At 72.6% G+C, this 83,382-nt stretch carries 73 protein-coding genes, 1 rRNA gene, 1 pseudogene and 2 riboswitches; of the genes and pseudogenes, 39 read left to right on the top strand and 36 right to left on the bottom strand.

Features of this window, described 5'->3' with window-relative positions; all coding sequences use genetic code 11:
• The first annotated feature begins 134 nt into the window (after positions 1-134).
• Complete coding sequence (locus AC060L_RS25435; RefSeq protein ID WP_483801227.1) at positions 135-2,084, top strand: SpoIIE family protein phosphatase; 1,950 nt, start codon at positions 135-137, stop codon at positions 2,082-2,084.
• An 87-nt stretch (positions 2,085-2,171) separates the two neighbouring features.
• The gene (locus tag AC060L_RS25430; protein ID WP_483801226.1) at positions 2,172-2,960 is read left to right on the top strand and encodes a class I SAM-dependent methyltransferase; all 789 of its coding nucleotides are present in this window, start codon (positions 2,172-2,174) and stop codon (positions 2,958-2,960) included.
• Between the two features lie 59 nt (positions 2,961-3,019).
• Here AC060L_RS25430 and AC060L_RS25425 read toward each other — a convergent pair whose 3' ends face one another.
• Positions 3,020-3,586, bottom strand: coding sequence for a histidine kinase (locus AC060L_RS25425; protein WP_483801225.1), 567 nt, complete (start codon positions 3,584-3,586; stop codon positions 3,020-3,022).
• 146 nt (positions 3,587-3,732) lie between these two features.
• Between AC060L_RS25425 and lnt the strand changes: the two genes are divergently transcribed.
• A complete protein-coding gene (lnt, locus tag AC060L_RS25420; RefSeq protein ID WP_483801224.1) occupies positions 3,733-5,277 on the top strand; it encodes an apolipoprotein N-acyltransferase in 1,545 nt (514 codons plus the stop codon).
• Between the two features lie 79 nt (positions 5,278-5,356).
• On the opposite strand, the gene ligD is transcribed toward lnt, so the two are convergent.
• The gene (gene ligD / locus AC060L_RS25415) at positions 5,357-6,370 is read right to left on the bottom strand and encodes a non-homologous end-joining DNA ligase (protein ID WP_483801223.1); all 1,014 of its coding nucleotides are present in this window, start codon (positions 6,368-6,370) and stop codon (positions 5,357-5,359) included.
• 74 nt (positions 6,371-6,444) lie between these two features.
• Here ligD and AC060L_RS25410 point away from each other — a divergent pair, with 74 nt between their 5' ends.
• From AC060L_RS25410 to AC060L_RS25390, 5 genes are all read left to right on the top strand, one after another.
• Positions 6,445-7,524, top strand: a complete 1,080-nt coding sequence (locus AC060L_RS25410; protein ID WP_483801222.1) for an ATP-dependent DNA ligase — start codon at positions 6,445-6,447, stop codon at positions 7,522-7,524.
• A gap of 173 nt (positions 7,525-7,697) precedes the next feature.
• On the top strand, positions 7,698-7,943 hold the full coding sequence (locus AC060L_RS25405; RefSeq protein ID WP_483801221.1) for a DUF3040 domain-containing protein: 246 nt from the start codon (positions 7,698-7,700) through the stop codon (positions 7,941-7,943).
• A 105-nt stretch (positions 7,944-8,048) separates the two neighbouring features.
• Entirely contained in the window at positions 8,049-8,711 is a 663-nt protein-coding gene (locus AC060L_RS25400) for a hemerythrin domain-containing protein (protein WP_483801220.1), read from the top strand.
• Between the two features lie 37 nt (positions 8,712-8,748).
• The gene (locus tag AC060L_RS25395; protein ID WP_483801219.1) at positions 8,749-9,030 is read left to right on the top strand and encodes a DUF6158 family protein; all 282 of its coding nucleotides are present in this window, start codon (positions 8,749-8,751) and stop codon (positions 9,028-9,030) included.
• A gap of 392 nt (positions 9,031-9,422) precedes the next feature.
• Positions 9,423-10,457, top strand: a complete 1,035-nt coding sequence (locus tag AC060L_RS25390) for an LAETG motif-containing sortase-dependent surface protein (RefSeq protein WP_483801218.1) — start codon at positions 9,423-9,425, stop codon at positions 10,455-10,457.
• A gap of 122 nt (positions 10,458-10,579) precedes the next feature.
• On the opposite strand, the gene AC060L_RS25385 is transcribed toward AC060L_RS25390, so the two are convergent.
• The 3 genes from AC060L_RS25385 to argJ form a co-directional block, all read right to left on the bottom strand.
• Positions 10,580-11,215 carry a TIGR03086 family metal-binding protein gene (locus AC060L_RS25385; protein WP_483801217.1) on the bottom strand — a complete coding sequence of 212 codons (636 nt, stop codon included), beginning with the start codon at positions 11,213-11,215 and terminating at the stop codon, positions 10,580-10,582.
• A 39-nt stretch (positions 11,216-11,254) separates the two neighbouring features.
• A complete protein-coding gene (locus AC060L_RS25380; RefSeq protein ID WP_483801216.1) occupies positions 11,255-11,515 on the bottom strand; it encodes a DUF2277 family protein in 261 nt (86 codons plus the stop codon).
• Between the two features lie 102 nt (positions 11,516-11,617).
• The gene (gene argJ / locus AC060L_RS25375) at positions 11,618-12,772 is read right to left on the bottom strand and encodes a bifunctional glutamate N-acetyltransferase/amino-acid acetyltransferase ArgJ (RefSeq protein ID WP_483801279.1); all 1,155 of its coding nucleotides are present in this window, start codon (positions 12,770-12,772) and stop codon (positions 11,618-11,620) included.
• 111 nt (positions 12,773-12,883) lie between these two features.
• Between argJ and AC060L_RS25370 the strand changes: the two genes are divergently transcribed.
• The 4 genes from AC060L_RS25370 to AC060L_RS25355 all read left to right on the top strand — a co-directional run bounded on the left by AC060L_RS25370 (position 12,884) and on the right by AC060L_RS25355 (position 16,936).
• Entirely contained in the window at positions 12,884-14,425 is a 1,542-nt protein-coding gene (locus tag AC060L_RS25370) for an ATP-dependent DNA ligase (RefSeq protein WP_483801215.1), read from the top strand.
• Positions 14,426-15,058: 633 nt separating this feature from the next.
• Complete coding sequence (locus tag AC060L_RS25365) at positions 15,059-15,364, top strand: DUF4193 domain-containing protein (RefSeq protein ID WP_483801214.1); 306 nt, start codon at positions 15,059-15,061, stop codon at positions 15,362-15,364.
• 274 nt (positions 15,365-15,638) lie between these two features.
• Entirely contained in the window at positions 15,639-16,289 is a 651-nt protein-coding gene (locus tag AC060L_RS25360) for an NAD(P)-dependent oxidoreductase (RefSeq protein WP_483801213.1), read from the top strand.
• Positions 16,290-16,399: 110 nt separating this feature from the next.
• Complete coding sequence (locus tag AC060L_RS25355; protein ID WP_483801212.1) at positions 16,400-16,936, top strand: MarR family winged helix-turn-helix transcriptional regulator; 537 nt, start codon at positions 16,400-16,402, stop codon at positions 16,934-16,936.
• Between the two features lie 80 nt (positions 16,937-17,016).
• Here AC060L_RS25355 and AC060L_RS25350 read toward each other — a convergent pair whose 3' ends face one another.
• Together AC060L_RS25350 and AC060L_RS25345 are read right to left on the bottom strand one after the other, a co-directional pair.
• Complete coding sequence (locus AC060L_RS25350) at positions 17,017-17,781, bottom strand: VOC family protein (protein ID WP_483801211.1); 765 nt, start codon at positions 17,779-17,781, stop codon at positions 17,017-17,019.
• Positions 17,782-17,943: 162 nt separating this feature from the next.
• Positions 17,944-18,900 (bottom strand): helix-turn-helix transcriptional regulator, encoded by a 957-nt coding sequence (locus AC060L_RS25345; protein WP_483801210.1) that lies wholly within the window; start codon positions 18,898-18,900, stop codon positions 17,944-17,946.
• 62 nt (positions 18,901-18,962) lie between these two features.
• Here AC060L_RS25345 and AC060L_RS25340 point away from each other — a divergent pair, with 62 nt between their 5' ends.
• Both AC060L_RS25340 and AC060L_RS25335 read left to right on the top strand, forming a co-directional pair.
• The gene (locus AC060L_RS25340; RefSeq protein WP_483801209.1) at positions 18,963-20,519 is read left to right on the top strand and encodes an MFS transporter; all 1,557 of its coding nucleotides are present in this window, start codon (positions 18,963-18,965) and stop codon (positions 20,517-20,519) included.
• 67 nt (positions 20,520-20,586) lie between these two features.
• The gene (locus AC060L_RS25335; protein ID WP_483801208.1) at positions 20,587-22,083 is read left to right on the top strand and encodes an MFS transporter; all 1,497 of its coding nucleotides are present in this window, start codon (positions 20,587-20,589) and stop codon (positions 22,081-22,083) included.
• Positions 22,084-22,270: 187 nt separating this feature from the next.
• On the opposite strand, the gene purB is transcribed toward AC060L_RS25335, so the two are convergent.
• Positions 22,271-23,701: an adenylosuccinate lyase gene (gene purB, locus AC060L_RS25330; RefSeq protein ID WP_483801207.1), complete on the bottom strand. Its 1,431-nt coding sequence runs from the start codon at positions 23,699-23,701 to the stop codon at positions 22,271-22,273.
• Positions 23,702-23,818: 117 nt separating this feature from the next.
• Here purB and AC060L_RS25325 point away from each other — a divergent pair, with 117 nt between their 5' ends.
• Positions 23,819-26,197 (top strand): HelD family protein, encoded by a 2,379-nt coding sequence (locus AC060L_RS25325; RefSeq protein ID WP_483801206.1) that lies wholly within the window; start codon positions 23,819-23,821, stop codon positions 26,195-26,197.
• A 14-nt stretch (positions 26,198-26,211) separates the two neighbouring features.
• On the opposite strand, the gene AC060L_RS25320 is transcribed toward AC060L_RS25325, so the two are convergent.
• Complete coding sequence (locus AC060L_RS25320; RefSeq protein ID WP_483801205.1) at positions 26,212-26,754, bottom strand: Rieske (2Fe-2S) protein; 543 nt, start codon at positions 26,752-26,754, stop codon at positions 26,212-26,214.
• Positions 26,755-26,814: 60 nt separating this feature from the next.
• Positions 26,815-27,090 carry a hypothetical protein gene (locus AC060L_RS25315; RefSeq protein ID WP_483801204.1) on the bottom strand — a complete coding sequence of 92 codons (276 nt, stop codon included), beginning with the start codon at positions 27,088-27,090 and terminating at the stop codon, positions 26,815-26,817.
• A 267-nt stretch (positions 27,091-27,357) separates the two neighbouring features.
• Between AC060L_RS25315 and AC060L_RS25310 the strand changes: the two genes are divergently transcribed.
• From AC060L_RS25310 to AC060L_RS25295, 4 genes are all read left to right on the top strand, one after another.
• Complete coding sequence (locus AC060L_RS25310; protein ID WP_483801203.1) at positions 27,358-28,128, top strand: response regulator transcription factor; 771 nt, start codon at positions 27,358-27,360, stop codon at positions 28,126-28,128.
• Positions 28,125-29,492: a sensor histidine kinase gene (locus AC060L_RS25305; RefSeq protein ID WP_483801202.1), complete on the top strand. Its 1,368-nt coding sequence runs from the start codon at positions 28,125-28,127 to the stop codon at positions 29,490-29,492. The genes AC060L_RS25310 and AC060L_RS25305 overlap by 4 nt, the downstream gene beginning before the upstream one ends.
• A 242-nt stretch (positions 29,493-29,734) precedes the next feature.
• The gene (locus AC060L_RS25300) at positions 29,735-30,445 is read left to right on the top strand and encodes an RICIN domain-containing protein (RefSeq protein ID WP_483801201.1); all 711 of its coding nucleotides are present in this window, start codon (positions 29,735-29,737) and stop codon (positions 30,443-30,445) included.
• 239 nt (positions 30,446-30,684) lie between these two features.
• Entirely contained in the window at positions 30,685-32,433 is a 1,749-nt protein-coding gene (locus AC060L_RS25295; RefSeq protein WP_483801200.1) for a TIGR03767 family metallophosphoesterase, read from the top strand.
• Positions 32,434-32,496: 63 nt separating this feature from the next.
• Here the strand turns inward: AC060L_RS25295 and AC060L_RS25290 are convergent, their stop codons facing one another.
• From AC060L_RS25290 to AC060L_RS25270, 5 genes are all read right to left on the bottom strand, one after another.
• The gene (locus AC060L_RS25290; RefSeq protein ID WP_483801199.1) at positions 32,497-33,345 is read right to left on the bottom strand and encodes an MBL fold metallo-hydrolase; all 849 of its coding nucleotides are present in this window, start codon (positions 33,343-33,345) and stop codon (positions 32,497-32,499) included.
• A 25-nt stretch (positions 33,346-33,370) separates the two neighbouring features.
• Entirely contained in the window at positions 33,371-34,120 is a 750-nt protein-coding gene (locus AC060L_RS25285) for a sulfite exporter TauE/SafE family protein (RefSeq protein ID WP_483801198.1), read from the bottom strand.
• A 65-nt stretch (positions 34,121-34,185) separates the two neighbouring features.
• Entirely contained in the window at positions 34,186-34,626 is a 441-nt protein-coding gene (locus tag AC060L_RS25280; RefSeq protein ID WP_483801197.1) for a MarR family winged helix-turn-helix transcriptional regulator, read from the bottom strand.
• 73 nt (positions 34,627-34,699) lie between these two features.
• Positions 34,700-35,104 carry a DUF3037 domain-containing protein gene (locus AC060L_RS25275; RefSeq protein WP_483801196.1) on the bottom strand — a complete coding sequence of 135 codons (405 nt, stop codon included), beginning with the start codon at positions 35,102-35,104 and terminating at the stop codon, positions 34,700-34,702.
• A 14-nt stretch (positions 35,105-35,118) separates the two neighbouring features.
• Positions 35,119-35,892: a HipA family kinase gene (locus tag AC060L_RS25270; RefSeq protein WP_483801195.1), complete on the bottom strand. Its 774-nt coding sequence runs from the start codon at positions 35,890-35,892 to the stop codon at positions 35,119-35,121.
• Positions 35,893-36,015: 123 nt separating this feature from the next.
• Here AC060L_RS25270 and AC060L_RS25265 point away from each other — a divergent pair, with 123 nt between their 5' ends.
• Positions 36,016-37,374 carry an NAD(P)/FAD-dependent oxidoreductase gene (locus tag AC060L_RS25265; RefSeq protein ID WP_483801278.1) on the top strand — a complete coding sequence of 453 codons (1,359 nt, stop codon included), beginning with the start codon at positions 36,016-36,018 and terminating at the stop codon, positions 37,372-37,374.
• 113 nt (positions 37,375-37,487) lie between these two features.
• Here the strand turns inward: AC060L_RS25265 and AC060L_RS25260 are convergent, their stop codons facing one another.
• Both AC060L_RS25260 and AC060L_RS25255 read right to left on the bottom strand, forming a co-directional pair.
• Positions 37,488-38,660 carry a GDSL-type esterase/lipase family protein gene (locus AC060L_RS25260; RefSeq protein WP_483801194.1) on the bottom strand — a complete coding sequence of 391 codons (1,173 nt, stop codon included), beginning with the start codon at positions 38,658-38,660 and terminating at the stop codon, positions 37,488-37,490.
• 286 nt (positions 38,661-38,946) lie between these two features.
• Entirely contained in the window at positions 38,947-40,299 is a 1,353-nt protein-coding gene (locus tag AC060L_RS25255; protein WP_483801193.1) for an aminotransferase class I/II-fold pyridoxal phosphate-dependent enzyme, read from the bottom strand.
• A 35-nt stretch (positions 40,300-40,334) separates the two neighbouring features.
• Between AC060L_RS25255 and AC060L_RS25250 the strand changes: the two genes are divergently transcribed.
• The 3 genes from AC060L_RS25250 to AC060L_RS25240 all read left to right on the top strand — a co-directional run bounded on the left by AC060L_RS25250 (position 40,335) and on the right by AC060L_RS25240 (position 43,491).
• The gene (locus tag AC060L_RS25250) at positions 40,335-41,084 is read left to right on the top strand and encodes a pyridoxamine 5'-phosphate oxidase family protein (protein ID WP_483801192.1); all 750 of its coding nucleotides are present in this window, start codon (positions 40,335-40,337) and stop codon (positions 41,082-41,084) included.
• Positions 41,085-41,194: 110 nt separating this feature from the next.
• Positions 41,195-42,649, top strand: a complete 1,455-nt coding sequence (locus AC060L_RS25245) for a sugar porter family MFS transporter (RefSeq protein ID WP_483801191.1) — start codon at positions 41,195-41,197, stop codon at positions 42,647-42,649.
• Between the two features lie 116 nt (positions 42,650-42,765).
• On the top strand, positions 42,766-43,491 hold the full coding sequence (locus tag AC060L_RS25240) for a dienelactone hydrolase family protein (protein WP_483801190.1): 726 nt from the start codon (positions 42,766-42,768) through the stop codon (positions 43,489-43,491).
• Positions 43,492-43,527: 36 nt separating this feature from the next.
• Here AC060L_RS25240 and AC060L_RS25235 read toward each other — a convergent pair whose 3' ends face one another.
• Positions 43,528-44,601, bottom strand: a complete 1,074-nt coding sequence (locus AC060L_RS25235) for a hypothetical protein (protein ID WP_483801189.1) — start codon at positions 44,599-44,601, stop codon at positions 43,528-43,530.
• A 152-nt stretch (positions 44,602-44,753) separates the two neighbouring features.
• Here AC060L_RS25235 and AC060L_RS25230 point away from each other — a divergent pair, with 152 nt between their 5' ends.
• On the top strand, positions 44,754-46,070 hold the full coding sequence (locus AC060L_RS25230) for an MFS transporter (protein ID WP_483801188.1): 1,317 nt from the start codon (positions 44,754-44,756) through the stop codon (positions 46,068-46,070).
• A gap of 23 nt (positions 46,071-46,093) precedes the next feature.
• Here the strand turns inward: AC060L_RS25230 and AC060L_RS25225 are convergent.
• A pseudogene (locus tag AC060L_RS25225) lies at positions 46,094-47,338 on the bottom strand (MFS transporter); the annotation flags it as partial.
• A 67-nt stretch (positions 47,339-47,405) separates the two neighbouring features.
• On the opposite strand from AC060L_RS25225, the gene AC060L_RS25220 reads away from it, so the two are divergent.
• The gene (locus AC060L_RS25220; RefSeq protein WP_483801187.1) at positions 47,406-48,128 is read left to right on the top strand and encodes a TetR/AcrR family transcriptional regulator; all 723 of its coding nucleotides are present in this window, start codon (positions 47,406-47,408) and stop codon (positions 48,126-48,128) included.
• A gap of 80 nt (positions 48,129-48,208) precedes the next feature.
• Positions 48,209-48,454, top strand: a complete 246-nt coding sequence (locus tag AC060L_RS25215; protein WP_483801186.1) for a hypothetical protein — start codon at positions 48,209-48,211, stop codon at positions 48,452-48,454.
• Between the two features lie 147 nt (positions 48,455-48,601).
• Here the strand turns inward: AC060L_RS25215 and AC060L_RS25210 are convergent, their stop codons facing one another.
• Complete coding sequence (locus AC060L_RS25210) at positions 48,602-48,976, bottom strand: hypothetical protein (protein ID WP_483801185.1); 375 nt, start codon at positions 48,974-48,976, stop codon at positions 48,602-48,604.
• Between the two features lie 400 nt (positions 48,977-49,376).
• Between AC060L_RS25210 and AC060L_RS25205 the strand changes: the two genes are divergently transcribed.
• Both AC060L_RS25205 and AC060L_RS25200 read left to right on the top strand, forming a co-directional pair.
• Positions 49,377-50,255: an SMP-30/gluconolactonase/LRE family protein gene (locus tag AC060L_RS25205; RefSeq protein ID WP_483801184.1), complete on the top strand. Its 879-nt coding sequence runs from the start codon at positions 49,377-49,379 to the stop codon at positions 50,253-50,255.
• Positions 50,256-50,300: 45 nt separating this feature from the next.
• A complete protein-coding gene (locus AC060L_RS25200) occupies positions 50,301-50,924 on the top strand; it encodes a GNAT family N-acetyltransferase (protein ID WP_483801183.1) in 624 nt (207 codons plus the stop codon).
• Between the two features lie 57 nt (positions 50,925-50,981).
• Here AC060L_RS25200 and AC060L_RS25195 read toward each other — a convergent pair whose 3' ends face one another.
• Positions 50,982-52,001, bottom strand: a complete 1,020-nt coding sequence (locus tag AC060L_RS25195) for a LacI family DNA-binding transcriptional regulator (protein ID WP_483801182.1) — start codon at positions 51,999-52,001, stop codon at positions 50,982-50,984.
• A gap of 222 nt (positions 52,002-52,223) precedes the next feature.
• On the opposite strand from AC060L_RS25195, the gene AC060L_RS25190 reads away from it, so the two are divergent.
• The 7 genes from AC060L_RS25190 (at position 52,224) to AC060L_RS25160 (ending at position 60,812) form a co-directional block, all read left to right on the top strand.
• Positions 52,224-54,308: a glycoside hydrolase family 127 protein gene (locus AC060L_RS25190; RefSeq protein ID WP_483801181.1), complete on the top strand. Its 2,085-nt coding sequence runs from the start codon at positions 52,224-52,226 to the stop codon at positions 54,306-54,308.
• A gap of 80 nt (positions 54,309-54,388) precedes the next feature.
• Positions 54,389-55,639, top strand: a complete 1,251-nt coding sequence (locus AC060L_RS25185; protein WP_483801180.1) for a sugar ABC transporter substrate-binding protein — start codon at positions 54,389-54,391, stop codon at positions 55,637-55,639.
• A gap of 197 nt (positions 55,640-55,836) precedes the next feature.
• Positions 55,837-56,811, top strand: coding sequence for a carbohydrate ABC transporter permease (locus AC060L_RS25180; protein ID WP_483801179.1), 975 nt, complete (start codon positions 55,837-55,839; stop codon positions 56,809-56,811).
• Positions 56,808-57,635, top strand: a complete 828-nt coding sequence (locus AC060L_RS25175) for a carbohydrate ABC transporter permease (protein WP_483801178.1) — start codon at positions 56,808-56,810, stop codon at positions 57,633-57,635. The genes AC060L_RS25180 and AC060L_RS25175 overlap by 4 nt, the downstream gene beginning before the upstream one ends.
• An 83-nt stretch (positions 57,636-57,718) precedes the next feature.
• Positions 57,719-59,482 (top strand): RICIN domain-containing protein, encoded by a 1,764-nt coding sequence (locus AC060L_RS25170; protein ID WP_483801177.1) that lies wholly within the window; start codon positions 57,719-57,721, stop codon positions 59,480-59,482.
• A 150-nt stretch (positions 59,483-59,632) separates the two neighbouring features.
• Positions 59,633-59,824, top strand: a complete 192-nt coding sequence (locus tag AC060L_RS25165) for a YegP family protein (protein ID WP_483801176.1) — start codon at positions 59,633-59,635, stop codon at positions 59,822-59,824.
• A gap of 115 nt (positions 59,825-59,939) precedes the next feature.
• Complete coding sequence (locus AC060L_RS25160; protein WP_483801175.1) at positions 59,940-60,812, top strand: PhzF family phenazine biosynthesis protein; 873 nt, start codon at positions 59,940-59,942, stop codon at positions 60,810-60,812.
• Here the strand turns inward: AC060L_RS25160 and AC060L_RS25155 are convergent.
• Both AC060L_RS25155 and AC060L_RS25150 read right to left on the bottom strand, forming a co-directional pair.
• Positions 60,790-61,587: a CPBP family intramembrane glutamic endopeptidase gene (locus AC060L_RS25155; RefSeq protein ID WP_483801277.1), complete on the bottom strand. Its 798-nt coding sequence runs from the start codon at positions 61,585-61,587 to the stop codon at positions 60,790-60,792. The genes AC060L_RS25160 and AC060L_RS25155 overlap by 23 nt on opposite strands.
• A 99-nt stretch (positions 61,588-61,686) precedes the next feature.
• Complete coding sequence (locus AC060L_RS25150; protein ID WP_483801174.1) at positions 61,687-63,189, bottom strand: glutamate-cysteine ligase family protein; 1,503 nt, start codon at positions 63,187-63,189, stop codon at positions 61,687-61,689.
• A gap of 369 nt (positions 63,190-63,558) precedes the next feature.
• Here AC060L_RS25150 and AC060L_RS25145 point away from each other — a divergent pair, with 369 nt between their 5' ends.
• Both AC060L_RS25145 and AC060L_RS25140 read left to right on the top strand, forming a co-directional pair.
• A complete protein-coding gene (locus AC060L_RS25145; RefSeq protein ID WP_483801173.1) occupies positions 63,559-64,185 on the top strand; it encodes a hypothetical protein in 627 nt (208 codons plus the stop codon).
• A gap of 417 nt (positions 64,186-64,602) precedes the next feature.
• Positions 64,603-64,791 carry a DUF5999 family protein gene (locus tag AC060L_RS25140; RefSeq protein WP_483801172.1) on the top strand — a complete coding sequence of 63 codons (189 nt, stop codon included), beginning with the start codon at positions 64,603-64,605 and terminating at the stop codon, positions 64,789-64,791.
• A gap of 86 nt (positions 64,792-64,877) precedes the next feature.
• Here AC060L_RS25140 and gcvP read toward each other — a convergent pair whose 3' ends face one another.
• Positions 64,878-67,778 carry an aminomethyl-transferring glycine dehydrogenase gene (gcvP, locus tag AC060L_RS25135; RefSeq protein WP_483801171.1) on the bottom strand — a complete coding sequence of 967 codons (2,901 nt, stop codon included), beginning with the start codon at positions 67,776-67,778 and terminating at the stop codon, positions 64,878-64,880.
• Between the two features lie 109 nt (positions 67,779-67,887).
• A riboswitch (glycine riboswitch) is annotated at positions 67,888-68,015 on the bottom strand.
• A 1-nt stretch (position 68,016) separates the two neighbouring features.
• Positions 68,017-68,120: riboswitch (glycine riboswitch) on the bottom strand.
• A gap of 171 nt (positions 68,121-68,291) precedes the next feature.
• On the opposite strand from gcvP, the gene AC060L_RS25130 reads away from it, so the two are divergent.
• Both AC060L_RS25130 and AC060L_RS25125 read left to right on the top strand, forming a co-directional pair.
• On the top strand, positions 68,292-69,419 hold the full coding sequence (locus tag AC060L_RS25130) for a PRC and DUF2382 domain-containing protein (protein WP_483801170.1): 1,128 nt from the start codon (positions 68,292-68,294) through the stop codon (positions 69,417-69,419).
• 205 nt (positions 69,420-69,624) lie between these two features.
• Complete coding sequence (locus AC060L_RS25125; protein ID WP_483801169.1) at positions 69,625-71,127, top strand: MFS transporter; 1,503 nt, start codon at positions 69,625-69,627, stop codon at positions 71,125-71,127.
• 171 nt (positions 71,128-71,298) lie between these two features.
• Here AC060L_RS25125 and AC060L_RS25120 read toward each other — a convergent pair whose 3' ends face one another.
• From AC060L_RS25120 to rrf, 12 genes are all read right to left on the bottom strand, one after another.
• Positions 71,299-72,759 (bottom strand): DNA polymerase IV, encoded by a 1,461-nt coding sequence (locus tag AC060L_RS25120; RefSeq protein WP_483801168.1) that lies wholly within the window; start codon positions 72,757-72,759, stop codon positions 71,299-71,301.
• Between the two features lie 66 nt (positions 72,760-72,825).
• Positions 72,826-73,557, bottom strand: coding sequence for a SanA/YdcF family protein (locus tag AC060L_RS25115; protein WP_483801167.1), 732 nt, complete (start codon positions 73,555-73,557; stop codon positions 72,826-72,828).
• A 130-nt stretch (positions 73,558-73,687) separates the two neighbouring features.
• Positions 73,688-74,374, bottom strand: a complete 687-nt coding sequence (locus AC060L_RS25110) for a MerR family transcriptional regulator (RefSeq protein ID WP_483801166.1) — start codon at positions 74,372-74,374, stop codon at positions 73,688-73,690.
• Between the two features lie 269 nt (positions 74,375-74,643).
• The gene (locus AC060L_RS25105; protein WP_483801165.1) at positions 74,644-75,117 is read right to left on the bottom strand and encodes a bifunctional nuclease family protein; all 474 of its coding nucleotides are present in this window, start codon (positions 75,115-75,117) and stop codon (positions 74,644-74,646) included.
• Between the two features lie 407 nt (positions 75,118-75,524).
• Positions 75,525-76,226 (bottom strand): transcriptional regulator FtsR, encoded by a 702-nt coding sequence (gene ftsR / locus AC060L_RS25100; RefSeq protein WP_483801276.1) that lies wholly within the window; start codon positions 76,224-76,226, stop codon positions 75,525-75,527.
• Between the two features lie 184 nt (positions 76,227-76,410).
• Positions 76,411-76,947: an FHA domain-containing protein gene (locus AC060L_RS25095; RefSeq protein WP_483801164.1), complete on the bottom strand. Its 537-nt coding sequence runs from the start codon at positions 76,945-76,947 to the stop codon at positions 76,411-76,413.
• Between the two features lie 523 nt (positions 76,948-77,470).
• Positions 77,471-78,532, bottom strand: a complete 1,062-nt coding sequence (locus AC060L_RS25090; protein WP_483801163.1) for a DUF881 domain-containing protein — start codon at positions 78,530-78,532, stop codon at positions 77,471-77,473.
• 16 nt (positions 78,533-78,548) lie between these two features.
• Entirely contained in the window at positions 78,549-78,881 is a 333-nt protein-coding gene (locus AC060L_RS25085; RefSeq protein WP_483801162.1) for a small basic family protein, read from the bottom strand.
• Entirely contained in the window at positions 78,878-79,819 is a 942-nt protein-coding gene (locus AC060L_RS25080; protein ID WP_483801161.1) for a DUF881 domain-containing protein, read from the bottom strand. Before AC060L_RS25080 ends, AC060L_RS25085 begins: the two co-directional genes overlap by 4 nt.
• 81 nt (positions 79,820-79,900) lie before the next feature.
• A complete protein-coding gene (locus AC060L_RS25075; RefSeq protein ID WP_483801160.1) occupies positions 79,901-82,396 on the bottom strand; it encodes a sugar phosphate nucleotidyltransferase in 2,496 nt (831 codons plus the stop codon).
• A 159-nt stretch (positions 82,397-82,555) separates the two neighbouring features.
• Positions 82,556-83,167, bottom strand: coding sequence for a cardiolipin synthase ClsA (clsA, locus tag AC060L_RS25070; protein WP_483801159.1), 612 nt, complete (start codon positions 83,165-83,167; stop codon positions 82,556-82,558).
• Positions 83,168-83,304: 137 nt separating this feature from the next.
• A 5S ribosomal RNA gene (rrf, locus tag AC060L_RS25065) occupies positions 83,305-83,382 on the bottom strand; the annotation flags it as partial.

The raw sequence follows: 83,382 nt of genomic DNA, 5'->3' as shown, positions 1-83,382 counted from the left end.
CCTCTCTCTCCTTCTTCCCTCTTCTAGTCCTGTGCTGCTTTTCCCCCCCCCCCCCCCCCCCCCCCCCCCGCCGCGACAGGGGTGCGATGATCGTGCGAGGGGGCCCGAACAGCCCAGCCGCGCCGAGGAGGAGCATGGCCCCCGAGCAGCCGACCGGCGACCAGCCCGCGCGCGACCCGACCGCCGGCGCGCAGCCCACCGACGCGCAGCCCACCGACACCCAGACCGCGCGCGGCCAGACCACCGACACGCAGACCACCGACGCCCAGAGCACCGGTCGGCCGACCGGCACCGACCGGCTGGACCAGACCGCCGTCCGCGCGCTCACCGCCGTGCTCGGCGACGGCGAGGCGCACGACCTGCTCGCGCTGCTGGACGCTGCCGAGGCCGCCGTCCCGAGCGGGCTCCTCCCGCTGCTCTCCGACTACCGCCTGGTCCGCCAGATCCTGGACCGCGCCACCCTGGGCGTCGCCGTCCTCGACCCACAGCTGCGCTACCGCTACGTCAACCGCACCCTCGCCGAGATCAACGGCGTCCCGGCCGCCGAGCACACCGGCAAGCGGATCGGCGAGGTCGTCCCCGGCATCGACGTGGCCGCCGCCGAGAAGACGCTGCGCGCCGTGCTGGCCGACGGCGAGGCCCGCAGCCACACCGTCGAGGGCACCACCGCCTCCGGCCCGTCCGACGAGCTGCGCTGGTGGCACAACGCCTACCACCGGCTGGAGGATCCGGCGGGCGTCCCGGTCGGGGTGGTCGCGATGGTCCTGGAGATCACCGAGGACCGCCGGATCCGCGCGGCGCTGGACCGGGCCCGCACCCGGCTGGCGCTGCTGGACGAGGCGGCCACCCGGATCGGCACCACGCTCGACGTCCGCCAGGCCGCCCAGGAGCTCACCCGGCTGCTGGTCCCCCGGCTGGCCGACGCGGCCGCCGTGGACGTGCTGGAGCCCGACCACCACGGCGCGTTCCAGCACGGCCCGGACGCCGTCACGATGCGACGGCTCGCGCTCAGCACGGTGCCGGAACTGCTCGACGTCGGCCCGTACCTCGGCGCGGCGGGCGCGCTGCTCCGGCCGCTGACCAACTCCGCCGCCGCCCGCTGCATCGCCACCCAGGCGCCGGTCGTGATGAACTTCCCGACCGATGCCGAGGTCCGGGCGACCGTCGCCGATCCGCTGCGCCGGGCCCGCTACCGGCGGCTGGGCCTGCACTCGGCGGCGTTCGTGCCGCTCACGGCGGCCGAGCTGGTGATCGGCGTGGTGATCCTGGTGCGCGGCAGCGGCTCGCCGCCGTTCGACCAGGAGCAGGTCGCGCTGATGACCGAGCTGGCGGTCCGGGCCGGCTCCGGCATCAGCAACGCCCAGCGGTACTCGCACGAGCACGAGTCCGCGCTGGCCCTGCAACGCGCGCTGCTGGCCGAGCCGATGACCCCGCACGCGGACGTCGAGTGCGCCGGCCGCTACCTGCCCGCCGGTGCCAGCGCCGAGGTCGGCGGGGACTGGTACGACACCGTGGCACTGCCCGGCGGCGCGACCCTGCTGGTGGTCGGCGACGTGATGGGCCACGGGCTGGACGCGGCGGCGACGATGAGCGAGTACCGCTCGCTGGTGCGCGCGCTGGCGCTGCAGCGGCGCTCGCCGGCCGAGATCCTCCAGGAGGCCGAGCGGATCGTCGAGGCCCTGGAGCAGGAGCGGGTCGCGACCTGCCTGCTGGCGCTGGTCGAACCGGCGGCGGGCAGCTGCACGCTGGCCAGCGCCGGGCACCTGCCGGCGCTCCAGCTCGATCTGGACCGCCCGGGCGGCCGCCTGCTGGAGCTGCCGGTCGGCCCGCCGCTCGGCGCGGGCGGCGGCGGGTACCGGCAGCTGACGCTGCCGTTCGCGCCCGGCTCCACGCTGCTGCTCTACACCGACGGCCTGATCGAGCGCCGCGACCGGGACATCGAGGAGTCGCTGGCCGCACTCGGCGGGCTGCCGCTGGACCCGGCCGCGCCGCTGGAGCACCTGATCGACACGGCGCTGACCGGGCTGGCCGCCGGCCACGGCGAGGACGACGTCGCGCTGCTCGCGGCCCGGCTCAGGTATTGAGTTTCGGCCCGTTCCGCGATAGGTAATAGGTGCAGAGCCTATGCATCACTTACCGATGCATCAGTTACCCACCCGGGAGGGGACCCCATGACCGACACCATCACCGACACCGATGCCCGGACCATCGACGAGCGCGCGTACTGGGACGGCTGGCAGCGCAGCTGGGACCGCCAGCAGCAGTGGTACCTGCCCGACCGCGAGGAGCGGTTCCGGGTGATGCTCGACCTGGTCGAGGCGGTCGCCGGCCCGGCACCCCGGGTGCTCGACCTGGCCTGCGGCACCGGCAGCATCAGCGAGCGGCTGCTGGCCCGGCTGCCGCAGGCGACCAGCACCGGGGTGGACCTGGACCCGGCCCTGCTGGCGATCGCCGCCGGCCACTTCCAGGCCGAGCCGCGGCTCACCCTGGTCACCGCCGACCTGCGGGACACCTCGTGGACCGCCGCGCTGCCCGAGGGCCCGTTCGACGCCATCGTCACCGCGACCGCGCTGCACTGGCTGCAGACCGACGAGCTGCGCCGGCTCTACGGCGATCTGGCGGGCCTGCTCCGCCCGGGCGGCGTCTTCCTGAACGCCGACCACACCCCGCAGCCGCAGCTGCCCCTGCTCACCGCCGCCGAGCGCGAGCTGCGGCACCGCCGCCAGGAGCAGGACCGCGGCGCGGACGTGCTCGACTGGTCGCAGTGGTGGCAGAGCGCGGCGGCCGACCCGCGGCTCGCGGAGGCGGTCGCGGCCCGCTTCGAGATCTACGGCTCGCACGCGGACGGCGAGGCGCACCCGGCCGAGTGGCACAGCGAGCAGCTGGTCCGGGCCGGCTTCCGGGAGGCCGGGGTGGTCTGGCGTTCGGTCCAGGACTCCCTGGTCGCCGCCGTCCGCTGATCACACACCGAGCGCACGCCGACCGCCGACCGCCGACCGAGCGCACACCAGGCGCTGCCTCAGCCCCGGTCGGCGTTGTCGGTGCCCTCAGCGCGCTCGGCGCGCTCCGCGTGCTCGGCGCGCACCGCGTCCTCCGCCGCCGCGTCGGCTGCCCGGACCTCGGCCTCGACCTCCTCGGCCGGCCGGCGCACCAGCCGCCCGCCGTACTTCGCGGCGAGGGCGTCGGCGCTCTCCGGGTGCGTCTCGTGCAGCTCGACGATCAGCATGCTGCCGCCCTCGGCGAGTTCGCTGCTGTAGACGAGCAGGCCGGCGGCCGCGTCCTGGAAGTGCTTGAGCTCCGCGGCGCCGCCGAGCACGGTGCCGGCCGTCCAGCCGAGGAAGACGCCGAGCGGTCCGCCGAGCAGCCCGACCAGGCCGCCGAGCAGCCCACTGGCCACGGTCGGCCGGCCGGCGCCGTGCTGCCAGCTCTCAGGCGTGTCGAGCAGCCCCTCGGCCGAGCGGCGCAGCACCGCCGCCTGCCGCGCACCGGGCAGCTCCTTCGCCTCCTCGAACGCGGCGGCCGCGCCGTCGGGGCCGCTGAAGGTGATGAAGAGCATCACGTGCTGGTGCGGGTGCGGGTCCGGCATCTGCGGCTCCTCCATCGAACGACCCGAACGGCCTGAACGGTCTTTACCCGCACAGTAGGCGCTACGAGCTGACGTGACGTCAGCAGCGCACCCATCCGAGTGAACGGGTCGTGGTGGTGGAGCCGTCCGGCGCGGAGAATCGGACCATGTCGCTCAGAGCCGCGCTCTCCGTTCCCGTCCGCTACGGCTCGCTGCTCGCGGGCATGCTCCCGGTGCTGGCCTTCCCGGCCGCCGACCTGGAGGCGCTCGCCTGGGTCGGCCTGGTCCCCGGGCTGCTGCTGATGCAGCGCGCGCCGAGCGCCCGCGAGGCCGGCGTGCGCGGCTGGTGGTTCGGCACCGGGTTCGTGCTGGCCGCGATGTACTGGCTGCTGCCGACCGTCGGGCCCGGACTGCTGGTGATCGCGGTGCTGTTCGGCGCGCTGCAGAGCGCGGTCGGCGTGGCCGCCTGGTCGTTGCTGCGGCCGCCGCTGACGGCGGGCCGGGCACTGGCCGCGCTGGTGGTGCTGCCCTCGGTCTGGGTGGTCACCGAGTTCGCCCGCTCCTGGCAGGCGCTCGGCGGCCCGTGGGCGCTGCTCGGCGCGACGCAGTGGCGGCATCCGGCGGTGCTCGCGCTCGCCTCGGTGGGCGGGATCTGGCTGGTCAGCGCGGCCGTGGTGGCGGTCAACACGGCGGTGCTGCTGGTGCTGCTGGCCGAGCGCACCGCCGTCCGGGCCATCGGCGCGGCGGCCGCCGCGGGCACGCTGCTGGTCGGGCCGGCCGCCTTCGCGCTGCAGTCGGCACCGGCCACGGTGCGCACCGCGTCGATCGCGCTGGTGCAGCCCGGCCAGACCCCCGACGGCGCCGCCCGGGTGGACGCCTCCGCGCGGATCTCCGCCACGCTCGCGGGCAGCCGGCCCGACCTGATCGTCTGGGGCGAGAGCAGCGTCACCACCGACCTGGCCCGGGACACCCCCACGCTCACCCGGCTGCGCGCGCTCTCCGCCGCCGACGGCAGCGAACTGCTGGTGAACGAGGACGCCCGGAAGGCCGACGGGCACATCTCCAAGGACGCGGTGCTGATCGACCAGGACGGCATCCAGGCCAGGTACGCGAAGATGCGGCTGGTGCCGTTCGGCGAGTACATCCCGCTGCGCTGGGCGCTCGGCTGGCTCACCGGGATCAGCAAGGCCGCCGGTGAGAACCGCACGCCCGGCAAGAGCTTCCACCTCTTCGATCCGGTGGACCACAACGGGCAGGTGCTGCCGACCGGCGTGCTGATCTGCTTCGAATCGGCCTTCCCCGACATGTCCCGGACGGCTGCGGACCAGGGCGCGCAGCTGCTCGTCTACCAGTCCGCGACCTCGACCTTCCAGCACACCTGGGCGCCCGAGCAGCACGCCTCGCTCGGGGCACTGCGCGCCGCCGAGACCGGGCGGCCGGTCGTCCAGGCCGCGCTGACCGGCGCCTCGGTCGCCTTCGACGCGCAGGGCCGCCGGATCGCCCACTTCGGCACCGGCACCCACGGCGTGCTGAGCACCACGCTCGCACTGCCCGCCGGCGGGTACCGCACCTGGTACGACCGGATCGGCGACGTGGTGCCCTGGACGGCCGTCCTGGTCTCGCTCGGCGCGGCCGGATACGGGCTGCGCGGCATGCGGCGCCGCCGCCCGGGGGTGAGCGCCGAGCCGGTGGCCCAGCAGGAGCACGTGTAGCGGGCACAGCAGGCGCAGCAGGCACAGCGGGCGCAGCCCGTGAGCGCGGCCGCCGCAAGCACCCAGCACGTGCAGCGGCTCAGTCCGGCTCCCTGCGGGCCCGGCTCGGCTGCACCCGGGGCGGCTCGCCCGGCATCTTCGGGTGGTCCGGCGGGTAGGGCATCTCACCCAGCCCGTGCTCGTCGGCGTGCCGCTGCGCCAGCTCCAGCAGCGGCTCCAGCCCGAACGCGTGCTCGTGCAGCTCGGCGTACGGGTCGCCGCGCTCGGCGAGCCGGGCCGGCACGGTGCGCAATGTGAAGTCGGTCGGCACCACCCCGTCCAGCTCGTCCCAGTTCAGCGGGGTGGAGACGGTGGCCTCCGGGCGGGCCCGCAGCGAGTACGGCGAGGCGATCGTGCGGTCGCGGGCCATCTGGTTGTAGTCCACGAAGACCTTCTCGCCGCGCTCCTCCTTCCACCACGCGGTGGTGACCTGCTCGGGCATCCGGTGCTCCAACGCGCGACCGAGCGCGATCGCGCAGTGCCGCACCTCCTGGAAGCTCCAGCGCGGCTCGATCGGCACGTACACGTGCAGGCCGCGCCCGCCGGACGTCTTCGGCCAGCCGCGCAGCCCGTACTCGTCGAGCACCTCACGCAGCTGGTGGGCGGCCCGCACCGCGTCGTGGAAGTCGGTGCCGGGCTGCGGGTCGAGGTCGATCCGCAGCTCGTCCGGGCACTCGGTGTCGGCGCGGCGGACCGGCCAGGGGTGGAAGGTCAGGCAGCCGAGGTTGGCCGCCCAGACCACGGCGGCCGGCTCGGTCGGGCAGACCTCGTCGGCGGAGCGGCCGCTGGGGAAGTTGATCCGGGCGGTGGGCAGCCAGTCGGGCGTGTTCTTCGGCGCGCGCTTCTGGTAGAAGAACTCGCCGTCCACGCCGTCCGGGAACCGCTGCATCGTGGTCGGCCGCTCGCGCAGCCCGCGCAGCGCCGCCTCGGCGACCGCCTGGTAGTACTGCGCGACGTCCAGCTTGGTGTAGCCGGGGCCCGGGTAGTAGACCTTGCTCGGGTTGCTCACCCGGACGCTGCGCCCGCCGACCTGCAGTTCCACCGCTTCGCCCATGTCCCAACGCTAGGCCGGTGCGGTGGCCGGGGCACGCCGTGCGCGGCCGGGCGGGGTGACGCACCATCAGAGGCATGGAGCTTCCCGTGATGCCGCCGGTCGAGCCGATGCTGGCCAAGGCGGTGACCGCGATCCCCGAGGGCATGCAGTACGAGGCCAAGTGGGACGGGTTCCGCGCGATCGTCTTCCGCGACGGCGAGGAGGTGGAGATCGCCAGCCGCACCGGCAAGTCGCTCGCCCGGTACTTCCCCGAACTGCTGGACGCGCTGCGCGCCGAGCTGCCCGAGCGCTGCGTGCTGGACGGCGAGATCGTGCTGGCGCACGGCGGGCGGCTGCACTTCGAGGAGCTCCAGGAGCGGATCCACCCGGCGGCCTCCCGGGTGCGAAGGCTCGCCGTCGAGAGCCCGGCGAGCTTCGTCGCGTTCGACCTGCTCGCGCTCGGCGACCGGGCGCTCGCCGACCTGCCGCTCGTCGAGCGACGCTCGGTGCTGGTCTGGGCACTCGCCGAGGCCGGGCCCCGGGTGCACATCGCGCCCGCGACCACCGACCGGGCGGTCGCCGAGCGCTGGTTCACCCAGTTCGAGGGCGCCGGGGTGGACGGGATCATCGCCAAGCCGCTGGACGAGCCGTACCGGCCGGGCGTCCGCTCGATGTTCAAGATCAAGCACGGCCGGACCGCCGACTGCGTGGTGGCGGGCTACCGGGTGCACAAGGACGGGCAGGGCGTCGGCTCGCTGCTGCTCGGCCTGCACGACGCGGCGGGCGTGCTGCAGCACGTCGGGGTCTGCTCGTCCTTCACCGCGGCCAGACGGGCCGAGCTGACCGACCAGCTCGCGCCGTTGCGGATGACCGATGCGGCCGCGCACCCGTGGGCGGCCTGGACCGAGGAGTCCGCGCACGAGGCGAGCCGGATGCCCGGCGCGCCGAGCCGGTGGAGCGGCGGCAAGGATGCGCAATGGATCGCGCTCCGCCCTGAGCTCGTCTGCGAGGTCGCGTACGATCACATGGAAGGGACCAGGTTCCGCCACACCACGCGCTTCCAGCGGTGGCGCCCGGACCGGTCCCCGGAGAGTTGCGACTACGCCCAGTTGGAGGAGCCGGTCGGTTACGACCTGGCCGAACTGCTGGGCGGTCCGGGTTCTCCCGAGCGCTGAGTGCCCGAGAGACCCAGCCGCATCCGCTCCGGCTCCGAACCACCCGTGCGCGGGGGTGAAACCGGGGGCCGGCGCAACCGGGGGGCCAGTACAAGCCGGGGCCCGTACAAGCAGGGGCCCGTACAAGCAGGGGGCAGTGCAAGCGGGGGGCGGTCACCGAAAGGTCGAGGATCATGGTCCTCTCACGGCAGGAAGAGCGCGAGGCCCGGCGGATCGAGGCGCGGCTGGCAGCCGAGGATCCGGTCCTGGCCCGCAGATTCAGCCAGTGGCAGCGCAGCCGCGAGCGAGTCGCCGCGGCCGCCGCACTGGCGGCCGGGCGAGATATCGACGGCGCCGGCCTGCGCGAGCCGGCCGGCGGCCCCACCCGGCTGCGCAGGCTCTGGCACGAGCTGGTCCGCGGCCGGATCCCGCTGCCCTGAAGCCCGTCGTCAGACCAGCCGGAGCAGGCTTGGAAGCGCACTCCTCGGCTCCGTTTGGCACCATCGTTTCAGGGGACACACGCGGGGCCGAGAAGGTGAGAGCGGATGTCCAGTGACGCGATCGTGCTGCTGAAGCAGGACCACAAGGAACTGCGCAGGCTCTTCCGCGACTACCAGGCCGCCGCCGCCGGCAGCGCAGACGCAGCCGTCCGCGGCGAGCTCGCCGAGCACATCGTGCACGACCTGACCGTTCACTCGTACCTCGTCGACGAGGTGCTGTATCCGCAGGTCAGCGCGATGGTCCAGGACCCGGCGCACGAGGTGGTGAGCGGCTTCCGGTCGCACGCCCTGCTCGACCGGCTCTGCGAGGACCTGACCGCCCGCTCCCCGACCGACCCGGACTTCGACGCCCAGGTCACCGCACTGATCAGCGCAGCCGTCCGGCAGAGCGAGCAGGAGGAGCGGGACTGGTTCCCACTGCTGCGGGCCTCGTTCAACCGCCGGGAGCTCCAGGAGATCGGCGCCCGGCTGCTCGCGGTCCGCGAGACCGCGCCACGCCACCGCCCCGAACCGGCCCCCGACGCCCCTGCGCCCGCGCCGGCCCCTGCCGACGCCGATGCCCCTGCGCCTGCGCCTGCCGATACCCCTGCCCCCAGCGCCCCCGAAACGCCTGAGATCCCCCAGGCCCCCGCCGGCGAGCACCCGCCCACCGACCGTCCCGCACCCGACCATCCCGCCCCTGACCATCCCGTCACCCGATCGCAGTAGCCGGCGCACAGCGGCACTGCAGCGAGGAGGCACCGCCATGCGATCCCCCGCCACCCCGGACGGCGCAGCCGACGGCGTCGCCGCCGCAGACCTGCTCGGCGAGCGACTGCTGCACGAGCTGGAGCAGCTCCACCGCACCCGTCACGAGACGTTCCTGTACGGCTCCGACGAAGCGCTCCGGCACCACACCGAGCGCACCGCCGAGCTGGAGGCGGAGTACCTGCGCCGCTTCCCGACCCGGCTGGTCACCGCCGGGCGCACCCGCTCCGGCGCCCGCGCCCGGGAGACCGCCGCGCGCATCGAGGCGACCCCTCAGTAGCGCCCCGACCAGGCGCCCCGACCAGCAACCTCCAGCAATCCCCCAGCAACCGCACAGCAAGTGCACAGCAGCCACCCACGGCGGCCGCTCCGGCCCCGCCGGCACCCCCCGACCACGCATCACGGACGGTTCGTTCCCTGACGATCCGCCCGTGATGCCCATTTTTGGGCGCCCGATCTGCACCGGTCTGACCCATCCTCAACTGACTCGTACCCACCCCTGACGCTGACTCATGTCCCGCCCGACCGAGCCCCTGCCCCGGGCGCCACGGGGTGGCCTCCCGTCGTGTACCGTCACCGCTCTCAACATGCTCAAGATCCGGTCGGGTGCGACCCGGCCGGGAGCGGTGAGCCCCACATCACTGTGCACCTATGTCTCAGGGAGCTACCTCAGTGCACTACCCTCTGCGCCGGACCCTTCCGGCCCTGGCGGCGCTCGGCATAGCCGTGGCCACGCCGCTTGTCACCGCAGGCGCCGCGCACGCCGAAGACCGCGGCGTCTGCGACCGCGCTCAGATCTCGTTCTCCGTCGACGGTGGCGAGACCTGGATCAAGAGCGGGCGCCTCCCCGACGTCCACGGCACCTTCCAGGTCCGCCTCGACGGCGATGTCCAGGACGGCTGCGACTACAAGGTCTCGCTGGCCTCGTACGAGACCCAGGGCCCGTCCTGGGCGACCTCGGGCACCCAGACCTTCCTCGGCTGGGCGACCACGACGCTGAACAAGAAGCACAGCCAGGCGACGCTGGACGTCAGCGCCGAGCTGCCCAAGTGCTTCGGTCAGATCGACCTGTACAACGGCGACACGAAGTTCGACGGCAGCGACGCGGAGCACCCGTCGCCGCACTACCCGAACGCCGTCTTCCCGCACAACCTGATCACGGCGTGGAACGGCGGTGCGCCCTGCATCCCCGTCCCGCCGGGCCCGCCGACTCCGCCGGTCATCCCGGTGCCGCCGGTCAGCCCGAGCGCCAGCGCCAGCGCCACCTCGGGTCCGTCGGCCAGCGCCTCGGCCACCGCCCCCGCGCCGAGCACCTCGGCGAGCGGCCCGGCCGCCCCGTCGGGCACCCCGACCGGCAAGCCCACGCCGTCGGCGTCGGTCTCCGCCTCGGCTTCGGTCTCGGCCTCCGCCTCGGCCTCGACGTCGATGTCGGCCAAGCCGTCCGCCTCGGCCAGCGCTTCGGCGTCCACCGCCGGCGTGACGGTCACCGGCTCGGCGACCCCGTCGGCGGCCACCGCGGTCGACACCAGCGCGCCGATGGGCACCCCCGCCGTCCAGCCGGTCTCGACCAAGCCGGCGACCAGCCTGGCGTTCACGGGTAGCGATGGCGGTCAGATGATCGGCACCGCCGTGGGCGGCGCCGCGCTGCTCGCGCTCGGCATCGGCGGCGTGTTCTTCAGCCGTCGTCGTCGCACCTCGCGCGGCTGACGCAGTACCCCGGGCCGCAGCAGGCCCAACGGACGCCCGCGGTCCCCGGCCACCCGGCCGGAGACCGCGGGCGTCCGCACGTCCCGGCCCGACTGCCTCGGGCCTGACCACCCCGCGCCCGACTACCCTGCGCGCGACTCCCAGGCCTGCGGATCCCGGCCGAAGAAGCCCGCGAGCCGCTGCTGAGCGGTGGCGTTCGGCGACACCGCGACCTCGGGGCCGAAGACCTTGCCACTCGCCTCCTCGCCGCGGAACTCCGGTCGCAGGGCATGCTGCGCCCAGCCGAGCGCGACGCGCGCGAGCTCCTCGTCCAGCTCGGCCGACTGGCCGGTGGCGACGGACAGGTCCCAGGTGTGCATGGCGAGCTCGGCCAACTCCTGCTCCACCGGGGAGTGGGCTGTCGCGGAATGGCCCGCTGCGGAGTGGGCTGTCGCGGACCGGCCCGCCGGGGGCCCGGCCGGGTCCGCGTAGCCGGCCGCGCGCCAGGCCGCGAGCAGCTCGACGCCGCCGGCCTCGAACCGGGACGCCCAGTCGGGCCCGGCCGGCGCCGGAGTGGCCGCCCAGTCCGGCACGCCGCCCGCCGCGCGGACGGCGAACTTGTCCAGGTCGTCCACCAGGTGGTCGAGCAGCGTCGCGACGTCCCACGAACGGCACGGCGTCGGCAGCGCGGTCTGCTCGGGCCGGACGGCGACGATGGCGTTCGTCGTCTGGTCGAGCGCGCGAACGAGCAGGGTCAGCGGATCGGTGGCCGCGGTCATGTCTGTGATTTTAGGTGGTATCCGACCGATCCCGCCTGATCAACGGGCGGCTTCCCGCACGTCGGTGGCTGCGGCGGGGGCGCGGCCGCCGCCCCCGCCGCGGACCTCCAGGCCGGCCAGCAGCTCCGCGGTGGCCGCCGCGACGGCGGCCACCGCCTGCTCGAAGACCAGCCGGTTGTGCGCGGCGGGGGCCCGGAACCCCGAGACCTTGCGGACGTACTGCAGCGCCGCCGCGTGGACGTCGTCCTCGGTCACCTCGGGCGTCACGGGCGGGCGGAGGGTCTTGATGCTTCGGCACATGCTCCAAGTCTGCACCCACCGCCGGCCACCGCCCGCACCCGCTCGGGCACGGACAGGAACGCACAGGCACGCACAGGCACGCACGCCACCCGATCGCCGGCCTCAGGTCGTGTAGCCCGAGTTCAACTCCACGTAGCCAGGCGTCAGATCACACCCGTAGACGGTGAACTCCGCATCCCCCAGACCGAGATCGATCGCGATCAGCACCTCGTCCCCGGACAGGTAGCGGCGCGCTTCGGCCAGCCGCTGCTCGCTCAGCTTCTCCGGGAACATCGCCAACTCGCCGTACCGGATGGCGATCTTCGCCGGATCGAGGTCGGCGTCGTCGTCCAGCTTGCCGATCGCCATCGCCACCCGGCCCCAGTTGGGGTCGGCGCCGTGCACGGAGGTCTTCACCAGCGGCGAGTTGACCACCGCCTTGCCGACCCGCTTCGCCTGGGCCGCATCCCGTGCGCCGGTGACCCGCACCTCGATCAGCTTCGATGCCCCTTCGCCGTCCGAGGCGATGTCCCGGACCAGGGCCAACGCGGCCTGGTAGAGCACCTCTTCGAACTCGACCGGATCGACGGGACCGGCCTGCCCGTTGGCGAAGACCGCGGCCGTGTCACTGGTCGAGGTGTCGGTGTCGATGCTGAGCGCGTTGAAGGTGCGGTCGGTCACCCGCCGGAAGACGGCGTCGAGTTCGGCGGCCGGCAGCTCGGCGTCGGTGAAGAAGAAGGTCAGCAGCGTGGCCATGTTCGGCTCGATCATCCCGACCCCCTTCGCGATGCCGACCACCACGGCCGGGCCGCAGCGCAGCCGGACCGACTTCGGGCGGGTGTCAGTGGTCATGATCGCGGCGGCCGCCGCCCCGAAGTCGGCCGCTGCCAGCGGCGCGGGAATCCCCGCGATGCCGGCCCTGATCGACTCGATCGGGTACGGACGCCCGATCACGCCGGTCGAGCCGATCACCAGCTGCTCGGACGCCACGCCGGCCTTCTCGGCGGCCAGCCGGCGGATCTCCTCGGCGTGCCGGGCACCCTCACGCCCCGTCGCCACATTGGCGTTTCGGGAGATCACCACCATGCCCCGGGCATCCTGCCGCCCGGCATCCGCCCGGCTGAGCACAACACTCGGCCCGGCGAACCGTGAGCGGGTGAAGACGGCGGCCGAGACGGCCGGACCGTCGGAGACGACCAGCGCGAAATCGTCCGCGTCGTCCTTGAGCCCCATGTTCGCCGTGTAGGACCGGAAACCGCGCGGCATCAGCAGATCCATCACACCAACCCCCTGAATACATATACCGTTGAGCGCATACAGTATCAGTGCGTTGCCTCGCTGCCCATGCCCCGGGCTGCGCGTGGCACCGCCCGGGCCGAGCATGGAGGCATGCTGCTGGCCGAGGTCGCCCGGACATCCCGCGAGGTCGCCGCGACCTCCGCGCGCTCGCGCAAGACCGCACTGCTCGCCGAACTGTTCCGGGCCACCGAGCCGGCCGAGGCGGCCGTCGTGATCACCTACCTGGCCGGCCGGCTGCCGCAGCGGCGAATCGGCATCGGCTGGAGCACGCTCAGCGCCCCGGTTCCGCCCGCCGCCGAGCCCTCGCTGACGGTCCACCAGGTGCACACCGCGCTCGGCGAACTGGCCACCGTCGCCGGCCCCGGCGCGCAGGCCGAGCGGCGCGAGCGGCTCGGCGCGCTGCTCGCCGCCGCGACCGCGCCGGAGCAGGAGTTCCTGATCCGGCTGATCGGTGGCGAGGTCCGCCAGGGCGCGCTCGACGCACTCGCCATCGACGGCCTGGCGGCGGCCACGGACGCCCGGCCCGAGGAGGTGCGCCGGGCGGTGATGCTCGGCGGCACGCTCGGCGCGGTCGCCGAAGCGCTGCTGACCGGCGGGCCGGCCGCCCTGGCGGACTTCCGGCTGACGGTGGGCCGGCCGGTGCTGCCGATGCTCGCGCACACCGCCGCCGGCGTCGAGGAGGCACTGGACCGGCTCGGCCCGTGTGCGGTGGAGGAGAAGCTGGACGGCATCCGGATCCAGGTGCACCGCGACGGCCCGAGCGTGCGGGTCTACACCCGCACGCTGGACGAGATCACCGAGCGGATGCCGGAGGTGGTCGCGGTGGTCCTGGCACTGCCCGCCGACCAGGCGGTGCTGGACGGCGAGGTGATCGCACTCGACCACGAGGGCCGGCCGCGCTCGTTCCAGCGGATCGCCGGCCGGGTCGGCTCCCGGCTGAACGTCCCGGGGGCCCGCGCCGAGCTGCCCCTCTCCCCCGTCTTCTTCGATCTGCTCGCGCTGGACGGGCGCGACCTGCTGGACCTGCCGACCGAGCAGCGGCACGCCATGCTGGCCCGGCTGGTACCGGAGCCGCTGCGGGTGCGCCGCTTCGTCGCCGCCGAACCGGCGGATCCGGTCGCCCGGCGGGAGGCAGTCGAGTTCGGCGCACGGGCACTGGAGCGCGGACAGGAGGGCGTGGTCGTGAAGGCGCTGGACGCCCCGTACACGGCGGGCCGGCGCGGCACGTCCTGGCTGAAGGTCAAGCCGGTGCACACGCTCGACCTCGTCGTACTGGCCTGCGAGTGGGGCCACGGCCGCCGGGCCGGGCTGCTCTCCAACCTGCACCTGGGCGCGCGGCAGCCGGACGGCGGCTTCGCGATGCTCGGCAAGACCTTCAAGGGGATGACCGACCAGCTGCTCGCCTGGCAGACCGAGCGGCTGCAGGAGCTGGCCGTCAGCCACGAGCCGTGGGGTGTCGTGGTGCGGCCCGAGCTGGTCGTCGAGATCGCCTTCGACGGCGTGCAGAGCTCCACCCGCTACCCCGCCGGTGTCACGCTGCGCTTCGCCCGGGTGCTGCGCTACCGCGAGGAGAAGCCGGCCGACGAGGCGGACACGGTCGAGGCGGTCCAGGCGCTGCTGCGCGGCGACTGAGCCGGGCCCGCCCCCAACCGAGCCGGGCCGGCGCTCAGCGGACGGTGACCACGACTGCGTACGGTGACGCCGTGATAACGATCCGGCGGCAGAAAACGGGGCAGGGGCGGCGAATCCCGGCAATCGATCTTGCCATTGGCTTTGCGACCTGCTCCGATGTAACTTTTGCAGGACCATCCAGGAGAAGAAACGACAACATGCCGGACGCACCGACCGAGTACCTCGATCCCGCCGTCGGCATGGTCGTCCTCCCGTTGCGCACGGCACACCCGGTCGATCCGGGCCCCGGGGTGACGCCGTGACCTGCGCAGCGCTGCGCTCCGAGAGCCGGATGCCGATGGCGGCCCGCCGCACCGCCGCCGCCGAGGCGGCCGACTGACCGGCGGCCCCGGGGAATTTCGCGGCTCCCCGTCACCGTCACCCGGATGCGCACTGCCGACACCGCGCCGACAGGGCAAGCTGGCACAGATCCCCGATCCCCGCCGCGATCCGGTCGGCCGATCGACCCGGCCGGCCCACCGTCCGGCTGACAGAGCGACAGACTGACCGGCCGACCGGCGGGCCGACCGATAGACAGACCGACGTACCGATGTACCGTCCTACCGACTTACCGACCGACGAGAAGGCAGAACCGTGGCAACCGACTACGACGCCCCGCGCAACACCAGCGACGACACGACCGACGAGAGCATCGAGGAGCTGAAGGGCCGACGCGACGACAAGCAGGGCTCGGCGGTCGACCTCGACGCCGAGGCGGTCGAAGGGATCGAGCTCCCGGGCGCCGACCTGTCGGGCGAGGAACTCACCGTCCGGGTCGTGCCGCTCCAGCAGGACGAGTTCACCTGCATGACCTGCTTCCTGGTGCACCACCGCACCCAGCTGGCCGGCGAGGACAAGAACGGCCAGCCGATCTGCCGCGACTGCGCCGGCACCGCCTGACGTACGCCCTGACGCGCTGACGCCCTGGCCCCGACCCGCGACGGGTCCGGGCTCGGGCGCGGCTCGGGCCCGGGCGCGACTCGGGTGCGACTCGAGCGAGGCTCGGGCCGAACTCGGCCGCCGTGGAGGGGAACTGACCCAGGGTGTGCTGATCCGGATGGCGCAGCCGGCCTACCGGGAAATATCTGACTGCTCAGATAGCGTTGGGACAGGACAGGCAACGCACCACGACGGACACCCCGGCAGACGCACACCCCGGCAGAGGAGTACCACCATGTCCAAGATCGCTGTCTTCGGCGCCTCCGGCACCCTCGGCTCCCGGATCGTCCGCGAGGCGCTGGACCGCGGGCACCAGGTCACCGCGGTGGTCCGCGACCCCGCGAAGGCGCCCGCGAGCCACCCGAACCTGACGGTTGTCATCGGCGAGGTGCTCGACCCCGAGTCGGTGGCCGCCGCCGCGGCCGGGCAGGACGTCCTGGTCAGCTGCGTCGGCGGTGGGGGCGGCCCGGGCCACGTCGCCACCATCGAGCCCGCCGCGAAGTCCCTGGTGGCCGGCCTGCGCGCGCTCGGCGACAAGGCCCCGCGACTGATCGCGATCGGCGGCGCCGGCTCGCTCCGCACGCCCGACGGCAAGCAGGTCTGGGACTCACCCGGCCTGCCGGAGTTCCTGCTGCAGATCATGCACGCGCACGGCGACGCGCTCGACTTCTACCGCACGGTCAGCGACGTCCGCTGGACCAACCTCAGCCCGGCCGCGATGATCGCACCCGGCGAGCGGACCGGGACCTACCGCACCGCGCTGGACGAGGTGGTGGCCGGCCCCGACGGCAGCAGCCACATCTCGGCGGAGGACTACGCGGTCGCCATGATCGACGAGATCGAGAAGCCCGCGCACATCGGCGAGCGCTTCACCGTCGGATACTGACCGCCGGATACCGCCGGATACCGAGCTAAGGATCACGGCGACGGGATTACGGCCGGAGCACCCGGCGTTGCGCGGACGGACGGCGGCAGGCCACGGAGGAGGGCCGGACGGTGGACGATCCCGAGCAGGACATCGATCCCGGACAGGACACCCCGGGACAGCGCACCGGCGCACCGCGCAGCGCCGCGCAGGTGGTGGCCGATCCGCGGATCCGGTCGGTCGGCGTGCTGCTCAACACCGCCGCACTGGTCGAGCGGGTGCTGGGCGGCGCGATCCAGCGCGAGGCGGGGATCAGCCACTCGATGTTCGAAGTGCTGCTGATCCTGGCCGCGCAGCCCGACGGCACCCCGATGAGCCGGCTCTCCGACGGCCTGGTGCTCACCAGCGGCGGCGCGACCCGGCTGATCGACCGGATGGTGGCGGCCGGCCTGGTGACCCGGAGTCCGTCCCCGGACGACCGCCGGGTCCAGCTGGTCCGGATGACCGACCAGGGCGGGCAGACGCTGCTCGCCGCCGCCGCGGTGCACGTCCGGGAGGCGGACCGGCTGGCCCTCGGCACGCTGGGCGGCCCGCAGGCGGCGGCCATGGTCGCCGCCCTGGACCAGCTCGGCCGGCGCGCCCAGACGGCGCTCCCCCACCGGGGCTGACCGTCACGCTGGCCACCGCCCCTGACACCCAGGCCCGCTGACGGCCGGTCAGCGACCTGTCGATCCGGGTGAGGCCCCGGTCAGGCCTCGGGCGGCGCCGCGTACACCCCGAACGGCGCGCCCTGCGGGTCCTGCAGGACGGCGATCCGCCGCCCGCCCGGCAGGTCCATCGGTGCCATCAGCGCCTTCGCACCGGCCTCGGTCGCCCCCGCCACCGTGGCGTCCACGTCGGTGACCGAGAAGTACGGCAGCCAGTGCGGCGGGACCTCGGCCGGAAACTGCTCGTCCATCACCAGCATCCCGCCGAAGTCCGCGCCGTGGACGCCGAACTGCGTGTACGGGCCGCCGGCCGTCACGCTCCAGCCGAAGACCTCGGTGTAGTACGCGACCGAGCCGACCGGATCGCGGGTCAGCAGCTCGACCCAGCCGAGCGAACCGGGTTCGTTGAGCAGGTCCGTGCCGGCCATCGAGCGGGCCTGCCAGATCCCGAAGATCGCACCGGTCGGGTCGGCGAGCACCGCGAACCGGCACATGTCCAGCGCCTCCATCGGCGCCACCACCTGGGTGCCGCGGGCCTCGGTGGCGGCGGCCGCCATCGCGTCCGCGTCGGTGACCGAGAAGGAGACGGTCCAGGCGGTGTGCTGCTCCGGGCCGTAGAGCGGGGTCACCGAGGCCACTCGGGCATCGCCGGCGAAGCACAAGGTGTAGCCGGCCGCCTCCGGGCGCGGGTCGGTCTCGGCGCGCCAGCCGAAGAGCCCGCTGTAGAAGCCCTTCGCGGCCTCCGGGTCCGAGCTGCCGAGCTCCACCCAGCACGGTGCGCCGGTGACCAGGCTGGTGATCTTCACGTGCCACTCCCTCGGTCGAAGACGTTCGGCACTCTAGGCGCGGCCCGCCCGCCACGCCGGGCAGCTCACCGGCCGGGCACCGTTTTCACCCACCCGGAGCCGCCCCGGGCCGCTGCGCTGCGCTGCGCCCCCTGCCGCTGCGCTGCGCCCTCTGCCGCTGCGCTACCCCGCACTCGACCGGGCGATCCGGGCGCCCAGCTCCCGCAGGTGGTCGACGAGCTCGACCGGCTCCTCGACCCGGAAGTCGCAGCCGAACGCAAGCAGCCGGAACGCCAGCCACTCCAGCGTGTCGGCCGGGCTGCGCAGCCGGCAGCTGGTCGCGTCCACCGCCTCCAGCTCGACCGGCGCACCGGCGAGCCGCCTGGTCGCCTCCGCGAGCGGCAGCTGGAGCAGCACCACCGCGCGGTACGCCTGGGCGTGTCCGCGCAGCTTCTCCGCCACGTACGCGCCCGCGTCGGCGGCGGGCAGCTCGCGCGGCGGCGTCCGGACGCCGGTCGGCTGCGGGTGGGCCAGCCGGTCGACCCGGAAGATCCGCCAGTCGTCCCGGTCGTTGTCGAAGGCGACCAGGTACCAGCGGCGCCCGGTGGCGACCAGCCGGTGCGGTTCGACCAGCCGACGGGTCTCGGCGCCGTCCCCGGCGCGGTAGCCGAACCGCAGCTTCTCCCGGCCGGCGACCGCCGTGGCGAGCACGGCGAGCAGCTCAGGGTCGACGCCCGGCTCGGCGCCGGGCAGCGGCACGGTGGCCGTCTTCAGCGCCACGACCCGGCGGCGCAGCCGCGCCGGCAGCACCTGTTCGAGCTTGGCCAGCGCCCGTACCGAGGCCTCCTCGATGCCGCTGACCGCGCTCGCCGCCGCCGTCCGCAGGCCGACCGCGATCGCGACCGCCTCCTCGTCGTCGAGCAGCAGCGGCGGCATCGCCTTGCCGGCGGCCAGCCGGTAGCCGCCGATCGAGCCCATCGTCGCCTGCACGGGGTAGCCGAGTTCGCGCAGCCGTTCGATGTCGCGGCGGATCGTCCGCGGGCTCACGCCGAGCCGGTCGGCCAGCTCGCTGCCCGGCCACTCGCGTGGGGTCTGGAGCAGCGAGAGCAGGGTCAGCAGCCGGGCCGGGGTGTCGGTCATGGCATTCAGAATGCCGGAGAACTGGGACGGAATCCGACCTAAATCCTCCCTACAGTCGATCCATGACCACAAGCGCGACCACCGAACCCCACAGTCAGACCCCGAGCCCCACTGCGAACCCAAGTACGAGCTCGAGTCCGATCGCCCCCGACCGCCGGACGGCCGGTGACCGTCGCCGCTGGATCGCGCTCGCGATCGTGATGACCGCCTCCTTCATGGACCTGGTCGACGTGACCATCGTCAACATCGCGGTCCCCAGCATCCAGCGCGACCTCGGCGCCTCGTTCAGCGCGGTCCAGTGGGTCACGGCGGGGTACGCACTCGCGTTCGCGATCGGCCTGATCACCGGCGGCAGGCTCGGCGACATCTACGGCCGCAAGCGGATCTTCCTGATCGGGATCGGCGGCTTCACCGTCGCGTCCGCGCTCTGCGGGCTTGCCTCCGATCCGGCGATGCTGGTCGCGACCCGGCTGTTGCAGGGCGGCACGGCGGCACTGATGGTGCCGCAGGTGCTCTCGATCATCCACGCGACCTTCCCGGCCGAGGAGCGGGGCAAGGTCTTCGGCCTGTTCGGCGCGATGATCGGGCTGGGAGCGGTGAGCGGGCCGCTGCTGGGCGCGCTGTTGACCGAGTGGAACCTGGGCGGCCTGGAGTGGCGGCCGATCTTCCTGATCAACCTGCCGGTCGGCATCGCGGCCCTGCTGCTCGGCCGGCGCTTCATCACCGAGTCGCGCGCCGAGCAGACGCTCCGCCTCGACCTGGTCGGCATGCTGCTGGCCGCCGTCGGCCTGCTGATGCTGCTCTACCCGCTGACCCAGGGACGGGAGGCCGGCTGGCCGCTCTGGGGGTTCGTCTCGATGGGCGCGAGCCTGCCGGTGCTGGCGCTGTTCGTCGGCTACGAGCGGCTGAAGAGCCGGCGGGACGGGTCACCGCTGGTCGAGCTCTCGCTCTTCCGGGTGCGCAGCTTCGCGGCCGGCATCGCGGTGCAGCTGACCTTCGGCGTCGTCTGCGGCATCTTCTTCCTGGTCTGGACGCTCTACATGCAGCTGGGCCTCGGCTGGAGCCCGCTGCGGGCCGGCACCACGGGGATACCGTTCTCGATCGCGGTCTCGGCGGCGGCCGGAGTCTCGGTCGGCGTGCTGGTGCCGCGCTTCGGGCGCCGGGTGCTGCAGGCCGGGGCGCTGGTGATGGCGCTCGGCGTGCTGCTCTACCTCGGGGAGGCCGAGCGGTACGGCTCGGCGATCCACCCGTGGCAGATGGCGCTGCCGCTCGTGGTGATGGGCGCGGGGATGGGCCTGATCGTGGCGCCGCTGACCGACGCGGTGCTCGCCGAGGTGCCGCGCGAGCACGCGGGCTCGGCGTCCGGTCTGATCAACACCACTCAGCAGCTGGGCAACGCGCTCGGTCTGGCGCTGGTCTCGGTGGTCTTCTTCGGTGTGGTGGACGGTGCCTCGCCCGCGCAGGCCGTCGCGGTGGTCTTCACGCACGCGTTCGCGCACGCGATGTGGTGGCTGGCCGGCGGGCTCGGGGCGGTCTTCGTGCTGATGTTCGCGCTGCCGCGCCGCAGTGCGGCACCCTCCATCGACGCACCGGCCGGCGACGCGCCGATCGCCGACTGAACGTCACATTCCCGAGCCCGGCGCGGCGGTGGCGGTGCGGCAGTGCCGTCGCGCAGGATCAGGGCTCATGGAGAGTCAGCTGAGGTTGAAGAGCGCCCAGGGTCGCTGGGTGGTACTGGCCGCCGCGCTCGGGTCGGGCATGGCGATGCTGGACGGCACCGTGGTGAACGTCGCGCTGCCGCACATCGGCGCCGACCTCGGCGCCTCGCTGGCGGCGCTGCAGTGGACCGTCAACGCGTACCTGCTCACGCTGGCCGGCCTGATCCTGCTCGGCGGCTCGCTCGGCGACCGGTACGGGCGGCGCCGGGTCTTCGTGATCGGCGTCTGCTGGTTCGCCGCCGCCTCCGGACTCTGCGCGATCGCGCCCTCGGTCGAGGTGCTCATCGCGGCCCGCGCGCTCCAGGGCATCGGCGGCGCGCTGCTGACCCCCGGCTCACTGGCGCTGCTCCAGGCGACCTTCCACCCCGACGACCGCTCGGCGGCGGTCGGCGCCTGGTCGGGGCTCGGCGGGGTCGCCACGGCCGTCGGGCCGTTCCTCGGCGGCTGGCTGGTCAGCGGACCCGGCTGGCGGTGGATCTTCGTGATCAACCTGCCGGTCGCCGTGCTGGTCGCGGCGCTGACCCTGCGGCACGTGCCGGAGAGCCGCGACGAGCAGGCCGGCGGCCGGTTCGACGTCCCCGGTGCGGTGCTGGCCGCGCTCTCGCTGGCCGGGATCACCTACGCGCTGACGGCCGCGGGCGAGAAGGTGACGGCGGCGGTCTGGGTGTCGGCGGTAGCGGGCATTCTGCTGGGCGTCGCATTCGTGGCCGTCGAACGGCGCGCCGCGCGGCCGATGCTGCCGCTGGAGCTCTTCGACTCGCGGCTCTTCAGCGCGATCAACGTGGTGACGCTCGGCGTCTACGGCGCGCTGGGCGGGGTCTTCTTCTTCCTCCAGGTCCAGTTGCAGACCGTGGCCGGGTTCACCCCGCTGGTGGCCGGCATCGCGTTCGCACCGGTCACGCTGCTGATGCTGCTCTTTTCAGCCCGGTCCGGCCGGCTGGCGACCCGGATCGGGCCCCGGCTACCGCTGACCGCCGGCCCGCTGATCGCCGCCGCCGGGGTGCTGCTGATGCTGCGGATCGGTCCGCACGCCTCGTACTGGACGGACGTGCTGCCCGCCGCGATCGTCTTCGGGATCGGGCTGACCGCGCTGGTCGCGCCGCTGACCGCGACCGTGCTGGCCGCCGTGGACGTGCGCCGGGCCGGCATCGCCAGCGGGGTGAACAACGCCGCCGCGCGCGCCGCCGGCCTGCTGGCGGTCGCGGCGCTGCCGCTGCTGACCGGCCTGAGCGGCGAGGAGTACCGGGTGCCGCACGCGGTGAACTCGGCCTTCCACACCGCCGCACTGATCTGCGCCGGGCTGCTCGCGGGCTCCGGGCTGCTCGCGCTGGCCACCGTGCCGGGACGGCCCGCGCAGCCGGCGGCCGAATCGGAGCGCGTCGTCGAACCGGACAGCACCTGGTACTGCGGCACCACGGCACCTCCGGTGGACCCTGGCCACGAGTGCCCGGGGTCCACCGCCTGACAGATGACCGCCTGACAGATGACCGCTGACCGCTGACCGACGGCGGATAACAGATGACGGCTGACAGATATCAAAATCTGTCAGCCGTCATCTGTTATCCGTTATCCGCTATCCGCTATCCGCTATCCGTCAGCGGCCATCCGTTACCGGTCAGACGTCAGCCGTCCAACCACCACCGGCGCCTACCTCAGAGGATGTCCCCCGGAGCGTACTTCGCGGCCTCCGGGTGCGCGGCCGCGACGGCCTCGATCCGGCGGACCACCTCGGCCACCTGGGCACCGGCCGCACCGGTGAAGGAGAGCCGGTCGGCGAGCAGCGCGTCCAGCGCGGCCCGGTCCAGCGGCATCCGCTCGTCGGCGGCGAGCCGGTCCAGCAGCTCGTTCTGCCGGGCGCCACCGCGCATCGCGAGCGCCGAGGCGACCGCGTGCTCCTTGATGATCTCGTGGCCCGCCTCGCGGCCGACGCCCGCGCGCACCGCGCCCATCAGCACCTTGGTGGTGGCCAGGAACGGCAGGTAGCGGTCCAGCTCGGCCTCGATCACGGCCGGGAAGGCGCCGAACTCGTCGAGCACCGTCAGGAAGGTCTCCAGCAGGCCGTCGAACGCGAAGAACGCGTCCGGCAGCGCGACCCGGCGGACCACCGAGCAGGAGACGTCGCCCTCGTTCCACTGGTCGCCGGCCAGCTCGGCGGTCATCGAGGCGTAGCCGCGCAGGATCACCGCGAGGCCGTTGACCCGCTCGCAGGAGCGCGTGTTCATCTTGTGCGGCATCGCCGAGGAGCCGACCTGGCCCTCCTTGAAGCCCTCGGTCACCAGCTCGTGCCCGGCCATCAGGCGGATCGTCTTGGCCAGGCTGGACGGCGCCGCGGACAGCTGGACGAGCGCGGTCAGCACCTCGAAGTCAAGGCTGCGCGGGTAAACCTGGCCGACGCTGGTGAGCACGTTGTCGAAGCCGAGGTGGCCGGCCACCCGCCGCTCGAGCTCGGCGAGCTTCTCGGCGTCGCCGCCGAGCAGGTCGAGCATGTCCTGCGCGGTGCCGACCGGGCCCTTGATCCCGCGCAGCGGGTAGCGGGCGATCAGCTCCTCCAGCCGCGCGAACGCGACCAGCAGCTCGTCGGCGATGCTGGCGAAGCGCTTGCCGAGCGTGGTGGCCTGCGCGGCGACGTTGTGCGAGCGCCCGGCCATCACCTGCTCGGCGTGCTCGGCCGACAGCCGGCCGAGCCGGACCAGGACGGCGACCGTACGGTCCCGCACGTGCTCCAGGGACTGCTTGATCTGCAGCTGCTCGACGTTCTCGGTCAGATCCCGGGAGGTCATCCCCTTGTGGATCTGCTCGTGCCCGGCGAGCTCGCTGAACTCCTCGATACGGGCCTTCACGTCATGCCGGGTGACCCGCTCACGGCGGGCGATGGAGGCCAGGTCAACCTGGTCGACGACCCGCTCGTAGTCGGCGACGGCGGTAGCGGGGACCTCGATCCCGAGGTCCTGCTGAGCCTTGAGGACGGCGAGCCACAGGTGGCGTTCGAGGACCACCTTGTGCTCGGGGGACCAGAGCTGGGCCAGGGTCGCCGAGGCGTACCGGGAGGCCAGGACATTGGGGATCTGGGGCTTCGCGCTCACGCTTCGCAAGGTTAACAGCCGAGGTCAGCGCAGCCCGCGACGAGGTGGGTTAAGCTGATGGTTTCCTGGCGTTTTCTTATGACCCTAAACCTTCTTCACCGCCAGGATAGCACGCCAATGGACTCTCGTCAACGCCCTGTCGACGGCCAGACCGGGCCGGCCGACGCGGATCACCTCGCCGCCGAGCTGGCCGCCGAACAGGCCAGGCTGGACCTCTGCTACGCGTACCTGGACGCCCAGCGGACCCAGGCCGGCACCGCACGCAACGCAGTCCGCGCCGAGGCCGGGCCCGGTGGCACCCACCAGGCCCGGCTGGAGCGCGAACTGACGGTGCGCCGGCAGGAGCAGTTACTGGCAACGCTGGACGGGGTCGAACGCGGCCTCTGCTTCGGCCGGATCGACCACCGCGACGGGAGCACCGGCTACCTCGGCCGGATCGGCCTTCGGGACGAGGAGCACCAACCGCTGCTGATCGACTGGCGGGCCCCGGCCGCCAGGCCGTTCTACACCGCCACCTTCGCCGACCCGGCCGGCCTGCTGCGCCGCCGCCATCTCTTCACCCGGGGCCGCCGGGTCACCGGGCTGGACGACGAGGTCTTCACCCCGGACCAGTTGGCGGGCGCGCCGACCGGATCGCCTGCCGCATCGCCGGCGGGATCAACGCCCGGCCCGGCGATCGACCCGGCGCTCGGCTCGGTGGTCGGCGAGGCCGCGCTGCTCGCGGCTCTGCGCGCGGGCCGGACCGGCCGGATGGGCGAGGTCGTCGCCACCATCCAGGCCGAGCAGGACCGGGTGATCCGCGCCGGCCTGCCGGGCACCCTCGTCGTCCAGGGCGGCCCCAGCACCGGAAAGACCGTGGCCGCACTGCACCGCGCCGCCTACCTGCTCTACACCCACCGATCGGTGCTGGCGCGCCGCGGGGTGCTGCTGGTCGGGCCGAACCCGACCTTCCTGCGGTACATCGACCAGGTGCTCCCCGCGCTCGGCGAGACCGACGTGGTGCTGCGCAGCGTCGGCGAGCTCTTCCCCGGCGTCGCGGCCACCGCGGTGGACGGGCCGGCGGCCGCGGTGCTCAAGGGCAGCCTCCGGATGGCCGAGGTGGTGGCGCGCGCGGTCGCCGACCACCAGCGCCTACCGGGCTGGGATGCGGACGGAGCTTTCGGCGGCGAGCTCGGCACCGACCTGCTGCTGGACGCCGACGGGCTCACGCTGCGGTTGCCCCGTCAGGTCTGCGCCGAAGCGCGGGCCGCCGCGCGAGGGCTGCGGCTGCCGCACAACCGGGCCCGCGGGTTCTTCCTCGGCACGCTGCTCGACCTGCTGGTCCGCGAGCAGGCCCGGTTGCTCGACGCTCCACTGACTCCGGCCGAGCTGCACTACGGCCCGCGTGAGCTCTGGGCACTGCCGAGCGTCCGAACCGCACTGGACGAGCTGTGGCCGCTGCTGACACCGCAGCAGCTGATCGACCGGCTGCTCAGCGACCCGGTGCTGCTCCGCTGGGCCGCCGATGCCACCACCGACGCCACCACCAACAGCAGCGACGGCAGCGACGGGCACAGCGGCGCCGACGACCTGTCGTCCCTGCTGCGCCCGGCCGGTACCCCCTGGGCGGTCGACGACGTGCCGTTGCTCGACGAAGCCGCCGAGCTGCTCGGCTCGCCGGACGAGGCCGCCGAGCGCGCCGGGCTGCGGGCGGCCGAGCGGGCGCGGGCAGCCGACCGGCAGTACGCGGGCGGGGTGCTCACGATCACCGGTCAGCACGACGCCCTGCCCGGACTCGACGCCACCGCGCTCGCCGGGCGCTGGGCCGACGAAGGCCCTGGCCGTACCACCGCCGAGCGGGCCGGCGCCGACCGGGAGTGGGTGTACGGGCACGTGGTCGTGGACGAGGCCCAGGAGCTCTCCGCGATGGCCTGGCGGATGGTGATGCGCCGGATCCCGACCCGCTCACTCACCGTCGTCGGCGACCTCGCGCAGACCGGCAACCCGGCGGGTGCCCGGTCCTGGGCCGAGATGCTCGACCCGTACACGGCCGGCCGCCGCCGCGAGGAGTGGCTGACCGTCAGCTACCGGACGCCTGCGGAGATCATGGCGGTCGCCACCGACGTGCTCGCCGCCACCGCGCCCGGACAGCAGGCGCCGACCTCGGTCCGCGCCGGCGCGGAGCGCCCGCGTGCGGTGACGACCACCGCCGACGGGTACGCCGCCTGCCTGGCCGGACTGGTCGCCGCGGAGCCGGACCGGCTCGGCGTGGTGGTCCCCGACGCCCGTCACGCCGAGCTCTCCGGCGGGGTGCTCGGCGCGACCGAGGTGCTGACCGCCGCCGGCTGCAAGGGACTTGAGTTCGACGCCGTGATCGTCGCCGACCCGCACGGGATGCTGGCCCAATCGCCGCGCGGCGGCCAGGACCTCTACGTCGCGCTCACCCGGGCCACCCGGCGGCTGACCGTGGTCCACCACGAACCGTTGCCCGCGATGCTGCGCGCCCTGAACGGGTAGCCGACGTTCGGCAGTCAGCTACCGGTGACCAGGTTGCCGTTCTGGACCTGAACGGTGACCGGCGGGAGCGGGGTGGCGGCGGGGCCGTTCGCGACCGAGCCGTCGTCGGCCTTGAAGGCGCTGCCGTGGCAGGGGCACTTGATCAGCCCGCCGGCGACCGAACCGACCGTGCAGCCGCGGTGCGTGCAGACGGCGCTGAACGCCTTGTACTGGCCGGCCTGCGGCTGCGTGACGACGACCTTGGCGTCGGCGAAGACCACGCCACCCCCGACCGGGACGTCGGCCGCCTTGCCGAGCACGGTGCCGCTACCCGAACTGCTGCCCGAACCGGCGGCCGCAGTAGTGGCCGTGGCCGCGCCTCCCGAGGTGGGTGTGCTCGCGGCGCCGGCCTGCTTCGCCGCGGAGGACGAGCAGCCGCACAGCGCCAGCGCGGCCGCGCCGCCCGCACCGCAGAGCAGGGCGCGGCGGCCGGCCACGGCCGGCCGGGCGTCGGCGACGGCCAGGGAGGTGGCGGTCGGCGAGGTAGCGGTCGGCGAGGTAGCGGAGTTCTCGGACATGGTGCTCGCTCTCTGGTGAAGGTCTGGGGGCAGCGGATCAGTCGAGCGCCGGTCGGCGGCTCACCCGGGCGGGGCCGTCAGCTGCCGGGCCGCCGGCGCGTCCTGCGCCGGCCCCGGTCCGGGCCCGGCCGGCCGCCCGGTGGCGGCGAGGGCGGGGCGGAGGGCTTCGGCCGGCGCGACCCGGCCCGGAAAGATCGCCGGACCGTCCGCACCGGCGCCAACGCCCGCCCGGCTGACCGGACGCCGCATCCGCGCCGCCAACCCCGTGATGACGAAGCCGAGTTCGGCGCCATCGGGCAACAACAGCGCGATCGGATCACCCACCGGATCATCCACGGACTCACTCCCCGGTCTCGGGCCCACGCGTGAAATGCCATCCATGCAAAGCCAGTTGCCAGCCAGCGGAAGCTGCCAGGCGAACCCGAGCCTAGGTTGCAGCGCAGCCGTGGAACACCCCGCACCGGGAAATTTGCGGAACCGCTAAGGCTGCCCGCAGGTTCCGAGCTGCACCCCGATCGTGCGCATACACGGCGAACAAGGCTTACGGCAAAGCCGCTTGGCGATATGACCGACCGACTCGGCGGCTCGGCTACGGTGTCCGCCATGACGTCCGTCCTCGTCGTCGAAGACGACCCCACGATCCGCACCGCGCTGATAGAGATCCTCACCGGTCACGGCCTGCTGGTCCGCAGCTCCCCCGACGGCTTCGGCGCACTGCGCGAGATCACCCGCTGGCAGCCGGACGCCGTCGTGCTCGACCTGGGCCTGCCCGACCTGGACGGCACCGACGCGCTGCGGATGATCCGCGGCCTCTCCCAGGTCCCGGTCGTGGTGGCCACCGCCCGCGATGACGACGCGGAGGTCATCAAGCTGCTCAACGCCGGCGCGGACGACTACCTGGTGAAACCGTTCTCCGGCGGCCAGCTCGTGGCCCGGCTGTCCGCCGTGCTGCGCCGCTGCGGCGCGCAGAGCGGGCTGCCCGAGGCGGCCGGCGCCGGGCCGGGCGGCAGCTCACCGGGTGGCAGCTCGGCAAGCGGCAGTACACCGGGCGGCAGGCCGGCCGCGAGTCGGCAGCCGATCGTCGCCGGCGACCTGCGGATCGATCCGGCGGCCCGCACCGTCCACCTCGGCAGCCGGGAAGTGGTGCTGACCCGGCGGGAGTTCGACCTGCTGGAGTTCCTGGCCCGGCACCTCGGACAGGTCGTATCCAAACAACGGCTGCTGGCCGAGGTGTGGCGCCTGCCGTACGTGGACGAGCAGACCGTGGACGTGCATCTGTCCTGCCTGCGCCGCAAGTTGGGCGAGCGGGCGACGCACCCGCGCTATCTGCACACGGTCAGGGGGGTCGGGGTGAAGCTGGTGTCGCCCCGGTGAGGTCCACTCTCGCGATGGTGGCCCTGGTGGCGACCGCCATCGTGGCCGTCGCGTTCCTGGTCCCGCTCGCACTGCTGGTCCGCACCCAGGTGCACACCCAGGCGACACTCACGGCGGAGCAGCGGGCCTCGGCGGTGGTACCGCTGGTCGCGCTCTCCACCGATCTGACCGCACTCTCGCAGGCCGTGAGCCGCACCGACTCGGCGGACCGGCTCTGCGTCCACCTGCCGGGCAGCGGGGCGATCGGCGCCACGCACGCCTCCGCCGCCCAGCTCGGCCGTGCGCAGCAGGGCCGGCAGCCGGTGACCGGCGGGGTGACCGGTGGCTGGGTCTATCTGGCGCCCGTGGTGCTGGCACCGGACCAGGTGGCCGTCATCGAGGAGTTCGTGCCGCAGGCCGAGCTGGATCGCGGCGTGACCAGGGCCTGGACCGTGCTGTCGCTGCTGGCCGCGGCGCTGGTGCTCGGCTCGGTCGTGGTGGCCGACCGCCTCGGCGCCCGGGTGGTGCGCGCCGCCGGGCGGCTCTCCCGGGCCTCGGCTGCGCTGGGCGCCGGCGACCTGGACGTCCGGGTGGAGCCGGCCGGGCCGGTGGAGCTTTACGAGGCCGGTCTGGCATTCAACGTGATGGCCAACCGCTTCAAACAACTCCTCTCCAGCGAGCGTGAGTTGATCGCCGACCTGTCGCACCGGCTGCGCACTCCGCTGACCGCTCTGCGGCTCGCCGCCGAGCAGATCGGCCCGGTGCCGGGCGCGCCTCGAATGGCGGCGGCGATCGAGCACCTGGAATCCGAGCTGGACTCGATCATCGTCACGGCCCGGACGCCGCTGTCCGGCAAGAACCACAGCGATGGCCACGGCGACAGCAGCAAGGACGGCGCGCTGTGCCAGGTGTCCGAACTGGCCAGGCACCGGGTGGGCTTCTGGTCGGTGCTGGCCGAACAACAGGGTCGCACCTGCGTGTTCGAGGCGACCGACGAACCGACCCCGGTCCGGCTGACGGCGGACGACCTGGCCGCGGTGGTGGACGCGCTCGTCGGCAACGTCTTCCGGCACACACCGGACGGGACGGGCTTCGCCGTGAGCGTGCAGCGGACGGCGCAGAGCGTCCTGCTGGTCGTCGAGGACGGCGGACCGGGCATCGAGGACCCGGCCGGTGCGCTGGCCCGTGGCGCCAGTACGCGCGGATCCACCGGCCTCGGTCTCGACATCGCCCGCAGCGCGGCGGAATCGACCAGGGGACGGCTCCGGATCCTGCGCAGCGAGTCGGGCGGCGCGCGGGTGGAGGTCGACCTCGGACTGGCCGCGGATTCACGGCGCGGCCGCCGCAGGCCTTGGCGTCACCGGCGCCGCCGGGCCGCAGAATAGTGCGCCCTCGACCAGCGCAATGTCACATTCGATCAGCCATATGCTCATGATGCGATAAGAATTCACCCAGAAACGCTTACTGACATTCTGTCATCTGATTCTCTGAGCATTCATCACCTCAGCCGCTGATATGGTCCTGACATGATGGGTCCGGCCCTCCCAAGGGTCGGCGCTTCACTTCGCCGATCTCCGCTGCACGCATTTCCACTGCGCCGACCGGAGCGATTCGCAGAGGAGAAGTGATGTCGGAATCGGCGCCCCGGGTTCGCCGGCTCCGGCCGCGCCGGGTGCCGCGCACCGGCCGGCGAGCGCTGGCCCACTCCGCCGTCGCAACGGGCGGTGCACTGGTGGCGCTGGCGCTCGCCGGAGTGGCCCTGGAGACGGTGAACGCGGCCGGCAGCCACCCCCCACCCATCGAGAGTCTGCCCGCGCCGGTCCCGGCGGCATCAGCCGCCGCCGTCCGGCTCGTCAACAGCAGCTCGAGCCTCTGCGCGAGCGCCACCATCAGCAGCGACAGCACCGACGGCACTGATGGCACCGACGACACCGACGCCCGGCCGCAACTCCAGAGCTGCACCGGCGACGACCTCCAGCACTGGGACCGGCTGCCCGCCGGCGAAGACACCTACCAACTCCGCAACACGGCCGTCGGCAGCTGCCTCGACGGCGGCGCGGCAGGCAGCGCCACAGCAGGCGCCGACCCGGTCGCGGTCACCCTCCGCCCCTGTCGCACCGGCCGGGACCGCGCCGAACAGCTGTGGACGTTCGTCCCGGGCCCGACGCCGGGCACCTTCCGCATCTGGTTCGCGCCGACCCTCGGGGCGAGCGACCACCCGGCCCACCTGCTCGGCCCACAGGACTGGTCACCCACCACGCCACCCCAGCCAGGCTCGCCCCTCGTCCGGCAGCCCGAGCACGACGACTCCGCGAGCTTCCTCTTCACCCTGGGCTGATCGCCGCTCCCTGAGCACCTTCCCCCTCAGCCGCCTCTGCTCACCCTCCCCCACCAGGCCCGGACGCATCGTCACCAGACGTTGGTTCACCGTTCGCCCTCAGGCATGTACCTGGCGCCTACCTGTGGGTAACATGCCCCCTCGGCCCGGTCGCCCGAACGACTGTCGCGCCATCAGACCGCATCACCGTCACCACCACCGTCACCACCGTCATCACCACCACCAGATTGGGGACTCCCATGTCCGGGTACAGTCGGCGCCGCTTCCTCACCGGTTTCTCCGCCGCGACCGCCGGGGCAGCGCTGTCCCTGGCCGGCGGCACCTTCGCCTCGGCCGCGACCCGGGACCGCGCACTCGCCGCGACCGCCGCGCGCGCCGTGCAGGTCGGCGGCACGACGCTGGAGCAGGTCGCCACCCCGGTCGGCGGCACCGGCTACCAGCGCCTGGTGTCCGGTCCGGGCTGGCCGCTGGTGGTGCGCGGCGAGCTGGCGGCCGGGCAGGCCGGTCGCGACGACCGGCGGACCGGGCTGGCGAGCTTCGTCCAGTTCACCGACCTGCACCTGAACGACACCGAGTCGCCGGTCCGGTTCGAGTACCTGGCCCGCTGGAACGACGCCGCGCACCGCCCGCAGGAGACGCTCACCGTGCGCGGCGCGTCCTCGCTCGTCGAGCGGGTCAACGCGGTCGCCGCCGGCCCGTACACCGGGCTGCCGTTCAGCATGGTGATGGCCACCGGCGACAACACCGACAACCACGAGCACATCGAACTCGACTGGTACCTCACGGTGATGAGCGGCGGCCAGGTGACGCCGAACAGCGGTGACCCGAGCCGCTACGAGGGCGTGCAGAACTGCGGCGACGCCGCGTACTGGAACCCGGGGCTCAGCTTCCAGGACAACTACAAGGCGGTCGGGTTCCCGACCATCCCCGGCTTCCTCGACGGCGCGGGCCGCGGCTTCCAGGCGCCCGGCCTCCAGACGCCCTGGTACACCACGGTCGGCAACCACGACGACAGCATCGAGGGCACGCTGCCCGACCTCGGCCTGCTGAACTCGCTCTACACCGGCGGCCGCAAGATCGAGGGCCTCAACGAGGCGGACGCCGCGAACCTGGCCAACCTGCTGAAGACCGACCCGGCCGCCGCGGTGCTCCAGCTCGGCAGACTGCTGAACGACGCGGACGCGGTCCGCGAGGTCACCCCGGACGAGCGGCGCCTGCCGTTCACCACCAAGGAGTTCGCGCAGGCGCACCTCGACCCGGCGTACACCGGCGCCGGTCCGTTCGGCCACGGCTTCACCTCGGACGCGGCCGCCAGCGGCAACCTCTTCTACACGTTCCGGATCGCGCCCGGCGTCATCGGCATCAGCCTGGACACCACCAACGCGGCCGGCTGGGCCGACGGTTCGATCGGCACCGCCCAGCTGAACTGGCTGGAGCAGCAGCTGCAGGCGCACAGCGGCCACTGGTACGACACCAACGGCAACGCGGTGCGCGGCGGTGCGGGCGGCGACCTGGTCGTGCTCTTCAGCCACCACACCAGCACCACCATGGGCAACACGCTGCTCGACCCGCGTCACCTGTTCGAGCGCCGGCACACCGGCAGCGAGGTGGTCGCGCTGCTCCAGCGCTACCCGAACGTGGTGGCCTGGGTGAACGGCCACACCCACCAGAACCAGATCACCGCGCACGGCCACGCCGTCCCGGAGCGCTCGTTCTGGGAGATCAACACCGCCTCGCACATCGACTTCCCGCAGCACGCCCGGATCATCGAGATCGCGGACAACGGCGACGGCACGATCTCGCTCTTCACCACGCTGATCGAGTCCGCCGCGCCGTACGCGACGGACTTCCAGGACACCTCGGACGCCGGGCTCGCCTCGCTCTACCGCGAGCTCTCGTTCAACGACCCGTACGCGACGCCGAACGTGAAGCTCGGCACCGCGCTGGACCACAACACCGAGCTGCTGCTGGCGAAGCCGAGCCGCTGATCCGGCAGCACTGATCCGGCACCGCTGATCCGGCACCGCTGGGCACGGCGCGCCGGGGTCGCCTCACACCCCGGCGCGCACCGCCCCGAACTCCCCGGCGCGCAGCGCCTCGAACTCCCCGGTGTCGTGCGCGCAGAACAGCTCGATCCGCTCGCCGTGTTCGCGGCGCAGCTCGCGCAACCGGTCCCGGTTGTGCAGCCGGACGGGGTTGTCCATCGCCACCGCGCGCTGGAATCCCGTCAGCGCGAGCGGGCTGCGCCCGGCGTCCGGGGCGACGTCCTGGTGGGAGAAGTAGGCGTCGCCGCAGTGCAGCAGCCAGCCGTCACCGCGCCGGACGGCCACGGCGCAGTGCCCGCGGGTGTGGCCGGGCAGCGGGACCAGCAGGATCTCGGCGCCCTCGATCGGCAGCGGGCGCACGGCCTGGAGGCCGAACCAGTCGTCCCCCGCGGTGTCGTACTCGACCCACCGCGGGTTGTGCGCCCACTGCGCCGGGCGGTAGCGGTCCCGCTCGGCCCGGGTCGCCCGGTTGCGAGCAGCCGTCAACTCGTCCGCGTGGACGTGCACCTGCGCGTCCGGGAAGTCACCGAGCCCGCCGGCGTGGTCGAGGTCGAGGTGGGTCAGCACGATGTGCCGGACGTCGCCCGGCTCGTAGCCGAGTGCGCGCACCTGCTCGACGGCGGTGCGGGCGAGCCGCAGCTGCGGCCGCATGAGGGTGCGGAACTGCCGGCCGAGCCGTTGCGGGTCGCGCACATCGCCGGTGCCGAGGCCGGTGTCCACGAGGACCAGCCCGTCGGCGGCCTCCACCAGCAGGCAGTGGGCCACCACTCGGCCCATCAGCAGTCCGCCGTGCCCGAGCAGGAGGCGGCCGCCGGCCGGGCACATGGTCGCGCAGTCAAGATGATGGACGGTCATATCGCATGGTAGCGCCCCGCCGTGGTCACATCCCCGTGAGTCCCTTGGTCAGGGTGCTCACCCCGCCGGCCAGTGCGAGCAGCAGGATCACCTTGCGCGCCCGCTGTTCCGGCACCCGGTCGGCCAGCCAGTGGCCGACCACCGCGCCGAGCCCGATCGCCACCGCCACCGCCAGCCAGGCGGGCGCCGCGAGCTGCGGGGCGCCCTTGGCGGCGAGCGAGAAGATGTTCACCAGCAGGCCGTAGAACTGCGCGTTCGGCACGAACTCGCGGACCGTCCAGCCGGCGTTGACGGCGTAGAGCGAGACGGCCGGGCCGCCGACACCGGCCGCGGCGTTCATGAAGCCGCTCGTCGCCCCCGCCGTCACCGCGCCGCGCACGCCGCGCAGGCCAGCCGCCCTGGTTCCGCGCATCACCAGCAGCACGGCGACGCTGACCAGCGCGCCCATGATGACGAGCAACTGCGGCCCGGGCAGCCGGGCGGCCACCCAGGCGCCGAGCGGCACGCCGCAGGCGGCGGCCGCGACCAGCGGCAGCATCGCGCCCGGGCGAACCTGGCGCCAGCTGGTGGCCAGGCCGATCGCACTGATCAGACCGCCGCCGACGTTGGAGAGCAGCACGCCCTCACCCGGTCCCAGCAACAGCGCCAGCACGGGCGCGGCGACCAGCGCGAACCCGATTCCCGCCATCCGCTGCACCGACGCGCCGACCAGCACGACACCGCCGAGCAGCAGGTCGCCGCCCCACCCTGCCAACACAACGTCCTCCCGGGCCATCCACTGTTCATACGAACCAATGGATCATCCAACCAGGGAGGTCAAGCCCTTTCCGGAACCCGCTGCTACGCCTGGAGCAGCGGCAGCAGCTGGTGGCACATCTCCAGCATCGAGTCGCGCTGCTCGGCGCTGAGCGAGTCCAGCGCGCGGTGCGCCTTGGTCATGTCGGCGCGGATGTTCAGCAGCACCTCGCGGCCGGGCTCGGTGATGGTGACGATCTTCACCCGGCGATCGGTGGCGGCCGCCTCGCGGCGGGCGAAGCCGAGCGCCTCCAGCCGGTCCACGATGCCGGTCACATTGGACGCGTCGCAGCCCAGCCGGCCGGCCAGCGCGCGCATCGGCACCGGCTCCAGGACCACGCCGAGCGCCTTGGCCTGCGAGGAGCTGAGCCCGTGCCGGCCCGCCGCGGCGGCGAAGTCGAGGAAGAAGGCAGCGCTGACGGCGGCCACCGCCTCAAGGACGACGGTGGTGGAGGCGGGCGGCGCGGCGGCAGCGGTGGCGGTCATGGAAACCATGAGAACAGACTACGCGTAAAAGTTTTATTCACTCCAGCTTTCACCTAGGCAAAGATTGCCCGGGCTACGCGACCAGCTGCTCGAACAGCCGCGCCAACTCCGCCGCCGGGTCGGCCGTCAGCCCCGTGTGCACCGGCCCCGGCTGCACCACGGCGCTGCGCGGCGCGGTCAGCCAGCGGAACCGCTGCCCGGGGCTGTCCCCCGCCGCCGGCCCAGCGGCCGCGCCGCCCGCGCAGACGCCCTCGATGCCGCGCAGCGCCCGGGCCAGGCCGTCCAGGTCGACAGCCGGGTCCAGCGCGAGCAGCTTCGCCTCGGGCAGCAGCGTCCGCGCGACCAGCTGCTCGAGCCGACGGCAGTAGAGCAGCACACCCAGGTTCACGCACTCACCGCGCTCGACCCGCGGCACGGCCCGGATCACCGCGTACTCGTAGTCGTGGTACTCCACGTAGTCATTGGCATCAGCAGTCACAGCAGCTACAGCAGTCACAGCGCCTTCTCCTCAACCACCGGCAGCCAGTCCCGCGGACCCACGAGCCGCGCGCCGAGCTGCGCGACGTACCCCGCGCGCACCGCGGCGGGGTCCTCGAAGCCCGGCTCATCGACCAGGAACTCGTCCGGGATCGCCGCCACCGCGCGCGCCAGCAGCTCCGGCCCGGCCAGCGCCGCCAGCTCCCGGTCGGCCGCCGCGAGCTCGGCCGCGCCGACGAACCGCGCGAGCGCGTGGTCACCGGCGTCGTACGGCCTGCGGGTCCAGTTCGCCGCGCCCGCCCAGTGGTGGTGGAAGATCAGGCTCGCGCCGTGGTCGATCAGCCACAGCGCGCCGTTCACCACCACCAGGTTGGGGTTGCGCCAGGAGCGGTCGACGTTGCCGATCAGCGCGTCGAACCAGAGCACCCGGGCGGCGAGCGCGGGGTCCACCTCGAAGCAGAGCGGGTCGAAGTTGAGCGCCCCGCTGAGGAAGGCCAGGCCGACGTTCAGCCCGCCACTGGCCCGCATCTGCTCCTGGATCTGCTGCTCGGGTTCGCTGCGCGCGAGCACCGGGTCGAGGTCGATCCGCACCAACTCCGGTACCGGCAGGCCGAGCCCGCGACCGAGCTCACCGGCCAGCACCTCGGCCACCAGTGCCTTCCGGCCCTGCGCCGCACCGCTCCATTTGAGCGCGTACAGCCGGTGGTCGTCGGCCGCCACCAGGCCCGGCATCGAGCCGCCTTCTCTTAGCGCGGTCACGTATCTGACTGCTGTTACCTCACGAAGCACGCGCCAACCCTACCCATCCGCCCTGTTGCGGTGGCGAGGCCCCTACAGCCCGTGCGACTGTTGCCGGGACGTGGCTCCCGCACGGGCGAGTGCCGCCAATTCCCTCCTAGTGAAGGAAAAATGATGGAACGACCTCGGATCCTCGTGGTGGGCGGCGGATTCGCCGGCCTGGAATGCGCCCGGCGCCTGGAACGCAAGCTTGCCGCCACCGAGGCGCAGATCACGCTCGTCTCCCCGTTCAGTTATCAGCTTTATCTGCCGCTGCTGCCGCAGGTGGCCGCCGGGGTGCTCACCCCGCAGTCGGTCTCCGTCTCGCTGCGCCGCTCACTGCGCCGCACCGACATCATCCCGGGCGGCGCGATCGGCGTCGATCCGCGCGCCAAGGTCTGCGTGATCCGCAAGATCACCGAAGAGGTGGTCGCCGAGCCGTACGACTACCTGGTGCTCGCACCGGGCAGCGTCACCCGCACCTTCGACATCCCCGGCCTGACCGACTACGCGCGCGGCATGAAGACGCTGGCCGAGGCCACCTACGTGCGCGACCACGTGATCGCGCAGCTCGACCTCGCGGCCGCGACGCTGGACCAGACCGAGCGCGAGTCCCGGCTCCAGTTCGTGGTGGTCGGTGGCGGCTACGCGGGCACCGAGACGGCGGCCTGCCTCCAGCGGCTGACCACCGCGGCGCTGAAGCGCTACCCGCGCCTCGACCCGAAGCTGATCAAGTGGCACCTGATCGACATCGCGCCGAAGCTGATGCCCGAACTGGGCGAGCACCTCGGCACCCGGGCGATGCAGGTACTGCGCAAGCGCGGCGTCGAGGTCTCGCTGGGCGTCTCGGTGGCCTCGGTGGACGAGCACAGCGTCACCTTCACCGACGGCCGGGTGATCCCCTCGCGCACGCTGCTCTGGACGGCCGGTGTGGCCGCCAGCCCGCTGGTCAACACGCTGGACGCGGAGACCGTGCGCGGCCGGATCGCGGTGACCGCCGAGATGCGGGTCCCGCAGTACGAGGGCATCTTCGCGCTCGGCGACGCGGCCGCCGTGCCGGACGTGGCCGCGGGCGACGGCGCGGTCTGCCCGCCCACCGCCCAGCACTCGGCCCGCCAGGGCCGCAAGGTGGCCGACAACCTGATCGCGGCGCTGCGCAACCAGCCGCTCCAGCCGTACTACCACAAGGACCTCGGCCTGGTCGTGGACCTGGGTGGCAAGGACGCCGTCTCCAAGCCGATGGGTGTCGAGATGACCGGGGTGCCGGCCCAGCTGGTGGCCCGCGGCTACCACATCATGGCGATGCGGACGAACGTCGCGAAGTTCCGGGTCGGCGCGAACTGGCTGCTCAACGCGGTGGCCGGCGACGACTTCGTGCGCACCGGCTTCCTCGCCCGCCAGCCCGCGCGCCTGCAGGACTTCGAGTACACGAACGCCTACCTGACCAAGGAACAGGTCAAGGAGCACACCCAGGCGCTCCAAGCGAAGCACTGAGCGACGCGACACTCAACGGCGCAGCCCGCCGCTGACGCACAAGAAGTCCGTGAGCCCGACCTCCGCATCCGCGGTGGCCGGGCTCACGGACTTCCCGCGTCCGGACCTCTGCGTCAGGAGGCGGTCAGGTACATCCCCGAGGCGTCCGTGCCCGGCGTGTTGCGGCAGGCGTAGTTGCCGCTCTGCTGCGCCCAGAGCAGGCTCAGGCAGCGGCCGAGCCCGAGCTGCGCATAGTAGTTCGGGTGCATCGACTCCTGCGTGGTGCCCTGGGTCGTCGTCCCGGCGTCCACGAAGCGCGCCCACTCGCTGGTCGTCGCGGACGGCGCGTTGTTCGAGTCGGCGAGCTGGGTGCTCGTGGAGCAGACCTCACGGCCCTGCAGGAAGTCGCGCAGGTCCAGGAACTGCACGCCGCGGCCGGCCGCGACGGCGGCCAGGTGGTCGGCGACCTCGGGGACCATGGTGTCCCGGGCCCAGTCGGAGTCGCTGTTCCAGAACGGGCAGCCACCGGTGTTGACCCGGTCCCAGCCGCTCTCGGAGTAGCGGTTCTCCGAGCTGCGCGGGATCGGCGAGGGGTAGGACTGCAGCACGATCCGGTAGGCGCCGGCCGCGTAGCCGTCGGCGGACATCACCGCGCGGATCTCGTCGATCGACTTGCCGACGCCCGCCATCGCCGCGTCCATCTTCGCGTCGATGTTGGCCTGCTGGTCGCTCTGGCAGGTCGAGTCCCAGATCACGTAGTCCTCGGCGCAGGCGGTGATGACGTCGGAGAAGCCGAGGTCGTTGCCGCCGATCGAGAGCGTGATCAGCTTGACGTTGTGGGTGGCGGCCACCGCCGCGAGCTGGTCGGCCTGCGGCGCCTCGCCCTTGAAGCTCTGGCCGCCGTCGGCGGCGCGGAAGACGTTCGCCGTGGTGGCACCGGAGCAGGCCAGGTTGACGCTGCTCTGGGCGATCCCGGTGGCGCTGTTGACCTCGGCCACGTCGGAGCGGTCGCAGCCGCTCGCGTACGTCGGGCCGTAGACGGTGCTCGGGTTGTAGCCGCTGCCGTTCCAGGCCCGGTCGGTGCCCGAGCGGCTGCCCGAGGTGGTGTCGCTGTTGCCCATCCAGCGACCGGCCTCGCCGGAGATGTAGCTGTCACCCATGGTGACGCTCGTGGTCGGCCCGGAGGCGGCGTGGGCGCTCCCGGCGGCCACCAGCAGACCGGTGGCGGAGAGCGGGAGTGCGAGCAGTGCGGCGAGCAGCCGCTTGGCGCGTGGGGTGCGCGTGGTGCTGACAGAGGTTTCGGGCACGACGGAACTCCTGCGATCAGCGGCATCCTGGCGTGGGGCAGGACGTCGCTACGAGTGAGGGTGTGGGGCCGCCGGCCGGTGGCGCACAGAATGTGACATGCCCGCGGTTGTTACCGCTAGGTATCTGCAGCACCTTTCTCACTCTGTTACCGCTGAGTTAAGTTGTGTTGCCAACCCGCCGCCTGCGCGCGACTTCCTCCCCGCTTTCCACGCCACTCCTGCGCCCCCGCACGGCCCGGCCGTGGCCAGGGCCCGGCCACGGCGCGCGCCTGTCGTGCGTACCCGCTCAGATCTGCCGTGCGCCGCCGCCGCGGGCGCCGAGCACCGCCGCCAGATCGGCGGCCAGCGCCGGCGCCTCCTCGACCGCGAGGTCGGCGACGGTGATCCGGATCCCGGGCGGCGACTGCAGGCGGAACGCCGCACCCGGCGTCACCGCCCAGCCGCGCTGCAACAGCCCGACCACCACCGAGGTCTCGTCCGGCACCGGGACCCAGACGTTCACCCCGCTGCGCCCGCTGCCGTCGATCCCGTGCGCGGCGAGGGCCATCAGCAGCGCCGCCCGGCGCTCCAGGTAGGCGCCGGCCACCTTCGCGAGCGGCGCGGCGTCCGCGCGCCACAGCTCGACCGCGGTGCGCTGGAGCAGGTGGCTGATCCAGCCGCTGTCCAGCCGCTGGCGGCCGAGCAGCCGGTCCACGGTGCTGCTGTCGCCGGTCAGCACGCCGACCCGCAGGTCGGGCCCGAACGCCTTGGCCATCGAGCGGACCACCGCCCAGTGCGACACGACCGGCCGCCGGTCCGGGCCGCAGCAGAGCGTGGCGAACGGCAGCTCGGTGATGCCGTGCCCATGGTCGTCCTCGATCAGCAGCACCTCCGGGTGCCGGGCGAGCAGCGCGCCCAGCTCGGCCGCCCGCTCGGCGGTCAGCGCGGCGCCGGTCGGGTTCTGCGCCCGGCTGGTGACGACCAGCGCCCGGGCGCCGCCGGCCAGCGCGGCGGCCAGCGCCTGCGGTCGCAGCCCCTGGTCGTCCAGCGGGACCGGAACGGCGCGCAGGCCGTGTGCCGGCAGCAGATCCAGCAGGCTGCCCCAGCCGGGGTCCTCCACCGCGACCGCGTCACCGGGGCGCAGGTGGACGGCGAGCAGCCGGTCGATCGCGTCCAGTGCGCCGGCGGTCACCGCGAACGCGCCCTCGGGCAAGCCGTCGAGCCGGAACCCGGTCTCGGCCAGCTCCTGCAGCTCGGGATCGGCGGCCTGGTGGCCGTAGAGCACGGGGGCCTGGTCCAGGACGACGGCCGCGGCCGCCACGGCGGGCGCGAGCGGCGGCAGCAGCGCCGGATCAGGGTTGCCGGCACCCAGGTTGCGGGTGCCCGCCGGCACGACGGGCCGGACCCGGTCGCGCTGGGTGGTGACCGGCCGCGGCCGGATCCGGCTGCCCCGGCGACCAGCCGTCTCGATCACGCCACGGTCCCGCAGCAGGCGGTACGCCGCGGCCACGGTGTTCGGGTTGACCCCGAGCTCCTCGGCGAGGTCGCGCAGCGGCGGCAGCGCCTGCCCTGGCTCCAGCCGGCCGATCGAGACCGCTTCCTCGACATCGGCTGCGATCTCCGTGGCACGGCGGCCCTGAATCCGATAATCTTCTAGCACAAAGAAGATTATGCACTAGTACATAGGGGGATGTCATGTCGGACGCCGCCACCGCGCACGGTCAGAGCAGCACCGGTCAGAGCAGCAGCAACGACAGCGACGAGAGCAGCTACTCGCGCACCGAGCGGACCACGCCGACCCGCTACCGGGACCGGGCCACCTGGGAGCGGGACGAGATCCACGCGATCCTGGACACCTCCTGGGTCTGCCACCTCGGCTTCGTCGCGAACGGCGCGCCGGTGGTACTGCCCACGATCTTCGCCCGGGTCGACGACCGGCTGTACATCCACGGTTCCACCGGAAGCCGCCCGCTGCGCGCCGCCGGCGCGGGCGCGAACGCGGCCGACGGCGGGGCCCCCGGCCTGCCGGTCTGCGTCACGGTGACCTCGGTGGACGGGCTCGTGCTCACCAAGTCGGCCTTCAACCACTCGGTCAACTTCCGCTCGGTCGTCGCGCACGGCATCGCCGAGCAGGTCACCGACCCCGAGGAGATGACGATCGCGCTCGACGCCCTGGTCGACCACGCGATCCCCGGCCGCTCGCAGGACTGCCGCCCGGCCAACGCCAAGGAGCTGGCCAAGACGGCGGTGATCCGCCTGGTGCTGGACGAGGTCTCGGCCAAGACCCGCGCCGACGGCGCGCACGACGACCCGCAGGACGACGACCTGCCGTACTGGTCCGGCGTCATCCCGATGTCCACCGTGTACGGCACGCCCCAGCCGCACCCGGGGACCGAGCGCGCACTGCCGGAGTACCTGGTCGGACTGCACGGCCGCGGCGCGTGACGCCCGTCCGCTCCTGAGACCGGGGTCTGACGACAGACCCCGGTCTCAGGAGCGGGACCGGACGGACATACCGGCTTCATTACGGGTAAGTCGGGCAATCAGCTGGTCTGATGGTCCGGATCGCGTCGCCGCACCCCCGGGAGCCCGCCCTGTCCAGGACCGCAAGCTCGCAACCCACCGCCGGCACCACCCCCCTGCGCCGCGTCGTCTTCATCTCGGCCGCGGCGGCGATGGGAGGCTTCCTCTTCGGCTACGACAGCGCGGTCATCAACGGCGCCGTCACCGGGATCCAGAAGCACTTCCAGGTCGGCGCCGGTGAGACCGCCTTCGTGGTCGCGATCGCGCTGCTCGGCTCGGCGGCCGGCGCCGTGGTGGCCGGCTGGCTCGCCGACCACCTCGGCCGGGTGCGGACCATGCTGCTCGCCGCCGTCCTCTTCGCGATCAGCGGCGTCGGCTCGATGTTCCCGCCCAGCATCCAGGTGCTGGCCACCTGGCGGGTGCTCGGCGGCATCGCGATCGGCATCGCCTCGGTGATCGCGCCCACCTACATCGCCGAGGTGGCTCCCCCGGCCTACCGGGGCCGGCTCGCCTCGTTCCAGCAGATGGCGATCGTGCTCGGCATCACCGTCTCCCAGCTGGCCAACTACGCGCTCAACAAGGCGGCCGGCGGCGAGTCCACCGGACACCTGGCCGGCATCCAGGCCTGGCAGTGGATGCTCGGCGTGGAGACCGTGCCGGCTCTGGTCTACGGCCTGATGGCGTTCGGCATCCCCGAGTCGCCGCGCCATCTGATCGCCACCGGGCGGGAGCAGGAGGCCCGCCGGGTGCTGCGCGAGGTCGAGGGTCCCGAGGTCGAGCTGGACGGCCGGGTCGCGGAGATCCGCGCGGTGCTGGACACCACGCACAAGCCCCGGCTGGCCGACCTGACCGGCGGCCGGTTCGGCCTGCTGCCGATCGTCTGGGTCGGCATCGGCGCCTCGGTCTTCCAGCAGTTCGTCGGCATCAACGTGATCTTCTACTACTCCTCGCTGCTCTGGCAGTCGGTCGGCATCAACGAGAGCAACTCGCTGCTGATCAGCCTCTCCACCTCGATCGTCAACGTGATCGGCACGGTGATCGCGATGACGCTGGTCGACCGGATCGGCCGCAAGCCGCTCGCGCTGGCCGGGTCGATCGGCATGGCGGCCGCGCTGGGGACCGCCGCCTGGGCGTTCTCCTACCGTTCGGGCACCGGGACCAGCGCGACGCTGCCCAGCCTCCAGGGCACGGTGGCCCTGGTCGCGGCGCACGTCTTCGTGCTCTGCTTCGCGTTCTCCTGGGGCGTGGTGGTCTGGGTGCTGCTCGGCGAGATGTTCCCGAACAGGATCCGCGCGCTCGCGCTCTCGGTCGCCGCCTCGGCGCAGTGGATCGCCAACTGGGCGATCACCGTGAGCTTCCCGGACCTCGCCGACTGGAACCTGTCGGCCACCTACGTGATCTACGCGTGCTTCGCGCTGCTCTCCATCCCGTTCGTGGTGTTCTGCATCAAGGAGACCCGGGGCAGGACGCTCGAGGACATGGGCTGAGCGACACGTGGATGACGGCTGGGGAAACTGAGGGACAGTACGCCGCGGACCCGCATACGATCGTGCCCGCGGAGCCCGGCCCCGGCTCCGTACCGCGGCTGAGCAGGAGATGCCCGATGGCCGACGCCTCGTCCGAAGGCGCGCAGCACGCCAGCGATGGCGCGCAGAACGTCAGCTTCCCGAGCAACGGAGGCGAGGCGCACGGCTACCTCAGGCTCCCGGACACCGGCCAGGGCCCCGGGCTGATCGTCATTCAGGAGTGGTGGGGTCTGACCACCCACATGACCGCGATGGTCGACCGGTTCGCCGCCGAGGGCTTCGTCGCGCTCGCCCCCGACCTGTACGGCGGCGCGGTCACGCACGACCGGGCCGAGGCCGCCGAACTGCTCCAGAAGCTCCCGGTGGAGGGCGCGGTGCGCGATCTGCGCGGCGCCGTGGACCACCTGCTCGGCCGGCCCGAGGTGATCGGCGACGCCGTCGCGGTGGTCGGCTTCTGCATGGGCGGCGGCTTCGCCCTGCGCCTCGCCGTCCAGGAGGGCGACCGGGTGGCGGCCGTCGTGCCGTTCTACGGGCTGCCGCGCGAACCCGACTACGACTACCTGGGCCTGACCGCCCACGTGCTCGGCCACTTCGCCGAGCACGACCACGGCCTGCCGGTCCCCACCGTGGACGAGGCGGCGATCCGGATCGGCGAGGCGACCGACCGCCGCCCCGAGATCCACTTCTACCCGGCCGGCCACGCGTTCATGAACGACGAGAACCCGAACGGCACGTACGACCAGTTGCAGTCCGCGATCGCCTGGCGGCGGACCCTCACCTTCCTGCGCGGACACCTGGGCTGACGGGCCGACGGCGGGCTTCCGCCGGCCGCCCGCCCGTCAACGCCGCAGCGCCGGGTACCCGGGCAGCGGCGGGACGTCCCACCCGGTGGCGAACTCCGCCAGCAGCAGCCGCACCGCCGCGCTGAACGCCGGGTGCCCGGCGAGCCCCGCCGCGCACTCCCAGCGGTGCCGCAGCACCTGGCGGCGGGTCGGCACCGGCCGCCGGGTGCGGTGCATCGGGCCGTCCTCGGAGACCGATCGCGGCAGCAGGCGCAGCGTGGCCTCCACCGTCCAGACCACCACCGCCTGCGCCATCCCCGCCTGCCACAGCTCCTCGTCCGCCAGTTCCGGGTACGGCGCGAGGAGTTCCGCCCGGAACGCCTGCTCCAGCCGCAGCGCCAGTTCGGCCGGCAACCGGTAGACGCACCAGCAGCTGGAGAACGGCATCCGGCAGTACGCGGCGGTCAGGAAGACCGACTGGAAGCAGGCCGCCTCGAAGTCGATCAGCCGCAGACCGTCGGCGGTGATCAGGTTGTTGTCGGGGCAGGTGTCCCCCGGAGTGAAGCCCGGGTAGCGCTCGCCGCCGGCCGTGCCGACCTCGGCGAGCTCCTCGGCCAGGCCCGGCGGCGCGGTCAGGCCGTGGCGGGCGAGCAGGTCGAGGAAGTCGGCGCTGTTCTCCAGCTGCCAGGGCTCGTCCGCCCAGCTCGGCAGGCCCTGGTCGTGCCGCTGCCACAGCCCGGTGAACTCGGCCTGCCGGAGCACCGAACCGGCGGCCAGCCGGCCCAGACCACGGGCCCAGTCCAGCAGGCCGCGCTCGGCGGCCTTCGGGTCGTCGGCGAGCAGCAGGTCGGCGAGCGTCGGCGCGGTGCCCAGGTCCGCCATCACCAGCAGCCGGCGTGCCGGGTCCGCCGCGAGCAGCTCGGGCCCGGCCACGCCGAGCGAGAGCCCGGCGGCCTCGCCGGAGTAGGCGCGCCCGGCCTCCGGATCGGCGCCGAACGCCTTGACGATCACGCTCCCGCCGTCGGCCGTGCGGCAGCGCAGCACGGTGCTGCGCGAGCTGCCGCCCAGGTCCACGGGAGCGGAGAGGCGTCGGCCCAGCAGCTCCTCGGCTGCGCGAATGATCTCGTTCACCGGGACATCCTGCCAGCTCGCACTTCACTGCCCGGCACCGCACCTCATATTCCCCGTATATCCCACTAAACGTGACATCTGATGACTCATCAGTCGCTCTTTACCCGCCCGTACCGTGGACAGCGGCCTGTGCCCGCGTCATAGTCGGGCGAATGCCGAACCGTACCGAGGCCCTGGCCCGCCGCTTCCCGTGGGCCGGGCGCAGCTACCTGATCCAGACCGGCGCGAGCGTGGTCAGCGGCCTCGGGAACGCGGGTGCGCCGATCGCCACCGCGTTCGCGGTGCTCCGCATCGGCGGCGGGGCGGCGGGGATCGGCTACGTCACCGGTGGACGACTGGCGGCGACCGTGCTCTTCCTGCTGATCGGCGGCGCGGTCGCGGACCGGCTGCCGCGGCACCTGGTGATGGTCGCGGCCAATCTGGGCAACGCGCTCTCCCAGGGCGTGCTGGCGGCGCTGGTGCTCTCCGGCTCGGCCCGGCTGTGGCAGCTGGTCCTGCTGTCGGCGGTCGGCGGGGTGGGGCAGGCGTTCTACGTGCCCGCGGCGGAGGGCGTGATCATGGCCTCGGTCCGGCAGCAGGACGCCGGCCAGGCGTTCGCGCTGTTCCGCACGGCGCTCAACTCCTCGCTGATCGGCGGCGCGGCGCTCGGCGGCGCACTGGTCGCGGCGGTCGGGCCCGGCTGGATGCTCGCCGTGGACGCGGGCTGCCTGGCGGCCGCGGGTGGCCTGCGGGCGCTGCTGCGAACAGCACCGAGCCCCGGACCGACAGCGGCGGGAGCTTCCGGCATGCTGGCCGAACTGCGCGAGGGCTGGCGGGAGTTCGCCTCGCGACGCTGGCTCTGGGCGCTGGTGCTGCAGTACGGCGTGGTGAACGCCGGCCTCACCGCGGCCGAGTCGGTGCTCGGCCCGATCGCCGCCGACCAGCGGCTCGGCGGCCCCGGGCCGTGGGGGCTGGCGAACGCCGCGATGGGCGCCGGGCTGGTGGCCGGCGGGCTGCTGATGGTGCGCTGGCAACCGCGCCGGCTGCTGCTGGCGGGCAACGCCGGCGTCCTGCTCTTCGCGGCGCCCGCCGCCGCGCTGGCCGCCGGCGCGTCACTGCCGGTGCTGGCCGGGGCGATGTTCGCGTCCGGGGTGGGCGGGACGGTGTACGGCGTCAGCTGGATGGTCGCGCTGCGGCAGGAGATCCCGGTGGCCAGCTTCTCCCGGGTGACCGCCTACGACTGGTGCGGCTCGGTCGCGCTCGCCCCCATCGGGACGGCGGCCGCCGCGCCGCTGGCCGGCGGGCTGGGGCTGAGCGGCGCGCTCTGGGCGTGCGCGGGGGTGATGACACTGCTCACGCTGCTGGTGCTGGGCGTCCCCGAGGTCCGGCGGCTGACCCGCGGAGCCGGCTCGACCGGCTCGACCGATTCGCCCGCCGCCGGCGCCACCACCACTCCGGCGGCCTTCGCCGCACCCGTCAGCTCCGCCTGACGTCGGCTCAGCGCACCGGCGAGCAGCAGCCCGTTGAGCGCGAGCAGGCCCGCGCCGAACAGGAACGGGCTCCGCAGGCCGAGGCTGTGCGCGAGCACTCCGGCCAGCAGCGCGCCGAGCGCCCCGCCGCCGTTCGCGACCATCTGGTAGGCCATGCCCACCCGGCCCATCAACTCGTCCGGCACCAGGCCCTGGCGCAGCGAGACCGCGACGATGCCGTACGCCATGGTCAGACCGCCGTAGCCGAAGGTGAAGCAACCCACCACCAGCCAGGAGGAGTTGAGCCCGGCTCCGGTCAGCATGCCGGCCGCGCCGGCCAGCGCGCCGACCAGCACCCACCGGGTGCCCAGCCGGGCCTCCAGCCGCGGCGCGGCCAGCGCGCCGAGCACTCCGCCGACCGCGAAGACCGCGCAGAGCGCGCCGTAGCCCTGCGCGCTCAGGTGCAGCACGTCGCGGGTGTAGAGCACGAGCAGCGCGATCACGCCGCCCAGCACCAGGTTGGTGGCCGCCGCCGACAGGCAGAGCCCGCGCACCAGGCGCTGCCGCCAGAGCCAGCGGACGCCCTCACCCGCCTCGCCGACGAGCCGGCGCACCCCACCGCCGTCCGCCCCGGGGCGCGGCTGCGCCTGCGCCTGCGGCTGCGGCTGCTCGGTGCGGGCCTGGGCGCCCGGGGCCGAGAGTCCGCCGCGGATCCCGAAGACCAGCAGGGCCGCCACCGCGAAGGAGAGCGCGTCCACCGCGAACGGCGCGGCCGCGGCCGCCGCGAAGAGCACGGTGCCGAGCGGTGCGCCGAGCAGCGAGTCGGTCACCAGCGCGCCGGCCTGCAACCGCCCGTTGGCCCGGGCCCGTTGCTGCGGCGGCACCAGGGACGGCACCGCGCCGACCCAGCCGGAGTTGTAGAAGGTCTGCCCGCAGCCGAGCAGGAAGCCGACCGCGGCGAGCAGCGGCACCGAGAGCGCGTGCGCGGCGACGGCGAGCGCGAAGCAGCCGACCAGGACGGTGCGCAGTGCGTCCACCGTCCAGAGCAGGCGGCGACGGTCCACCCGGTCGGCGAGCGCGCCGGCCGGCAGGCTCAGCAGCAGCCAGGGCAGTTGCTCGGCGGTGGCGACCAGCGCCAGGTCGCGCGGGTCGCCACTGATCCGGGCAGCGAGCAGCGGCAGCGCGACGAAGCGCATGCCGTCACCCAGGCTGGAGACCGTGACCGAAGTCCAGAGCAGATGGAACCTGCGTCCCAGCGGCGGGTGGGACGCTCCCCCAGTCGAAAACATGAACCAGACTCTGGTTCATGTTCAATGACCTGTCAAGATATCTCCGCAAGCACCCGAGAGGAGCCCCGTGCCCGACCCCGACCTCCCGCCCACCGACCCGCAGTCCACCGCGCCGGCCGCACAGCCGACGCCGCCCGTGCCGCCCACGCAGCCCGAGCCGCCTGCGCCCGCACCCGCCGGCGTGCTGCGCGCGCCGCAGCAGCAGCGCAGCCGGGAGAAGGTGGCCCGGATCCTTGCGGCGACCGCCCGCCTGCTGGAGGAGCGCCCCTACGACGAGGTCGGGACGAAGCTGATCGCCGCCGAGGCCGGGGTCTCCGTCGGGGTGCTCTACCGCTTCTTCCCCGACAAGCACGCGATCGTCACGGCACTGGCGGGCGACTGGCTGGACCAGTTCGTGCTGATCGCCCAGCGAGAGCTGACCGGCCCACTGCCGACCGACCCGCGCGAACTGGTCGCCCGCCTGCTGCACGAACACGCGCGGTTCCGGCGCGAACAGCCCGGCTTCCGCCGCCTCTGGTTCAACGGCCCACCGCTACCGGCGCTGCGCGAGCAGGACGAGGCGAACGACCGCAACCTGGCCGACCTGATCAGGCGGGTCCTGGTCGACGAGTACGGCTACCCCGACACGCCCCGGTTCGCCCTGCGCACCCGCCTCGCGGTGCAGGCCGGCGCGGGCCTGCTCAACGAGGCGTTCCGGGAGCGTCCGGACGGCGATCCGGAGATCCTCGCCGAGACCGAACTGCTCATGGAGAGCTGGCTACTGGGGCGGGCGGAGACTGCCCGGGGCTGAACTCGCCACCGTGGCACAACCTTCCGGGAGCTTCGACGGTCTGACAACCGAGAACCGCCATTCCGGAAGGGAGGGACGCTTTGCCAAGAACGTTCCCCTGCATCACTTTTGACAGTCCATCAGGTCCGGCCGAGCAGACCCCCGCACACTGCTGGCTGGTCGAGCTCGCCGGGGTGGACGGGCGCCGCTACGCGTACCGGGTCTACGCCTCGCACGGCGCGCTGCCCGGCGACCTGTTCTGGTCGGCGCTGCACCACCACGACGAGGGACCACTGCCGCGTGCCTTCGACCTCTTCGACACGGCACTGATCCGCCCGCTGGACTGAGCCCTCCCGCCCCGCGGAGCTGCCACCCCCGCCATCACGATGCCCCGCCATGCGCTGCCCTGCCCAGCTCCCCCTGCCTGCGCGCGCCACGCCCGAAGCGCGGCGGCAGCAAGGATCGCTGCCGCCGCGCCGACTACACGGGGGGGGTCAGACGTAGGCGCAGACCACGAAGACGCTGATGCCCACCGAGTCGTGACCCGGCTGGTGGCCGATGCCGATCCAGCCGTTGCCGTCATCGGTCGGGAAACTGCCGTTCAGGACCGACTCCTCGCCCCGTGCTTCGGCACCGCCGCCGAGGGCCTTCTTGCCGTTCGGACAGTAGACGTAGCGGCGCTCGAAGTTGCCCACGTTGGCATTCTCGAGCCTGACGATCTGGTACCCCTCCACCGCCTGACTGGCCGCCGGCCGGCCCTGGTGCGCGGGATTGGTGTCGGTGGCATCGGCCTGCACGGCCCACCCCACGCTCGCGGCCACCGTCATCGCCATCGCACAGGCGCCCAGCACGAGCTTGCTTCGCGTCATCTGCGTCGTCTCCTTACCGAGTTGCGGCGAGCCCTCGTCCCGGGTCTCGCTCCACCGGGAGCATCGGCTGCCGACCGCAGTGGAGTTGAGCTAAACCCCACTTTCGATTGAACACGAAGCATCCACCCCGAGCAGGGCCTCCCCGGAAAGTCGGGCCGGCCGATTCCCGCTGACGCTCCGCACCGGGCGCCTGAATCGACCTCCAAGTGGCCGCCGGCCCGGGCGAGTCCCAGAGCCCGCTCCATCGGCGATCGCCGGCCGGTGGATCCGGGCCGAGGACCTCCGAACTCGGCATCCGACAGGCTAGATTCAGGGATCACTCGCCGGCCCGCGCCGGCGGGGTGGCAGCGGCGGGCCGACCTCTCGCCGTGATCGATGAAGCCGGCACACCGGAGGCACCATGAAGATCCGACACGACGACCCCGAGCCGCTGGACCACGAGCCGCTCCTGCTCGGCGAGGGGCCGAGCTGGGATGCCGAGAGCGCCACGCTGAGTCTGGTCGACATCGCCGGGCGGGCGCTGCTGATCGTCACCGACCAGGGCACGACCCGGATTCCGATGGCCGACGACATCGGCTGCGCCGTGCCGTGGCGCACCGACCGGTGGCTCGCCGCGGTCGGCACCGAGCTGCTCGCCGTGAGCCGGGACGGCAGCGTCGGCGAGGTCGCGAAGCTGCCCGCCGATCCGGCCACCCACCGCGCCAACGACGGCAAGTGCGATCCGGCGGGCCGCCTCTGGGTGGGCGTCATGGCCCGCGACGCCGCACCAGGAGCCGGCATGCTGTGCGTGGCGCGCGAGCACGGGCAGGTGGAGACCGTGCTGACCGGTCTGACCATCCCCAACGGGCTCGGCTGGTCGCCGGACGGCACCGTCATGTACGTCACCGACACCATGCCCGGCACCATCACCGCCTACGCCTTCGACCCCGCAAACGGCAAACTCGGGGAGGGACGGACGCTGATCACCATCGACCCCCGCCTCGGTGGCCCCGACGGGCTGACCGTGGATGCCGAGGGCCACCTCTGGACTGCGCTGTGGGACGGCGGCGCGGTGCTGCGCTTCGCCCCCGACGGCGCCCTGGTGGGCGTACTGGAGCTCCCGGTGGCGCGGTTGACCAGTTGCTGCTTCGCCGGCCCGGACCTGACCGAGCTGATCGTCACCACCGCCTCCGTCGGCCTCGACCAGGAGGCGCTGCGCCACTACCCGGCCTCCGGGTCGACCTACCGCATCCGCACCGGGATCCGCGGCCTGCCCGCGTCTCGCCTGGCCGACAGCTGACGCCTGCTCACCGAGCGCTCTGGGAGAGGGAGGCTTCGAACGCCCATGGCCGCCATCCGCCGCTACCGTCCCGCGGACCGGGACGCCGTCTTCGACATCTGCATGCGCACCGCCGAAGCCGGCGGTGACGCCCGCGGCGTCTACCGTGACCAGCAGCTGCTGCCGAACATCTTCGCCGCGCCGTACACGGTCCTCGAACCGGAGCTGGCCTTCGTCCTCGACGACGGGGCCGGACCGGTGGGCTACGTGCTGGGCACCCGCGACACCGCGCGTTTCGTCCGCGACTTCCGCGAGAAGTGGCTGCCCGCGGTCGCCGCCCGGCATCCGCTGCCGGCCGGCGAACCCGGCACGCCCGACGAGGTGATGACGGCGCTGCTGCACCGGCCGGAACGCATGCTCGTTCCCGAACTCGCGGACTACCCGGCCCACCTGCACATCGACCTGCTGCCCGACCACCAGGGACGGGGCTACGGCCGCGCCTTGCTGACCACGCTGTTCGCCGCCCTCGGCGAGGCCGGAGCGGCGCGGGTCCACCTGGGCATGGTCACCGCGAACACGGCCGCCCGCGGCTTCTACGACCGGATGGGTTTCCACGAGATACCGGTCGCCGATCCGGGCGTCCTCACCTACCTCGGCCGGTCCACGAGCCGACCGGAGGACAGGCTCTAGCCACTCCTGCTCCGGACCCAGCCGGCTCGGCTCCAGGGGGTCAACTCCACGGCGGGGTCAGGCCGATTCCCGGACCATCAGGCGACACGGCACCGTGTGGATACCGGGGTCCGGCCGGGCGTCGATCGCCTCCAGCAGCCGCAGGGCCGCGATGCGGCCGATCTCGACCAGGTCGACGTCGACGGTGGTCAGCGGTGGGCGGCTGGCGAGCGCCATGGTGTCCCAGTTGTCGTAGCCGATCACGGCGACGTCCTCCGGCACGCGGACGCCGCGCTCGCGCAGAGCGTCCGTGACGCCCCGGGCGATCTGGTCGTTGCCGCAGAAGAAGGCATCGGTGTCCGGGGCGGAACGCAGCACCGAGTCGGCGGCCCGGCGCCCCCATGCCTCGCTCCAGTCGCCGCAGTGCACGCGGCCGGTCGCCAGGGAGAGCGACGCTTCGCCCAGCAGCGCCTCGGTGTGGCGGGCGCGGTCGTGCGCTGCCGCATGGTGGGCCGGCCCGGTCACGTGCGCGATGCGGGTGCGCCCGATGCCCAGCAGGTGTTCGATCGCCAGGCGGCAGCCGCCCTTCTCGTCGCTGACCACCGAGATGTCGCCGGGGCCGGTGGACGGGGAGAGGGCGTAGACGACCGGTACGTCCTGCACGTCTTCGAGTGGTGGCCTCGGGTCGGTGCGGCGGCCGGTGACGATGATGCCGTCCACCCGGCGGTCCATCAGGTTCCGCAGGTGATGCTGCTCCCGGATGGCGTCCCCTCGGGTGTCGCAGAGGAGCACCGATATCCGGCCCGCCCCCAGCGCGTCCTCCGCACCGAGCAGGACCGGCGTGCTGAACCGGCCGATGCCGTCCGTGGTCATCAGACCCACCGTCCAGCTGCGGCCGCTGTGCAGGCTCTGCGCCTGCTGATTCGGGCGGAAGTCCAGCGCCTGAACCGCGGCCATCACCCGCTGCCGCGTCTCGGGGCGCATCCGGCCGCTGCCGCTGAGCGCCTTCGACGCCGTACCGACGCTCACCCCGGCCAGCGCGGCGACGTCCGCGAGCCTCGCTCTCGTCCCGACGGCCGGCCGGACATTCTCGGACACGGGAAACCCTTTTCTCAGTTTCGATGGCGGGCCTCATGATGCCACAACAGTGCTGCACTGGCGAGTGGTTGCAGGCCAAAAGGCTTCTACGTCAGCACTCTTGACGCCCCGTATGGTTCCGCCTACGTTTCCGGCTGGAAAACGTTTGCGCATCTGTCGTCGCGGCCGCTTCCCGTCTGCGTTGTTCGCCCTGCGCCACCCGGCGTCGATCCTGGGAGAATCATGTCCCGCAGCACCTCCACCCCCGCCACGCCCGGTCCGGTCCGGCTCAGCCCCCAGGCCCGCACCGCGCAGCGGCCGACCGCCGATCCGGTCGTGAGCGGGGGCTTCTGGTACGACCGACGCCGGACGGTCGCCCGCGTGGCCATCCCCCAGGGCCCCGGCCTGCTCGAGTCGGCCGGCAATCTCCACGACCTGCGGCTGGCGGCCGGCACCGCCGACGGGCCGTTCCGCGGCGCCTACCCCTTCATGGACTCCGACATCTACAAGTGGCTCGAGGCCGCCTCCTGGCAGCTCGGCCAGGCCCCTGACGGCGAGCGCGATGCCGCCGCGCAGGCATCCCTGGCCGAGCACGTGGAGAAGATCATCGCCCTGGTGGCGGACGCGCAGCAGCCGGACGGCTACCTCAACAGCTGGTTCCAGTCCGGGAAGGGCGACGGTCCGTATCTGGACCTGCGCTGGGGCCACGAGCTCTACTGTGCCGGTCACTTGATCCAGGCGGCCGTCGCCCACCACCGGGCCACGGGCGACGACGGCCTGCTCCGGGTGGCCCGCCGGTTCGCCGACCACATCGACGCCACCTTCGGCACCCCGGACAGCGGGAAGCCCGTCGACGGCATCGACGGCCACCCCGAGGTGGAGACCGCCCTCGTCGAGCTGTACCGGGAGACCGGTGAGCGGCGCTACCTGGACCTGGCCGGGTACTTCGTGGACCGCTTCGGCCACGGGCGACTCGGCGGCGAGAAGTACTGCCTGGACCGGGTCCCACTGCGCCTGGCGGACACCGTGGAGGGCCACGCCGTCCGCCAGCTCTACCTGCTGGCGGCGGCCGCAGACCTGGCCGCCGAGACGGGAGACGACGAACTGGGCGCCGCCGCAGCCAGGTTGTGGCACGCCATGGTCGCCACCAAGACCCACCTGACCGGCGGCGTCGGCGCCCACCATGACGAGGAGGACTTCGGCGACCCCTACGAGCTGCCCAACGAGCGGGCCTACTGCGAAACCTGCGCCGCCGTCGCCTCCATCCAGTTCAGCTGGCGCATGGCCTTGTTGACGGGTCAGGCCCGCTACAGCGACCTGATCGAGCGGACCCTCTTCAACGGCTTCCTGGCGGGCATGTCGCTGGACGGGCAGCGCTGGCTGTACGTCAACCCGCTGCAGGTGCGCGACGGCCACACCGACACGGGCGACGACCAGTCGGCCCGCCGTACCCGCTGGTTCCGCTGCGCCTGCTGCCCGCCGAACGTCATGCGGCTGCTGGCCGGCCTCGAGCACTACGTGTCCGCGTCCGACGGGTCCGGCCTTCACCTGCACCAGTACGTCTCGGGACGCTACCGCGGCGAGACGGATCGAGGGCTGCCCATTTTTGTGAGCGTTAACACGGACTACCCGTGGCAGGGCCGCATCACCGTGACCGTCGAGGAGAGTCCGGAGGCGCCCTGGACGCTGTCGCTGCGCATACCGCAGTGGTGCCGCGACTACACGGTCAGCATCGACGGGGTCCCCGCCCGCGCCCCGGACAAGGTGGACGCGGGCGCGGACGAGGCGGACGCGGCCGAGGCGGGCGCACAGGACGGCTGGCTGCGGGTGGAGCGCGTCTGGACCGCGGGGGACGCGCTCGTGCTGGACCTGGACCTGCCGGTGCGCCTGGTCGAGGCCGACCCGCGGGTGGACGCCGTCCGCGGCTGCGTCGCGATCGAACGCGGCCCGCTGGTCTACTGCATCGAGCAGGTGGACCACCCGGGTGGCGGGCTGGACCACGTCCTCCTCGACACCAGCCGCCCACTGTCCGCCAAGGACCGCCCCGACCTGCTCGGCGGTGTCGTCACGGTGGTCGGCGCGGGTTACCGGCGCCGCCTCGCCCCGACCGGCTGGTGGCCCTACCAGGACCGCACGGACGCGGCGGGCGCGCAGGGGGCGCAGGGGGCGGAGAGCGCGGCGGAAGCGGATGGCGCAGCGGAAGCGGATGGCGCGGACCCCGCATCACCCGTCGGCACGGGCGAACCGCTGGAGCTCACCGCCGTCCCGTACTACGCCTGGGCCAACCGGGAGGACGGCAGCATGCGCGTCTGGCTTCCCACCGGCTGACTCTCCCCCGCTCAGGACGCGCCCCCGCCTCCGCAGCCTCCCCACCACGGCGTCCCCACCCCCCGAATGAGGTCATCCCCATGAGACAGACCCGGCGCACCGCGATCGCGGCTGCCCTCCTCACCGTCACCGCGCTCGCCTCCGCCACCGCCTGTTCCGGGGGCTCCACCGCCCAGGGGTCCTCCGCCGACACGGGCACCTTCACCTTCTGGGACCCGTACCCGCAGTTCGACGCCGCCTCCGACTGGGGCAAGCGCGTCGCCTCCTGCGGCACCCAGGCCGGCGTCACCGTCAAGCGCACCGCCCTGGACACCACCGACCTCGGCAACAAGGCCCTGCTCGCCGCCCAGCAAGGCGATTCGCCCGACGTCATGCTGGTGGACAACCCCGTGGTCTCCACGCTGGTCGAGGCCGGGATCCTCAACAAGATGAGCGACCTGGGCGTGGACACCTCGTCCGTCCAGCAGAACGTCATCGGTGCGGGCGCCATCGACGGCGCCGCCTACGGGCTCCCGATCGGTGCGAACACACTGGCCCTCTACTACAACAAGTCGGTCCTGGACGCCGCCGGCGTCGACCCCGCCTCCGTCACGAACTGGGATTCCCTCAACGCCGCGCTGGCCAAGGTCAAGGCGGCCGGCAAGAAGGGCATCACCTTCTCCGCGATCGGCACGGAGGAGGGCAGCTTCCAGTTCCTGCCCTGGTTCTGGGGCGCCGGCGGTGACCTCACCCACCTCAACGACGCCAAGGGCGTGGCTGCCCTCTCGCTGTGGAAGGGCTGGGTCGCCGACGGCTACGCGCCCAACGACGTGCTCAGCAACACCCAGACCACCAGCTGGCAGGAGTTCGCCACCGGCCAGTACGCCTTCGGCGAGAACGGCACCTGGCAGCTGGCCAACGCGGCGAAGGCCGGTTTCCCCTACGGCGTCGTCACCATCCCCGCCAAGGACGGCGGACCGGCCCCCGCCCCCACCGGCGGGGAGTTCGTCACCGTTCCGGTGCAGAAGGACACCGCCCGCTACGCCGTCAGCAAGCAGATCGTCTCCTGCCTGACCGACTCGGCCAACCTGCTCGGCACCGACACCACGCTGTCCTACATCGCTCCGACCCAGGCCGTGCAGGCCCAGCAGACCCAGGCCAACCCCGCCCTCACACCGTGGGTGAGCGCCGTGGCCGCCGCCCGGGGCCGGACCAGCAACGGCCTCGGCTCCAAGTACCCGGTCATCTCGCAGCAGATGTGGACGGCCGTGCAGGGCGCCCTGTCCGGAGGCCAGGGCGCGCAGGCGGCCCTCGACGCCGCGCAGAACGCCGCCGCGAACCACCAGGGCTAGGCCGTGTCTCATAATTCCCGTCGGGCGCGCGACGCCGGGCATCCCGCCTGGACGCACCGGCGAAACGCCCAAGTACGACCCAGTACGAGGACGCTTCGCCGGCACGCCCAGCCGGGCGCCCAACGCCGCGCGCTGATCCGACGCGAATTATGAGACACGGCCTAGGGCCTGTCCGGCGGACCCTTCAAGGAGCTTCCATGACTCTCGTCCGAGCCGACCGACCACGGCGGTCACCGGCGGCGTCCGGGGCGACCCACCGAACCCGCGACGCGCGGGCCGCTGCCCGGCGCCGGAGCCGGCGCACCCAGCTCACCGCGTGGGCCTTCGTCACCCCGCTGGTCGCCTACCTCGCCGCCTTCTACCTCTATCCCCTCTACCGGAACCTTGATCTGAGCCTGCGTCACTACACAGTGCGCTCGTTCGTCGCCGGCAACGCCCCGTTCTCGGGGTGGGCCAACTTCTCCCAGGTCCTGCACGACCCGACCTTCTGGCCCGCGCTGACCAACACCGCGATCTTCACCCTGGTGTCGATCGCGTTCCAGTACGCGATCGGCCTGGCGCTGGCCGTGTTCTTCAGCCGGCGCTTCCGGCTGGCCGGCATCCTGCGGGCACTCTTCCTCATCCCCTGGCTGCTACCGCTGATCGTCTCCTCGTCGACCTGGTCCTGGATGCTCAACAGCGAGTCCGGCATCGTCAACCACGCCCTGCATCTGGTGGGGATCGCCCCCGTCGACTGGCTCACCTCTCCGCACTGGGCCCTGACCTCGGTCATCATCGCCAACATCTGGATCGGCATCCCGTTCAACCTGGTCATCCTCTACAGCGGCCTGCAGAACATCCCCGCCGAGCTGTACGAGGCGGCGTCCCTCGACGGCGCCGGCGCCTGGCAGCAGTTCCGCCGCATCACCTTCCCGCTGCTGCGGCCGGTCTCCGCGATCACCCTGTTGCTGGGCCTCGTCTACACCCTCAAGGTCTTCGACCTGATCTGGATCATGACCAGAGGGGGCCCCGGCAACTCGTCCTCCACCCTCGCGACCTGGTCCTACAAGCTCGGATTCGGCACTCTGCTGCCCCAGTTCGGCCCCGGAGCAGCGGTCGGGAACATCCTCATCCTCATCGCCCTGCTCTTCGGCCTGCTCTACATCCGCGTCCAGAGGAGGCAAGACGCATGACCCGTCCCCGCTCCGGCCGTTCACTTCGCACGACCGTGATCGGCGTCATCCTCACCGCGCTCATGCTGTTCCCGGTGTACTGGATGATCAACGTCTCCCTCACCCCCCAGCAGGACATGCGCAAGTCCCCGCCGGATCTCTTCCCGCTCCACCCCACGTTCACCGGGTACCAGGCGGTCCTGCACGATCAGCTGCCGTACCTCGCGACCAGCCTCCTCATCGGCGTCGGCACCGTCATCGTGACGCTCGTGCTCTCCGCACCCGCCGCCTACGCCCTGGCCAAACTGCGCCCCAGGGGCAGCGGTTTCCTGGGGATCTCGCTGCTGATCGCCCAGATGGTCCCGGGCATCGTCATGGCGATGGGCTTCTACGGCATCTTCCTCAACCTCGGCCTCATGCACACCTGGTGGGGACTGGTCATCGCCGACTCCACCCTCGCCGTGCCGTTCGGCGTGATGATCTTCACGGCGTTCATGTCGGGCATCCCCGACGAGCTCACCGCGGCGGCCACCATCGACGGCGCGGGCGCCTGGCGCACCTTCTGGTCCGTCGTGCTGCCCGTCAGCCGCAACGCGGTGGTCACCGTGTCGCTGTTCAGCTTCCTGTGGGCCTGGTCGGACTTCGTCTTCGCCAACACCCTCGACAGCGGCGGCGACCTCCAGCCGATCACCCTCGGCATCTACCGCTACATCGGCAACAACAACCAGGAGTGGAACTCGATCATGGCCACCGCCGTCGTCGCCTCCATCCCGGCCGCCGTCCTGCTCGTCCTCGCCCAGCGCTACGTCGCCGCCGGCGTCACGGCCGGCGCCGTCAAGGACTGACCCGGTCCCCTCTCCACCCCCGCTTTCCACCCCCCACTCTCCACCCGCCACTCTCCACCCCCCCAGTCAGGAGAGCCCACCCCATGCAGACAACCCCAACGCCCCGCCGGCGGCAGCCGCTGCCCCGCGCCGCCGCCATCGGCGCCGCGACCCTGGCGATCGTCGCCGGAGGCTTCGGCGGCGCCCCCGCCCAGGCCGCCCCGACCTCCGCCACCACCCTGGTCGTCAACGCCAACCAGATCCTGCGGTCCGTCACCCACGTGGCCAGCGGCGGCCTCTACGGCCTGGCGACCGCCACCACTCCGACCGACAGCCTGGTCGAGCCGCTGCACCCGAACACCTTCGTCCAGATGGCCCCCGGCGGCAAGCAGCTGCCCAACGGCGAACCCGCCCCCGCCGGCGACGCCCTGGTGGTCGCCCCCGAGGCGGCCAGGGCCGGGGCCAAGGTCGTCGTCCGGATGTCCGACTGGTACCCCAACTTTCCTTACAAGTGGGTCAGTTGGACCGACTGGCTGTCCGCCGTCGACACCCAGGTCGCCTCCGTCAAGGCCTCCGGTGCCACCGACATCAGTGCCTACGAGCTGTGGAACGAGCCGGACTGGACCTGGGACACCGCCAACGCCGGTGCCTTCGACGCCGGTTGGGCCAGGACCTACCAGGAGGTCCGCGCCAGGGGCGCCAACACCCCCATCCAGGGCCCGAGTTACTCGTACTACAACAACAGCCGGATGAGCACCTTCCTCACCGACGCCAAGGCCAGCGGCACCGTCCCCGACATCGTCTCCTGGCACGAGCTCGGGGGAAGCCAGAACATCGCCGCGGACGTCGCCGCGTACCGGTCCCTGGAGAGCAGCCTGGGCATCAGCCCGCGGCCGATCGCCATCGAGGAGTACGGCACCACCAGCGAGGTCGGCGTGCCCGGCCCCCTGACGGGCTACATCGCCAAGTTCGAGCGAGCCGGGATCCACGACGCCGAACTCGCCTTCTGGAACCACTACGGCACCCTCGGCGACACCCTGGTCGACACCGGCGGCTCACCCAACAGCGCCTACTGGCTCTACAAGTGGTACGGCGACATGTCCGGCAACATGCTCACCACCACACCCCCGGCGCAGACCGGCATCGACGGCGCCGCCTCGCTCAACACCGCGGGCACCCAGATCAGCGTGCTCTTCGGCGGCGGCGCCGGCTCCTCGGCCGTCACCGTCAACGGTCTCGGCTCGCTGGCAGCCTTCGGCAGCACCGTGCACGTCAAGCTGGAGTACACCCCCTCCCTCGGCCGCACCACCGCCGCCGCCCCGCCGATCACCATCTCCGAGAGCGACTACCCGGTCCAGAACGGCTCCGTCACCGTGCCGGTCACCACCAACGCCACCGACGGCTACCACCTGGTCGTCACCCCCAGCGGCAGCTCCACCTCGCTCGCCGGGCGCTACCAGATCACCAACGCCAACAGCGGCCTGGCCCTGGACACCCAGAACGCCGGCACCGCACAGGGCACCTCGGTCGTCCAGGCCACCCGGACCACCGGCACCGACCAGAACTGGACCCTGGTGTCCGCCGGTTCCGACCTCTACAAGATCATCAACCAGAAGAGCGGCCTGGCGCTGGGCATCACCCAGGAGAGCACCAGTGACGGCGGCACCGCGCTGATCTGGGGCGACAACGGCACTCCTGATCACCTGTGGCAGGTGATCCCCGCCGGCGGCGGCCAGTACAAGATCGCCAACCACAACAGCGGCCTGCTCCTCGGCGTCGCCAACGAGAGCACCGCCTCCGGGGCCCAGGTCCTCCAGTGGGACGACAACGGCACCCCCGACCACCTGTGGACCCTCACCCCCCGCTGAATCGCGCGGCCCACCAAGGGGTTCCGGTGAACACTGCCATGCATCAGCCTCCGGACAGACGCCCCTGACGGACCGTCCGACATGCGACCCCGCCACCGACCGCCTACGGTGCGTCAGTGAGGGGGCGTCCAACCCGAGAGGTGAAAATCCATGGCAGGGAAGTTCGAGCTCTACACCGACGAGAGCGGTATGCACCGGTTCCGGCTCAAGGCCAGCAACGGTGCGATCGTGGTGATCGGCGACGCGCACGAGACCAAGGAATCGCTGCTCAAGAACATCGAGTCGCTCCGCAAGATCGCGCCGTACGCCGAGGTCCGCGAGGCGGCCGCGAGTCAGGCGTAGGGCCCGGCGGTGGTGGGGCGTGGCGGCGCGCCACGCCCCACCGCCTGCTGTTTGCAGTCCAGTGAGGGCGAAGTGGCCCTGCCGGGCGGGTAGGGGCTGCGTCTAAGCTCGGGGAATGCGCATCTCGATCATCGACGCCTTCACCGACCGCCCGTTCTCCGGCAACCCTGCCGCGGTCTGCCTGCTGCCGGCCGGCGACTGGCCGGACGAGCGATGGATGCGCCAGGTGGCCCGGGAGTTGAACCTCTCCGAGACCGCGTTCGTCCGCCCGCTCACCGAAGGCCCCGGGAGCGCTGGCAGCCCTGGCAGCCCCGGGAGCTCGGAGCAGACCGGTGCCGACTACGCGCTGCGCTGGTTCACCCCGATGACCGAGGTCTCGCTCTGCGGCCACGGCACGCTCGCCGCGACCCACGCGCTGCGTGCGCAGGGTCTGGCGAGCGAGCACCCGGTCCGGTTCGACTCGCTGAGCGGCGTGCTGACCGCCACCCCGCAGCAGGACGGCACGATCAGCCTGGACTTCCCGGCCGCGCGGCTGGAGCCTGCCGAGATCCCCGCGGAGCTGGCCCAGGCCCTCGGCACCGAGGTGCTCGGCTGCCGGACCACCGGCCCGCTGGACATCCTGGTCGCCGAGCTGCGCAGCGAGCACTCGGTGCGCGGGCTGGCGCCGGACCTGGCCGCGATCACCCGTCAGCCGGCCCGCGGCGTGGTGGTCACCGCGCTCGCCGAGCACCCGGCGGACGGCTACGACTTCGTCTCGCGCTACTTCGCCCCGGCGGCAGGCGTCGCCGAGGACCCGGTGACCGGCAGCGCGCACACCGCGCTCGCGCCGTTCTGGGCCGAGCGGCTGGGCCGCACCGAGCTGACGGGCTACCAGGCCTCGATCCGCGGCGGCCTGGTCCACTGCGAGCTGCGCGCGGACCGGGTGCTGCTCTCCGGCCGGGCGGTCACCGTGCTGGACGGCGCGCTCACCCCGTCGGCAGCCAGCTGACGTGCCCGGCGAGTAGCGCGTACCCGACGAAGGCGACCGTGTCGATCAGCGAGTGCGCCGCCACCAGCGGCATCACCCGGCCCCAGCGCCGGTACAGCAGCACGAACACCGCGCCCATCACCATGTTGCCGATCAGCCCGCCGACCCCCTGGTAGAGGTGGTAGGAGCCGCGCACCACCGAGCTGGCGGCCAGCACCGCCCAGGGGCCCCAGCCGCGCTGGTCGAGCCGGCGGACCAGGTAGCCGAGCACCACCACCTCCTCCAGCACCGCGTTCTGGCAGGCGGAGAGGATCAGCACCGGGATCCGCCACCAGACGTCGGGCAGCCCGGAGGGCACCACCGTGAGGTTGAATCCGGCCGCCCGTGAACCGAAGTAGAGCGCCAGGCCGGTGCCGCCGATCACCGCCGCGACGGCCGCGCCGCGGCCCAGGTCGCCGGCCTTGCGGCGCAGGTCGAAGCCGAGCACCCGCAGCGAGCTGCCCTCGCGCACCAGCAGGTAGCCGACCAGCACCACCGGCATCAGGCCGCGGCCGATGTAGTAGAGCTGCCAGGCCAGGTCGATCCACGGCCGGCCGGGCGCAGCGGAGGCGTTGAGCGAGGCGGTCTGCTGGGAGAGCGCGACGTTCTGGGTGAGCGAGTCGGCGAAGCTGATCAGCGCGCTGATCCCGCTCGCGCCGAGCGAGAGACCGAGCACGATGAGCAGCTCCGCGCCGAGCAGCCGGCGCCCGCGATCGCCGGGCGGCAGGGCGTGATCGGGCTGCGTGGGGGGTGCCATCGTCATGGCGGATCATCTTGTCACACCACGATGAGCCCACCATGAACGCAACGGCGCCGGCTCACCAGCTCACCAGCTCACCAGCTCACCAGCTCAGGCTCACCCCACCGGCCAGGTGTGCACCGGCTCGCCCGCCCGCATCAGCTCCATGTACCGCCGGGTCATCGCGGCCAGCGCGGCCCCCCGGTCCATCCCGTACCGCTCGCGCAGCTGGTGCACGGTCGCCGCCTGCCACGCCGCGCCGTTGGTCCGGCGCAGGCAGCGCTGCTCGATGATCCCCAGGTAGCGGTCCCGGTCGGCGGGCTGCACGCCCCACTCGTCCAGCCCCTGGTGGGCCAGCGGCAGCAGTTCGCCGAGCACCAGGTCGACCACCGGCACCTCGGCCGGCCCGCCCTTGGCCCCCCGCCCCTGGCGCGGCCAGTGCACGGCGGCGTCGATGCCGTAGCGCGCGGCGGTCTGGAAGTTCCGGTCGGCCAGGTCGAACGGCAGCTTCGTCCAGATCGGTCGCGGCTGCTCGGCGAGCGCCCGGACCAGGCCGTAGTAGAACGCGGCGTTCGCCAGCGTGTCGGCGACCGTCGGGCCGGCCGGCAGGCAGCGGTTCTCCACCCGCAGGTGCGGCACGCCGTCCGCGACGTCGTAGACCGGGCGGTTCCAGCGGTAGATGGTGCCGTTGTGCAGCCGCATCTCGCCGAGTCGCGGCACCCCGCCGGAGGCGAGCACCTTGGCCGGGTCCTCGTCGTCGCAGATCGGCAGCAGCGCGGGGAAGTAGCGCAGGTTCTCGGCGAACAGGTCGAGCGCGCTGTCCACCCAGCGCTCCCCGAACCAGGTGATGGGGCGCACTCCCTGGGCCTTGAGCTCCGCCGAACGGGTGTCACAGGCCTGCTGGAAGAGCACCGGGCGGGTCTCCCGCCACAGCTCGCGGCCGAACAGGAACGGCGAGTTGGCGCCGAGCGCCACCTGGACGGCGGAGATCGCCTGGGCGGCGTTCCAGACCGGTGCGAACCGGTCGGGGGTGACCTGCAGGTGCAGTTGGAGCGAGGTCGCGGCGGCCTCGGCCACCATCGTCACCGACTCCAGCACCAGGTGCTCGACACCCTCGATGTCCAGCGCGATGTCCTCGCCGCGGGCGGCCATGATCTGGTCGCTGAGCAGGCTGTACCGGTTGTTGTGGGACATCGAGTCCAGCCCGGTGTGCTCCAGCCCGAGCGTCGGCAGCACCCCGACCATGATGATCCGGGCACCCGCCTCGGCGGCCCGCCGGTCGGCGTAGCGCAATCCGGTGTCGATCTCCTCGCGCAGCTCCTCGAAGACGTGCCCGCTGAGCCGGTGCGGCGCGATGTTGACCTCGATGTTGAACTGCCCGAGCTCGGTCTGGAAGTCGGCGGAGCCGATCGCCGCGAGCACCTGCTCGTTGCGCATCAGCGGCTGCCCCTGCTCGTCCGCCAGGTTGAGCTCTATCTCCAGACCCAGGACGGCCCTCGGGCGGTCGAAGCGGTTCTCCCGCAGCATCCGGTCGAGTGCCTCCTGACAGGCCTGCAGCTTGAGCCGGTACTGCTGTCGGTCCGCCAGGTCCGCCCGGGTCGCGATGACCTTCTCGCCCATGGATGCCCCCCTCAGGCCGGTGCCGCCGTGCCAAGCATCATGCCCATCCCCAAGATCGATACCCAGGCATCCGCGGCCCGCTGCAGCCATCACCGCGCAACGGCTAATACCTTGCAGTACAAGGGAACTGACGGTTTCTCACCCAAATTACGACTTGCCGAGAACGACGGAAGGTGATAGACATGTCACCCTGCGCACTTGTTCGAGAGGCTCCGTGCTGCCTGCTGCCCGCCAGGGCGGCTGCCCGCTTGTCGCGGAGTCCACTCGCGCGCGCCCAGCCACGCGATCACGCCCAACCGGACCCGGCCCTTCGCGCCACGCCGGTATGCCGCCTTCGCACGCCGATCTCGCACGGAGAGGCGACCCGCCATGACCTTGCAAACGCCCCAGCCGCCGCCCAGCGCGCTGCGCGCCGTACTGGCCGCACTGACCTCGGAGTCCGCGCTGCGGCAGTCCGGGGCCGCCACGCTGCGCAGTCCCACCGGCCCGCTACTGCCGTCCCATCCCCTGGCCGTGCACCAGCTGCCACCCGGGACGACGACGGTGCGCCAACTGGCCGCGGCACCCAGGACGGGCTGGCGCTTCCTGATCAAGAGCGGCGGCCAGGTACTGGCGGCCGCCGAGGTGGTGCGCTCCTCGGAGGGCCACTCCTTCGCGCACTTCGCGACCGGGCCGTACCTGGACTCCACCGTGCAGACGCTCGCCCAGGCCTGGCAGCTCGCCCAACCGCTGCCGACGGCCCATCAGGCGCGGCTGCTGTCGATGCCGGGCCACTACGCGACGGCGCTGTGGCTGCACGGCACCGAGGGCGATCCGGCGGACGACCTGCTGATCCCGCTCGCCCCGGCCCCGCTGGGCATCACCGCCCACCACGCCTACCCGGCCGGCCAACTGCTCGCCCTGCTCACCCGCCGAGCCGCCGGCTCGGCCGCGGTGGCCGCGGCGGCGGCAACGGCGGCGGCGGCCTCCACGCTGGCGGCGGTCCCGGCGTTCTAGTCACCGGCCGGGTGCGCGGCACCCGCGACCCACGTCACTCGCAGAGCACGTCACCCGTGCGCGAACCAGTCGTGCGCCAATCACCCGTCCGGACTACTCCGCACCCACCCGGTCGTGCCATGACCGGGTGGCCCGTCGGTGTGCCCGCGCGGCGGCCCAGCCATCTGAATGGGTGATCTCTGCCCCGGAGTTGTGGCACAACTCACCAAAACAGCTGCGGGACGGGCCCGGGAGGCAGACACTGGAGGAAGCGTGGAAGGACCCCCTGTCCTACCCACAGAAGCGCCGGTTCACACCTGGACCGGCGGGACAGGATCCGACCAACTTCAACGGTGTTTCCAGAGCCGGTTGCCCGAGCCGGGCACGGGCCGATGCCGCTGCGGGGGGCGTGGATCGTGAGTGAAGCGAGGTACGACGATGTGCCAGCACCGACCTGAGTGTCCGTCGGCCGAGTCCGCCGACCGGGAGGCGGCGGTCCCGGTCGCCCGTCACCCCGAGCAGGGCTGGAGCCTGCTCTGCAACGGCGTCCTGCTCTTCGAGGACACCGGCGAGCTGCTCCCGGACGGCCGGGTGATCGCCCCGCGCCGCTCGTTGCTCGCGGTCTGAACGAACCCGGAACGTCACGAAGCCTCGGTGGTCAGCGGACCACCGAGGCTTCATGACGTGCTAGCCGGTCACCGGCTCACCGGGCGTCAGACGCCGTACTCGTCCAGCGGCGGGCAGGAGCAGACCAGGTGGCGGTCGCCGTAGGCGCCGTCGATCCGGCTCACCGGCGGCCAGTACTTGTCCGCCGGGTTCACGCCCGCCGGGAAGACCGCCTCGTGCCGCGAGTAGCCGCGCGTCCAGTCGCCGGCCAGCGTGGCGGCGGTGTGCGGGGCGTGGTGCAGCGGGTTGTCCTCCGCCGACCACTCGCCGGAGCCGACCTTCTCGATCTCCGCGCGGATCTCGATCATCGCCTCGCAGAAGCGGTCGATCTCGTGCAGGTCCTCGGACTCGGTCGGCTCGATCATCAGCGTGCCGGCCACCGGGAAGGACATGGTCGGGGCGTGGAAGCCGTAGTCGATCAGGCGCTTGGCGATGTCGTCCACGGTCACCCCCGTCTCCTTGGTCAGCGGGCGGATGTCGATGATGCACTCGTGCGCGACCAGACCGCCGGGGCCCGTGTAGAGCACCGGGAAGTGCGGGGCCAGCCGCTTGGCGATGTAGTTGGCGTTCAGCACGGCGACCTGGGTCGCCCGCTTGAGGCCCTCGCCGCCCATCAGGCGCACGTACGCCCAGGAGATCGGCAGGATCGCCGCCGAGCCCCACGGCGCGGCCGAGATCGGGCCGACACCGGTGGCCGGGCCGGCCTCGCCCTGCAGCGGGTGGTTCGGCAGGTACGGCGCGAGGTGCGCGCGGACCGCGACCGGGCCGACGCCCGGGCCGCCGCCGCCGTGCGGGATGCAGAAGGTCTTGTGCAGGTTCAGGTGCGAGACGTCCGCGCCGAACTTGCCCGGCTTGGCGAGGCCGACCAGCGCGTTCAGGTTCGCGCCGTCCACGTACACCTGGCCGCCGGCCTCGTGCACCAGGCCGCAGATCTCGGTGATCTGGGTCTCGAAGACGCCGTGGGTGGACGGGTAGGTGACCATCAGCACCGAGAGCTGCTCGCGGTGCTGCTCGATCTTCGCCTTCAGGTCCTCGACGTCCACGTCGCCGTCGGTCAGCGTCTTGACGACGACCACGCGCATGCCGGCCATCACCGCGGAGGCGGCGTTGGTGCCGTGCGCCGAGGCGGGGATCAGGCAGACGTCGCGCTGGGTGTCGCCGTTCGCGTGGTGGTAGGCGCGGACCGCGAGCAGACCGGCGAACTCACCCTGGGAGCCGGCGTTCGGCTGGATCGAGACGGCGTCGTAGCCGGTCACCTCGACCAGCTGCTGCTCCAGGTGGCGGATCAGCGTCAGGTAGCCCTGGGCCTGCTCGATCGGCGCGAACGGGTGCAGCTGGCCGAACTCCGGCCAGGTGACCGCCTCCATCTCGGTGGTGGCGTTCAGCTTCATGGTGCAGGAGCCGAGCGGGATCATCCCGCGGTCCAGCGCGTAGTCCCGGTCCGAGAGGCGGCGCAGGTAGCGCAGCATCGAGGTCTCCGAGCGGTGGCTGTGGAAGACCGGGTGGGTGAGGTACTCGTCCTCGCGGAGCAGGCCGGCCGGCAGCGTGTCGGCGGCCTCCTCGACCTCGGCGCCGACGACGCCGAACGCGGCCCAGACGGCGTCCAGGTGCTCGCGGGTGGTGGTCTCGTCGCAGGAGACCGAGACGGTGTCCGCGTCGGCCAGGTAGAGGTTGACGCCGGCCTCGCGGGCCACGGCGACGACCTCGGCGGCCCGGCCCGGGACCTTGGCGGTCACGGTGTCGAAGAACGCCTCGTGGGCGAGCTCGACGCCGCCGGCGCGCAGGCCGGCCGCCAGCGCGGCGGCGTAGCGGTGGGTGCGGCGGGCGATGTCGGCCAGCCCGTCCGGGCCGTGGTAGACGGCGTACATCGAGGCCATCACGGCGAGCAGCACCTGCGCGGTGCAGATGTTGCTGGTCGCCTTCTCGCGGCGGATGTGCTGCTCGCGGGTCTGCAGCGCGAGGCGGTAGGCGCGGTGGCCGTCGGCGTCCACCGAGACGCCGACCAGGCGGCCGGGCAGCGAGCGGGCGTACTCGGCGCGCACCGACAGGTAGCCGGCGTGCGGGCCGCCGAAGCCCATCGGGACGCCGAAGCGCTGCGAGGTGCCGCACGCGATGTCGGCGCCGAGCGAGCCCGGCGACTTGAGCAGCGTGAGCGCCAGCAGGTCGGCGGCGACCGCGACGATCGCGCCCAGGCCGTGCGCCTGCTCGATCACGGCGGTCAGGTCGCGCACCACGCCGGAGGCACCGGGGTACTGGAGCAGCACGCCGAAGACGCCGCGCTCGGCGATCTCGGCCGGGATGCCCTCGGCGAGGTCGGCGACGACCACCTCGACGCCGGTCGGCAGCGCCCGGGTGCGGATCACCGCGAGGGTCTGCGGCAGCGTGTCGGCGTCAACCAGGAAGACACCGCCCTTGACCTTGGTCACCCGGCGGGCCAGCGCCATCGCCTCGGCGGCGGCGGTGCCCTCGTCGAGCAGCGAGGAGCCCGAGGTCTCCAGGCCGGTCAGGTCGGAGACCAGGGTCTGGAAGTTGAGCAGCGCCTCCAGGCGGCCCTGCGAGATCTCCGGCTGGTACGGCGTGTAGGCCGTGTACCAGGAGGGGTTCTCCATGACGTTGCGCAGGATGACCGGCGGCGTGTGGGTGCCGTAGTAGCCCAGGCCGATCATCGAGGTGAGCACCTGGTTGTGCGTGGCGAGCTCGCGCAGCTCGGCGAGCACCTGGGCCTCGCTGCGGCCGTCCGGCAGGTCCAGGGCGGTGATGCTGCGGATCGCCTCGGGGACGGCGGCGGCGGAGAGCTCGTCGAGCGAGCCGAAACCGACCTGCGCCAGCATCTTCTCCTGGGCGGCGGCGTCGGGGCCGATGTGGCGCGACTCGAACGGGCTGGCCGCCTCGAGCTCGCTGAGGGTGGCTGCGCTGCGAGAACGACCGTTGGTCGGCTGGGCAGTCATGGTGGTCGGGCCTCCTGGTCACGGACCGGCGGGGGCACGCACGCCGGGGGGAGGGCCTTCGCCACTGTGGACAGCGGATCGGCCTGCGGCGGGCGAGCCCGACAGACCCTCCCCCTCTGTCATCGGGACCTGAGAGCTTCGCCCGCGCGAGGCTGACGCCCCGCCGGCTTGCACCGTCGGTGAGGGTGGTGGCCACCGGCTCCCTCGCCGGGGGTCCTGCCCTGCTTTCCAGAGTGACCTATCCCGCACGGTACGGATGCCTGAGAGATTCCGGGGAGGGTTTGCTCCTTCGGCGCCTCGCTCCCCTTCGGTCGGGGGCGGGGACTCTCCCGAGCGGGCTCGGCGGTCGCGCCCAGGGTACCAGCGAGAACGCACCGAACGACCGCTCAGGTGAGCGAATCCACTCCCCCACTTGGTCCAGTGCGCGCACGGACGGCCGCGCTCGGCTCGCCACCGTCCGGTTCGTGGCTTTTCGTGTGAATCGACAGGCAGTAACCAGCTGGAGGAAATAGCGTGCAGACCGATATCGACCCCCGAGACCTGATCGGGCACAAGGCCGTCGACCGCAACGGCGACAAGATCGGCACGGTGGACGAGGTCTACCTCGACGATGCGACCGGTGAGCCGGAATGGGCCGCGGTGCGGACCGGAATCTTCGGGCGGGACGCCTTCGTGCCGCTCACCACGAGCGAGTTCTCCGGCGAGGAACTGCGCGTGCCCTACGACAAGTCGCTGATCAAGGAGTCGCCGGACTTCGGCGTCGGCCAGCACCTCTCGCCGGCCCAGGAGCTCCAGCTGTACCGCTACTACGGGCTGGACTCACCGGGCGTCGAGCGCCCGCTGCCGCCCCCGGCGCCCGCCCGGCACCCGGACGATCTGGACTTCGGCGTCGGCACGCAGACCGGCATGCCGGCCGCGGCGGCGACCGGCGGCGCCATGGCGGCCCGCCCGGCGACGGCGCAGCCGACCGGCCCCGGCACCGCGACCATCGGCCTGGACAAGCCGGTCGACCCCACCCCGCCCTCCCAGCCGCCGATGCCGGCCCCGGGCCAGCCCCCGGCGCCGGGCTCCACCCCGGCCCAGGCCGCCGCGAGCCGACCGGTCGCCGGCCCGGGCGCGACCATGCCGCCGCCCGGCCCGATCGAGCTGACGCTGCGCGAGGAGCGTCTTGAGATCACCAACGAGTGGCACGTGCTCGGCACCGCCAGGATGCGCAAGTACGTGGTGACCGAACCGGTGGAGAAGCGGATCCAGGTGGTCAAGGAGCGGGTCCGGGTGGAGCGGGTCCCGGTCGGCGAGGCCGAGCGGTCGGCGCTCTCGGCGCAGGAGATCGCCGAGGCCGTCGAAGAGGTGACGCTGCACGAGGAACGCCCGGCGGTGCGCAAGTACCTGGCGCCGCTGGAGCGGGTGCGCCTGGTGGTGGAGCGCTACACCGAGGAGCAGGTGATCCGCGAGGAACTGCGCCGCGAGCAGGTGGAGATCCACGACAGCACCGCGCCGGAGCAGCAGGCCGGCGATGCCCGGTATGCCGACGCCCAGCACGCCGACACCCAGGCCGCCACGCACCACGCCCCGGCCAACGCGCCGGCCCACCCCCCGGCGCAGGCCGCCGCCCGGGAGCCGGACAGCGCCACGGCCTGACCCCGCTCCCAACTCCCCCGGTACGGCCCGGACCTGGTCTTCCACCAGGTCCGGGCCGTATCGGCGTTGTCGGCCGCAACAAAGCTTCACCGGTCGATATTTGACAGATTGAAGCACTTGAGGGCATGGTTACTTCACTACATTGACTGTCGTTAGCTTGAAGCAGCCTCGAGGGCTGCTGAAGCCCATCCCTGAAGGAGCCACCGTGAGTGAGGCGCCACAGCCCACCACCACGGCCGTGAAGCAGAGCGGCGCCCGGGTCCTGCCCGCGCTGGTGCTCGCGATGCTGGCCTACAGCATCGTGCAGACCGCCGTCGTTCCGATCCTGCCCTCGCTTGCCCTGGAGCTGAAGGTTTCCGGCTCGAACATCACCTGGGTGATGACGGCCAACCTGCTCTCGGCCGCCGTGCTGACCCCGCTGCTCGGCCGCTTCGGCGACCTGCACGGCCGCAAGCCGATGCTGCTGATCTCACTGACCGGCCTGGTGCTGGGTTCGGGCCTCGCGGTCTCCACCCACTCGTTCTCGATGCTGATCATCGCCCGCGTGCTGCAGGGCGCCGGCGGTGGCGTGCTTCCGCTGGCGATCAGCATCGTCCGTGACGAGCTGCCGCGCGAGAAGGTCACCGGCGGCGTCGCCGCGATCAGTGCCTCGATGGGCGTCGGCAGCGGCCTCGGCCTGGTCGCCACCGGCCTGCTGCTGGAGCACTGGAGCTACAAGTCGATCTTCTGGATGGGCCTGGTCTTCGGCCTCATCGCGGTCGGCCTGGTGCTGCTGCGGGTGCCCAAGGACCCGGTGGTGGACAAGACCGGCGGCGCCGACCCGCTCGGCGCGATCACGCTGGCCGGCTGGCTCTGCGCACTGCTCGTCGCCGTCAGCCAGGGCAACGAGTGGGGCTGGACCTCCAACAAGACGCTGGGCCTGTTCGCCGTCGCCGCAGTGGTCGCGCTGATCTGGGGCTTCATCGAGGTCAAGGTCAAGCACCCGCTCGTGGACATGAAGATGATGGCCCGCCCGGCCGTCGCCTTCACCAACATCTCCGGCCTGCTCATCGGCTTCGGGATGTACGGCTCCTTCCTGGTGATCAGCAACTTCACCCAGACGCCCGCCAAGCTCGCGCACTACGGCTTCACCGCCACCGTGCTGCACGCCGGCGTGCTGCTGCTGCCCTCCGCGATCGGCTCGATGGTCGCCGCCCCGCTCGGCGCGATGCTGATCAGCCGCCGCGGCCCCCGTCTGCCGCTGGTCCTCGGCGGCCTGTTCGGCGCTGCCGCGATGGCCTACCTCGCGCTGCGCCACAGCGCCGAGGGCGACGTCTACTTCGCGTCCGCGCTCTTCGGCCTCGGCGTCGGCATGGCCTACGCGGCGATGCCGGCCTACATCAACGGCGCCGTGCCGGCCGAGCAGAGCGGCATCGCCAACGGCATGAACGCCGTGCTGCGCACCGTCGGTGGCGCGATCGGCACCGCCGTGATGGGCGCCATCCTGACCGGGGACACCATCAAGTTCCCGCCGCCGATCGCGGCGCTGGTCAAGGTGCAGATCCCGACCCTGGACGCCTACAAGCACGCCTACTGGGTCACCGCCGTGGTCTGCCTGGTCGCCGCCGCCGTGCCGTTCGCGATCCGCAAGGCCGCCGGCTCCCCGGCCGCGCCGGTCGCCGCCGGCCAGCCGAGCAGCCAGCCGGAACCCGCCAAGACCGGCGCCTGACGAGGCGCCTGCCGGCGCCGCCCAGGGATCGGTGGCGCCGACGATGCCGGCGGCGGCCCGCGAGGGCATCGCACAGGCCACCGCCGGCCACCGCGTGACACTGTGCCCCGCCCGGGCCGCTTGAGTTCCAGCAGTCCGGGCGGGGCACAGTGCTGTCCTGGCCCAGTCGGCTCAGTCGGCCGGATCGACCGGCGGCAGCAGCGGGAGCGGGTCCGCAGGGGTCAGCTCCGGATCGTCCACCAGGAAGGTGCGCACCCGCCCCGGCTCGCTGTACGGCGTCTCGAACCGGACGGTCACCCGGCCGACCCCACTGCCCTGCACCCAGCCGGGGCCGAACTGCTCGTGCAGCACGTCGTGCCCCGGGAGCCAGATCCGCTGCCGGGGAGCAGGCTCCACCGGCTCCGCGACGCCGTCGGCCTGCGGGCCGCTCCCGGCCGCCGCCGACTCCGCAACCGCCTCCGCCGAGTCCGCCGCCACCGCATCCGCTGCCGCCGCCTCTGCCAGCGCCTCCTGTTCCTCCTCCCACTCGGCCGCGGCCTGCGCGAAGAGGTCCTCCTGGGTGTAGTCGGCCAGGCCCGAGACGCCGACGCCGAGCAGCCGGATCCCGCCGGTCAGGTTGACCTGCCCGGCCAGCCGCCGGGCGGTGCCCGCGATCACCCGCTCGTCGTCGGTGGGCCCGCGCAGCGTCTCGGACCGGGTCAGCGTGGAGAAGTCGAAGCGGCGCACCTTGATCACCACCGTCCGCCCGGACCGCCCGGCCGCCCGCAGCCGCCGCACGCAGCGGGCGCTCAGCTCGTCCAGCTCGTGCAGGATCCGGTCCCGGTCGGCCAGATCCACCTCGTAGGTGTCCTCCACCGAGACCGACTTGGCGTCCCGGTCGGGCACCACCGCCCGGTCGTCCAGCCCCCGGGCCATCGCCGACACGCCGGCGCCGTGAGCCTTGCCGAGCAGGCGCCTCAGCTCGTCCTCGGAGAGCTCGGCGACCTCCGCCACGGTCATCAGGCCGGCCCGGTGCAGCACCTGCTCGGTGGCGGGACCGACACCGGGCAGCGCCCGGACCGCCATCGGACCGAGCACCGCGCGCTCCTGGCCGGGAGTGACCAGCACCAGCCCGTCCGGCTTGGCCTGCTCGGAGGCGATCTTGGCCATCAGCTTGGAGCCGGCCGCGCCGACCGAGGCGGTCAGCCCGCCGGTGTGCTCCTCGATGTCCGCGCGCAGGTCCTGGCAGATCGCCCGGACCAGCTCGGCGCCGTCGCCCGGCCCGGCGGCCGCCAGCGCGGGGCCGTACGGGCCGGCCGCCAGGTCGACGTACGCCTCGTCCACGCTGAGCTGCTCGACCAGCGGCGAGAGCTCGCGCAGCATCGCCATCACCAGCTCACTGACCGCCCGGTAGGCGGTGAACCGCGGCCACAGGTAGGCCGCGTTCGGGCAGAGGCGGCGGGCCGTCGCCATCGCCATCGCCGACCGGACGCCGAAGACCCGCGCCTCGTACGAGCAGGTGGAGACCACTCCGCGCCCGCCCAGCCCGCCGACGATCACCGGCTTGCCGCGCAGGCTCGGCTTGGCCGCCTGCTCCACCGAGGCGAAGAAGGCGTCCATGTCGAGGTGGATGATGCTCGGCACTGTCCGCACAAGGCCGATCATCCCGCACGGGTCTGACAGACAGCGCTCGTCGGTGCCGGGGCGGTCCCGGGCCCGTCAGTACCGGGCGGCGGTGCGGTCGTGGGCCGCGTCGGCCAGCGCCCGCGCGACGCCCGGGTCGGCCGGCCCGAGCAGCGCCGGATCCGGGCGGAACACCGCGTTGTACGACGCCTTGACGGCGCCCGGCAGCTCGCGCACGGTACCGGCGTACCAGGTCGCGTCCCGCGGCTCGGGCACGCCGACCGCGTACGCGTCGATCCCGGCCGCCCGGCAGAGCGCCAGCGCGCGCCGCACGTGGTAGTCCTGGCTCACCAGGACCGCGTGGTCGACGCCGAATATCCGCTTGGCCCGGGTGCAGGAGTCCCAGGTGTCGAAGCCCGCGTAGTCGCGCACCACCCGCACGTCGGGGACGCCGCGCCCGACCAGGTAGTCGTACATCGCACCCGGCTCGTTGTAGGACGTGCGGCTGTTGTCGCCGGTGACCAGGATCGCCTGCACCTTGTGCGTCCGGTAGAGCTCCAGCGCGGCGTCCAGGCGGTGCGCCAGGTACGGCGAGGGCACGCCGTCCTGCACACCGGCGCCGAAGACGACCGCCACCGGCTCGGCCGGTACGTCGGCGGCGCTGCGGATCCGCCCGTCCTCCGCGCAGAACAGCCAGGCGCTCGGCGCCAGTGCCAGTGTGCAGAACAGCACCAGTGCCTGGAACGCCCGGCGCTGGCGCCGCCGTCCGCGCAGCACGCCCAGCAACCGCCGACCGTGCTCGCCGCCCTTGGCCACGATGGCCCGCATGTCCCCTCCCCATGATCACTTGTCATCGGGCCGGACGATGCGGACGGCCCGGGCGGTTCTCCGCCCGGGCCGCTGTTGCAGGATCAGGACAGTGCGACGAGACCGTGCCACGAGGCGGTACGACGAGGCGTCAGACCGCGCGGTTGCGGCGCTGGGCCAGCTCGTCGGCGGGGTCGTGGCCGACCAGCGTCTCGCCGGTGTCGGTGCGCTCGGCGTGCAGCCGCCCGAGGTTCGCCTCCAGCTCGTGCCAGACGGCGCCGACCGCGATGCCGAAGACGCCCTGACCACCCTTCAGCAGGTCGACCACCTGCTGCGGCGAGGTGCACTCGTAGACCGTCGCGCCGTCGCTCATCAGGGTCAGCCCGGCCAGGTCGGCCAGCTCGCTGGACTGCAGATGAGTGACGGCCACTCGGATGTTCTGCAGCGAGACGCCCGCGTCCAGCAAGCGCTTGACGATCTTCAGCACCAGGATGTCGCGGAAGCTGTAGAGCCGCTGCGCACCGGTCGGTGTGGCGGTCCGCACGCTCGGCTCCAGCAGCCCGGTGCGGGCCCAGTAGTCGAGTTGACGGTACGTGATACCGGCGGCCGCGCAGGCCGTCGGACCGCGGTAGCCGAGCAGGTCCGAGGATGGAGCGATCCGCTCCAGGGCCGGCTGGCCCGCCTGCACGGCCGGGAAACGCCCGACCCGCGGCAGCTCGGCCACCGTGTCGGCGGCCTGCTGCTCCCAGGAACGGCCGGTCCGGGCCCGGGTGCCGCGCGACACGTGGAGAGCGCACGGGCTGCCTCCGACGGCCGCCTCATCGCCGCTGCTGCTCATGCCAACCTCCGTCCACTGATGGCTCCGGGTGCCGGGCAGAGCGAACGTCCCGGCGGCCACCCCTGACGGTAGGCAGTCGCCCGAGACGCGTCAACGATCGCCACGCCGGGGCCGCGAAACAGCTTCACTCCACCGAGTGGTTTCGCGTGCCCCTAGTGTGGGTAGGACCGAACATTTTGGCAAAACAGACGATCGACTACGAGCAGCTTCGGATCGATCCGCCGCCCCGCCGAGCTGGGTGTCACGAGCGCGGTGTCACGAGCGGGGTGTCACTGGGCGTTGCCGCCGAAGTCCTCCGGCGAGACCTGGTCCAGGAACTCGCGGAACTTCTCGACCTCGTCCTCCTGCTCGTCCGGGATCGCGATGCCCGCCTCGGCGAGCACCTCCTCGGCGCCGTAGATCGGCGTCCCGGTCCGCAGCGCGATCGCTATCGCGTCGGACGGCCGCGCACTGACCTCGACCCCGCCGGTGAAGACCAGCTCCGCGTAGAACACGCCCTCGCGCAGATCGGTGATCCGCACCTCGGTCAGCTGTTGGCCGAGCGCCTCCAGCACGTCCTTGAAGAGGTCGTGCGTGAGCGGACGCATCGGAGTCATGCCCTGCTGGGCGAAGGCGATCGCGGTCGCCTCGCCAGGTCCGATCCAGATCGGCAGATACCGGTCGCCGCCCACTTCGCGCAGCAGGACGATCGGCTGGTTGGAGGGCATCTCCACCCGGACACCCACGACGTCGAGCTCATTCACAAGGCAACCCTATGGCCCCACACCCGGATATGAAAGCGCGGCCCTTCGCGGCCCGGCCACGTGCCGCACTCCGTGAGGTGGCACACCGACCATCCGGCCCCGCCGAGACGGCGCCGCGACGGGGACGAATGGCAGGTCACCAGCCGGACGCCGGCGGTTCCTGCCCGCGTCACCGTCCGGTTCCGGACCGGCCGACCTCGATCGCCGATCGATCACCGTTCGATCGGCGGTCGAACTCCCGGCGCGATCGCGACCGGTCACCGCTCGCACACCTGCCACGCCCGAGTCGCACCCCAGCGGGGCTCCGGTGGCACTCGAGTCGGACACCGGGCGTGTCGCCGCAGACGCAGACGCAGACGGCAGCAGGGCGCGCCAGGAGGCGGGGACGGCTCAGGGGCGGGGGCGGCTCAGGGGCGGGGCTTGCCGCGCAGCCCGGCCTGCACCATGGTCGCGTGCAGCCGGACGGCCAGCGTGGCCAGCTCGCGCGCGGTGGTCTCGGCATGCGCCCTGGTCTGCGGATTGCGGTGCCGGCGCAGCGGTGCGACCACCTGGTCCACCAGGGCCACCTCGCGCTCCGCCGCCGCCTTGACCTGGCGCAGGTGGCGCGGCTCCAGGCCGAACCGGCCCAGCTCGGCGACCAGCCGGGCGATCTGCAGCGTCTCGGCGTCGAATCCGCCGTCCGGGCCGGGCACCACCAGGCCGTAGGACTCCCACTCGGCCAGGTCCCGCTCCTCGGCGCCGGCCGCGGCCAGCAGCTCGGCCCGGCCCAGCCTGACCCCCGCCGCACTGACGCCGGTGGCGGCGCCCAGCTCGCGGTCGGCCTCCTCCAGCGGCCCGGGACGGGCCTCGGCGGAGGGCAGCGCGGGCGGCGCCTCGCCGCGCTCGATCGCGTCCAGGTGCTCGCGGATCACCCGCAGCGGCAGGTAGTGGTCACGCTGCATCCGCAGCACGTAGGCCAGCCGCTCGACGTCGTTCGGGCCGAACTTGCGGTAGCCCGAGGGCGTGCGCTGCGGCTCGACGAGCCCCTCCGCCTCCAGGAAGCGGATCTTCGAAATCGTGATGTCGGGGAAGTCGTCGCGCAGGAAGGCGAGCACCGCCCCGATGCTCAGCAGGTCATCGCCGCCGCGTTCGCCGGGCCGCCGCTGTGGGCTGCTCGGGCGCCGGGGGCCGGTCACGATCTGGTTCGAGGTCACTCGCGCTCTCCTGCCGACGTCGTGGTGTGGTTTCCCCGCCCGTCCCGGCCCCGGCCGACGCTTGGTCGGCCGGGGGGAGCAGCAACTGCCTGCCGTTGCGTCAGTAGTGCTGGGGTCCCGCGAAGAACACCAGCCGGTACTTGCCGATCTGCACCTCGTCGCCGTTGTTCAGGCCGACCTCGTCGATCCGCTCGCGGTTGACGTAGGTGCCGTTCAGGCTGCCCACGTCGGCGACCGAGAAGCCGCCGGGGCGACGACGGAACTCCACGTGCCGGCGCGAGACGGTGACGTCGTCCAGGAAGATGTCGCCCTGGGGGTGACGGCCGGCCGTGGTGACGTCGGCGTCCAGCAGGAACCGGCTGCCGGAGTTCGGACCGCGCTGCACGATCAGCAGGGCGGAGCCCGGCGGCAGCGCGTCGATCGCGGCCAGCACCTCGGCGGAGAGCGCCGGGGTGGCCCCGGTGCCCGTCGCGCTGGGGTCGTAGGACTCCAGGCCGGAGATGGAGATGGTCGAGGTGGTCTCGGCGGGCAGCTCGGGCGAGCCGGCCCCGCGCAGCGGCGAACCGCAGTTGTTGCAGAACCGGGCGGTGGCCGGGTTCTGGTTGCCGCACCGCGGACAGACGATCGGGCCGGTCAAGTTCGCAGCCTCCTGGTGCGGCACTCCCCCTGGGACGTGCCCGGCGTAGGGACCCGGGGCAAACCCTCCACCAGAGGTTGAGGGTCCTGTCGGGAAACCTATGCGCGGCGCGCCCGAAGGGTCAACCGACGCGCCGTAGCCACCGTCACGGAAGAGCGGGCGCTCACCGGCGTGCTGGTAGCCCTCCTGCGGGGCAGGGCGCATGCCGGGGACCTGGCCGAGCTCATCCTCCTCCCGGCGGTGGCGCGCGGTGGGCGCCTCCACCGCGGCAGCGCGGCGGTTGTTGCGGCCGAAAAGCTTAGAGAACAGACTCACGGGCGAATCCCCTTGCGTGAAACAGACCCGCCCGCGGGGCAGGGTGAGAACCTCGGACAGGCTGCGGGCCCGGCATCGAGCCGGGGCTGCGGGAGTGGTACTTCACAGTGTGACCGACGAGCCCCGCGCGCTGTGCACCGGGGGCCACCCGCAGACGCAGGTGGGAGGCGGTCCAGCCGACGGAGCGTCAGCTGCTGCGAACGGCCCGTCACCTCGCCGCCGGCTTGCTGAACTGCGACGGCGCGGGCACGGCGAGCGCGTCCACGGTGACCTTCTGCTGCTCCGAGATGGCGGTACCGACCTGCTCCTTCTCAAGAGTACGGACGATGCCCCCCGGAATGTTCAGCGCCGGCGTCAGATCCTGCGGACTCCCGATCACCGTGAAGCGGTACGGCTGCGAGACGGCCTTGCCGGCGATCTGCACGCCGCCGTTCGGTGCGTCGGTGAAGTAGGTACCGGCCACCACTCGGACATCGTTGATCTGAATCGCCTCCGCCCCCGCCGCTCGGAGTTCCTGCAGGGTGTCCAGCAGCATATCTGCCTTGACCTGCCCCTGGGGGTCATCGACCGTCAGTACGATTCCCGGACCGGTCGCCCTGACCGTACCCGCCAGCACGCCCAGTTCCTCCGCCTTCTTCAGGGTCTGCTCCTGGGCTTCCTTGGCCTGATTCGAGCTGTTCTCCAACTGGGCCATGGATTCGTCGAGTTGGGCCTTCTCCTGCTGGAGACGCTGCTGCCGGCTGTCCAGCTCGTCCAGGATCCGGACCAGGTCCTCCTGGCGGGCGCCGCGCAGCGCGCTGTGGTCGTTGGTCGAACGCACCTGGATCGCCAGACCCAGGCCGAGCGCGAAGAGCAGCAGCGCGACCACGAGCTGTCCCCGCGAGGCGCGTGGCGGCCAGATCGCGTTGCGCAGCCTGGCCCGGCCGTCCGGCGCGGGCCGGGCACCGGCGGCCGGCTGCGGCTGCTCGGAAGCCTCGGCGGGCTCGACGGACTCGGGCTCGGGCTCGGGCTCTTCCTGCTCCGGTCTCTCGGACTCCGGTCCCTCCGGCTCCGGCTCCGCCGCCGTCTCCGGTGCGGGCTCAGCCGTCGTCACCGGAGTCGGGGCGGCTTCGCAGGCCTGCTCGGGGATCGGCACGGCGGGCGCCGCCGGCTCCTCGGCCTCCTCGGCCGCTGCGACCACCACGGCCGCCGCCTGCGCGCTCTCGCCCTCCGGCCGCACCCGCTCCGCGTCCTCGCGCGGCCCGTCGCCCGGCAGCTCGTCCTTCGTCATCGACGCTCCCCCGGCCTCAGGCCCGGAACACGTGGCGCCGGATGGCGGCCGCGTTCGAGAAGATCCGGATACCGAGCACCACGACCACGCCGGTGGACAGCTGCGAGCCCACGCCCAGCTGGTCGCCGAGGAAGACGATCAGCGCCGCCACCACGACGTTGGAGAGGAACGAGACCACGAAGACCTTGTCGTCGAAGATCCCGTCCAGCATCGAGCGCACCCCGCCGAAGACCGCGTCCAGCGCGGCCACCACGGCGATCGGCAGGTACGGGACCACCGCGGCCGGCACCTCGGGCTGGACGAAGAGTCCGGCGATCACCCCGGCCACCAGACCCAGTACGGCAATCACGGCGTGGGTGCTCCTGTCGTCGACGTCGAAAGAGTGGCTGCGGCGCTCGCGCCGTCCTCCGGGACCGCCACGCGCAGCGTGAAACCCACCGCCGCGGGCAGGTCCAGCGAGTGCTCCGCGGTGGTCGTGGCCTTGATCCCGTAGCTGTCCTGCAGGATCCGCAGGTAGTGCCCGCCCATGCTGTCCTGGAAGGCGCCCGGCAGCCGCTTCTCGTCGCCCACCGCCAGCACCGTGTACGGCGGCACCAGCGGGCGGTTGTCGACAAGGATCGCGTCTCCGGCCGCCCGGATCGCCGACAGCGCGGTGAGCCGCTGCCCGTTCACCGCGACCGCCTCGGCGCCGGCCTGCCAGAGGCCGTTGACGATCAGCTGGAGGTCCCGGTCGTGCAGCCGGCCCGTGCCGAAGCCGCCCGCCAGCCGCGGGTCCAGCCCGCCGCCGCTGTCGGTGCCGCTGCCGTCGTCGATGACCAGCTTCAGGCCGGGCCCGGTGACCGCGCCGGTCCCCACCGAACCGGCCAGCGCGGGCAGTCCTGCGTCCCCGCCGGAGTCCTGCAGCGCGTGCTGCTGGGTCCGGTCCACCTGGGCCCGCAACGACTCCACCTGGCGCTGCAGCTGGTCGGCCGCCGCCGTGGCATCGGTGACGCGCTGCACCAGCGCGTCGTGCTGCTTGGCGAGCGCCGGTTCGGCCTCGTGCGCGTTCACCCCGCTGATCGTCACCACGGCGGCCGCCATCGCGAGCCCGGCGGCCAGCAGCAACCGGCCCCTGGCGGTGGTGGGCAGCCGGCGGCGGCCCACCTCGCCGCGGGCCCGGGCGGCGGCCGCGTAGCCCTCGTCCAGGCTCTGGTCCATCACCGTGGTCAGCAAGGACATCGAAGCGTCAGGGCGGGCGAACCGGCGGTCCCTGACACTCGGTGGTCGCTTCGCTGGCATGCGGGACATCGTCCCATGTCGCGGCGGACCCCGGTGAACAGCCCCCAGGATTGGGAGCCGCCCGCCCGGGGCCCGCCGCAGAGCTCCCCGCTAGCGCCCGGCGCCGTCCACCACCGCCGCCCACTCGTCGAGCAGGCCCTGGGTCGCGTCGTCGTCCGGGCCCTCCGCCCACAGGTGGGTGACGGCCTCGGCCGGGTCCGGCAGCACCAGCGTCCAGCGGCCGTCCGGCTCGACCACCCGGACGCCGTCGGTGGTGTCCAGCCGCCGGTTGCCCGCCGCCTCGACCACCGAGCGCATCACCATTCCCTTCGCCGCCCACGGGGTGGCGATGTCGCGCCGCTGCATGTGCGCCTGCGGAATGCGCGCATCGATCTGGCTGAGCGTCAGCTGGGTGCGGGCCACCAGTCCGACCAGCCGGACGAAGGCCGCCGCGCCGTCCAGCACGCCGCTGAACTCCGGCACCACGAACCCGCCACGCCCGTCCCCGCCGAAGATCGTGCCCTCGGCGGCGGCCGCCTTGGCCAGGTCGTCCGGCGAGGTGGTGGTCCAGCTGACCTGGGTGCCGTGGTAGGCCGCCACCTGCTCGGCGATCCGGGTCGTCGTGACGGGCAGCGCCACCTGACCGCTGCGCCGCTCGGCCGCGACCAGGTCGAGCAGGACCAGCAGTGCCCGATCGTCCTCGATCACCCGCCCCAGCTCGTCCACGAAGAAGACCCGCTCGCCGACGGTGTCGAACCGCACCCCGAACGCCGCCCGGGAGGAGGCCACCAGCGCGCCGAGCCGGGCCAGGCCGGCCCGCCGCTCCTCGACGTCCTCGGTCGGCCGCGCCTCGTCCAGGCCCGCGTTGACCGTCAGCGCCTCCACACCGAGGCGGCCCAGGATGCTCGGCAGCACCAGGCCGGCGCTGCCGTGCGCGGTGTCCACCACGACCTTCAGCCCGGCCTCCCGGACCCCCGTGGTGTCGATCGCCCGGAGCAGATTGCCCGCGTACGAGTCGAAGACGCTGGACGGGAACGTCAGGTCGCCGATCTCACCCGGGAACGCCCTGCGGTACTCCTGGCGCGCGTAGACGCGGTCCAGCTTGCGCTGACCGGCCTGCGAGAGGTCCGCGCCGCGCTCGTCGAAGAAGAGGATGTCCAGCGAGTCCGGCACCCCCGGTGTGGTGCGCAGGAAGATCCCGCCGGCGCTGCCCCGGGCGGTGTGCTGCCGGGCCACCGGCATCGGCACGTTCTCCAGGTCGCGGACGTCGATCGCGCTGGTCTGCAACGCCGAGATCATCGCCCGTTTGAGCGCACGGGCACCACGCGAGTGGTCACGCGCGATGGTGACGGTCGCGCCCTTCTTCAGCGTCGTCGCGTACGCGCCCGCCAGCCGGACGGCCAGCTCCGGGGTGATCTCGACATTGAGGATCCCGGACACACCACGCGCGCCGAACAGGTGCTCCTGCCCGCGCGACTCCCAGATCACCGAGGTGTTGACGAACGCGCCGGCCTCGATCGTCTTGAACGGGTAGACCCGCACCCCGCTCGCGATCACCGACTCCTCGCCGATCAGGCACTCGTCGCCGATCACCGCGCCGTCCTCGATCCGGGCCGCGCGCATCACGTCGGTGTTCTTGCCGACCACGCAGCCGCGCAGGTTCGTCTGCGGACCCACGTAGACGTTGTCGTGCACGACCGCCTTGTGCAGGAACGCGCCGCGCTTCACGACCACGTTGCTGCCCAGCACCGTGTGCTCGCGCAGTTCGACGCCCGCCTCCACCTTGGCGTAGTCGCCGATGTAGAGCGGACCGCGCAGGATCGCCTCCGGGTCCACCTCGGCGCCTTCGGCCACCCAGACGCCGGGCGAGATCTCGAAGCCGTCCAGCTCGACGTCGACCTTGCCGTCCAGGACGTCGGCCTGCGCCTTGCCGTAGCTCTCGTGCGTGCCGACGTCCTCCCAGTAGCCCTCGGCGACATAGCCGTAGACCGGCTTGCCCTCCTTGAGCAACTGCGGGAAGACGTCACTCGACCAGTCCACCGAGCGGCCGGCCGCAACGTAGTCGAAGACCTGCGGCTCCATCACGTAGATGCCGGTGTTCACCGTGTCGGAGAACACCTGACCCCAGGTCGGCTTCTCCAGGAAGCGCTCCACGCGCCCCTCGTCGTCGACGATCGTGATACCGAATTCCAACGGGTTGGGGACCCGGGTGAGGCAGACGGTCACCAGCGCGCCCTTGCGCCGGTGAAAGGCGATCAGCTCGGAAAGATCGAAATCGGTGAGGGCATCTCCGGAGATGACCAGAAAGGAGTCGTCGCGCAGCGCGTCCTCGGCGTTCTTGACGCTGCCTGCGGTGCCGAGTGGGACCTCCTCGTTGGCATAGGTGAGATTCATGCCGAGGTCTTCGCCGTCACCGAAGTAGTTCTTCACCAGTGACGCCAGGAACTGCACGGTGACGACCGTATCGGTAAGGCCGTGCCGCTTGAGCAGGCGAAGCACGTGCTCCATGATCGGGCGGTTGGCAACCGGCAGGAGCGGCTTCGGCATGCTCGAAGTCATCGGGCGGAGACGAGTTCCCTCGCCTCCTGCCATCACAACGGCTTTCATTGCGGGTGCGTCCTCCTTCGCGGCGATGGACTCCTCGTCCATCAAACCGTTCCAGGACTCCTCTACCCGGCTGAAATCGTCCGACGCGCGGATGGACCGGTTAACTGCGCCACGATTACCGGCCGTCGCCGCTCGCCACCCCGCAGTGGTTGGCGTACGTCAGCCGTGCGCGAGCGTGTCGGCCTTGACCAGCCGGCGGGTCTGCATGGCATAGAGGATCGCCGCCCACCAGTACAGGACCGTGCCCCACCAGATGAATGCCCAGCTCACGGCGTTCGCGGTGGCGTGGAACCAGCCGTCGCCCTGCCCGAGCAGCAGAAGCGGAAAGGCGTACATCAGATTGAAGGTCGCCGCCTTGCCGAGAAAAGTCACTTGCAGCGGCCCGTAACCATGCCGGTTGAGAATGGGCAACAACGACGTGATGAACAGGTCACGAGCAAGCAGAATCGCGGTCAACCACCACGGCAGGATGCCGCGCCAGGTCAGACCCAGCAGCGTCGAGAACACGTACAGGCGGTCTGCCAGCGGATCGAGGATCTGACCGAGCCGGCTGATCTGACCCCACCTGCGGGCGAGCTTGCCGTCCAGGTAGTCGCTGACCCCGCTGAACATCAGGATCGCGATCGCCCAGCCGTCGTTCTTCGGCCCGTTGAACTCGGGCCAGAGAATCAGCCAGAGGAAGACCGGGACACCGACCAGGCGGGCCATGCTGAGCACGTTGGGGATGGTGAGGACGCGGTCGGTCTGGACGCGCGTCTCCTGGACCTCCACCCGGGGGCCTCCTGTCCTTACAGTGACTGTGCGGCCCTGACTTTACCCGGCCGCGGCAGCCACCGGCGACCAACCACCGGCCCGGAATGCGAAAAAGCCCCTGGCCATTGCTGGCCAGGGGCTTTCCCTGAATGATTGTTCGGCGGCGTCCTACTCTCCCACAGGGTCCCCCCTGCAGTACCATCGGCGCTGTAAGGCTTAGCTTCCGGGTTCGG

Source organism: Kitasatospora sp. NEAU-69 (genome assembly GCF_057158765.1).
This window is presented reverse-complemented; position numbering and strand designations above follow the sequence as displayed.

Bases quoted from the DNA above. Each gene is read 5' to 3' on its own strand.
- AC060L_RS25200 (WP_483801183.1), top strand. From the start codon at position 50,301: ATGGCCGCCATCCGCCGCTACCGTCCCGCGGACCGGGACGCCGTCTTC.
- AC060L_RS25360 (WP_483801213.1), top strand. From the start codon at position 15,639: ATGTCCAAGATCGCTGTCTTCGGCGCCTCCGGCACCCTCGGCTCCCGG.
- AC060L_RS25150 (WP_483801174.1), bottom strand. From the start codon at position 63,189: ATGGGCGAGAAGGTCATCGCGACCCGGGCGGACCTGGCGGACCGACAG.
- AC060L_RS25295 (WP_483801200.1), top strand. From the start codon at position 30,685: ATGTCCGGGTACAGTCGGCGCCGCTTCCTCACCGGTTTCTCCGCCGCG.
- AC060L_RS25370 (WP_483801215.1), top strand. From the start codon at position 12,884: ATGCTGCTGGCCGAGGTCGCCCGGACATCCCGCGAGGTCGCCGCGACC.
- AC060L_RS25115 (WP_483801167.1), bottom strand. From the start codon at position 73,557: ATGCGGGCCATCGTGGCCAAGGGCGGCGAGCACGGTCGGCGGTTGCTG.
- AC060L_RS25090 (WP_483801163.1), bottom strand. From the start codon at position 78,532: ATGACGAAGGACGAGCTGCCGGGCGACGGGCCGCGCGAGGACGCGGAG.
- AC060L_RS25080 (WP_483801161.1), bottom strand. From the start codon at position 79,819: ATGTCCCGCATGCCAGCGAAGCGACCACCGAGTGTCAGGGACCGCCGG.
- AC060L_RS25325 (WP_483801206.1), top strand. From the start codon at position 23,819: ATGGACTCTCGTCAACGCCCTGTCGACGGCCAGACCGGGCCGGCCGAC.
- AC060L_RS25285 (WP_483801198.1), bottom strand. From the start codon at position 34,120: ATGGCCCGGGAGGACGTTGTGTTGGCAGGGTGGGGCGGCGACCTGCTG.
- AC060L_RS25180 (WP_483801179.1), top strand. From the start codon at position 55,837: ATGACTCTCGTCCGAGCCGACCGACCACGGCGGTCACCGGCGGCGTCC.
- AC060L_RS25345 (WP_483801210.1), bottom strand. From the start codon at position 18,900: ATGACCGACACCCCGGCCCGGCTGCTGACCCTGCTCTCGCTGCTCCAG.
- AC060L_RS25075 (WP_483801160.1), bottom strand. From the start codon at position 82,396: ATGAAAGCCGTTGTGATGGCAGGAGGCGAGGGAACTCGTCTCCGCCCG.
- AC060L_RS25170 (WP_483801177.1), top strand. From the start codon at position 57,719: ATGCAGACAACCCCAACGCCCCGCCGGCGGCAGCCGCTGCCCCGCGCC.
- AC060L_RS25205 (WP_483801184.1), top strand. From the start codon at position 49,377: ATGAAGATCCGACACGACGACCCCGAGCCGCTGGACCACGAGCCGCTC.
- AC060L_RS25290 (WP_483801199.1), bottom strand. From the start codon at position 33,345: ATGACCGTCCATCATCTTGACTGCGCGACCATGTGCCCGGCCGGCGGC.
- AC060L_RS25280 (WP_483801197.1), bottom strand. From the start codon at position 34,626: ATGACCGCCACCGCTGCCGCCGCGCCGCCCGCCTCCACCACCGTCGTC.
- AC060L_RS25155 (WP_483801277.1), bottom strand. From the start codon at position 61,587: ATGGCACCCCCCACGCAGCCCGATCACGCCCTGCCGCCCGGCGATCGC.
- AC060L_RS25145 (WP_483801173.1), top strand. From the start codon at position 63,559: ATGACCTTGCAAACGCCCCAGCCGCCGCCCAGCGCGCTGCGCGCCGTA.
- AC060L_RS25175 (WP_483801178.1), top strand. From the start codon at position 56,808: ATGACCCGTCCCCGCTCCGGCCGTTCACTTCGCACGACCGTGATCGGC.
- AC060L_RS25110 (WP_483801166.1), bottom strand. From the start codon at position 74,374: ATGAGCAGCAGCGGCGATGAGGCGGCCGTCGGAGGCAGCCCGTGCGCT.
- AC060L_RS25340 (WP_483801209.1), top strand. From the start codon at position 18,963: ATGACCACAAGCGCGACCACCGAACCCCACAGTCAGACCCCGAGCCCC.
- lnt (WP_483801224.1), top strand. From the start codon at position 3,733: ATGTCGCTCAGAGCCGCGCTCTCCGTTCCCGTCCGCTACGGCTCGCTG.
- AC060L_RS25160 (WP_483801175.1), top strand. From the start codon at position 59,940: ATGCGCATCTCGATCATCGACGCCTTCACCGACCGCCCGTTCTCCGGC.
- AC060L_RS25430 (WP_483801226.1), top strand. From the start codon at position 2,172: ATGACCGACACCATCACCGACACCGATGCCCGGACCATCGACGAGCGC.
- AC060L_RS25400 (WP_483801220.1), top strand. From the start codon at position 8,049: ATGTCCAGTGACGCGATCGTGCTGCTGAAGCAGGACCACAAGGAACTG.
- AC060L_RS25165 (WP_483801176.1), top strand. From the start codon at position 59,633: ATGGCAGGGAAGTTCGAGCTCTACACCGACGAGAGCGGTATGCACCGG.
- AC060L_RS25250 (WP_483801192.1), top strand. From the start codon at position 40,335: ATGTCGGACGCCGCCACCGCGCACGGTCAGAGCAGCACCGGTCAGAGC.
- AC060L_RS25425 (WP_483801225.1), bottom strand. From the start codon at position 3,586: ATGCCGGACCCGCACCCGCACCAGCACGTGATGCTCTTCATCACCTTC.
- AC060L_RS25245 (WP_483801191.1), top strand. From the start codon at position 41,195: ATGGTCCGGATCGCGTCGCCGCACCCCCGGGAGCCCGCCCTGTCCAGG.
- AC060L_RS25335 (WP_483801208.1), top strand. From the start codon at position 20,587: ATGGAGAGTCAGCTGAGGTTGAAGAGCGCCCAGGGTCGCTGGGTGGTA.
- AC060L_RS25210 (WP_483801185.1), bottom strand. From the start codon at position 48,976: ATGACGCGAAGCAAGCTCGTGCTGGGCGCCTGTGCGATGGCGATGACG.
- AC060L_RS25385 (WP_483801217.1), bottom strand. From the start codon at position 11,215: ATGACCGCGGCCACCGATCCGCTGACCCTGCTCGTTCGCGCGCTCGAC.
- AC060L_RS25410 (WP_483801222.1), top strand. From the start codon at position 6,445: ATGGAGCTTCCCGTGATGCCGCCGGTCGAGCCGATGCTGGCCAAGGCG.
- AC060L_RS25140 (WP_483801172.1), top strand. From the start codon at position 64,603: ATGTGCCAGCACCGACCTGAGTGTCCGTCGGCCGAGTCCGCCGACCGG.
- ligD (WP_483801223.1), bottom strand. From the start codon at position 6,370: ATGGGCGAAGCGGTGGAACTGCAGGTCGGCGGGCGCAGCGTCCGGGTG.
- AC060L_RS25380 (WP_483801216.1), bottom strand. From the start codon at position 11,515: ATGTGCCGAAGCATCAAGACCCTCCGCCCGCCCGTGACGCCCGAGGTG.
- AC060L_RS25190 (WP_483801181.1), top strand. From the start codon at position 52,224: ATGTCCCGCAGCACCTCCACCCCCGCCACGCCCGGTCCGGTCCGGCTC.
- AC060L_RS25185 (WP_483801180.1), top strand. From the start codon at position 54,389: ATGAGACAGACCCGGCGCACCGCGATCGCGGCTGCCCTCCTCACCGTC.
- AC060L_RS25310 (WP_483801203.1), top strand. From the start codon at position 27,358: ATGACGTCCGTCCTCGTCGTCGAAGACGACCCCACGATCCGCACCGCG.
- AC060L_RS25395 (WP_483801219.1), top strand. From the start codon at position 8,749: ATGCGATCCCCCGCCACCCCGGACGGCGCAGCCGACGGCGTCGCCGCC.
- AC060L_RS25265 (WP_483801278.1), top strand. From the start codon at position 36,016: ATGGAACGACCTCGGATCCTCGTGGTGGGCGGCGGATTCGCCGGCCTG.
- argJ (WP_483801279.1), bottom strand. From the start codon at position 12,772: ATGGATCTGCTGATGCCGCGCGGTTTCCGGTCCTACACGGCGAACATG.
- AC060L_RS25230 (WP_483801188.1), top strand. From the start codon at position 44,754: ATGCCGAACCGTACCGAGGCCCTGGCCCGCCGCTTCCCGTGGGCCGGG.
- AC060L_RS25300 (WP_483801201.1), top strand. From the start codon at position 29,735: ATGTCGGAATCGGCGCCCCGGGTTCGCCGGCTCCGGCCGCGCCGGGTG.
- gcvP (WP_483801171.1), bottom strand. From the start codon at position 67,778: ATGACTGCCCAGCCGACCAACGGTCGTTCTCGCAGCGCAGCCACCCTC.
- AC060L_RS25320 (WP_483801205.1), bottom strand. From the start codon at position 26,754: ATGTCCGAGAACTCCGCTACCTCGCCGACCGCTACCTCGCCGACCGCC.
- AC060L_RS25405 (WP_483801221.1), top strand. From the start codon at position 7,698: ATGGTCCTCTCACGGCAGGAAGAGCGCGAGGCCCGGCGGATCGAGGCG.
- AC060L_RS25240 (WP_483801190.1), top strand. From the start codon at position 42,766: ATGGCCGACGCCTCGTCCGAAGGCGCGCAGCACGCCAGCGATGGCGCG.
- AC060L_RS25435 (WP_483801227.1), top strand. From the start codon at position 135: ATGGCCCCCGAGCAGCCGACCGGCGACCAGCCCGCGCGCGACCCGACC.